The sequence below is a fragment of the Pseudobacteriovorax antillogorgiicola genome (assembly GCF_900177345.1).
GTDB classification, from domain to species: domain Bacteria; phylum Bdellovibrionota_B; class Oligoflexia; order Oligoflexales; family Oligoflexaceae; genus Pseudobacteriovorax; species Pseudobacteriovorax antillogorgiicola.
In genome coordinates this window covers 1-105557 of sequence record NZ_FWZT01000027.1, presented here as the reverse complement: position 1 = coordinate 105557, position 105557 = coordinate 1, and the positions used below count along the sequence as shown (strand labels likewise).

General features: G+C 44.3%; 89 protein-coding genes, 2 tRNA genes, 1 pseudogene and 1 riboswitch. Of the genes and pseudogenes, 47 read left to right on the top strand and 45 right to left on the bottom strand.

Annotated elements, in window-relative coordinates; all coding sequences use genetic code 11:
* Positions 1-372: pseudogene (locus B9N89_RS31755) on the top strand (hypothetical protein); the annotation flags it as partial.
* Positions 373-424: 52 nt separating this feature from the next.
* Positions 425-925: an RpnC/YadD family protein gene (locus B9N89_RS26605; RefSeq protein ID WP_132324523.1), complete on the top strand. Its 501-nt coding sequence runs from the start codon at positions 425-427 to the stop codon at positions 923-925.
* 262 nt (positions 926-1187) lie between these two features.
* Here B9N89_RS26605 and B9N89_RS26600 read toward each other — a convergent pair whose 3' ends face one another.
* Entirely contained in the window at positions 1188-2078 is an 891-nt protein-coding gene (locus B9N89_RS26600; RefSeq protein WP_132324521.1) for an RCC1 domain-containing protein, read from the bottom strand.
* Between the two features lie 232 nt (positions 2079-2310).
* On the opposite strand from B9N89_RS26600, the gene B9N89_RS31565 reads away from it, so the two are divergent.
* The 6 genes from B9N89_RS31565 (at position 2311) to B9N89_RS26575 (ending at position 7847) form a co-directional block, all read left to right on the top strand.
* Positions 2311-2466, top strand: coding sequence for a hypothetical protein (locus B9N89_RS31565; protein WP_159455659.1), 156 nt, complete (start codon positions 2311-2313; stop codon positions 2464-2466).
* 109 nt (positions 2467-2575) lie between these two features.
* Positions 2576-2650, top strand: a riboswitch (cobalamin riboswitch).
* An 80-nt stretch (positions 2651-2730) separates the two neighbouring features.
* Positions 2731-2904 carry a CbtB domain-containing protein gene (locus B9N89_RS26595; RefSeq protein WP_132324519.1) on the top strand — a complete coding sequence of 58 codons (174 nt, stop codon included), beginning with the start codon at positions 2731-2733 and terminating at the stop codon, positions 2902-2904.
* Positions 2905-2914: 10 nt separating this feature from the next.
* Positions 2915-3670: a CbtA family protein gene (locus B9N89_RS26590; RefSeq protein WP_132324517.1), complete on the top strand. Its 756-nt coding sequence runs from the start codon at positions 2915-2917 to the stop codon at positions 3668-3670.
* The gene (locus B9N89_RS26585) at positions 3657-4016 is read left to right on the top strand and encodes a (2Fe-2S) ferredoxin domain-containing protein (protein ID WP_132324515.1); all 360 of its coding nucleotides are present in this window, start codon (positions 3657-3659) and stop codon (positions 4014-4016) included. Before B9N89_RS26590 ends, B9N89_RS26585 begins: the two co-directional genes overlap by 14 nt.
* A 219-nt stretch (positions 4017-4235) precedes the next feature.
* Positions 4236-5507, top strand: coding sequence for an ABC transporter substrate-binding protein (locus tag B9N89_RS26580; protein ID WP_132324513.1), 1272 nt, complete (start codon positions 4236-4238; stop codon positions 5505-5507).
* A gap of 12 nt (positions 5508-5519) precedes the next feature.
* A complete protein-coding gene (locus B9N89_RS26575; protein ID WP_132324511.1) occupies positions 5520-7847 on the top strand; it encodes an ATP-binding protein in 2328 nt (775 codons plus the stop codon).
* A gap of 18 nt (positions 7848-7865) precedes the next feature.
* On the opposite strand, the gene B9N89_RS26570 is transcribed toward B9N89_RS26575, so the two are convergent.
* Positions 7866-8063: a hypothetical protein gene (locus tag B9N89_RS26570; RefSeq protein ID WP_132324509.1), complete on the bottom strand. Its 198-nt coding sequence runs from the start codon at positions 8061-8063 to the stop codon at positions 7866-7868.
* Positions 8064-8285: 222 nt separating this feature from the next.
* Between B9N89_RS26570 and B9N89_RS26565 the strand changes: the two genes are divergently transcribed.
* Complete coding sequence (locus B9N89_RS26565; RefSeq protein ID WP_132324507.1) at positions 8286-8678, top strand: response regulator; 393 nt, start codon at positions 8286-8288, stop codon at positions 8676-8678.
* A gap of 96 nt (positions 8679-8774) precedes the next feature.
* Here B9N89_RS26565 and B9N89_RS26560 read toward each other — a convergent pair whose 3' ends face one another.
* The 3 genes from B9N89_RS26560 to B9N89_RS26550 all read right to left on the bottom strand — a co-directional run bounded on the left by B9N89_RS26560 (position 8775) and on the right by B9N89_RS26550 (position 14392).
* Positions 8775-10571, bottom strand: a complete 1797-nt coding sequence (locus B9N89_RS26560) for an alkaline phosphatase D family protein (RefSeq protein ID WP_159455658.1) — start codon at positions 10569-10571, stop codon at positions 8775-8777.
* Positions 10572-11034: 463 nt separating this feature from the next.
* On the bottom strand, positions 11035-13659 hold the full coding sequence (locus B9N89_RS26555; RefSeq protein ID WP_132324503.1) for a PAS domain-containing hybrid sensor histidine kinase/response regulator: 2625 nt from the start codon (positions 13657-13659) through the stop codon (positions 11035-11037).
* Positions 13660-13846: 187 nt separating this feature from the next.
* Positions 13847-14392 carry a hypothetical protein gene (locus B9N89_RS26550; protein WP_132324501.1) on the bottom strand — a complete coding sequence of 182 codons (546 nt, stop codon included), beginning with the start codon at positions 14390-14392 and terminating at the stop codon, positions 13847-13849.
* A gap of 475 nt (positions 14393-14867) precedes the next feature.
* On the opposite strand from B9N89_RS26550, the gene B9N89_RS26545 reads away from it, so the two are divergent.
* The 6 genes from B9N89_RS26545 (at position 14868) to B9N89_RS26520 (ending at position 19275) form a co-directional block, all read left to right on the top strand.
* Entirely contained in the window at positions 14868-15233 is a 366-nt protein-coding gene (locus tag B9N89_RS26545; RefSeq protein WP_132324499.1) for a hypothetical protein, read from the top strand.
* 561 nt (positions 15234-15794) lie between these two features.
* Positions 15795-16478, top strand: a complete 684-nt coding sequence (locus B9N89_RS26540) for a hypothetical protein (protein ID WP_132324497.1) — start codon at positions 15795-15797, stop codon at positions 16476-16478.
* A complete protein-coding gene (locus B9N89_RS26535; protein WP_132324495.1) occupies positions 16475-17455 on the top strand; it encodes a YcaO-like family protein in 981 nt (326 codons plus the stop codon). The genes B9N89_RS26540 and B9N89_RS26535 overlap by 4 nt, the downstream gene beginning before the upstream one ends.
* Before the next feature lie 126 nt (positions 17456-17581).
* Positions 17582-18013, top strand: coding sequence for a response regulator (locus B9N89_RS26530; RefSeq protein WP_159455657.1), 432 nt, complete (start codon positions 17582-17584; stop codon positions 18011-18013).
* Between the two features lie 268 nt (positions 18014-18281).
* Positions 18282-18581 (top strand): helix-turn-helix domain-containing protein, encoded by a 300-nt coding sequence (locus B9N89_RS26525; protein WP_159455656.1) that lies wholly within the window; start codon positions 18282-18284, stop codon positions 18579-18581.
* A 19-nt stretch (positions 18582-18600) separates the two neighbouring features.
* Positions 18601-19275, top strand: a complete 675-nt coding sequence (locus B9N89_RS26520) for a hypothetical protein (protein ID WP_132324489.1) — start codon at positions 18601-18603, stop codon at positions 19273-19275.
* Here B9N89_RS26520 and B9N89_RS26515 read toward each other — a convergent pair.
* From B9N89_RS26515 to B9N89_RS26505, 3 genes are read right to left on the bottom strand one after another with little or no spacing between them, the layout of a single operon-like run.
* Positions 19269-20252 (bottom strand): fatty acid desaturase family protein, encoded by a 984-nt coding sequence (locus B9N89_RS26515; RefSeq protein ID WP_159455655.1) that lies wholly within the window; start codon positions 20250-20252, stop codon positions 19269-19271. The two genes, B9N89_RS26520 and B9N89_RS26515, sit on opposite strands and share 7 nt — an antisense overlap.
* Before the next feature lie 29 nt (positions 20253-20281).
* A complete protein-coding gene (locus B9N89_RS26510; RefSeq protein WP_132324485.1) occupies positions 20282-20932 on the bottom strand; it encodes an iron-containing redox enzyme family protein in 651 nt (216 codons plus the stop codon).
* Complete coding sequence (locus tag B9N89_RS26505; RefSeq protein ID WP_132324483.1) at positions 20886-21629, bottom strand: hypothetical protein; 744 nt, start codon at positions 21627-21629, stop codon at positions 20886-20888. Before B9N89_RS26505 ends, B9N89_RS26510 begins: the two co-directional genes overlap by 47 nt.
* A gap of 357 nt (positions 21630-21986) precedes the next feature.
* Here B9N89_RS26505 and B9N89_RS26500 point away from each other — a divergent pair, with 357 nt between their 5' ends.
* A complete protein-coding gene (locus tag B9N89_RS26500; protein WP_132324481.1) occupies positions 21987-22403 on the top strand; it encodes a hypothetical protein in 417 nt (138 codons plus the stop codon).
* A gap of 82 nt (positions 22404-22485) precedes the next feature.
* Here B9N89_RS26500 and B9N89_RS26495 read toward each other — a convergent pair whose 3' ends face one another.
* Entirely contained in the window at positions 22486-22851 is a 366-nt protein-coding gene (locus B9N89_RS26495; protein ID WP_132324479.1) for a hypothetical protein, read from the bottom strand.
* Positions 22852-23175: 324 nt separating this feature from the next.
* Between B9N89_RS26495 and B9N89_RS26490 the strand changes: the two genes are divergently transcribed.
* The 3 genes from B9N89_RS26490 (at position 23176) to B9N89_RS26480 (ending at position 25546) form a co-directional block, all read left to right on the top strand.
* Entirely contained in the window at positions 23176-23790 is a 615-nt protein-coding gene (locus tag B9N89_RS26490) for a hypothetical protein (RefSeq protein ID WP_132324477.1), read from the top strand.
* A gap of 187 nt (positions 23791-23977) precedes the next feature.
* Positions 23978-24523: an MOSC domain-containing protein gene (locus B9N89_RS26485; protein ID WP_132324475.1), complete on the top strand. Its 546-nt coding sequence runs from the start codon at positions 23978-23980 to the stop codon at positions 24521-24523.
* Between the two features lie 309 nt (positions 24524-24832).
* Positions 24833-25546: a hypothetical protein gene (locus B9N89_RS26480; RefSeq protein WP_132324473.1), complete on the top strand. Its 714-nt coding sequence runs from the start codon at positions 24833-24835 to the stop codon at positions 25544-25546.
* Positions 25547-25630: 84 nt separating this feature from the next.
* Here the strand turns inward: B9N89_RS26480 and B9N89_RS26475 are convergent, their stop codons facing one another.
* From B9N89_RS26475 to B9N89_RS26460, 4 genes are read right to left on the bottom strand one after another with little or no spacing between them, the layout of a single operon-like run.
* Complete coding sequence (locus B9N89_RS26475; RefSeq protein ID WP_132324471.1) at positions 25631-26305, bottom strand: hypothetical protein; 675 nt, start codon at positions 26303-26305, stop codon at positions 25631-25633.
* On the bottom strand, positions 26295-28247 hold the full coding sequence (locus B9N89_RS26470; RefSeq protein WP_132324469.1) for a caspase family protein: 1953 nt from the start codon (positions 28245-28247) through the stop codon (positions 26295-26297). Before B9N89_RS26470 ends, B9N89_RS26475 begins: the two co-directional genes overlap by 11 nt.
* Positions 28244-29005, bottom strand: coding sequence for a hypothetical protein (locus tag B9N89_RS26465; protein ID WP_132324467.1), 762 nt, complete (start codon positions 29003-29005; stop codon positions 28244-28246). The genes B9N89_RS26470 and B9N89_RS26465 overlap by 4 nt, the downstream gene beginning before the upstream one ends.
* A 1-nt stretch (position 29006) precedes the next feature.
* Positions 29007-29477, bottom strand: a complete 471-nt coding sequence (locus B9N89_RS26460; RefSeq protein ID WP_159455654.1) for an RNA polymerase sigma factor — start codon at positions 29475-29477, stop codon at positions 29007-29009.
* A gap of 281 nt (positions 29478-29758) precedes the next feature.
* Between B9N89_RS26460 and B9N89_RS26455 the strand changes: the two genes are divergently transcribed.
* The 3 genes from B9N89_RS26455 (at position 29759) to B9N89_RS26445 (ending at position 33614) form a co-directional block, all read left to right on the top strand.
* Positions 29759-30724 carry a hypothetical protein gene (locus B9N89_RS26455; RefSeq protein WP_143478278.1) on the top strand — a complete coding sequence of 322 codons (966 nt, stop codon included), beginning with the start codon at positions 29759-29761 and terminating at the stop codon, positions 30722-30724.
* An 80-nt stretch (positions 30725-30804) separates the two neighbouring features.
* Positions 30805-31818 carry a hypothetical protein gene (locus B9N89_RS26450; RefSeq protein WP_132324461.1) on the top strand — a complete coding sequence of 338 codons (1014 nt, stop codon included), beginning with the start codon at positions 30805-30807 and terminating at the stop codon, positions 31816-31818.
* A 305-nt stretch (positions 31819-32123) separates the two neighbouring features.
* Positions 32124-33614 carry a serine hydrolase domain-containing protein gene (locus tag B9N89_RS26445; RefSeq protein ID WP_132324459.1) on the top strand — a complete coding sequence of 497 codons (1491 nt, stop codon included), beginning with the start codon at positions 32124-32126 and terminating at the stop codon, positions 33612-33614.
* Positions 33615-33699: 85 nt separating this feature from the next.
* Here the strand turns inward: B9N89_RS26445 and B9N89_RS26440 are convergent, their stop codons facing one another.
* Complete coding sequence (locus B9N89_RS26440) at positions 33700-34530, bottom strand: hypothetical protein (RefSeq protein WP_132324457.1); 831 nt, start codon at positions 34528-34530, stop codon at positions 33700-33702.
* Between the two features lie 328 nt (positions 34531-34858).
* Between B9N89_RS26440 and B9N89_RS26435 the strand changes: the two genes are divergently transcribed.
* Together B9N89_RS26435 and B9N89_RS26430 are read left to right on the top strand one after the other, a co-directional pair.
* Positions 34859-35755 carry a TIGR02147 family protein gene (locus B9N89_RS26435; RefSeq protein WP_132324455.1) on the top strand — a complete coding sequence of 299 codons (897 nt, stop codon included), beginning with the start codon at positions 34859-34861 and terminating at the stop codon, positions 35753-35755.
* Positions 35752-36759: a hypothetical protein gene (locus B9N89_RS26430; protein WP_132324453.1), complete on the top strand. Its 1008-nt coding sequence runs from the start codon at positions 35752-35754 to the stop codon at positions 36757-36759. The genes B9N89_RS26435 and B9N89_RS26430 overlap by 4 nt, the downstream gene beginning before the upstream one ends.
* Before the next feature lie 461 nt (positions 36760-37220).
* Here the strand turns inward: B9N89_RS26430 and B9N89_RS26425 are convergent, their stop codons facing one another.
* The 7 genes from B9N89_RS26425 to carA all read right to left on the bottom strand — a co-directional run bounded on the left by B9N89_RS26425 (position 37221) and on the right by carA (position 47395).
* Positions 37221-38771 (bottom strand): transposase, encoded by a 1551-nt coding sequence (locus tag B9N89_RS26425; protein WP_132324451.1) that lies wholly within the window; start codon positions 38769-38771, stop codon positions 37221-37223.
* 126 nt (positions 38772-38897) lie between these two features.
* On the bottom strand, positions 38898-40841 hold the full coding sequence (locus B9N89_RS26420) for a DUF3732 domain-containing protein (protein ID WP_132324449.1): 1944 nt from the start codon (positions 40839-40841) through the stop codon (positions 38898-38900).
* Positions 40838-41332 carry a three component ABC system middle component gene (locus tag B9N89_RS26415; protein ID WP_132324447.1) on the bottom strand — a complete coding sequence of 165 codons (495 nt, stop codon included), beginning with the start codon at positions 41330-41332 and terminating at the stop codon, positions 40838-40840. Before B9N89_RS26415 ends, B9N89_RS26420 begins: the two co-directional genes overlap by 4 nt.
* On the bottom strand, positions 41329-42531 hold the full coding sequence (locus B9N89_RS26410) for an ABC-three component system protein (RefSeq protein WP_132324445.1): 1203 nt from the start codon (positions 42529-42531) through the stop codon (positions 41329-41331). The genes B9N89_RS26415 and B9N89_RS26410 overlap by 4 nt, the downstream gene beginning before the upstream one ends.
* Before the next feature lie 247 nt (positions 42532-42778).
* Positions 42779-42855 (bottom strand) — tRNA-Met (locus tag B9N89_RS26405).
* A gap of 110 nt (positions 42856-42965) precedes the next feature.
* The gene (gene carB, locus B9N89_RS26400; RefSeq protein ID WP_234996170.1) at positions 42966-46283 is read right to left on the bottom strand and encodes a carbamoyl-phosphate synthase (glutamine-hydrolyzing) large subunit; all 3318 of its coding nucleotides are present in this window, start codon (positions 46281-46283) and stop codon (positions 42966-42968) included.
* Positions 46283-47395, bottom strand: a complete 1113-nt coding sequence (gene carA, locus B9N89_RS26395) for a glutamine-hydrolyzing carbamoyl-phosphate synthase small subunit (protein WP_132324441.1) — start codon at positions 47393-47395, stop codon at positions 46283-46285. The genes carB and carA overlap by 1 nt, the downstream gene beginning before the upstream one ends.
* 147 nt (positions 47396-47542) lie before the next feature.
* On the opposite strand from carA, the gene B9N89_RS26390 reads away from it, so the two are divergent.
* Positions 47543-48727, top strand: a complete 1185-nt coding sequence (locus tag B9N89_RS26390) for a thiolase family protein (RefSeq protein WP_132324439.1) — start codon at positions 47543-47545, stop codon at positions 48725-48727.
* Positions 48728-48779: 52 nt separating this feature from the next.
* On the opposite strand, the gene B9N89_RS26385 is transcribed toward B9N89_RS26390, so the two are convergent.
* The 3 genes from B9N89_RS26385 to B9N89_RS26375 form a co-directional block, all read right to left on the bottom strand.
* Positions 48780-49001, bottom strand: coding sequence for a hypothetical protein (locus tag B9N89_RS26385; RefSeq protein ID WP_132324437.1), 222 nt, complete (start codon positions 48999-49001; stop codon positions 48780-48782).
* Positions 49002-49078: 77 nt separating this feature from the next.
* Positions 49079-50896: a cyclic nucleotide-binding domain-containing protein gene (locus tag B9N89_RS26380; protein WP_132324435.1), complete on the bottom strand. Its 1818-nt coding sequence runs from the start codon at positions 50894-50896 to the stop codon at positions 49079-49081.
* 65 nt (positions 50897-50961) lie between these two features.
* Positions 50962-51588 carry a hypothetical protein gene (locus B9N89_RS26375; protein WP_132324433.1) on the bottom strand — a complete coding sequence of 209 codons (627 nt, stop codon included), beginning with the start codon at positions 51586-51588 and terminating at the stop codon, positions 50962-50964.
* Positions 51589-51666: 78 nt separating this feature from the next.
* Between B9N89_RS26375 and B9N89_RS26370 the strand changes: the two genes are divergently transcribed.
* From B9N89_RS26370 to B9N89_RS26360, 3 genes are read left to right on the top strand one after another with little or no spacing between them, the layout of a single operon-like run.
* Positions 51667-52116 carry an RNA pyrophosphohydrolase gene (locus B9N89_RS26370; RefSeq protein WP_132324431.1) on the top strand — a complete coding sequence of 150 codons (450 nt, stop codon included), beginning with the start codon at positions 51667-51669 and terminating at the stop codon, positions 52114-52116.
* Between the two features lie 6 nt (positions 52117-52122).
* Positions 52123-52554, top strand: a complete 432-nt coding sequence (locus tag B9N89_RS26365; protein ID WP_132324429.1) for a hypothetical protein — start codon at positions 52123-52125, stop codon at positions 52552-52554.
* Positions 52551-53306 (top strand): helical backbone metal receptor, encoded by a 756-nt coding sequence (locus tag B9N89_RS26360; protein WP_132324427.1) that lies wholly within the window; start codon positions 52551-52553, stop codon positions 53304-53306. The genes B9N89_RS26365 and B9N89_RS26360 overlap by 4 nt, the downstream gene beginning before the upstream one ends.
* Before the next feature lie 48 nt (positions 53307-53354).
* Here B9N89_RS26360 and B9N89_RS26355 read toward each other — a convergent pair whose 3' ends face one another.
* The 6 genes from B9N89_RS26355 to B9N89_RS26330 all read right to left on the bottom strand — a co-directional run bounded on the left by B9N89_RS26355 (position 53355) and on the right by B9N89_RS26330 (position 62338).
* Positions 53355-53891: a response regulator gene (locus B9N89_RS26355; RefSeq protein ID WP_132324425.1), complete on the bottom strand. Its 537-nt coding sequence runs from the start codon at positions 53889-53891 to the stop codon at positions 53355-53357.
* 98 nt (positions 53892-53989) lie between these two features.
* Positions 53990-55177 (bottom strand): tetratricopeptide repeat protein, encoded by a 1188-nt coding sequence (locus B9N89_RS26350; protein WP_159455653.1) that lies wholly within the window; start codon positions 55175-55177, stop codon positions 53990-53992.
* Position 55178: 1 nt separating this feature from the next.
* Positions 55179-58241, bottom strand: a complete 3063-nt coding sequence (locus B9N89_RS26345; RefSeq protein WP_132324422.1) for a tetratricopeptide repeat protein — start codon at positions 58239-58241, stop codon at positions 55179-55181.
* On the bottom strand, positions 58238-60445 hold the full coding sequence (locus tag B9N89_RS26340; protein ID WP_132324420.1) for a tetratricopeptide repeat protein: 2208 nt from the start codon (positions 60443-60445) through the stop codon (positions 58238-58240). Before B9N89_RS26340 ends, B9N89_RS26345 begins: the two co-directional genes overlap by 4 nt.
* A 37-nt stretch (positions 60446-60482) precedes the next feature.
* The gene (locus tag B9N89_RS26335) at positions 60483-61199 is read right to left on the bottom strand and encodes a hypothetical protein (RefSeq protein ID WP_132324418.1); all 717 of its coding nucleotides are present in this window, start codon (positions 61197-61199) and stop codon (positions 60483-60485) included.
* Complete coding sequence (locus B9N89_RS26330; protein ID WP_159455652.1) at positions 61196-62338, bottom strand: lytic transglycosylase domain-containing protein; 1143 nt, start codon at positions 62336-62338, stop codon at positions 61196-61198. Before B9N89_RS26330 ends, B9N89_RS26335 begins: the two co-directional genes overlap by 4 nt.
* A gap of 254 nt (positions 62339-62592) precedes the next feature.
* On the opposite strand from B9N89_RS26330, the gene B9N89_RS26325 reads away from it, so the two are divergent.
* A tRNA-Pro gene (locus B9N89_RS26325) sits at positions 62593-62669 on the top strand.
* A gap of 145 nt (positions 62670-62814) precedes the next feature.
* Here B9N89_RS26325 and B9N89_RS26320 read toward each other — a convergent pair.
* Positions 62815-63924 (bottom strand): hypothetical protein, encoded by a 1110-nt coding sequence (locus B9N89_RS26320; protein WP_234996169.1) that lies wholly within the window; start codon positions 63922-63924, stop codon positions 62815-62817.
* 1 nt (position 63925) lies between these two features.
* Positions 63926-65215 carry a S8 family peptidase gene (locus tag B9N89_RS26315; protein ID WP_132324412.1) on the bottom strand — a complete coding sequence of 430 codons (1290 nt, stop codon included), beginning with the start codon at positions 65213-65215 and terminating at the stop codon, positions 63926-63928.
* 506 nt (positions 65216-65721) lie between these two features.
* Here B9N89_RS26315 and B9N89_RS26310 point away from each other — a divergent pair.
* From B9N89_RS26310 to B9N89_RS26285, 6 genes are all read left to right on the top strand, one after another.
* Positions 65722-67311 carry a hypothetical protein gene (locus B9N89_RS26310; protein ID WP_234996168.1) on the top strand — a complete coding sequence of 530 codons (1590 nt, stop codon included), beginning with the start codon at positions 65722-65724 and terminating at the stop codon, positions 67309-67311.
* A 133-nt stretch (positions 67312-67444) separates the two neighbouring features.
* Positions 67445-72916 carry an AAA family ATPase gene (locus B9N89_RS26305; protein ID WP_132324408.1) on the top strand — a complete coding sequence of 1824 codons (5472 nt, stop codon included), beginning with the start codon at positions 67445-67447 and terminating at the stop codon, positions 72914-72916.
* 61 nt (positions 72917-72977) lie between these two features.
* Positions 72978-73820, top strand: a complete 843-nt coding sequence (locus tag B9N89_RS26300; protein ID WP_132324406.1) for a hypothetical protein — start codon at positions 72978-72980, stop codon at positions 73818-73820.
* A 194-nt stretch (positions 73821-74014) separates the two neighbouring features.
* Positions 74015-75409 carry an ammonium transporter gene (locus B9N89_RS26295; RefSeq protein WP_132324404.1) on the top strand — a complete coding sequence of 465 codons (1395 nt, stop codon included), beginning with the start codon at positions 74015-74017 and terminating at the stop codon, positions 75407-75409.
* Positions 75410-75591: 182 nt separating this feature from the next.
* On the top strand, positions 75592-75945 hold the full coding sequence (locus B9N89_RS26290; protein ID WP_132324402.1) for a PilZ domain-containing protein: 354 nt from the start codon (positions 75592-75594) through the stop codon (positions 75943-75945).
* Positions 75946-75991: 46 nt separating this feature from the next.
* Positions 75992-77020, top strand: a complete 1029-nt coding sequence (locus B9N89_RS26285; protein ID WP_132324400.1) for a hypothetical protein — start codon at positions 75992-75994, stop codon at positions 77018-77020.
* 4 nt (positions 77021-77024) lie between these two features.
* Here the strand turns inward: B9N89_RS26285 and B9N89_RS26280 are convergent, their stop codons facing one another.
* From B9N89_RS26280 to B9N89_RS26270, 3 genes are read right to left on the bottom strand one after another with little or no spacing between them, the layout of a single operon-like run.
* On the bottom strand, positions 77025-80243 hold the full coding sequence (locus B9N89_RS26280; protein ID WP_132324398.1) for an error-prone DNA polymerase: 3219 nt from the start codon (positions 80241-80243) through the stop codon (positions 77025-77027).
* Complete coding sequence (locus tag B9N89_RS26275) at positions 80227-81696, bottom strand: hypothetical protein (RefSeq protein ID WP_132324396.1); 1470 nt, start codon at positions 81694-81696, stop codon at positions 80227-80229. The genes B9N89_RS26280 and B9N89_RS26275 overlap by 17 nt, the downstream gene beginning before the upstream one ends.
* A gap of 15 nt (positions 81697-81711) precedes the next feature.
* A complete protein-coding gene (locus B9N89_RS26270) occupies positions 81712-82383 on the bottom strand; it encodes a hypothetical protein (protein WP_143478275.1) in 672 nt (223 codons plus the stop codon).
* A 109-nt stretch (positions 82384-82492) separates the two neighbouring features.
* Between B9N89_RS26270 and B9N89_RS26265 the strand changes: the two genes are divergently transcribed.
* Both B9N89_RS26265 and B9N89_RS26260 read left to right on the top strand, forming a co-directional pair.
* Positions 82493-83038, top strand: a complete 546-nt coding sequence (locus B9N89_RS26265; RefSeq protein WP_132324392.1) for a rhomboid family intramembrane serine protease — start codon at positions 82493-82495, stop codon at positions 83036-83038.
* A 64-nt stretch (positions 83039-83102) separates the two neighbouring features.
* Positions 83103-85109 (top strand): PP2C family protein-serine/threonine phosphatase, encoded by a 2007-nt coding sequence (locus B9N89_RS26260; RefSeq protein ID WP_132324390.1) that lies wholly within the window; start codon positions 83103-83105, stop codon positions 85107-85109.
* A gap of 26 nt (positions 85110-85135) precedes the next feature.
* Here B9N89_RS26260 and lexA read toward each other — a convergent pair whose 3' ends face one another.
* Positions 85136-85795 (bottom strand): transcriptional repressor LexA, encoded by a 660-nt coding sequence (gene lexA, locus B9N89_RS26255; protein WP_159455651.1) that lies wholly within the window; start codon positions 85793-85795, stop codon positions 85136-85138.
* A gap of 36 nt (positions 85796-85831) precedes the next feature.
* Positions 85832-87172, bottom strand: coding sequence for a M48 family metallopeptidase (locus B9N89_RS26250; protein WP_159455650.1), 1341 nt, complete (start codon positions 87170-87172; stop codon positions 85832-85834).
* 188 nt (positions 87173-87360) lie between these two features.
* Here B9N89_RS26250 and B9N89_RS26245 point away from each other — a divergent pair, with 188 nt between their 5' ends.
* From B9N89_RS26245 to trxA, 6 genes are all read left to right on the top strand, one after another.
* A complete protein-coding gene (locus tag B9N89_RS26245; RefSeq protein ID WP_132324384.1) occupies positions 87361-88344 on the top strand; it encodes an ABC transporter ATP-binding protein in 984 nt (327 codons plus the stop codon).
* A gap of 3 nt (positions 88345-88347) precedes the next feature.
* The gene (locus B9N89_RS26240; protein ID WP_132324382.1) at positions 88348-89352 is read left to right on the top strand and encodes an ABC transporter ATP-binding protein; all 1005 of its coding nucleotides are present in this window, start codon (positions 88348-88350) and stop codon (positions 89350-89352) included.
* Entirely contained in the window at positions 89349-91118 is a 1770-nt protein-coding gene (locus B9N89_RS26235; protein ID WP_132324380.1) for an ABC transporter substrate-binding protein, read from the top strand. The genes B9N89_RS26240 and B9N89_RS26235 overlap by 4 nt, the downstream gene beginning before the upstream one ends.
* Before the next feature lie 15 nt (positions 91119-91133).
* Entirely contained in the window at positions 91134-92066 is a 933-nt protein-coding gene (locus tag B9N89_RS26230) for an ABC transporter permease (protein ID WP_132324378.1), read from the top strand.
* A gap of 9 nt (positions 92067-92075) precedes the next feature.
* Positions 92076-92984 carry an ABC transporter permease gene (locus B9N89_RS26225; protein ID WP_132324376.1) on the top strand — a complete coding sequence of 303 codons (909 nt, stop codon included), beginning with the start codon at positions 92076-92078 and terminating at the stop codon, positions 92982-92984.
* 80 nt (positions 92985-93064) lie between these two features.
* Positions 93065-93391 carry a thioredoxin gene (gene trxA, locus B9N89_RS26220; RefSeq protein WP_132324374.1) on the top strand — a complete coding sequence of 109 codons (327 nt, stop codon included), beginning with the start codon at positions 93065-93067 and terminating at the stop codon, positions 93389-93391.
* Between the two features lie 36 nt (positions 93392-93427).
* Here trxA and B9N89_RS32195 read toward each other — a convergent pair whose 3' ends face one another.
* The 4 genes from B9N89_RS32195 to B9N89_RS26205 form a co-directional block, all read right to left on the bottom strand.
* The gene (locus tag B9N89_RS32195) at positions 93428-93559 is read right to left on the bottom strand and encodes a hypothetical protein (protein WP_268808910.1); all 132 of its coding nucleotides are present in this window, start codon (positions 93557-93559) and stop codon (positions 93428-93430) included.
* A gap of 187 nt (positions 93560-93746) precedes the next feature.
* Positions 93747-94109, bottom strand: a complete 363-nt coding sequence (locus tag B9N89_RS26215; RefSeq protein WP_132324372.1) for a hypothetical protein — start codon at positions 94107-94109, stop codon at positions 93747-93749.
* A gap of 9 nt (positions 94110-94118) precedes the next feature.
* Positions 94119-96701, bottom strand: a complete 2583-nt coding sequence (locus B9N89_RS26210) for a CHASE domain-containing protein (protein ID WP_132324370.1) — start codon at positions 96699-96701, stop codon at positions 94119-94121.
* 150 nt (positions 96702-96851) lie between these two features.
* Entirely contained in the window at positions 96852-97697 is an 846-nt protein-coding gene (locus B9N89_RS26205) for a hypothetical protein (RefSeq protein ID WP_132324368.1), read from the bottom strand.
* 462 nt (positions 97698-98159) lie between these two features.
* Here B9N89_RS26205 and map point away from each other — a divergent pair, with 462 nt between their 5' ends.
* Both map and B9N89_RS26195 read left to right on the top strand, forming a co-directional pair.
* On the top strand, positions 98160-98924 hold the full coding sequence (map, locus tag B9N89_RS26200; RefSeq protein ID WP_132324366.1) for a type I methionyl aminopeptidase: 765 nt from the start codon (positions 98160-98162) through the stop codon (positions 98922-98924).
* A 167-nt stretch (positions 98925-99091) separates the two neighbouring features.
* Complete coding sequence (locus B9N89_RS26195) at positions 99092-100144, top strand: alpha/beta fold hydrolase (RefSeq protein WP_132324364.1); 1053 nt, start codon at positions 99092-99094, stop codon at positions 100142-100144.
* A 14-nt stretch (positions 100145-100158) separates the two neighbouring features.
* On the opposite strand, the gene B9N89_RS26190 is transcribed toward B9N89_RS26195, so the two are convergent.
* Both B9N89_RS26190 and B9N89_RS26185 read right to left on the bottom strand, forming a co-directional pair.
* Positions 100159-100968 (bottom strand): hypothetical protein, encoded by an 810-nt coding sequence (locus B9N89_RS26190; protein WP_143478274.1) that lies wholly within the window; start codon positions 100966-100968, stop codon positions 100159-100161.
* Positions 100965-101849, bottom strand: a complete 885-nt coding sequence (locus B9N89_RS26185; protein ID WP_132324361.1) for a TIGR02147 family protein — start codon at positions 101847-101849, stop codon at positions 100965-100967. Before B9N89_RS26185 ends, B9N89_RS26190 begins: the two co-directional genes overlap by 4 nt.
* Before the next feature lie 564 nt (positions 101850-102413).
* Between B9N89_RS26185 and B9N89_RS26180 the strand changes: the two genes are divergently transcribed.
* Entirely contained in the window at positions 102414-103079 is a 666-nt protein-coding gene (locus B9N89_RS26180; protein ID WP_159455649.1) for a DUF4360 domain-containing protein, read from the top strand.
* Positions 103080-103091: 12 nt separating this feature from the next.
* Positions 103092-104009 carry a DUF4360 domain-containing protein gene (locus tag B9N89_RS26175; protein WP_132324357.1) on the top strand — a complete coding sequence of 306 codons (918 nt, stop codon included), beginning with the start codon at positions 103092-103094 and terminating at the stop codon, positions 104007-104009.
* Between the two features lie 185 nt (positions 104010-104194).
* Here the strand turns inward: B9N89_RS26175 and B9N89_RS26170 are convergent, their stop codons facing one another.
* Positions 104195-104470 (bottom strand): hypothetical protein, encoded by a 276-nt coding sequence (locus tag B9N89_RS26170; protein ID WP_132324355.1) that lies wholly within the window; start codon positions 104468-104470, stop codon positions 104195-104197.
* Between the two features lie 13 nt (positions 104471-104483).
* On the bottom strand, positions 104484-105341 hold the full coding sequence (locus B9N89_RS26165) for a hypothetical protein (protein WP_132324353.1): 858 nt from the start codon (positions 105339-105341) through the stop codon (positions 104484-104486).
* Positions 105342-105557: the final 216 nt, after the last annotated feature.

Genomic DNA, 105557 nt, shown 5'->3' with positions numbered 1-105557 from the left:
CAGGCGGACCATAAGAATCTGTACACGACGTTCTTGCTGTTGAAACGTGTTTTGGAAAGTTCTCCAGAATTTGCTGATATAGCTCAAGCATTTATAGCATATGTAACAGCCGTGACTCGGGCGGAGGAAAGAGATCCTTCGATAAAAGTGAAAAGTTTGGATGAGGTTGAAATCATGCTTTCTAAAAAAATTGATAATTGGATTGCTGAGGGTGAAGCTAAGGGCAAGATAGAAGGCAAGATAGAGGGCAGAAAAGAGGCCCAACTAGCGATAGCATTGGCACTTCTTCAGAAAGGTCTTGATAAGGCCGTGATTGCTGAGGCCACTGAACTATCGCTAGAAGAAATCGAAGGCCTCACCAAGAATGTTTGAATCTAGAGGATGTATTTGGTCCTAATGTGACCTGTTTGCTAATATAGTTCCTATGACCCAGCTCCTTCTTGATGAAAAACGTGTACCCGTGAGCGATGACGACATCAGCTCGGATAATCTTGTGGCCCCGATATTTGCCTTGGAGCAGGCGGACCATAAGAATCTGTACACGACGTTTTTGCTGTTGAAACGTGTTTTGGAAAGTTCTCCAGAATTCGCAGATATAGCTCAAGCATTTATCGCGTATGTAACAGCCGTGACTCGGGCGGAGGAAAGAGATCCTTCGATTAAAGTGAAAAGTTTGGATGAGGTTGAAATCATGCTTTCTAAAAAAATTGATAATTGGATTGCAGAGGGTGAAGCCAGAGGAGAAGCCAGAGGCGAGGCTAAAGGAAAGGAAAAAGGCAAGATAGAGGGCAAGGTAGAGGGCAGAAAAGAGGCCCAACTAGCGATAGCACTGGCACTTCTTCAGAAAGGTCTTGATAAGGCCGTGATTGCTGAGGCCACTGAACTATCGCTAGAAGAAATCGAAGGCCTCACCAAGAATGTTTGAATCTAGAGGATGTCTTTGACCCTTAAGGAATCTCTTTGCTAATCTCACCTCATGGGCCGAGCTAGACAAGACATCGTGAAACCTTCATCCTTACTCCACGTGATATTCAGGTATCACATATCCATTCCTCAGAAATGGAAAAACTCGTCTATCAAATTCTTCTGAAGTACCGTGTTACGCTTGTTCTTAGAGGTTAGTGGAGTGGAGCTTTCAAGATTGAACTGAAGCATGGCGAAGATATTTTACAGGGAATGAGCTTCCGTTAAGGTAAGGAGCCTGCATCGAGTTGACCTTCATCACTTTTTCCCCAGCAAAGTGTTTTATTGTTTGAAGTATGGGCACAGCTATGGCTATCCCCTGAGCCGATGGCCAGAAAGTTGTAGTTGAGGTAATCTGCGGGCAAGGTGGTTTGCCCCTGGTCGTTATTGCCCCAGCAATATAAATCAGAGCTTCGGTCGATAGCACAAACGTGGTTTTTACCAGAGCTGACACTGCTGAAGGACTTGGTGATAACAGTTCGGTCAACGATGATAGCTCCCCAACAATGGAGGTCACCATCTGTCTCGATCGCACAAGTATGATCTCCTCCTGCGCTAACCGTAGCAAAAGACTTGCTTCGTACACTTGATGGAATCGTTGTTTGCGAAAATTGATCGTCGCCCCAGCAGCTAAGTTCCTGATCTGAGTCGATCGCACAACTATGCCTTTCCCCAGCAGAAATAAATAGGATCGGTACATTGACCAGCAGGCTGGGGACATCACTTTGGTCAAATTCGTTGCTTCCCCAGCAGTATAGGAAGCTGTCGCTGTCGATCATACATGCGTGAGAGTCTCCAGCTGCAATGCGCGTTACTGATTTTGGGGCAAGCTCCGTGGGTAGGCTTAGATCCGCGTCGTCTCGCTCCGACCAACACTCGGCCTGATCGCTTTGATCGATATAGCAAATAAAGTCTCGGCCCATAGCGAGGGACTTTGGGTCTTCTGACCTTAGGGATGAGAACGTTTGTTTACCCCAGCATCGAATATCGAAATCTTCGTAAAGATAGCAGCTGCTATCGCCTCCGCTAAAAAGCTGGTAAGTCTCGTTGCTCGGCTCAATCTCGACCACTACTTGTTGGTTATTGTCATCTGGGAAGATTCTAGAATTGCTCAATGAGCAACCGTAAATTTTCAGTAATACTAGAAAAGATAGAAGTTTCACTGATACCTCGGCCTAAGCTTTCACCTGACTCAGTTAGTGTACTATATCGGACAAGAGGCATAACTTATCAATATCGACAATTCTTCTTAGCTTATCCCGAGGATCCAAGGTCTCGTGTCTTGGCCTTGTCTCATGACTCCGCTATAATATCCCTATCGACGACAACTCAATCAGGTGCGACTCCATGGACGACAAGAAGATTCTGCAAAAGGCCATTAAGCGAGCGATATTAAAAATAAAAAATGGTAGTGCCTCCTCAGAAGAGATCTCGGCAGAGTTTGCTACCGCTATTGAAAAGTACTTTGAACACAAAGTTAGCAACGAGAAGCAAGCCAGCTAAGGCTAGGGTGACCTAGTCTATTTCACCCATGATTCTACCTGCCTAATTGCCTAGTAGATGACAAGCTCCAAATTTGATAACGTGCCTCGTCATTATTCATGGCTTTGGTGAAGTACGGTGTAAATCCGTCGCTGTCCCGCAACTGTGAGCCCGTTAGGGTGAGCCAGATCCCAAAGTCAGGTGAAATAAGCCCGAGGAGGTATCTTATTGTGTTGAGACATTCCCCGGACAATTGAATATCATTGATTTGCAAGGAGGCTTGCCATGGCTCGTGTTGTCAGCACTCAATCCCAAAGTGTGTCCACTCAAGTACTTTTAGCCACAATCTGTTTCGCAATGGGTTTAGCAATCATGCTGGCGGTTGGATTTTCGGCGCCCATCGAGGCTCATAATGCAGCTCATGACACACGGCATGCAGCAGCGTTCCCTTGTCACTAGGAGATTCTAAGTGTCTAAAATTTTTATCGTGGCTTTTCTTTCTGGCATTATGGGTGGGAGCCTATATAGTCTTGTCCAGAATTATCGAGTAGTGCCTTTAATCGCCCAAGCTGAATTGTTCGAAGGCGGTGACATTGTCTCCTACGATGATCCTGATACTGTTGAAGGTCACGTAGCTCACCAGCATCTATTGAACCCCGACGGTGTGGAAGAGGGTGCCAATCACCATGATCCCTCTGAATGGAAGCCCAGCCAAGGGGCTCAAAGGCTATTTTTTACTTGGGTCTCGAATGTCGTTCTTGCAACTGCCTGGTCTTTTTTATTATGTGGCATTTTCTTGTTTATTCCTAAACTTTCTATGAGGGTAGGAATGTTATGGGGGCTCCTTGGATATCTTGCATTTTTCGTGGCTCCTGCTATCGGTCTTCCTCCTGAGCTTCCAGGTATGCTGGCAGCTGATCTTGAAGATCGCCAGCTTTGGTGGTTACTGACAGCTGCATCGAGCTTCTCAGGAATGATCTGCTTGTACTTTGGCAAACACTGGACGATTCGCTTTTCCATGGTAGGTTTTCTCATCTTGCCGCATGTTTTTGGGGCTCCACATCCCCGAGTTCAGGGGGGGACGGCTCCTGAAACTCTTTGGAAGAATTATGTTGCAGCTACCTACGGGGCGAATTTGATTCTATGGCTTAGCCTTGGTTTGATAGTGGCCTTCCTTTTTCGGAAAGTAGCGAGTGAAGGCGTCTGGTCCTATGCTAGAGACTAAGTTCCAAGCGCTCGGGCATGTGATCATTTGCCAAGGGTGCTGCTGTGGTCAAGTCAAAGATGGAAACCCAGAGGTGCCACTAACCTATCTGAGGAAGGAATGGATCAAGCATCGTCTATTCCGTTGGTTTCACCTGAGTATTTCGGAGTGTCTTGGTCCCTGCGATCTGCCTAATGTGATTTCCATAACGACAAATAATCAAAATTGGTACTTTGGAAAGCTTCAGGTCCATGACTACCATCTTCTGGTGTCTTGGCTAGTATCATGTAAGAAAACTGGGCAGTTAAAACCTCTACCTTCGTCTCTTATGGAGCTAAGTATGAAGCGCTTTCGTTCCCTAGACTAGGGTTGATGGAACTCAAGGCTGTCCCCATCGGGCTTTGCCAGGCAATTCAGAGATCGAACCGAGCTCAATCGGTATATATTTGAAATTATTCTATTTTTTTGGGGGGAGGCCTTAACAAGCGACTTAGACCGTGGGGTCAGCTAGATCCACCTAAAAGTAGTTTTATTATGCCTCTAAAGGCTCCGAAGACAGGATCGAGGAGTACTTAGGGGAAATATTATGTCCAAAAAACCCATGACACGCCGGGATGTTGTGAAATCGGGCTCGCAGGGGATTATGGCTTTAGCTGTGGCCAAGAGCAGTCCAATGGCATTTGCCAAGCGAACTACGACACTTCGTATCCTTGGGACTCATGTCACCCTTCAAGAAGAAATACGCCACCGGGCGATGACAGAGCTTGGTATCAACCTTGTCTTCGAGCCTATGGGTAGCGCTGCAGTCTTACAAAAAGCCTCTGCCTATCCTGAATCGTTCGATCTTTACGAACAGTGGTCTGATAGTATCAATATTCTATGGCAGGCGAAGGCGATTCAATCGATTGACCGGGAGAGGATTCAGTACTGGCCAGAAATTAATCCTCTCGCTAAGGAGGGACGCATCGCACCAGATGCAAAACTTGGTAAGGGCGATGCTCCCTACAAGCTTCTTTATGTGCAGCCTGACCGCTCTTTAAGTTCGGTGGAAAGCAATAGTATCAGTTTTTTGCCATACGTTCACAATGTTGACTCCTTTGGATATAACACGAATTATATTCCTCAGGGAATTCCCTATCAAACTGAAAGTTGGTCCTGGCTCCTTGATCCTAGCTATCGTGGAAAAGTGGGTCTTGTTAACGCTCCCACTATTGGCATCTTCGATGCTGCTCTGGCTGCTCAAGCTCGAGGCTTGGTTCAATTCAAAGATATAGGTAATATGACAGTCAAAGAGATCGATCAGCTTTTCGAGATTCTAATTGAGTATAAGAGGCAAGGTCATTTTGCAGGCTTTTGGAACTCTGTGCCAGAATCTGTAAATTTTATGACCCAAAAAAGAGTCTATATTGAAAGCATGTTTTCTCCTGGCGTATCTGCAGCTAATGGGCGCGGAGTTCCGGTAACCTATGCGGCTCCCAAAGAGGGTTTTAGAGCCTGGCATGGTGTGATGTGTCTATCGTCTCGCACCGAAGGCTACGAGAAAGATGCAGCCTACGAATACATGAATTGGTGGTTGTCCGGTTGGCCCGGAGCTTTTATTGCTCGTCAAGGATACTATATATCCAACCCTGATCGATCAGAAGAATTGCTACCAAAGAATGAGTGGGCCTACTGGTATCATGGTGACGTCGCCACAGAAGACTTCAAAGGAACTGATGGTCGTATCTCAGTAAAGAAAGGTAGTATTCGTGATGGTGGTAGTTATATAAAGCGATTTAGCAATATAGCAGTTTGGAATACCGTGATGAATAACTACGATTATAGCCTTGATAAGTGGTATGAATTTCTAAGTTCGTAAGTTTGAAAATCGATGCTCAAAGAAGTGACAAAACATTTTAGTAACCTTCCTATTGGGATCAAGATTGGTCTTGGTCTTGTTCTGGTGTTTGTTGTATTCGGCATACAGGCCTTTTCCAGTTATAACTCAATCCGAACGACTTCAAATGCATTTAAAGAATTTGAAACTCTCTCACGAAACACAGTATCAGTGCTCGTGATCGACAAAAATATATCTGAAATCCAAAAAACGGCCTTAGCCTATGGCCAAACAGGTAGCTCATCAATCATTCAAAAGATGAATGAAACACACGAAATGATTTCGAAAAGATTATCGGATGTGCTTGAAAAGACCAGCGACCAAGATCGTCGCCAGCTTCTCGAACATATGATTGTCTTGTTAAATAGCTACGGCAACAACATCAAGGCTTTGAAGAGGAGCTATGAGTATCGTAGCAATATGATTGAAAACGAGATTCCAAAAAGCCTTGAGGAGGGCATGCTCTCTATAGAACAACTTAGCAATAGCTTGTCGAATAGGCCATCACCTCCAAATCATAGGATACTTGCTAATGAACTACGCCTAGCTTGGCTAGAAATAGAAATCGCGACGTATCACTTTATCAATGAACGCAAGTATGAAGAGCGAAAGAAAGTAAAGCAATTAGTACCCAAGATGAAGGACATGATATCGCGCTTAAAGCTAAAATCTCTTGATCGACAGGAGCTTTCTGAACTGGAAAAAATAGGAGCAACCATTGATCAATTCATTGGTGTATTCGATCGTGCTGTTCAATCAAATCGATTGTATCTATCGTTACTAAATGTAGTTATGGCGGGTCAGGCTCACGAGTTTGCTCAACTAGTTGAGCGATTGAGGTATGAAACCATTGCTCAACTAGAAGATATTGCGAGTAAGGGAGATGAGCGTGTTACAGAAAGTCGGCAGGTTCTTCTTGCGAGCTTACTCATATCCCTTTTGTTACTCGGGATGATTGCCTACTACTACGAGGTGAGTATCTCTAGGGCAATCAATGCTATAGTCGGCACCTTTCGAAGGCTTCTGGAAGGTGATTTTGAAGCTCTTGTTCCAGGAGCCGAGCGGCAGGACGAGATCGGCCAACTTGCAAGAGCCGCAAGTGCTTACATGGAAATGAGCAAGAAGTTTGAGGACGCGAAGGTAAAGGCAGAGGAGTCGGAAAAGCTAAAATCAGAGTTTTTGGCCAATATGAGCCACGAGATACGCACTCCATTGAATGGTATTCTGGGGATGGTTTCCCTACTTCAGGATTCGGAAGTGAGCGACAAGCAAAAGCATATGCTCGACACTATCGATACCTGTGGCGATAACTTACTCTGCCTACTCAACGATATTTTAGATCTTAGCAAGATAGAGGCAGGGCAAGTAGATTTTGAGCAGCGATCGTTCAATTTACAAGATCTACTCAAGCGATTGGAAGGGCTCTTTTCGAACTTAGCTGATCGTAAGGGGCTAAAACTCACCTGTGAATTTAAATCACCTGATGGATTGGAGTTTGTTATTGGTGATGAAGTTCGTTTGCAACAAGTTCTATCAAATTTATTGAGCAATGCTATCAAGTTCACCGATAGTGGTGAAGTAAAGGTGGTCATTGAATCTAGAAAGTTGGATCGTGAAAGCTATATGCTCGATTTCAAGGTGAGTGACACGGGCATCGGTATTGACACCAAAAGCCGAGAGGCTCTGTTTGAGGCATTTTCTCAGGCAGACTCTTCAATCACTAGACGCTACGGAGGTACTGGTCTTGGCTTAACTATATGCTCTAAAATTGTATTTCTCCTGGGGGGTGTTATTCAGGTTGAAAGCCAACTAGGCCGGGGGTCTTGTTTCTCGTTTTCGATTCGTCTTTCTAGAGGAGAGGCCTTATCACACAATGCCAAGAAAGTGGTTGACTACGAGTTCCAACGAAATCTTACGGTTCTAATAGTAGACGACAATGGGGTAAATATTGAGTTAGCTCATCTACTCCTGGAAAAGATGGGTCACAATGTGATAGAAGCGTATCAAGGTCTTCAAGCTGTTGAAATATTGGAAGATCAGAATCTTTGGGTCGACGTTGTGCTTATGGATATCCAAATGCCTATCATGGATGGTGTGCAAGCAACGACTACCATAAAGGGTATGCCCCATCGGAAAGATATCCCTATTCTTGCCATGACAGCCAACGTCCTAGCAGAGGATCGCGAACGCTATCAAAAAGCAGGAATGGAAGGATTAATATCTAAACCTATTCGGAAGAGAGACTTGCAAAAAGCTTTTTCCGAACTTGCTGAAAACCAAAGGCTTCCAGAGCCGCCCGAAGAAAATAAGCGGAGCGCATGATCGGGATCTCCGCCAAATTCAGCGATAGGGTCTCTGATGATGAAAATTGACGCTTTCATCTTGAGATGCGTACTGGATGGAATCAACCCAGTCCTTAGTGTACTCAATCTCAGCACGAATAGATCCCTGATCTAATTGGCTAGAATCTTCGATCCAAATGCCAGATAAAAACGATATAGTCGCACAGGCAATAATCAGCAAACGAAAAATTTTCATAGGTAGTCCTCCATCATCTTGACTCTTTTCGGACAGGGCTCCTCCGAAGGAAACGAAGCTTTGCTAGTGCCTAGTCAAGAATTCAAATTGACTAGGCACTAGTTGCACGAATACAAAAGCCTATTTGGATCTATTCCTTAGGTAAACACAATGTGTTAAAGTAAGGGGGTGGGCTATTCTATTCTAGTGCATTAATTTTATGAAGAAAATCAGGGGCAAGCGGTGATTAGGCAATGTTTAGTGATCGATGATGACTTCGAAATTACGGCTCTTATTTGTGATATTTTGTCGGAACACAACTTTATTGCTCAGGGAGTTTCTAGTGCTCGTGAAGCATTAGAGTTGGGAACTTACCGACTATCAGAATTTGATATCATTTTTAGTGATCTCAAGATGCCTCAAATGGATGGTTTCGAATTTGTGGCTCAAGTGAAAGATATGGGAATTTCTACACCAATCATCGCTGTCACTGGTCTTCCTGATAAGGGGCATGATTTATTCTATGCAAACGATGGAAAGAAGCGTGATCTGCCTCATCATATTATCTCAAAGCCTTTTACAGAGTTGGATATTCGTACAGTAGCAAAGCTACTTGAACAGATGAAATCAGCCTAGGATCGTCGTAAAAGCCTTTCATGAGAGCCTACCGGCTTAACGATGGCACTGTATTCAGCGCCAATTTAGTCGCCTTCCTCTAGAAGTTCATAATAATTATAAAATCTTAGCATCGACCTCCGATGCTGGAGATCGAGTTACCCAAGGCACATGTCTTACTTTCTGTAAGTGATGAACAATTTGAGCTTCTGAGTGAGGGATATTTTTATCGAATGTAAGTCCCAACCATTCCATATGATAGCGACGGAACCGGAACATTGAGTAGCCGTGGTCTTTACTGTTGAAACGTTTGATATGCGGATTTTGAACCCGAATGAGTGCTTCAGCAGTATACCGTAAGCCCTGGGAAAGAACGCGGTTGTCATTACAGATTGCAGCGAGCACCTGATCGTTAAGTCCAGCGGAGGTGATGGAGCTGGTCATAAATTCGGCGCCCACATGGTTACTCCAGTTAAATGGAGATAGATCGTCATGGTCGAGTTTCAAGTGAGAGGCGATATAGGTGTGAAGGTCTCCAGTGAGAACAATATGGTTATTGTGTCCCTGATCTTGCATCACGTGAATCAGCTCGCGACGTTCCGCCTCGTAGCCATCCCAAGCATCAACGTTGATAGGAACCGCGCCTTTTGGCGACTGGAGCCCTAAGCGACCCATAAAAGTTTGGTTGCCGATCACTGGCCAAACAGAATCGTTGTCATTAAGTCGATTAAACAGCCAGTATTTTTGCTCTTCCCCTAGCATCGTGCGGCCATATTCTTTGTAGCTGTCACAACGGAGTTTAGGAAGGTAACGTCCTCCAATGGTTTCTAGTCCACAAGGTGGTGCGGAGCGATAGCTTCTGGTATCGATCATATTTAGGTTCACCAGATCACCGAATTCGAAGGATCGATACAGTTTGAGATTGGTAAAGGGGTTTAAGTCATTAGGATCAAAGTCAACTTGCGCAGGAACATACTCGGTCCAAGCTTTCTGTGAACCCAAGCGTAGCTTGACGCTAGCTTCTAATCGATCGTTCTCGCTAGTAAGTGATTGTATCGGATGATCGGGCATGACAGGAGTGTCACTCTCATAGTCCCAGAAAAAGTCATTGGCTGTTTCATGGTCGTCAGGAACCATGATCCAGGTGTGTGCAGCCATGGCTTCTTGAAGGTCTATATCTTTGCGATAGTGGCGATAAATTTCGCGATAATCGTCGAGAGTTTCAGCGATAAGGCTTCCCGTGGAGAGTTGAAACTGTCGTTCAGCTAGAGCGCCATTTTGAAAGCTAGTGTCGCCAGTTGTTTCATAAATAAAGTCTCCAAGGTGAACCACAAAATCAACTTCCTGGTTGTGTGCTAGGTGTCGATAGGCACTGTAAAAGCCGTTACCAAAGTCTTGACAGGATGCAGAGGCCAAATTCAGCTCGCTAAAGCTCTGATTTTTTTCAGGTAATGTCCGACATCGTCCGATCGGTGAGTAGCTCTGATCATAGGAAAACCTGTAGTAGTATGTTGAAACTGGATCCAAGCAGCCCTCTAATACTAACTTGATCGTATAGTCGTCTCGGTTCGTGATTTTTTCTGCTGAGATCTGGCCCTCACACACACGACTAGATACATGAAAATCCGGGCTATGACTCACTTCAAAAAAAAGGGATGCACCATCCCGTATCATCTCAGGGTTAATTCTTGTCCAGAGGAGAACTCCTGTGGGACTTGGATCTCCTGAAGCAATTCCGCAGCTGAATATCATAGCGCTTTTAGCACTCGGGAATTGATAGCCTAACCACTGGGATCGCTCATAGGATTTTTTAGGTTTTTTGAAAAACCAAGCTTGGGCTGGGCTTGCCATACTTAACGTAATGGGTGTCGCAGCTGTAGCTGTCTTTAAAAAAGCACGACGTGAAAATTTCATAGGGGATTGTCCTTCTCTTTGCATGTTCCTGCGAGGCTGCGCACTTCTAGCAAGGAGCGATGTAGATTAGAAAAAGAAACTATAAAGACTAGATTCGTATTGAGTAAATTTAAGGATTCTATTGGTCTGATGAGCCATTGCTTGGGCTCAGCATGGTCATAGCCCATCACCTATTGCGGTAAACGTTAAGTGATGGAAACTCATGATATATCCCTAATTAAATGAGCCAGCTGTGATCATTTCATAGAGAGCATCCATTTCTTTTGGAGTTATCTTAGACTGCTCTTCCAGGGATTCCGTGATGCCTTTTGCTGCTATAAAAATACCAGGATCAAGCACACTTATTTTTGTGCTCTTGCACCTCAGCAACCTCGCATGGCCGGAATAGTTTGAACAGCCTGAGCACCATTGAAGGCTCTGGCCACCACATGACAACCGAGACTGTATGCTTTCGAAACAGTGCTTATGAAGCCTTCTGATGCTCTGCACTTTGGATATGGGTAAGTAATTCAAGAAGCGACTTTTTTTTCAGAGGCTTCGATATCACGCGATTCATCCCAGAGGCTAGGCAGTGATCAATATCCTCCTGCATGACGCTCGCTGTGAGTGCAACTATCATTATGTCCGATAAAGGTTGACCATGGGCGCGTATCATTTTCGTGGCTTGATAGCCATCCATTTCAGGCATATGGCAATCCATGAGAACTAAGTCATAGCTTGGATTGGCAAAGAGTTCGTCAACAGCTTCGCGTCCATTTTGGACGATTTTGGGTGAAATACCCAGTTTTTTGAGCATTCCTTCCACTACTATCTGATTGGTTAAATTGTCTTCTGCTACTAGAATCTTCAGATTCGAAGAAATATTTTGGATTGCCTTTGGCTCACCTATGACTTCTTTCTGACCTTTTATAACGGGAAGCTCCAGAATAAACGTACTACCCTTATGCATCTCGCTTTCGACTCTAAGGGAACCATCCATAAGCTCTGCAAGTGATTTGGATATGGAAAGGCCAAGTCCAGTGCCACCGAAGCGCCTAGTGGTAGAGGAGTCCGCTTGTTCAAATGGCATAAAAAGCTTGTTTACCTGTTTGACAGACATTCCAATACCGGTATCGCGGACTTCCACGCGAAGAGTACTGGCTTCGTCTTGCCATACGATTTCCGCGAAGAGCTCGACGTAACCCTTACTCGTAAATTTAATAGCATTGGATACGAGGTTGCCAACAATTTGTTGGAAGCGGATAGAATCGACTATTAGGTAAGTCTCATCAGGAATTCTATTGGACAGTTTCACAGAGAGGCCTTTGCGTGATGCGTTGGCACCGTATAGCTCTATGACTTGATCGAGAAGTTCCTTCATGTTGCAGGAGACTGGTTCGATACTAATCTTCTTAGCCTCGATCTTAGAAAAGTCGAGAATGTCATTGATCACTGCAAGAAGTGTATCGCCACTGGAGAGGATCGTTTCAAGCACTTTTGTCTGCTCAGGTTGGTCTTGAACCTGATCGAGCAAGAGTTCACACATGCCAATGACGCCATTGAGAGGTGTCCTGATCTCGTGACTCATGTTGGCGAGGAATGCTGATCTCGCAGCAAGAGCTTGTTCAGCAACTCTTCGAGCTTCTTGGAGCTGGGACTCTCTCTGGCGACGTTCCGAGATGTCGATCAATGAGGCAACAACACCAATGAGTGATCCATTTCGATCATAATCTGGAATTAATTGAATGTGAAGAGTACGAGTGATGTCGTTCTCATAGGTCAGTGTTAGTTCGTAGTCTGTACCTTTCCCTTCAAATGCTTCTCTTAAATGACCTTCTACTTTTGTATAGATTTCAGGGCCAAGAAGTCGTTCGATATTCCTTCCGAGAATCTCTTTCGTGCTTAAGCCACGCCAAGAACAGTAGGTTTGATTAGCAAAAATTATGTTCTGGTCTAAATCTATCTTCATGATGCCAAGAGGAAGGATATCGGTTATCTTTTGAAGCACCTGTTCGCTGTGTTCTAGATCAGCTTTGGCCTCCAAAAGTCGTTGTTGATTTAATTTTTCATCAGTGACATCCCAATTCACACCTAGGGCTCGGACAGGTTGCCCTTGTTCATAGAAAATATCAGCTAATGCCCGTATATAGCGAATTGAGCCATCGGAGTGCTTAATTCTAAATTCGTGTTCAAAGCGGCCGGTAGTATCTATTGCTTTTTTGAAGGCTATAGAATTCTTTTCGCGATCGTCCTCTACAAGTGATTCGTACCATTGCTCGAAGTTATTCTTGCTATCTTGCCATTCTAAATCATAGATCTCATACATAGTTTCGTCCCAATGCAGAATATTCTTCTCAAGATTCATATCCCAGACACCAATTTTAGATGCCAGAAGAGCGAGGTTCTGACGTTCATTGAGAGTTTTGATTTCTTGATCTTGGCGTTTTAGAAAATCAATATCTTGAAAGGTTCCTTCCAGCCGGGATAGTTTTCCATCGTCAAAAATAGCCCGTCCAATTGCGTGAACCCATTTCTCCAGGCCAGTTGGTGTTACTATTTTGGCCTCAACGTCCCATGGCTCTCCAGTCTCAATGCCCTTCTCAACGCATCTCTGAATCATTTCCCTGTATTCAGGAGCATAAAAGTCGATGGCTTTATCAATGGCAATGGGAGCGCCTTCTTCGATTTCATGAATACGGTAGGTGATCGGGCTCCAGACCACGATATTTTTGCTGACATCGACGGTCCAAGTTCCTGTCTGAGTGATATCTAGGACTGAGCTAATGAGTTCTGGTGAGTGTAGGGTTTCCTTTGGGTCTGAAAATCGGACCATAATCAAATCACCACGAATGCTTCTTCTAAATTCGAGAAGCATGGTATGCTTCTGACCCGAAGAAAGTGGCAAGTGAGAGTATAGTTGAGTCTTGCGTTGGGTTTGCTCTGCTAAGAACTGATTTATTCCGCTATGGCAAGCAACTGGTAGGATATCGAATACGCTAGAATTGTCAGGCAAGGGTTTCTTTAGTGCCGCTAGCGATTCCACCATATCGTGGTCGATCGATATGATGTGTCCCTTACTATCGAGTACACATTGGAATGACAAAGACATAAAAAACTCCTCGTACCTTCAGTCTTCGGCAGATCTACCCAAGTTTCAACAATTGATTCAGGAGCGGTTTGGTAGCGAAGAACTTTCGTCGGGCATGAATCCTCTAAAGACCTGCAATTATGAAGGATATTCAGGAGCTAATATGCAAATATCAGCTCTTGAATACCGAAGAGTTCGAAGAAAAGGATCAAGTAATCAGTATTTCTAGAAGGGTGACAAATATATCGATGATATCAGCCTGGTTACCCTCCATAATGGCTTTTACTAAGTCATTTATATTACTTATGATATTAGGTACATCATTGAAGTCTACCTTAAAGATAGCCGCAAAATCCGCGATATTTTGGGCATTGGCGATGATCCCAGCAACATTCCTCTCTTGAATCGCTTGGACCAAATTTATAGTTCGACCCACAAGATCGATAATTTCAGCATTCGACAAAGCACCGTTTTGGGCATCAGCCATTTTTTGAGCTTCTTCCGTGAGTAGCTCTTCCATGGTTAATGTGGGCTCTTCGTCCCCGATTGTTGGGTCGGTGATCGTTTGGTCCTCAAGCAGCACTTCGATCTCGTCAGCTTTGAGCAAGCCTTCGTTGGAAGTAGTTGGGGAAGCAGGCACTTGCTCTTGAGTTTCGCCAGGTTGCTCATCATTCGTGCTGCTTGGGGTTCCCGGGCCTTGGGCGCAGGAAATTGTCATGGATACTAGGGCTAAGCTTAATAGTTTGCATCTCAAAGTCTCACTCCTCTATGTTCTTGTCAGTATGACAAGTATTTGCTTCAGGCCTAGGGTTGCAAAATATTGCCCTAGGATTTTGTCTATTGAATATGGCGATTTATTCGATTCAAGATAGGCTTTGCTTTCAACATAGCGACTTTGAGTAGAAACATTGATCGGCTGTAATTTGCAGATATAAAAAGATAAATTCAGCTTAGGAAATTTTAGACACTGGAGTTTAGTGATTTGAACAATATAGTTTGTGGTAAGTGCCAATGATAGTTTAGAAACTTTATAATCGTTGGGAACTTGATAGGAGCATTCTGAACGGTACGTTTAAGAGATTGTATGGATTCGAAGCAATCTCCTCGCCAAAGAAGAGAGCTGCTCTTCTCGTGTCAGAACTATCGTAGTAATTGATCCGATCTCAAAACCAAATTACTGACGTATAATGCAAGTTTTTCAAATGAAATTTAGACTTTGGAGATTTTCTATGAGATGGATCCTACTGTTAGCCTCGGCCCTGATATCGGTTCAAGCGTACGCTTCGTGTCCCTTCGGCCAAGAGGATATTTTGGTCCCAAGCATTACTCTTGCACCCTATACAGATGTTATTGTGGATCAAACGGGAGAATTTGAAGTTGAGCAAGCCGGTCGAGAGCTTGTTTTAAGGCATGTAGGTTTGTCGCAAAATGTAAGATTTGCATCATTGGTCTCAATTTTTAGAACTCTTAAAGTGGTTCTTCAAGATGATGTCCAATACTGCGTGAATAGTGCTGTAGCGCTTCCAGGTAGGATCATCTTCAGTGGCGGGGATCTTACCATCATCTCTCGTGTTGGCAATGTCAGACAACAGTGATTTTTTATATAGAGCTGGCGAGGCCAGCTCTATAGTGTCTTAGAATGAGATTGTAGCGAACTTCTTTTTCATATCAGAATCCTTTCATAATTGATTGATACAATGCAGCTTTGCCAAAAAATATTGGGCTAAAGATAGGCATTGATTTGGTCTTACTGTATTCAGGCATAACCTAAAAATGTTGAGTCGTCGACTAAATAATATCAGCATATCCATTAACATCTGTAGAGTTGCGGTTTGTAAGTATTGAAGGGAGCAAAACCTATGATACTTCGTTAGTCTAAAAAATACTCGTCACTGTACAACATTTACTGTCTCCTCGAATACTTTTAACCAAGTCTTGTCTCATAGACTGTACTCCCCTTAGTAGTCGCTTCCTTTTGTGCTATATTGATTTTTTCAGCGACCTGAGTTAGAGAATCTATAAGACAATAGTAAAAAATAGTGTTTTGTTCAAAGTTGTACATCTATCGTTGAACAAGCTTGCCTTGTTTACACTAGAGAAAAGCTTTCAATGAAACACATTCAAAGATCTTTACTCATCTCATTAGGGAGTGTTGTATGGTTTTGCATCAACACGTGGAATCGGTCTATCATGATATGAAATTGAATAACCGCTTTTACGCAAAGATATTTAAAGAAGCAGTTGATGTTGATTATCTTTCAATATGGACCACAGGAATTCTCGCGCTGGTGCAGCATACTCCTTTGCATCTCAATCTTGCTAGAAAAATTTCACAGGAACGAAACCTGAACGAACTTGAGAGGTATTTTGCAAACAAGATTCCTGAAGAGCAGGGTCACGATGAATGGGCTATAAGGGATTTGGATCTTCAAAGGAGTTACAAACCTCAGCTATCTATCGAAGAATTGCCTGTTCTGCCAGAGATGCATTGTATGATCCGATTTATTGAAAATACCATTCGAGCCGATCCTAAAATGTATTTGGCCTATATATTCTTTGCAGAGTATATGACAGTCCTCTCGACACCGGATCTGATAGAGGGATTAGAGAGTAACTCAGGAATCTCTGGAAAAGCAATTTCGATTCTTGGCAATCATGCGGATCTAGATAAGGAACATGTTTCACACTGGACAAGTGAGGTGAGTGATATCATCGATTTTGAGAAGGATAAAGATTCGCTAATAGGAGTGATAGATCAGGCAGCGAAACTCTATATCACCTTCTGTAATGCAATCTTTGATTATCGCGAAAAAGTCTTTATTAAGGAGGCCAGAGGGTGAGTCGATTCGTTCTTCCAGGCTGGGAAATTGAGCCAGTATTTAGCCAAGTCATTACTATAGAAAAACTTAATATAGATGCTTATGGAGTTATCGGGAGGCATTCCCTGTATGGAGAGGCTTATGGATCATCTGCAGACATTGGCATTGGTATTGGTGTAGATAAAGCCTGGTATGAATTTTTAGAGCGGGCTTGCACCTTAGAAAGAATTTACCCAGATAAGTTGGAGCAAGAGGCATCGAAATGCCGCAATAGTGGGTTGTTTTGTGATCAATATGAAGGGGCGGTTTTATCGAAGTCCAACGGTGTGGCGATTCATAAGACCATAGAGGAGGCTCAGTATGCGGCAGCATTGGAGCTAATTGAGCGTCATTCGATATTAGAGTCATGGTGTGGCAATGCACCTCCACCAAAAAGAGTTGAACGAAACCTAACATATGGACCTGAGATCTCTAAGACATACAATCATTCAATCTATAGCTTTGCATCTATGAATCATGACTCAATTGGAAGCATTGATGTGGCAATGGTTGTTCTCACGCCTCTACGAAAAGAGAGTCCATTTTGTTATGGCTTTGGAGCAGGTGGGGATTTAGATCAGGCAATAACGAAAGCTGAGTCCGAGGCGCTGCAACGGTTGGCATTTTTATGGGAGGAGGATATTCCTCAAACCTCGCCAACAAATATTGAAGCAAGCGCAAGTTTCCATCAGGAATTCTATCTTTGTCCGGAAAATTGGACTCATTTTGAAGCTTGGTTAAAGGGCCATTTTATGGTTGTGGATCGCAGCTTGATTCCTCCTAGTCGGCTGAGTCATATTGAATTTGCAAATATAACGACTCCGTCAGCGAGCGAACTAGGTTATTATGTAGTGAAGGCAATCTCGGACGAACTGCAACCACTTTTTTTCGGAAAGCCCCCGCAGACAGCACCTTGGAGCAATATCCAAGCCGAGCAGACGATCCATCCCATTGCATAACCGACTCTCAAATTGACTAAATAATTTCTGTTTTGATGATTTTTTTGTGGGACTCTGAGACCATCCTAATGGTCTCAAGGATCTTAAAATCACCAACCTCATGATTGCCAGATTGAGGAGCAGAAAGTGTTTAAGGTACTTCTTGTAGAAGATAATACAGATCTCTGCGAACTAACCGAATATCTACTGGTTGAGGAAGGAATTGCAGTTGACTCCTTCGATTCTGCTCAAGAAGCCCTTGTTTTCGCGTCGTCACAGACGGGCCTCTATGACTTTTGCATCTTCAACTATCTAATGCCAGGTATGACCGGTCTCGATCTCTACCAGAGACTTGTGGCCAAAGGTCTAACTGCCAAGTGTTTGCTGTGCACCGGTCTATATATAGACATTGAAAACGAGTATATGCAGGTATCAGGCAAAGTTGAACTCTATCGCAAGCCATTTGACGTATATACCCTTGTCCATAGAATTATGTCAAATCTTGAAGTGGTGGATAACAAACGAGCCCAGCCTGTATCCCAATACCAATCTATGGGACGAATTGCTTCGATTACCTAGGCTAACGGGCCTTTGTAGAAGATGGAAGCGCTTACCACACCTCCCACCTATTGTCATCGTGATATAGTAATCACATCAGCTTCATTTACAAAAGTTTACCGGTCTCAAGGACAAGAACTCATACCTAATATTTTGATACTATGTATAATGACTAGAGGAATTCTATAGAGTTTTGTATATGGTGCAGGGTGGTCAATGATTTTCCCTCGGATCGAACTTGAATATGCTTGAAATCAGAAATCAAGCTAGTATATGTTTTTGGGGCACTATGAATGATATAAGTAATCAAGAAAATCTGATTCGAAAGAATACTATAGGGCAACTTATCGAGTCCCATAGGCGCAAGAATGGAATCACTCAGAAGTATTTGTCAGAATCCCTTGGGTATGCTTCCAACCAGATCGTCAGTAACTGGGAGAGAGGCTTATCTCAACCACCAGTAGATCTATTGCCCAAGCTTGCAACGATCCTGAAAATCGACCGAAATACCTTGTTCGATGTGATTATGGATTGTCAGCATGGTATTCTTGAATTGAAAAAACGTCGGATTAAGATTGCGCTCCAGTAGTGATGGAGGTGAATCATCAATGAAATTTAGATGTGTCAAGGCTGGAGCAAGTCAGGCTCTCGTAGAGAAGATGAAGGTTCTAGTGTGCTCATTGTCTGAAAATGCTCAGCGAATTGGCATCGAAATCCAACCTTACCGAGCCGATTCATTAACTCACTTTGCCAGTCTACCCATCGAAGAGCAAGAGAGAGTCTACAATAATTTTTGGTCATATTACGAAATCTTAGCTAGTTCTTGCGAGATGGATATTTCGTTAGAGGACGATAAACAGATGTTTTGGTGGGCACTAAAAAAATTAGATCTCAGGCCATGTTCGGGCTTCTTAGAGCATGTGGAGCATGAGGATATCATAGAGATATATGATGCCAATGGAGTGCAAATATATCGTAATTTGAATTTTTTCAGGATCTGTAGCTATTCCCTTGACGAGCTTTTGAGCGCAAGTTGGTTCGACCTATTCGAGCGAAATGAAGACGAAAGCATGGCTCTCTATGGCAAATCTGAAGAAATTTTTCAGGGTAAACATCGCCACGCATTTTACTTGGATTTTGACCACGAGATTCGAGAAACTTACTCCGAAAAACGCAATACCATTCTAGTGAAGCACAAGTATATGGCGCCTTTACTCGATGAATTTCGACAGCCAGCAGCCTTGGTCATTACGTCTGGCCTCATTCAAGTCAAAAGTCAGTAAACTTCGTTGAGAACTGCTTTGCCCTTTAAAATATCTGTCAATAGACTATTCTTGCCAAAATTGCTGTAGCTATCATTGATGTGGGCGTGATTTCGATAGTCTGCAAAACTTCTAAAGTGCTGATGGAGCTTGGGTAGATTGTAGAATGGCACCGCAGCGACCAAGTGATGATCAAGGTGGTAGTTGACATGATGGGGGGCAAAGAAAAAAGCTTCAAGTCTAGGCGGAATAATCGTTCGAGATTGAGTGAAAATGGAGTTTTGCCCCAAGCCGAAATGCTCAGCTATGCTCCTAACTCGATTTAGTAAAGGTAGGAGATAGGCATAGGGAATAAGCCAGAAGATGGTAAATTCGAAGAACAGGTCAAAGTAAAGTAGCATAGCAAGAGCTGAGGTATAATAGGCTGCGGCAAAGGCTATCTTGGCAGTGCGATAGGGTTTACTCACTTTATTCAAGCCTAGAATAAAGAAGCAAACCTCAACAAAGCCATAACCAAGAATGTATTTCCCAAGATTCTTCGAAAAATTCAGAGTCGTCTGTGGAAATTGCCACTCTGAGCGGGCTATCTTGCGAACCCAATCTGGATCGCGATCCGTATTCAGAAACTGATGATGCGATCTGTGATGATTTCGATATGATTCGGTACGGACGAAAAGTGGAAACGCACAGAAAACGTTGCTAATAGTATCGTTGATGAAGAGCTTAGAATGAATGAGCTTGTGAGCTCCCTCGTGTGTAAGAACAAAGAGAGCATGTTGTCGTGATGCTATGAGAAGAATGGCAATAATATAGCCAAGCAGATGATCTATGTAGCTTGCTAAGCCTGCACTAACTAGTATGACAACCCAATCAAACAAAATCGCTTGGAAAGATCTTCTCGGCTTAAGCTTCGAAAGCGCTGCGATTTCACCTGCAAATCGGCGGTTGATGCGGCGAGCGGCACAGTTTTGAATAGCTTGTTTCTGACTCTCAATCACGTCGTACTCTCCTATTTCAAAGTCAAGATTTAAGCTTTAGCGTTTGCACCATGAGATCTGCTGATAATTTTTTGGAGGATGGCATTGAAAAGAATACTACATTGGGAAAAGTTATCTCCAATCATTGTGATTTCATCGTCATTTAGCTTGTCAAAGAATGCTACTGCAGATTGGATATGTTCGATATCCTCTGAAGAGTGAACTTTGAGAAAGGTCGCTGCTTTTTTACCGTGGGCATCAACAACACGATTATAGATGTAATCACCATCTTCGATGGCAAACCCTTCAAGATTGAGTACCCAGCCGAACAAACCAATGGGATTCTTATTCTGAATCCAATAGAAAAGGTTCTGATAGAAGACGGAGGTTTCGGGGAACTCTTGGATGTCATCGATTGATTTTCCTAAGGTTCTGAGGTCATTGATCAAAAGTATTTCATGGCCTTTTTCTTCCCGTGCATGATCTAAGAAACGATAGTGAAGGGCCGTTTTATCATGATCAAAACAAGCACTGGCTAGAGCGAGGATTCTAGTCGAGCGTTTTGCATAGAAATAGGATTGGCCCAGATACTGAGAATACGCCTCCACGGATTCCCAAGGATATTGTTTCACAATGCTAGTGAGGCGGTCGTGCTCAAACTTGTACTGTTCTTGAAGGGGTGACGGCAATGTTAAGCTCATGAGAAATCCTTTTGTCTTGAAATTTATATTGATTGCCTTTGGTATAAAGGCTGTGAACAATGGAGGCTAAGGGGTCTGAAGGTGGTGACGAAAGCTTGTTGTTGAAATAAACAATGTCACATTCATAGTTGCACTTGGGGATTGTTTTATTGGTCTTATGGAATCCAGCACGAATAGCTATCTTTGTTACGCCAATGTCTTTACGGGTGGTTCCGAGAACAAAGTCCATATCCCATTGCCGAGACTCCAGCACCGAGAGTCTGATAAGCGTTTCACCAAGAGAGATGCCGGGATAGAGCTTTCGAAATTTTGGACAGACAGTTAGATACTCGATTGTAGAAAATCTTTTACCAGAAAAAATCTCGGCGTCATTTTCAAGGGCTTTGAAAACCCCTCTCACATAAGCAGCATCTTTATGAAGAGCGTTTGATCCATCGAATAGTGTGAGGAAGTTGAAGCCAATAATGTCGTCATTGTGTCTTAGAACAAGGCATCGATTCTGCCGGAAAAGATCATCTGGATTGAGTGACTCCATGCTCCCAGACTGAGCAAAGACATCGTGCCAGACATCTTTCCAAAGGCAATAGACTTGATTGATAAGTGAGGTAGCTTCTGGGAAATAGCTATTAATATCAATAATATCAGAGCGTAGTTGACCAGCCCTGATATCATCTTGAATTTGAGTCTCGATCGTCACGATGCATACCTCACCGTATTAAGAAAAGGGTATTCGCAAATAAGAGAATTACTTACCCGTAAAATTTACATGGCCTGGTATTTTATGGTTAGTGCAATGATTGCCTATTCGAGAGACTTGCTAAGGCACGGTGGTGGATGAGATCATAATGTTTCGGTTGGGGAAGCTGCATTGATGAGGCCCTGCCTCGTCGGACGATACTGTTCAACACAAAAACAAGATTTTTAGAGTAAAAAGTTCAATCATAGCTAGTAGCAGTGCTAGCGATGGTCTCATAAATTCATGGAGTAGAGACCAACGCTAGACTTCTATTTTGGTTTAAGCTATTAGGAATGCGATGCACTGGAGGACGCTAGATTGAAGAATATAATTGAAAGCCCATTTCTAGAATTCCTAGATGAGGCCCAGCAAAAGAAGATTGAAGCCATGATGATCGATGAACTGTCAAAGAAATTCGAAACCTATGGTTATAAGCTCGTTCCAATTAAGAAGAAGAAGAAGCCGACCAAGCAAGAGGTTACGATCACTCACCACAAACCGAAAAATAAAAGCAAATCGCGGAGCGGTATTGCTTATGGGGGCAAAAGCTATCGCTCTCTAAAGAAAGCCTGCGAGGAGCTAGGGCTTAACTACGTCAGTGTGAGTTACTATAAGCGCAAGGGTGAGCCGATTGAAGATATTCTCGATCGTATGCTCGCAAAGGACGGGACTGGTTCTTCCAAGCCGAAGTTTGTGAAGCGCCGCCGCGGAGAACTATTCTCCTTGAATAGCTAGTGTTATTCCTGAGAAGAGCTTGGGTAAGCTCTTCTCATAATCTTCATGATTCGATACCATTCCAGCCAAGTTTGTCACCAGATTAGGGACAGCTATTGGCAACGCTTGCGGTAGACTCTAATGAGCTCTCATTATAGGCAGTTAGATGTAGATTTTGTCTGCGTTTAACATTGTAAGTTCGAGGAGATAGTTCGCCGCAGACAGATTGAGAGCGAGGGATAAACTGAATTTTACACCGCCCCTTGTTTTCACCTTTGCAGCGGAAATTCTTAGACTCGCCTGCTCCTAATTGAAAATCCTGTGCAGCAAAAGCACGCACCGAGTCTTTTCCATTGTAGACACATACATTAACTCGTTGATTTGTACAGTTTGTGACTGTGCCACGGCTGGTTGCAAATGCGGATGATGCAAACATAAGCCCTAAAATGATCGTTCCTTTTACCAACATCTCTTTTCCTCATTTGTGATTAGATTCTGTTATTAGGGCTTTGCCCTTGGGATGTCTAAGTTATAAGAGAGGATTCTGATTTACAAAATAGGGGAGTTGGAAACATAGAATTTCCATTCAGAAACAATTCTCCTAAAGCTTCTAAGACCGCCAATGTTCCCTTAAATGCAACCGATCTAGCAGGTCTTTCGTTTCTTAACTTACTAAAAATAAAGAGTTTTCTAAATGCCATATTTACGAAAATTAAGTCTCTAATCATATCCATTTTCGCTATGTATTTCGGGTTTGGTGTTTGCAATGGATGTTCAAATTTAAGGAAATGAAATGACTTTATTTTCAAATGCGACAGGGTTTGTCGGAAAGCTAATGGGAATCTTGATCCTAATCACTTTGTCTTCTAACTCCTACGGAGAAACGTGGTCTCAAAGCTTTGGTTTAGATCCCTATCATTCGCTTGAAGTTGATAGTGGGATTCTTGATTACGTGGTGACAGGGGTAGGAGTGCGAGCCGAGGGAGGAAGAATCACCACTCTACGGATTCAAGGGCGAGAAATTCTGGAGAACGGAGAGTTAGGTCCTAGGAGAATGTTCTACTTTGGACGAAGTCCACAACACGCTCTTGAGGTGTGGTATGAAGCAGGTCCTTACCAAGTGATCACGGGGCTAGGTTTTAGAGCCGTTCCTGGCAATGTTACGACGATGGATGTGGAAGTGTCACAGTATTTCGATGACTCGATGGAAGTTGAGTATCTCAAGAGAGTCAGAGTTGGCAGAGACCCAAACCATTCGCTAGAAGTATATGCTTCAACACTAGATACCACCAGCGACCCAAGGAAAACAGTTCTATCAGGGCTTGGCTTGCGGGAATATAATGGAAAATATGACGACGATGAAGCTCTATTTTCGATCGTTGGATTAGTCTCAGATGATCCTCTTTGAGGATTGCTTCATGTGTTGAAACTTGATCGGCTTGTTAATAATTCACATGTTTTTAACAGGCCGTTGCCCCGTCTGCTTCCTAAATAATTTCTGTAATCACCGCTCATCTATAACTTAAAGAGTTTTTGCAATAATGTAGCCCCTAGTATTCTAAACTGTAGACCCTTGGCTATAGAGAGAAGATGAAATGAAAGAAGCCCGAGTCATTGGACTTCATGTAAGCAAAACCCATAGCTTTAGCAAGTTCTCTATTGATCAAGCCAATCTTATTGAAGGGATCGGAATCGAAGGGGACTGTCATGCAGGAGTGACCGTGCAGCATCGATCGAGAGTCGCACAGGATCCTACTCAGGTAAATCTCCGCCAAGTTCATCTGATTCATGGTGAGCTGTTTGATGAACTTCGCGATGCTGGATTTCAAATTAGTCCTGGAGATATGGGCGAAAACATCACCACTGATAGTATAAACCTGCTCGACTTGCCCCGAGGCACGAAACTCAAAATAGGCCTTACAGTAGTCTTGGAAATCACTGGCCTAAGAAATCCTTGCAAACAACTAGATAATTTTAAATCTGGTTTGATGAAGGAGCTTATATATAAAAATGATGCAGGTGAAATCGTGCGAAAGGCTGGAATTATGGCGATCGTGTTGAATGGTGGAAAAATTGTTAAGGGAGATTCAATTGAAGTTGAGCTTCCCCCATTGCCTCATGAGAAGCTTGAACGAGTATAGATACAGAGATTCAAAGTGGGGATGACAAATAGGGAGTTGAAAGGGGAGGAGTATTCACCCTGCATGAGTCCAGGTCTCAAGACGCACAAACATGTCGTAGAGAAGGGCCGTAAATACCTTTAATACTAAAGAGACATAGTATTAATTAGCGATTACGAACTCCACGGGGAGTACAATTTGAAGAAAATTCGTCAAACGACGCCTGAGGTGTACATCAATCAATCAGCCTCAGCATTTTTTTGTATTCAAGCCTTATGATTGGCCTTAGGTTTCATGCAGCATCTAATACTAACTTACGGAGTTAAAGCTATGAAACCAGTATCTCTCGTTTTTTTTTGTATGTTCTCAGTATCAAGTTTAGGATTTTCTAGTGATATCATTACACTTCCTAACTACGAACTCCTTTCTTGGACTCCTCACTTTTCTGATCTTCCAGGTGAATGCGTTGATAGTGATGGACTTCCCGTAGAAATTGAACGCTTAAATCCAGATACGAGTTGTGATACCTTCGAGCTAGACTACACTATGGAAAACCAAATGTTGGTGATGGAAAGTCACAATCGTAGCGATGACGTTTGGATGGGGCTATCGCGATGGTATGGCGGACTTAATGCTCATCAAAGCTATGAAATGTGTCTTGATCTTACTTTCTTCTCTGATGCTAGGACGGGAGGTGTGGGCATTGGTGGCTCCCCAGATGCGGTTCATCTCAAATTTGGTGCTGCACATGGTGATCTGAAATTTGACTCTACTTTTTCAGGAACAGATACCATCTATTTTGATGACCAAGTCTTCGACAAAGGTAATCAAGCTAGTGTTGGAAGCGATGTCGTCTACCTCGGCCAAATCAGTACAGAAGTGTCTGATGGGTGCTTTAAAAACTTCTGTCCCAAGCAAGTTAGTGCCTGCATTCCTGTAGTTGCAGATGATGAAGGGCGAGTGAATGCTGTTCTTGGTAGCGACTCTGGCTTTGAAGGGGTAACCAAGCTTTTCTATAAAGAGATCGAAGTTAGCTTTCGGTAATATGATGAGGGATGGTTAGTAGCCATCTCTCAAATGAATGAGGAAGGAATACTTCAAACATCCATCTGTTTTTTACTCCTGCCACTAAAGTTGATAAGAAACGATAAGACGCAAAAGACGAAAGTTTAAGTAGTCAATAGCGTAGGAATGTTCCTGATCCAATTCGGTAATTTTAAGAGAAATATCATCGCTTAAAGTACGATGGGATGCCATCAGATTCGTCATGAGAGCTAGCCACTCAACCCCAAAACTCCAGTTCTCTCCCCATCGCCATTGGTGCCCCAAGCCTGATACTCCAAAGAGAGCCATACTAGCTATCGATGCTTTTTGATCAGCTCCCTGGTTCACGTCATAGTCAACAGTTATCTGCATATATGAAGCTAGAAGCCCACCTCGGGCGTAGAATCCTGATTTACTGAAGTGAGTTCCTTGGATTCCCAAAAAATGATGGGTAACATCATGGTAAATTTGAAACTCAGCAAACCCATTATCTGTACTTCGTCCTCCCCCTGAACCAGTATCGTATCGTGCCATGTACAGGTTGTAGCTATAAGTAAGGGAGAGACTATGACTATAGGGAACGCTATAATTTATAGCAAGGTCAACGGGAAGACTGCTTCTTAAGTGTATACCTGAGGGAACAAAACTTCCTCCCATCACTTCCACTTTTTGGGTGGATGGAGGCCGGATATTCTGGTCAAGGGCATAGCAATCAATGCATAGGATACTCAGACTTAACAAAACTCGGTTAAAGATCATAGCCAATCCCCAAATAGGTACCTAAAGCCTTTTCAACTTCAATAATAGATTTGCCTGTATGCCAAACTTCGATATCGCTTTGCACATCTTCGTGAGGAAATGTGAAACGGTCGTAGCTTATACCAAAGTTGTATCGTATCACTTTGCCTGCTATAGATAGACCAAACCGAGTGCGGTTGTTCTGTATATGTAGAATCATAATATTTCCTGGAATTTCTAAGTCTCGATAGCGAAGAAAACCAGTATCAAAAAGAAGATCTGCTTGATCGCCTATGGGTAATCGTAGCCCAAAAGAAATACCATACATAAGGTCTGATTGCACCTGCCCAATATGATAAGCTGTATAATAGTACTTGGCTCCTGTAACGAGGCTCATTCCTACAGCACCAAGGTAATCAAACCAAGTTTCTATGCGGCGAATCCCATTTCTAACGACAATTATAGGCGCTATGGAAATTCCTTGAACACTGTCAGAAATATTTACCAGCCCCAGTTGGAAACCCTTCACCTGGCCTCCAATATTGACGATTCCAATCTGCCCTCCATTCAGCTTCTTGGCCTCGTTCGTAATTCCTAACTGCCCACCCCAGACTGATTCACCCGAATTTAGGGGACCCAATTGGAGGCCGCTCAGAGAATTAGCATAATTGAAACCACCTGCTAACTGGACTCCTTGCAAATGATTGAAAATATATGTAAAGCCGGGTGATGCCATGAGGCCACGAAGATCTTCTCCGATAGAGCCAATGGGAGCTAAGGCTAAGCCTTCCACTCTTGGTGTGTAGCCTACAGTCAGAGCTAATGCTACATTTGCTTTCTGGTTATTTTCGAAGAGAATCGGATCTCTCTTCTGTGGCCACAAGCTAAGGGAGAAAGTGTCAACATGATAGAACTCAGGATAGAGCATATCATCACCTCTAGAAACTGCTTCCGATTTCTCGTGTCTCGTAAACTCCAGCTGATCGACTCTTTTTACAGCACCTTGAGCGAGGTCGATTTTTGCTACATAGTAGAAATTTCCTTGCTCATGAGTCAAAACGTATCGACCTGGTTCCAAGCTAATACGTCTACTTTTACTTTTGCCCGTATCAATTTCTGCCACCAATCCTACTTTTTGAGAGCGGATATAGAACCGACCTTGCTTTTCGCCGAAAACTAGTTGAGATGAAAGTCTTCGTAGGTCACTGAGGATTAAGTCTCCCTTGCCTGATAAGTTAAAATTGTAGGAGGGGTGCTGAACTCCAACACCAGACCCCATAGTTTTTTGTATAGTGTTCTGATATGCGTAGCGGTAGACTTCGTCTATTGAAATCTGACGATCAGAATTTAAGTCTGCTGCTCCACGCAAACCTGATACTAAGTAATGAGTGAAAAACGATCCTTTGATAGCCGCGGACTCTTGGGAATATTCGTCGGCAGAGCTGGATGTTATAATTGCAGACCCTTTAATTTCAGAGGAAAGATCCTTTAAATAGCTAGGTCTTCTTTGGCCTCCCTTAGTTGCTATAAGAGATCCAGAGGCGCAGGAGTCTAAAACTATTACTTTCACACGGCTACTCAAATCTCCTATCAATTTCTTTAATTTTTCGTAGGGTAAAAGTCTGTCTCTAAGAAGAAGGCCTTTTTGATTTGAATGACCCGAATAGTAAAAGAAAAATCGAGCATTCGGATGCTGTTTAAGTCGCTGCGAAAACCTCTCAATTGTATTCAGCAGTGAATCTAAGGAGGCATCTTCTAAGACTTCCAAATTCTCTTGCGAAACTCCCCCTAATTCCTGAAATACCTGTGCAACTTGCCAAGCATCCCTGTTCGCATAGCGAAGCTTTACGCGATCTGCTCCGCCATCATTTGCACCAACAAATAAGGAGAATCTTTCTTCTTCAGCAAAGCATTGACTGCTAATAGCCAAAAGACACCATAAAAGAAGGAATTGGAACCTCATGGAACTCCTTTTTGGAGACTAACTCGGACAATATTGTAACCCTCTGGGAACAGAATTTTTAGATTTTCAGGTAGCTGATCCATATGAGGCTTCATTTCAAAGGATTCTTTAACTTCTAGTAGAGAAAAAGGTTGATTGCTGCTTAAAAATATAAAAGTTTCGTGCCGAGGGGCATCATCCAATTCATAGGAAAAACCCAGTTTTACGGATTGCTTCTGAGCCAATAATCCCTTTTGGTCTATCTGGCTTGGGAAATGGAGTGTAAACATACCACTGCCATCGACCGAGAAAATCATGCCATACTTCCATCCTGCTGGGCTATAGGTTAATTCCAGAAGATCGCCAGGAGCGACTGAATCTCCGTGATGAAGCTCGACGACCTTTTCACCCTGCTTCCTAAATATTTGAAGGGCCGGTTCTCCTGACTTCAAAATAATATCTGGAAAGGGCTTTTGATCAGAAATTTGGGGAATGATAGTTAGTATTAGCAATGCAACAGCGGCTAAGCCTCCCAGGTAAAACCCAATTTTTGGTCGCTCTTGGGGTATTGAGTGTGAATTTGCCCGACTTAGTGCTGCTGGCATCACTAAATTTTGTTGGACATAGAGATTGCTTTGCTCGATCTCATCTAAGGCTAGCTTTATCGATCTATCCGATAAATTGGATTCAACGATGTGTTTCTGATAGTCTGTAGCTTCGTTCAAGGCATATTTTTCAATAAATAAGCGAGGGACGTTTCTTTTGTGGTTTACGCTCACCTTATACTCCTTTGTTCTGAGCTTCGCTCTTAAATTGTCGAAGTCTCTTGCGTACTCCAGATAGAGACATGTTCACTTCATCAGCCACTTCTTGAAGGGTAAGCCCGTCGACATAGTGCAAGGTAGCCATAACACGGGTAGAAACTGATGTTTCTCCCAAAACTCTTCTGGCTGTAAGCCGGATCAAGCCAAGTTCCTCAAAGTCTTCTCCGCAGGCAATACTCGTCAGGATATCCAAATCTGAAGTTTCCTTGAGCTTGCTATCCTTACGTATAATGTTGAGGCAGGTATGGGTCGCAGACTGGTAAAGGTAAGAGCTAGGTCCCTGCTCGTGCAACTGATTTTGCCGCTTGACAACTTTAATAAAGACCTCCTGCATAGCTTCCTCCGCTTTTTCAGGCTGCTTTAGCAACTCTAGGCATCGGCGATAAACCATTCCACTGTATTTTTCATACCAAGCAGCGATATCCATTTGAACCTTCAAGCAGTTCATTCAAATACAAACAAAAGAGAGGTTTCGACCTCCTATTTTCTAAACACATCTTAGAGGAGAAAGGGTTACTTTCCAATTTTAAAGGAGACGTGGCTTAATCTAAGTTATTGTAAATATTATATTAAATATTGGATTTCGGAGATAGATCAGTTGACAGGAGGAAAAAGTCAAATATTCGGTGACAGTTTTGTTGAGATCTTGTGTTTCAAGGGGTAGAGGGTCGAGAAGACCTAATTAAACACCTACTGGAGATAAGTAAAATGAAGTTGCCAATTCCTACTCGTAAATTGATCCATGCTCTAATAGCTCTAACTGTTTTTTCTGCCTGTGGCAAAGACGATGATGACTCTAAGAATGAAGCCGAGCTAACAACCCAAAAACTAGAGGGTTATTGGAGCACTGATCTTTGGTTCTACACAGTAAAAGAGCTTGCTGATCGGTTCCCAGTAGATAACTTGCCGATCTTTCACTTCGACGAGAAAAAGATGCATGTGCAAGCAACAGACAGCGGTTTGTCATGTTTAGAAGATCGAGAATACAATATTGTGGGTCGAGATTCAATTTATCTTGCTGCAAATGGCAATTGTGAAGAGCAAACCATTGTTTTCCAAAGGTTTGATGACAACCTTACGTTTGAAGTCAACGGAAAGTCGTACAGCCTAAGCCGATCATCCGATTCATTCGTGACGTTTCTTACTAGCAATCATGCTGAGAGTAAAGATGAAATTAATAATCATTTCAAAGGGTTTTACATCGATCCTATCAGCGAGGAACAATTTAAAGTATTAGTTTCCGAAATGCAACCTCAGCTAAAAGGTCTCATGATTTCTGTACCGAACGGTCTTGATGACTCCCAGGAAACATTAAAATTTGGTAGCGACGACCAAGTCACTTGCCATTTATCTGGTATAGAAAGTTTGGAGTCTGATACTCAGGAGTATATCCAGAAGGTTCACTTCAGAGCCATCGCTGCCCCTGTAAATAACTGGTCAGCGAATCTTGTAAACCCAGATTACCTGAAGGAGATTGGTGCTTCTGAAGAGGAAGTTCAGAGCCTACTAGCACGAGATATTGCGGGAAGTTACGATACCAACACGCGAACTAATATACTGGAACTTGAATCGAAAACGTTCACTTTAAGGTGCAGTACGGGAATGGATAGCACTCCTCTAACTGTCACTTCTATCAAGGAAGTTCTTGCCAAAGGTGTATCATTAAGCCAGTAATAGTGGTCTTGCAAGTATGGCATCATACTTGCTTTTCCGTTGTGTTAAATGTATTGCTTCTACTGGGAATGGCTTCAAGAATGCTCCTTCTTATACTTGTTGTTATTATTTACAGTATCTTTCCTTCATGTGTATTAGAAGAGCGCCAAGCCCCGGTGTCTATTGAATTGACGAATGATGGCTTGCAAGGTCATTGGGTCAGTACCTACATCCAGAAACAAAGATATTCGGCTGCGCAAGATGAAAATCTATTCCAAACAGATAGCCAAATATTCGATATTCACAGCATTTGGACCGAAGCAAACGGCATATACCTGATTTCAAATTCCGCCGACCCCTGCCTTCGCAAGAAACGAGCTTTTGTAGTTGCTGACAATGAAGTTAGAATACTAGCTGATGATCAGTGTGATGAAGTTGTCTTGTCTTATGTAATGTTGACTGAAGATGGGCTTGAATTCGTTGTAAATACGCCTCATGGGAGAGGATACTCGTTTAGGTTTGAGAGGGTTCAGGAAAGCTCAACATCTTGGTTGGTCAGCAATTTATTTGCAAGTTCTGAGGGTGTTATCGCTCCCCTCCAGCAATACTACGCTGAACCTCCTAGTGATGCTTTGATCGTTACTCATATGCAACAGCAGAGACAGAGCTTGTCTCAATTCAACTTTAAGCAGTCACTGGAAAACCTTCTTCAGGCAAGGTCATTTCCAACTATCGAATTGGAAACTCCCTATTACTTCAAAGAAGGTGGACAGGATTTTCAACTTAGTGTTCCAAAACTGCCATTCTGTCGAATGTACTTTAAATCAAATCAAGACGAGCCACAAACCGATGTTACCTATTTTCAGTTTGACCTCCCTAATGTGGGGCCTAATCGTTGGTTTGTCGATATTCTCACCGAGGAGCAACTAAGGCAGGCTGGATTTGATGATGCTCAGATTCAAGACTACATCAATAACATTCCCGAGTTAGATCTCCAACAGTCGGCCCATCGTCGCAATTCATTTTTTATAGGTAATAAGAATATAGAAGTGTCTTGCCATAGAAGTTTAACAGATCCTCCAATTGACCTTTCCGATTTAGAGAAGGCTCAATGACCTAGACTCGTGGAACTGAGTGATTGGATATCGATCAAAAAGTGAGCCTGGTCTAGTTTTGTGTTTTTCTCAGACGACTTGATCCGTGTCCCCACTTATTTCATTCCATCAATGAAACAATTTTAGTCTTCCGCAATATATTGATAAGAGATCTGTCTCGTTAGAATTGAAGCGCGCTATGTAACGCGTCACAAGTGTAAGCTAGCTGAAGCTAGAATCGATGTTATTCGACCATGAAAAATTCAAATCACAGCGGTCACAGCGCTGATAAACAAGTCATACAACAGAACGACGGGTTTTAAATAATGAGCAAAAAGCAATCACTATCGAGTCAGCTAATCAGCGGAATTCTAGCCAGCGTCCTCATTGCTTCCTCGCCAGCTACGGCTGCAACCAAAAACGATAAGTTAGAGCCTCTACAGGATGGCATTGCAGCATGGGCATCGTGGGTTGAACATCAAAGCATAATCAAAGGTATAACTAGCGTAAGTATCGGCGTTGTTCAAGATGATCAACTCATCTATTCGAAGAGTTTCGGATACGCAAATCCTGACAAAAGGCTAGTAGCTAGCCCCGATACCTTATATTCTGTTTGCTCCATATCGAAGCTTTTTACCGCGGTTTCGATCATGAAGTTGCGTGATGAGGGAAAACTTAGGTTAGACGATCCTGTGAGTAAGTATGTTCCAGAAGGTAAGCTATCGAGTAAGTTTCCCGATGCACCGATTCCGACCATTCGGAGCTTGCTGACCCATTCGTCTGGCCTAGCGCGGGAGCCAACTTTTAGCTTTTGGGACTTGGAAAGCAATCCGTTTCCTATGGAAGCGCAGATCAAAAAAGATATGGCATCTTCAGAAATGCTCTATCCTCCACATAATTTCTATGAGTATTCGAATTTAGGATACGCGATGCTCGGCATGATCATTAAGGAGACATCCGGCGAGTCGTTCCAAGACTATGTGCAACAACAGATTTTCGATCCGTTAGGCATGGAGAATAGTTATGCCGATGCGCCGTGGTCGCTACACGGTAATCAACTAGCGGTTGGTTACACAACTAAACTCCGCGACGGGATGCGAAAACCCTTCAAGCCATTCAAAACAAATGATTATGCATCAGTAGCTGGTGTATTCACGAATGTTAAGGATATGGCGAAGTTCTTAGGCTGGCAGCTGCGCTTAAGGCAAGCACAAGTTGACGGAAAGAAGCTAAAACAAATTCTTTCACCTCACACACTCGCCGAAATGCAGCAAGTTCACTTTGCAGACGCCAGTCTGAAGCGTAGCAGAGGCCTCGGCTTCTCTGTATACAAGGTCGGTGCAAAAACCGTATACGGTCATAGCGGCCTTTGCCCTGGCTATGTTACGAACGTAAGTATAGAGCCTAGCTCAGGACTTGGCCTTATCGTCTTTACCAACCAGGTAGATGCACCCGTCTATAACATTCAGAAGCAAGGATATCAGTTTATTTGGGGAGCAATGAAGGCCAAGGCTGATCCATCAGAAGCTGGTGCCATCAAAGATCTTGAATTCAAAAAATATACAGGGGTCTATGAATCTGGATTAGGTCAATCCTATTATGGGCCATGGAAAGGGAAGCTTATTGGATTTGATTTAAGCCGAAGTAGTCCGAGCGATTCCTTTGAGCTATTTCGACCGATTGGTGACCACAAGTTTCAGCGGATTCGAGATGATTCGAAGATTCCAGGAGAGGTCGCTGTGTTTCGCAATTTTGATCGTAGCGGTAAGGCTCTAGAAACGGTTACCTATAACTATTTAATGAAGCGAGTGGATTGATTGATGCCTGGGGTCTCTAATTGGAGAGTTTTCTGATACCACTGGAGTATCCTCATCCTTGAGGATTACATCGTTTAATCTTATTTTACTCAGGTACCTCGTATTTTTCATAGAGCGCATCAAGCCGATCAAGGAGGGCTAACGTTACACCCTCTTCCCAAGCTTCAATCAATGCAAAGACCTTTTCGTAAAATGCTTCTGAATCAAGGGTAGCGGTGTCGTTTGCCTTATGAGCAGCAACTAACTCATCAATAAATTGAGTCACACTTGGATTCTCTGGAAATAGAGCCTTCAGTTCTTCAATAGCTTGATCATTATTATAGTGGTCAGCTACAAAGCTGGAGATATCTGAGACCGCTGACTCCACCAAGTCTTCTTCAGCATCGCACTCAGATTCATCAGCCTCCTCTGTATCCTCCCCGTCTTCATTCTCGTTGTGCTGATCTTCGGCATCGTCTTCTTCGGCGTCATTGGAGTGGTCTTCAGCAGGATCACTGTCCTCTGTGTCAGTCTCTTCCTCTCCTTCTTCTTCGGTAGGAATTTCACACTCACTATCTTCATGGCTATCTTCGAATAGGCTCCATATCCGGTCGTCGATGATAGCGATGATTTCGTCGAGATAGGCTTCGTCTCCTGTTTGTATAAACGAATCGATGAGTTGAGCAACTTCAGGGTCAACCAGCATTAAAAGGATAGCAAGTGATTTCTGGTTACCTACCTGACCATCTTGAGGGGTTTCCTGTGCCTTCTTAATCTCATCAGCGAGCAAAAACTTTTTTCGATTCTGATCAAGAGTATTAGTCTCACCTTTCGTTGCGGATTCTGTCTTTCCTTGCTCGGCTAACTGGGATATATCCCCGCATGCACCTACCCCCAGTGTTAGGGACCAAACTCCTAAACTATTGATAATTCGCATTGATAAGTCTCCTTCAGTGTTGTTATATGGCGTGATTGCCATGTTTGAGATACCTATCGGCGCAAATCAAATAAACTTTATAAAAAATAGTAAAAATAGGGATTTATATCTTAAGTTCTTAAGATTTTTGGGTAAGATATCTATAAAACCGCAAAAGAAATTCACTCTATTGCTGGTATATGCGGCTTTATCTCTCCAAAGAAATAATTTAATGCAGTTATTCTAGTTGCTTAATAGTGATTATAGCTATGCGGAAAGACTCGACCCGCAAAGATCCTCATGGTTTGTGCAGAATTGCCGATAGATCAGATGTAAGAGGAGGTTGAGGTTGAGTATAAGCAGCAAAGAACGTCTAGCCTACTTGAGGAGCTTGGTTGAGCCTTGTCCTCCGAGTGGCTATTCGAGTTACTCAATCTACCTTAAACAGCTCTACGAAGAGATGCAAGCCTTCATGGCTGACGAGTCTTATAACTACAATCTGTTTTCTGAAGACCTCGGTTTGGGTTTCGGAAACGTTTCATGGCTGATCATTCATGGCAAGCGTAAGATGACTCTGCAAAGTGCAGCTAAAATTACTTCAGCTTTAGCCTTGCCAGACAAACAAAAAAGATATCTCAAAGCCTTGGTTTCATACAACAACTCCAAAGACATTGAAAAAAGGCAGACCTATCTTGATCAGTTGATCGGCCTTAGGAGTCAGGTGGCTAAGGGGGATGAAGAACGCTTCGTTTTAGACTTCTACAGCCATTGGAGTCATGCAGTGATTTTTGAAATGGTGGGACTTGAGTCCTTTGAGTCAGATCCTGATTGGATTTCAAATATGCTTCACACCAAGTTGAGCAAGAAGCAGATTCAGGAAAGCTTGTCTCTACTAGAGAGACTTAAACTCATTCAATTTGATGAAACCAGAAATAGGCATGTTAAATTAGTGGAAGATTTTGAGTCTCCAGCAACAGTGCCAGGAATTGGTGTGATGCAGTTTCACCTTAAAATGATCGAGCTTGGTATGGAGGCCTTAGAGCAAGTACCACCAGATAGCAGGGATTTCAGTGCGTTGACTCTTGCTATTTCCGAAAAGGGGCGGGATGCGATTAAAGAAGAATTAGCGGCATTTAGAAAATATCTCATGTTCATAGCTTCCAAGTACCCGGAAAAAGATCAGCTGGTGGAACTGAACTTTCAAATGTTTAACCTTACAAAAAGTGTGTCCGAGGGGGGCAAGTGAAAGTATATCTTCGGCCAGTACTATATATTATGATTTGTTTGGGGTGCGGTGTAAACACATCAAACCCAGGAACAAATGGTGGCAGCAAAGGCACGACCATGCTCTTAAAGTTACCGCAATCTCAGAGCGGGGCATCCTTGGGCCTCAATATAGTGGGTGTAACTCTTAAGGGAAGCCAACAGTATAATGTTTCAGAGAGTGTTACCGCTAAATCTGGGCAGCAAGTGGCCTTGTTCTCGCGACAAACCGTGCCAGCCGGTTCTTATACTGCTGTTGAGCTTTCTCTCGATTCCAATACGCCATTGACTTTCGTGGATAGTTCTGGGAGCAGTCAGCAAGTGTATGTACCTCCAGTCGAAGTATTCGAAGCCATTGATGACGACTTAGATTTGGAGAATGGATTTCAGCTTCAAGATCATGGTCGTATTGCAGTCCTGCTCTCACAAATCAAAAGAGATTTGAGCGTTATAGAAGAATCCGAGCAAATATTTTCACTCCAGTATGATTTTACAACTAGCTTGATCCCGCTCTCAGAGGCTCACCCTGTGATTCAGGATTATTACAGTGAAGCGGGTCTCGCTGATGATGCCTTGATTTTTGACGCATCTATTGACGAAATCGACTTTGAAGAATTTGACTACGACTTTGATGACTGTCTGGAGGATGACGATGATTGTGATGAGATCGATGCAGGTTCAGGGATTCTTGCGATAGAGATCCTTAGCGAAGATATTGATAGAGCGTGCCTATATCAGCTTGAAACAGAGCTTGAAACAATCGAGAGCGATAGTTCATGTGAAGGTGCTAGCGCAATAGCCACCACGGATGAAGATCGTTTCTTTGAAGCAATTGTCGAGGCCGATTCATATTTAGTTTCGTTTTGGAAGGGTGAAGAATTTTTTGCTACTGGTCAGGTGGAAGTCTCGGATCAGGATGAGGCTTACTATGTTTTGGACTCATCGGGGACTTTACAGAGAGAAAGTGGTAGCGAGGACGAGAATTGAACTCGTGACCCTAGGATCGGGAGTGTAAATCTCTCTGTGTATGAGCCTTGACTCACAGGATTGCGAACCACCCTGGTTATTAGTTGTAATAACCTTCTATTCTAGTGGTTAGAGAGGACTAAAGTGCCAAGATTACGAAATTTAAAGGCTCAAGTTAATTTTTTTAATAAGTCTGTTCCTCCAAATAAGCTCATCTCTATGACAAACTAACCTAATCAATTAGCAAATGTCCCTTTGGGTCTCATTTTGACTTCGTCTTCAATGGTCGCTTGTGTTTCTAGCTTCTGAATTATTATATTCAGAAGGAGCCACCCCTGAAATGTCAAGGAGCAAACAATTGATACATCTTCTCGATCTTCTATGGGTAGAAAGCCTATTGTGCTTAAATCAGTTTAGTATTCTAGATGACCTTGAGCCACTAGTTGGGACACTCCTCACTTGACGTTGGAACAAGCTGTAACCTAAATCTGGCAAGGATTTGAAAGATAGAGATCTTCGTTTTGAATCCTCTTTCTTCTCATCAACTCTTGCAGAAGAACTCTATCTGCTAGATGGTGCTTTGATCGAATTCTATAACTAGCTTTTTGAATTTTTTTAACCACACGCGCATATCTTTCTGCCGAATTGTTAGTCGATTGAAAATCTTCACGTTGGAAGTAAAACGATAGTGAATCAAATAGTCTGTTGGTCATTCTAGACTGAAACTTACCAAAATGATGTTCGACAAATAGAAGCTTTCTATCAGCTAGTTCTTCCCAGCTTCTTTGAGCTGTCTCAAGGTTTGGTAATGCTTCCTCATCTAAAGTCCAAATAGAGTACCAACTTTCGACGAAATTGCGAATTTCGACTATTTTAGGTGCTAGTGGTGACCCCAGCACTTGCTGATACCTTTTCTGGATTTCATCGCTTCCATAGCCTTTATTGCTTGATATATCAAATGCTAGTTTGATAAGTACTTCTCGAATATCTTTTATCTGATCCCAAGATTCCCATCCTTCCGCAACTAATTCTGCTGAATGTGTTTCGGATTGCTCGCCTTTGTTTAGTCTCTTAGTGGAAACTATATCGTTTTTAGGAGAGCTTCGATACTTCCGCAAAAATTTGTCTGGATCGCTAAGCCATTTTTTTATCGTATTTCTACTGATCGAAAAATCCCTAGCTAGTTTTCGAGAGGCTACTCCACTACTATGAAGATCCAGGACTTTCTCAACAAGTTCTCTAGTTTTCTTTGTAACCTGCTGAGAATCTTTCCTTGGAGGCTTTGGAATAGACTTTCTGATATCACGAACGGCCTTCTTTGCAATGTTTACTAGTTTCTGACTCATATGAAAAAGGCATAGCTGATGCCTTGTTTTCGGCCATACCGTTTTTATAACCTCAGGATAAAGAGCGGACTCGTCTGTTACTACCTGATCAGGTTCGATTCCATTCTCTTTTAGTTTTAGGTGAAATTTTTCGACATCTTCAGAATCAAATGAGTCATGACTCACTAGATAGCCTACCAACTCGTCTTTTTGATTAGGGTTTGTAGCCAGTAGAATCCCTAAAGCACCACTATAAGCTTCATCGATACACAGGACTCCAGAAGTTTCGCTAATTACTTGTGGCTCTAGCTTTTCTTTTTGGTCGCCAATCACCTGTGCTGCTCTTGTAACCCATTTTCGGATTGCACTTTCTGAAACTTTTAAACCAAAATCACGTTCGAGTCGTCTCACTACTTTAGATACAGGCATCGAATCTTCTATAACCGAAGCTACGGCAACATTGACAACTCTATTCGTAAATAATGCTTTCGGGAGAATATAATTTAGATTGTTTCTAAAGTAATTCTGACAAGAATTGCATCTATAGACACCAATTTTTATATCAAGAAGTGCCTGACCTGCGCTGGTTATATCAATCGCTGATCTTCGTGCATACCATACTAAGGGACAACTAGAATTGCAGTTTTTACAAACAGACTGATCAGGAGCATCATCAATTACTTGAAACCGTGTAGCCAACATATCCATAGTTTGTCCTGTTTTCAGGTCATTATGGATATATTTTTTTCAACGTCAAGTGCGGAGTGTCCCAACCCCTGGCTCACTTTCTTCACCATTGGGCAATGGGACAGCTAAGCAATTTTTATACAGCTTCTACTCAGATGGCCAATCTGGCGGTACTAGTTTGAGGCCACTTCTCCAACGTTCAGCAACTGAGCCTTGATACCAGTCTTCATTTAAGTCAGCATGTTCGGTGACTATAATTTGTAGCTTTTTGGAGGCAGGTACAGAGTCAAAGATAAACTTGAACATATTTTTTACTGCTTCACGATCTTCTTCATCTATCTCTTCTATTGCTCCAACAATGTCCCTCTCCGGAGGAAAATAGACTTGTGAGGGCTGATCCAAGAATAGGAAGCCTGGTACAGGGCGGCTTTGCTGGATAAACCACCTGTGTAAGGCGATATGACTTATTAAATGATATCCAACCCAATTCTCACCGCTCCCCATCCTTTTCATTGGGACGGGGCCATTTGCTGTGTCAGAAATTATAGTTAATTTTTTAAAATCTAGTCGCAATGGGTGTTCAGAGTGTTCAAGCTCAAGATTTCTCGCCCACTCAGACATTTGGGCCCCTAAGATTGATGATATTGAGTTCAGCTTTTCTAGTATCTGTTCATCGCTTACTTCTTCTTCAAGTAGGTTTATTTGACTAATTATATTTTTAGCCCTTAACTCTAGATTCCTTGAATCCGGGAGATCAGGGAGGCTTTCGAGATATAGAGATATTCTTCCAAGTACATAGGCCCCTTTGTTGGCAGCTTCCTTTAATTTCTTAAGTTTGGCTGAAGCTTTAGATATGGCTTCTAATTCTGACCGATTCTTTCTGAGATGTTCATCTATTTTATTTAGATCTGACTGCTTTTTAAGTATGGCTTTTTCCATTCGTGGAGAAAATTTAGCTACATCTTTTAGTCTGTCTGTGATTATAGATAGCTCGGATTTTAATTCGATAACAGATGGTATGTTTCCATGGTTCTCTATCGATTGAGTACATAGAGGACAGCTATTTTCTTGGCATTCTTCATCAAAGATATTAATTGATTCCAAACGAGATCTTTGCTCTGTTGCTTCTCTGGAAAATCCTCGCTCGTCTTGTTGATATTTCTTGGCAGCATCAATTTCGTTTTTTAAGTTCTTTTTTTCAAGGATTAGTCGATCTCGCTCCAAAGTAAGTCGATCATGCTCTTTTAAGTGAGGATCTTCAGATTCTTTGTGAGCTTTTTCAGCAATTGTATGGGCGTTAATATATTTAAGAAGGGAAATAGTTTCTTCATAGTTCGCTGCAAAAGATGATGAAAGACCTGCTGCTCTTGCTTGAGCTAATAACGAAGAGGCTTTGCTAGTTCCTTCTCCCCGAAGTGACTTTAGCTCTTTAATTTGCCTCTCAAGTATTCTTAGTTGTGCTTTCAAGTGTTTTAGTTTTTCAATTATGCTTAAGTATTCGTCTCCAACAGCTCCGAGAAAGTATGGGAGAGTATCTTTGATTGCCATAGAGATAAAACTATCTGAAGCTTTATGGAATAATTGTTCTCGCCTAATAATCTCATCTTGTTGCTGAAAGCAAAATGTCAAAGCATGCCTAATATTTGCTGATATTGCAGGTCGACTGTGGTGTTCGGCAGGTTGGTGTAAATTTTCTTTAATGCCGGACCACTCACTCAATAGTGAGCGCAAACCCTCAGTATTTGTATTTGGCATTATGCTCAACGCATCAGGGGTTGATATTTCAGAGCCAATTTCAAAATAACAGCTTTCGCTAGATTTTTTACCTCGATTTGGGATCTTCCTCGCAATGAAAGCAAAACCATCTCTTATTTTTAATCCTAGTCCAAACCAGGAAACACACCTTCTTATTGGACCTTCTGGAACATTACATTCATCCGAACAGAAGCAATAGTCAACAATATCGATCAAGGATGACTTTCCAGATTTTGAGGCTCCAGTAATGATATTTAATTCACCTGCTTTTAGAGATAAAACTCGCTGTCTTTTATCATGGCTATAGATTACTATATTTGTTAATTGTATTGTCACGGTCTAATACCCATTATAGCTAAGGTTGTATTCGGGTTTGGGCTCATTCCTAGCCATTTCCCAACTAAAACGGCTTTTTTTGCACACTCTTGTACTTCAGGAGTTGAGCCATTAAGCACCGTCTTTACTTTACGAGCCCAACTCCTGTTGGCTTGTATCGAGAATCCATCGAGTTTTATAAACTCATTATTTGCTGCAAAAAGAAGTGATTCTCTTGTAAATCTAACCATATTTTTAGCTCTAATTTGAATTCTGCTTTTCAATATCGGATTCCGCTCCAGCCAAACAGTCATAGATGTTCTTGTGCTTTTAGGAAGTGACTCTCTAGTCCTTTTATCCAATACGATGGGTAGAATAAGGAAAGCTTCAGTAAATGAAAAATCTCGATTACTTGTGGTATGAAACCCAGTTGCAGCATGCCAGATAATGTTAGAACAAAAACTTGGGTTCAGCAGTGTTCTTTCTTCAGTGGTACGTTCTTTCCAATTCATTTAGAGCTACCCTGCCCAGATAAAATAAGTTCGAGTTTGTATCGAAATTCCGGATGCCACCCAATTCTAGAATCGTTCGAAAGTATATGAAATGAACCGCGGGATATAAAAGGCTCAGTAATACCTTGTCGGATATGGAATATGGTCCGTTCAGCCCACTTTAGTACTGATTTAGCTGCTTGTTTTTTTGTTTCTTCGGTGGGCATGTCTCCAATGTCATCTCTCATAGACTCAAAAACAATTTCCCATTCATCCAAAAGCTTTTTTTCGTATTTTCTAAGATCAATATCGATAATGAGATCATCGCGTATCCATCTTGACCTTTGCTCATAGGCTCTGTAGTAGTCTCGTATTGCTAGAGCTACCCTTCGTTTTCCTACGCTTATTAGATTTAATTGTTTTACGAAAACAAAGCTTGCATGAGTTTCTTCTATACCTTCATCAAGAGTAAAATCTAGTAAGTCGTCATCAATAGGGAGTGAATCGGTTTTGAATTGATCTCTTAAGTCTGACATTTGTGACTCCAGTTCTACAGACCCTACCCAGTCTGATCCTGGTTCGGATAATTGTCCTAATATCCTTCGAAACCACCAACCCTCCAATCTCTCTTGAAATTGCTCCAGGTGCTCGCTTCGTGCAGCCCAATAGATTTCGTCGCGTATTTCTTGGTCAAGAGAGCTTATATTTGAGGAACAATCGATAATGACCATTTTACTTAATATTGACTCTCTCTCTTCTGGAGTGCTATCAAGGTAGACTTCATATGCTCGTTTATTCTTCTCATTAGTTGACGTTCTAGCAGTGGCATCTAATAGTTCCCTTGCTAAGCGAACATTTCTTTTCTCTTTTTTTAGTAGGCAAGCCGCTGAACTGTCGGACGCTGAACTTGTTGTCATTAAAAACAAGTTTGTTGCGCTAGAGATACTTCTATCTCTTTTTAATTCAAACCAGATGCGAAGTGTTTTCCAAATATCTGGGCTTGCATCAGTTAATGAAGCAGCAGACTTCATGTGATGTTTCGTTTGTAGTAATTCAGTAGGAGTACCTGCATTGGTGCCAAAAGTTACATCATCAAGTGTTTCTATGCTAACTGTGAAGGTGTCTTCTTGTTTTAGCTTATTTAGGGAGAGGAAAAGGGCGACTCTAACTTGGTAGAGATAACCTAATGCGGCATCTGTTGCAGAAAACGATGAACTCAAAAAAGCTCCTCTAGCATGTACTTTCTACTATTACTAGTCTGTAGTCTTTCAAGATTATCAGATTTTGTTAAAGCCTTGAATTTCTTTTTGAAGCGAACTAAGAGGGGAGTCTATGTCGAAAGATAACTTGTTTGAAAGTAGAATAGCTCTATTTTAGATTAGAACCTACTAGAACCAAGTTAGTCCTAGGTCGCCATAAAGATATGTCTCTTAAGGAAAAATTTATCTAATTATATTGGGAGTTTAGTGGTAGCGAGGACGAGAATTGAACTCGTGACCTCAGGATTATGAATCCTGCGCTCTAACCAACTGAGCTACCTCGCCACAGCTTGAGGGCTTTAATTAATAGAGACTTCCTTAGTAATTGTCAACCGAATCTCTTGGCCTTTTCAAGAAAAAAGCCTAGGTATGAAACCTAGGCTTTTTGTGCGTATCTAGGCGCGGTAATCTGGCAGAACAAGCAGTTCGTGCTTTGCTACAAAGTCCTCGCATCGGTCTAGTGCCTGGACAAAAGCAGTCACTTTTTCCATGTTGGTCAGGAGAGAGCAGCCGAATCGCACAGCAGCCTGACGTATTTGAGATCCTCGGGTTAGTTCTTTCCGCTGGGAACTCTTGGGAATATTGATGACAAAGTCTACCAAGCCTTCTTTGATAGCCTTGATGACATCCTGATCACCCTCCCCGGGCCAGTCTAGGGCGGTTACTTCTATGTTGTGCTCCCTAAGGTACTGAGCCGTGCCTTTGGTTGCATAGAGGGGCATCCCCAGCTTCTGGAGGGTTTGTGCCGCAGGCAGGAAGCGGAGCTTTTCCTTTTCTGAGCCTGAGCTTACTAGGACGCCTTTTTTAGGGCGGTGGACCCCAGAAGCTTCCAGGGCAAGCAAGAGAGCAGAATCAAAATCTTCACCAATACAGCCAACCTCACCGGTGGAGGCCATTTCGACTCCTAGGATGGGGTCGGCGCCGCCGAGTCGCTTGAAGCTAAACATGGCAGCTTTCACACCGACGTAGTCGAGATCGTCTTCGTTGAAGCGGCTCAGGTTGGGCTTACCACCGATCATGACGTCGGTAGCAACATCAGCAAGGTTAAGGCCAACGGCTTTAGAGACAAACGGGAACGAGCGAGCTGCCCGAGCGTTGCACTCAATCACTTTAATCTCACCTTCTTTGGCGAGGAACTGCATATTGAATGGTCCGTTGAGTCGCAGACCCTTTGCGATCTTACGGCCGGCCCTACGCACTCGTCTTACCGTTTCTACATAGAGTTTCTGCGCTGGCACCACCATGGTGGCATCACCAGAGTGAACGCCGGCGTTCTCAACATGCTCACTGACGATGGCGGTTAAGATCTCACCTTCTTTAGCAACTCCATCGAGCTCGATCTCCCGAGCCCCTTCTACAAACTCCGAAATCACAACCGGATGATCCGGGGAAAGGTCGACCGCTTCGGCAAGACAAGAGTTAAGAGAGTCAGCATCATAGGCCACATTCATGGCAGCACCAGATAGAACGTAGCTCGGTCTTACCAAAATGGGGAAGCCGACCTTGTCGACGAAGGCGTTGACTTCCTCTTGGGTGCGAGCGGCAATCCAACGAGGCTGACCGATGTTGAGTTCGTCAAGTAGAGCCGAGAATCGGCTACGATCTTCTGCTGTATCAATGGTGTCAGGGCGATGGCCAAGAAGTTTTATCCCAGCGTCAGAGAGAGGGTTGGCAAGACGATTGGGTAGCTGACCACCCATACTAGCCACAACCCCTACAGGTCGCTCAAAATCGCAGATGTCTAAGATGCGTTCGAGACTCAATTCCTCGAAGTATAGCCGGTCGCTACTGTTGTAATCTGTAGATACGGTTTCTGGGTTACAGTTTACAATGATACTCCGCCAGCCAGATTCTTGAAGCTTTCGGCTGCAACTTACAGCGCACCAGTCAAATTCCACGGAAGTTCCGATGCGATAGGAACCACCACCTAGAACCACTGCAGAGAACACCTTGTTATCATCCGGCAATGGATCATCAAAAACGCCGCCGTAAGATAGGTAGAGGTAGTTCGATGGCGATGGGTACTCACCAGCTGTGGTATCAATTTTTTTAACCACAGGGCGAATGCCTAGCTCGATCCTAAGTTTTCGGATGGCAAGAGATGCTTGCTGTATCTCGCGACCGGAAACTTCTTTCCCAGCTGCTTGAAAGGCTATTGCTGCGATCTGCTCATCACCGAAACCGAGCAGTTTCCACTGCCGCCAAGTGTCTTCTGAAGTGTTTAAAAATGCTTGTTGAACAAAAGGCTTCGCTTCGAAAGATGTATCGATCTTTGCACCGATCTCGCCAATCTTAGCTTCGGCATCGGTGATTCGCTTTGTTTGGTACAGAAACCATTGGTTAATACCTGTGAGGTCATGGACCTGGTCGATGCTCCAACCGCGACGCAGAGCTTCGATTACAGCGTAGAGTCTAGTATCAGTGGGTCGTGATAAGGCCTCCGATAACTCATCGTCGTTCAATGCGGGGCGCAGCATGGAAAGGCCTTGAGCAATTTCGGTAACCATCCTTGTTGCCTTTTGTAAGGCTTCGGGAAAGGTTCTGCCTATGGACATCACTTCGCCAACCGATTTCATTGTTGAACCTAGGTCGTGACTTACGCCTTGGAACTTGAGGAGATCCCAACGAGGCATTTTTATAGTGACGTAATCGAGTGCAGGTTCAAAGAACGAATAGGTAATGCCAGTAACTGGGTTCTTTAGCTCTAGAAGATCATAACCTAGGACTACTTTTGCAGCGATATAGGCAATAGGATATCCCGATGCTTTACTTGCTAAGGCACTGGATCGTGATAATCGTGCGTTCACTTCAATGATGTAAAATTCTAAGGAGTGTGGGTCGAGCGCGTACTGAACATTGCACTCACCAATGATGCCAAGAGAATCGACGATTTTCAAAGCTGCATTTCTGAGAATTTGATACTCATCATCAGAAAGAGACTGGCTTGGGCAAACCACAATTGAATCGCCGGTGTGAATCCCAAGGGGATCGAAGTTTTCCATATTACATATGGTTATCGTATTCCCTTCAGAATCCCGCATCACCTCATATTCAACTTCTTTCCAACCCTTCAAAGATTTTTCGATTAAAACTTGGGGCGATGATGCTAGGGCTGGTTGAGCTAAGGCTTGCAGCTCTTCTTTATCATTGGCAAAACCGCTTCCTAGACCACCAAGTGCATAAGCAGCCCGGAGAATGACGGGATAGCCGACTTTATCGGCCGCCTCTAACGCCTCGTCTACTGTATTGCAAGCGAAGCTAGCAGGAACAGGCATATTGATGGACTTCATCTTCTGAGCAAATTCGTCGCGATCCTCTGTCATGCGAAGGATTGCTGCTGGTGTTCCTAGATTCCTTACCTGGTATTTTTCTAGGATTCCAGCATCGTCAAGCTCCATCAGGCAGTTTAGAGCTGTTTGACCACCGAAGCCAGCGATGATGGCATCGGGGCGCTCTATGGCGATGACTTTTTCAACCCATTCTAACTCAACAGGATAAAGGTAAACTTTAGTCCCCTCTTCAGGGTTGGTCTGGACTGTGGCGATATTGGGGTTGATGACCACAACATGGATACCCTCTTCCTTCATCGCCTTGATGGCTTGTGTTCCTGAATAGTCAAACTCACCAGCTTGGCCAATAGAAAGCCCGCCAGAACCCAGAAGTAGAACTTTTGGTGCTCGTCCTAGTGACGCTAACTCTTTAATCATCGGCATTATTTTTTGACCTCGGCAAGAATGTTCTCAAAAATCCAGGCGGTATCTCGTGGTCCCCCAGAGGCTTCGGGGTGAAACTGGATGCTCTTAAAAGGTTTGGATTTGTGACGAATGCCCTCGATGGTGTCATCGTTGACATTACGGAACCAAACTTCCCAGTCATCCGGTAAGGAGTTGTCTTCCACAACGTAGCCATGGTTTTGGCTAGTGATAAAGCCTTTACGAGTTCCTACCTGATAGACAGGTTGGTTGTGGCTGCGATGACCGTAAGCCATGCGTCTAGTGGTAGCGCCAGCAGCTAGGGATAATATCTGGTGTCCTAAACATATGCCGAGGATAGGTTTGTCTTGCTCAAACAGTTCTGCGACCCGCTGCCTTAAATCACCTGTGCGGGTAGGATCGCCGGGACCATTGGATATTAGCCACATATCACAGTCGACCGTGTTTAAGTCTGTGTCCCAAGGAATCAGTTCGACCTGGCAATCATGTTCCAAAAATTGCCGAATGATATTCCACTTTACACCACAATCAATCACGGCAACTCGCGTGCTTCCCTCACCAAGTACGACACGTTCTTTGGTGGAAACTTCGGAAACAATATTGTTCATGCCGGGATCAAAAAAAGCTGTGGGGTGGGAGGGGGTGAGGTCGGGGCCGTAATCGCGATAGCCTTGTTCATCATCGGGTTCGACTCGACCAAGGATATTAGGGGTGGATCGAATCAGGTGTACCAGGTGTCTTGTGTCGAGTCCTATAATCCCTGGTACCCCATGCTCTTTGAGCCAATCGTCCAAGGTGTGGAAACTATTCCAATGGAAGGCTTCAGGGCTATCGATGGTAAGTATAACAGCTGCAGCCTGGGGTTTGATACTTTCGAATCCACGTGGTATCGGTAAGCTTAAATCCTTTGGTGGATTAGGGATTCCATAGTTTCCAATGAGGGGGTAAGTAAAACAAAGGATTTGACCGAAGTAGGAAGGGTCAGTGATGGCTTCACTATAGCCGACCATTCCTGTGGTAAAAACCAACTCGCCACTTGCACGAAGAGGTGCTCCTATGAGATCTCCTGTAAAGCGGCTGCCGTCTGTTAAAACTAGTGAGCATTTACGCATGTAGGAATTAGCCTCCAGACAGGGGGTGCCTAAAATTTCGGATCAACATAGCCTAACGGGATCGAATTGGCTATGATTTAGTCGCAGAATTCTGAATGAATTTGATAAGTATTTGTGGCATATCGACAAACAGTGAAGGAGTTCAACATGAATCAAGACAATCCCACCGTGATTGTTTACGCTAAGAGAACCGCGGTTGGTAAAATGAGTGGCGCATTTGCATCAGTTCCCGCTCCCAGACTGGGTGCTGCCTTGGTTAAAGATGCCCTGCAAAATAGCAATATCAAAGGCGAAGAGGTCGATGAGATCATCATGGGCAACGTGCTGACGTCTGGTGTTGGGCAAGCTCCAGCGCGGCAGACAGCATTGTACGGAGGCCTGCCTCACTCCGTTTGTGCTACAACCGTAGGCCGTGTTTGTGGAAGTGGTCTGAAGGCTGTGATGCTTGCTGACCAAGCAATCCGTCTCGGAGATGCTAGGATTGTTTTTGCTGGTGGCCAGGAAAACATGACATTGGCTCCTCACTTGCTCATGAACGCCCGGGCTGGATACCGTTTTGGTTCGGTTGAAGCTAAAGACTCCATGCAGTGGGATGGGTTATGGGATCCCTATAACGATGTAGCAATGGGTAATTGCGGTGAAATATGCGCGAAAGAGTATAAGTTCAGCCGTGAGGATCAAGATGGATTTGCTTTGGAGTCCTATACCAGAGCCCGTAAAGCGGTAGAGTCAGGTGTTTTCGCAGAGGAAATCGTACCCGTTGAAGTAAAACAGCGGAAACAAACGGTTACGGTCGAGGTAGATGAGGAGCCGTTCTCTGTGGATTTAGATAAGCTTCCAGCATTGCGGCCTGCTTTCGATAAAGAGGGTTCTGTGACGGCGGGCAACGCATCCTCCATCAACGACGGTGCGGCGCTTCTTGTCATGACAGACCTTAAAACAGCTCAGGAAAAAGGACTCACACCGATTGCGAGGGTTGTTGGTCAAGCTTCTTTTGCCCATGATCCGGCTCATTTTACAACGGCTCCGATCGGTTGTATCAAACGACTTCTCAAAAAGACAGAGCTTAGCAAGGACGATATCGATCTTTGGGAAATAAACGAAGCTTTCGCTGTTGTGACTATGGCCGCGATGAAAGATATTGGAATTGATGCACGTAAAGTGAATATTCATGGAGGAGCAGTTTCAATAGGTCATCCTATTGGTTGCAGCGGCGCGCGCATTCTGGTGACTCTTCTCAATGCTCTAAAGCAAACTGGTGGTAAGCGAGGCTTGGCGACTCTTTGTATCGGAGGAGGTGAAGCTAGTGGCGTGATTGTCGAAATGATGTAACAGCTTTGCTTTTATAGATTTTCCTAAGGGCCAGGTTGCTGGCCCTTCTTAATTAACAAGAAAACGGGCAGTATTGGGTCGTTTGAATCCGAGCCACTCGAAGCTTCGGATTGGACCGAGACTTCTCAGTAAGCCACTGATCGATATCAACTTTTTTCCTATGATTTTCTTCGCGGATGCGGTCCACGTAAATCTTACAACAGCATTGACATTTTAGTTCAGGTGTTTCGTCTCCAGCATATTCGGGATGACGAAAGCAGATCATCTGGTTCATAGCAATCTCCATTGGCAACAAGATCAGCTCAGCAACATCATACTGTTTTTAAATGCAGTTTCTATGCCAGGGAGGGGCTAGGATGCCTCCAAATTATCGTCCATATTACTGGTACTTATCAGCTTCTCGATCAAGGTTGTGGTGAAGTGTTTGTAGAGTTTACGCGCGATCGTTCCATCCTTATCCAATACTTCCATAAAGTCGCTGCGCTTTATACTGAACAGGGAACATGAGTCCTGAGCAATAAATCTAACGTTGCTGGGGCGATCGATGAAAAGCCAGAGCTTGCCGATGGTCTCACCAGGCTTCATTGTATCAACATGTAGATCAACACCATCAATGAGCTTATAAACGGAAACCTGACCTTCTAGGATGAAAAAGATTCCTGCCGGTGCGTCTTTATAATCGAGAATTGTTTCTTCATCTTCATATCTCTTGATACTGCCATAGGACTTAAATTTGTTTTGCTGTTCAGTGCTTAAATCAAGCATAAACTTGGCTTCATGAAATCCAGTCCAATCGATTCCATCTACTGGCTCGCCATCAATGGTCTTGTGGCTATTAGGTGGTGATGGAATCTGAGGCAGCCCCAAGGGCTCTGTTCCCTCCTCGTCGTCGTCATCCAACGACATGGAAACGGGAGGTGGACTCTGATGCTCATGTTTAATAGCAGGAGAATCCATAATCAAGCCTCTGATCGCTGCATTGGGTAAAGGAATAGCTAGTTTAGCTTGTTTACCCTCGATATCTAGCTCGGCTGTATCTTCAATCTGCCGAAAGTCCGAAGTTGTCTTCTCGATACGAAATCGTTCATCGGCTTCATTGTCACTTTTTTCCTTTTCAGGTGTAGGTTTTGGTGCCGCGGGGCCTCTGGATGCAATTTCAATCCTCATGGCTGTTACTTTTTCAGATAGTTTAGCTCTATCGTAATTGTAAGCGGCGCGCTCAAAGTCTTCTTGAAGCTTGAACGAATCTCCAGCTTGCTCGAAAAGCTCCATCCGCTCGTAAACCATTCCTGCATATTCGTAGGCACCCGATTTAAAAAACACTTCGCTAAGCTTTAAGTGGTCATCCTTATCGAAGCCATCGAATTCAATTAGTGCGGGCCCTATATCAGCAGTGCTTTTCATGTAAATCGTTATGGCCTTTTCAAGTCGATTCTTCTTGATCAGTCGGCAGATCACTTCGACAATACGATTTTTTATAACTAAAACATCAGCAAGCCGAGTATCCATACTCTCGCTGGCGATATAGTTAATAATGACGTTGATCTCTGAATCACTAAAGTCGATGGACTCAATTTGAGGGTTTTTGTCGATCAAGTGTTTGTATTGTTGAATGGCTTTCTGGTGTTGCCCCAACTTGGTGAAGAGTCGGGCAGCCTCTCGATGCTTGCCAAGCTCCTCAAAGCATTCTGCGGCATTTTCGTAGTCCTTTGCTTCCAAGTAGTAGACCACAGCTGTCGCAATATCCCCAGTTTTCTTGCAGCATTGTGCTACTTCCGCAGGCATATTCGCCTTTTTAAAACATTCGGCCGCCTCCTTCCACATCTTGTGTCTTGCATAGATAATTCCTGCTCGATTGGGGCGATGAATTCTCATCAAAAGCGCAGCCGCTTCATGGATATGGCGACCCTTTTCTAAAATGTTGATCGCTTCTCGGGTCATGTTGAGCGATTCGAGCATCCGTGCCGAGGTTTTAAGGTTGCCTTGCTTATAGTAGCGAATAGCTTCTTGGTAGACTTTTTTCTGCTGCCTTGTGAGGATAATGCGATCAGACTTTCGCTGCCGGCGGCGGCGAGCATTGGTGGCATTATGAGTGTTGATCACACTCCAAAAGCCATAAGCTAAAAGGATGCCGGCTATAGCAATGATCGTTGCTGTGATGGGGCTCATAAAATCCTCAGCGGTTCTATGAGCTTATCGGTTGTTCTGGGAGAAGTTTGAGGGCTTTTTGAACTCTACAGGGCGTAGTTCACCCCAATTTGAGTGTAGGTATCATTGACATCTTCCTTCACCTCCTGCCCATCGACTAGGTCGACCCGGACTCCAGGGGTATATGTCTGCGTAATCTTTAATCTAAAATGACGATTTAGATGAATGGCTATGCCCAGTCCGTAGTTAGGAACGGCCTTGAGGGTTTCCCGAAACTTCGTGGTACTGCCTGGGTAGCGAACCTCTGTAAAGTAGTCTCTCCGGGCCACTCCACCAAAAACAAAAGGTGAGACTCGGCCATGGTATAAGATGGCAGTTAGGTCGATGGAGTTGGTTACGATATCTGTATTGTCTTCAAACTCATAATATAGCGTTGAAGTATCAGTCGCTTCTTTGCGTAAACCGGATTTTTCTACAAACGAGCGTCGGTGAGTGAGGCCGATCCGTAAGAATGAAGCTATAGCCAAGGATATATTGCCACTGATGATAGAGCTTTTTTGAGTTTCGAGGCTGTAGTTTGATGTTGAAGTAGCCCCTGATAAGCCTATGCTAATGCTTCCAAATGAGTTTTGACTCATGATTAGAAACAAAAACATTATGATCATAGAGTTCATCTTAAGCTCCCGTTTCAAGGTGGTCGCTATGTCCTTCATGTAGTATGATACCAGCATTTGGTAGGTCAATTATGCCTTGGTCTAGATTTGTCGTGGCTGTAATGTAGGGAGAGTGGGATGCGAAACTATCGGGACTGTGTGGTTGCTGTCATCGTTGGTGAGAATGGCCTAGTTTTCGCTGGAGAACGTGACGATCGCGCTGGTGTCTGGCAGCTGCCTCAAGGGGGGATTGATCCAGGTGAAAGCCCTAAAGAAGCCCTCTTGAGAGAACTGCGAGAAGAAATCGGAACTGACAGGGTAAGGGTGGTTCGAGAAGGGCAAGACTGGATACACTACGACTTTCCCGAAGATCTTGAAGCACCCATAGCTAAGAAATTCCGGGGGCAGCGACAGAAGTGGTTTTTACTGGAGTTTTTGCAAGACGCGGAGCCATCCATTGAAAAGTCAGATAAGGAATTTGCTAGCCTGTCTTGGAAAAACCCCGCAGAGCTCATGCGTGATATAGTTGCTTGGAAGAAGGAAGCTTACGAGAAAGGCTTCGAAATTTTTTCACTGATTAAGGAATAGATTCCTATGTCTAGAGTGGGTCTGGTAAATATGGTGATTGGCTTTGGTGTGCTGTTCTTTGCGGCGGCATCGGGAAGTTTTATAGCCTTTGATTTGACCGAAGGTTACTTGAGGGACAATACCTTACTGGATTCCTGGCAGTCTGTTTTGATGCAAAGTTCTCACGGTCACACCAACTTGTTTGCAAGCATACATATTCTAATGGGTCTCACCTTGCCTTACACAAGGCTGCCTTTCAGTTGGCAGTGGGTTCAAACCTTCTGCTTTTTCTGCGGTACCATGGCTATGGGGCCTGGAATGATGGCGCGAGCTTATGCAGGCCCTACCGATACGCTAGATCCCACAGGCATCTTGGTCGGGGTTGGTCTTTCCTTGGCACTGTTGGCGTTATTAAGTCACTTTGCTGCCCTCTCCTTTCGCTTGGTTCGCACACCATGAGGATCGTTAGTCTCGTGCCCAGCACCTCGGCAAATCTCTGTGCTTTTGGCTACCAGGATCAAATTGTTGGATGTACAAGCTTTTGTGTGGAGCCTCCAAACTTACATCGGCAATGCCAGCTTGTAGGGGGCACCAAGGATCCTGATCTGAATCTGATCCGAAGCCTAGAGCCTGACCTCGTTTTTGTGAATACTGAAGAAAATCGACGCCAGGACATTCGTGTCCTAGCCGCTGAATACCAGCTAGTGGAAGACTTCCCTCGGTCGCCCTATGATGTCGTGCCGATGCTTCGATCTTGGGCAGAAATTTTGCCTTGCAGTAAGTTGATAGTAGAGACTGCTGAAGAAATTGAAGCTCGCTTGAGCCAGGTTCAGTCGAATGGCAAACGTGGTAGCTTTGTATATTTGATTTGGCAAAATCCCTATATGGTGGTCGGTCGTGATACCTATATATCGAAGCTGCTTGAGATTTATGGCTATGAGAATGCTGTCGAGAGTAGTGAACGTTATCCCGCATTGGATGCAGCTGCATTGCGGGACCTAAAGGCTGACATCGTGTTCTTTTCCTCTGAACCCTTTCCTTTTCGCAAGCGCCAGATGAAACAGTGTTTTGAGGAGTGTGAGCTTAAGGGGGAGCCCTTTAAGATTGATGGTCGGTTGATGTCATGGCACGGGATTCACCTGCTTCGGGCGATGGAAAGCCTCGGGAGGTCTGGGACTGATTCAGAATTAATGAGCCAAGTAAATTTCTAAATGCACTTATCTAGGTAAGCGAGTCGTAATGCTTATCCAAGATCTATGCTAGCTGGCTTTAAGGTGATCCATAATTTCTTGTGCTCGCGATCGCTGCTCTTCGTCTTTTATAAATCGAAGCTGTCGCTTGCCTTGGATTAGTTCTAAAAACTTTTTCTTATCTTGAATGATGTCTAGAAGTTCCTTATAGGCGTCGCGCACTTGAATTCCACGATCGATGAAATCATGTAGCTCATCAATCCCGAATGGTTTCTTTAGATAGCCATCCGCTTTGGTATCGATCGCAGTTTGCTGAGTCTCATTGAGAAGTGCTCCACTGACTAGAAAGACAGGGATGGACGGGTCATGGTTTTTAACCTTTTTCATGAGTTGAATCCCGTCCATCCTAGGCATTTTGATATCGCTGATCACGAGATCGATTTCTTTGTCTTTCAAAGTTTCTATGGCTTCCTTGGCATTTTTTACAACGATGACCCGAGAGAAAAATTTGTTGAGATGAATTTTAAAAAACTTGAGAAGAGTATCATCGTCGTCAACGACCAGAATATGCGAGGTCCGATTGTACGTGCGGTCCTGGATTGTCATAAGTACTCCTAAGGAACAATACTTCTCTGATAGTGACTTTTCGTCAAATTCTAGACCGTGTTTAGAAAACACGCCTTTCAAAATTAAAAAATCAATAATTACATGTTCTTACTTTCCATCGAGAGTCGGCTATCCCTGAGTCCTTGGATCTGTACTTTCGCGAGTTCTTTGATTTCTGCTGTCTGTTCATTGGACTGGAGAACCTCATAAAACAATCTTAAAGCAGTATTTTTATCATCGAATTTGTCGACCATCAGCACAGCCAGGTTGTAGCGAGCAAAGGCGTTTTCAGGATTTTGATCGAGAGCTGTTTGCAGTGAAACCTTTGCAGATGTGTAGCGACCCATTTTCTTGAATAAGATGCCCTGGGAGATATAAGCATTGGTGTGATATGGGTTGTGCTTGATGGCGTTCCGAAGGTCAATCTCTGCGCTCTTATACTGTCCCTTATTAATGGATAAATTTGCCCGATTAACCAGCGCTGAAACGAGGTGGGGGGATTTTTCGAGAGCTTGGTTGTAATAGCTTTGAGCCTTTCGATATTGTCCCCTTTGGGATGCCACGATCCCTAAAATATTGAGCAGTTCAGGCTGGTCTTCAAGGTGATCCAAGCCACGTTTGGCGATAAATTCAGTCATATCAAGCTTATGATCTTCCAAGTAGGACCCTGCGAGAGCTATGTAGGCATGAGTAAACTTAGGGTCATCGCTGATCAGTTCACTAAGAATTCTATGGCCTTCATCCTTTCTATGACTTTGGAGGAGGCCTAATGATAAAGTGTATTTGTATTTAAATAGATCAATCTTTTTTGGCTTTTCTTGATCTGCTAGAATTCTCTTGGCGGCAACAATATAGTCGAAAGATTTCTCAACTTGGCTGCGGAGCAAATATATTTGAGCTAGTTCTATCAGAGCATCTAGATGCTCCGGGTGACGCCTTAAGACCTCACGATAGCGAGTTTCGGCCTTAACAAGCTGGCCGATTGATTTTTGGTTTCGCGCAAGCTCAAGCACCTCATCTAGCTTGAGGTCTGGCTTCTTTTCACTGTTGGAAATTTTCTTAGTGATCTGCTGTCGTTTACGTTGATCAGGATCCGGTTTAAAAAAGTGCTGCCAAGCCATGACTTTTTCAGGATTAAGGTCTTCTTTACTAACAGCAACCAGCTGAGATGCTGTGCTCTTTGGTAAATCTTCCCTGCTAGGAGACAGTGGTATATCTAGGGTGTCTTCTTGGTGATCACTAATACAGGAGCTTAGGGCAAGGGCGAGGCAGAGTATTCTGAACATACTACATACTCCATTGTTGTGGCATAAGGGTTCCCATTGAATATGGCAGTTTTTCGTCATTGATTCGGAGTAGTTTATTGTCGTGGAAGCCTGCTAGCTTGATCATTGACTTTTTAACCCAAGGATTATGGCGATAGTCTTTTGGCTTTCGATTTCTTTCCATGATGTTTTCGCTATAGAACTGTTTAGCTAGCTGTTGAAAACGAATAGCATGATTTTTGATGCGCTTCCGGGTTCCTGACTTGAGCTTGTCATCTGCCATCAAAGCTTCATTTATCTCGCGGCTGAAGTTTTCAGCTGATTGTCCCAAATAGTAACGGGATTGACTAGCCCATGTAGGATGGCCTGATTTTATAGAAGTGCTGTAGGCTGCATAAAGCCTTTCGAAACGTTCTACTTTTTCTTTCACATTGTGAGTCCAATGCCCTTGACGCTCCCTGATCTTGAAGTCGACGAAAATTTCTCGCTGTTCTTCTCCCAGTAGAAAGCTTGCTTCTCCTAGTACTCGGCTATAGGCTTCAAAGTCGATCTTGTCTTTTTGCCTTTGAACATCCTTGCTGATGACTTTATACTCTTTTAAGGCGAGAGATTCGGAGCCTAAGGCATACTTCTGTTTGGCAACTAAAAGTCTTATTCCTAGTTTCTGCTCCCGTGAGGAGGCGGTGCTGAGCGCTACATTGCCATATCGAAGAGCGTTTTGATGGTCGGCTATGTCTGTATAGTATTGGGCTGCTTGGGTGTAGTACTTATGCTTCTTAGCCTTTCCTCGTTGCAGTTTAGCTAGCTGAACGCTGGCATCAGCGGCGACCTTAATGTCTCCTTCGGCTTGAGCAAGTGTGCTCGCTCGCTCCAGTGCGATACCAGCCCGAGAGTGCTTTGGGAAGCGACGACCCATTTTCAGGTACGCGGTGGCGGCTAGCTTAAAGCGCATCTGATATTCCAAGGACCTGCCCTTCAGATAGGCTATATCACCCTTATATCGGAAAGACTTCTGGTTTAACGCCATATCACAGAGCTTTAGAGCCGTAGCCCAATCACCAGCGATAGCGAGCATGTAAACCCCATCTCGAAATAATACATCTCGCTGTGGCAACCCAGGAAAGTCTTCCGCTATCTTGATCAGCAATTGACCAGCTTCAAAAACTTGCCCTTTGGAATTTAAATCATCGCTAGCATCTCTTACCGCTTGTGATAGGATGCCCTGTAGCTCGCGTCCTAGATTTCTACCGATCTGTGACCATTTTTCTAGTTTGAGATAGCGAGTCACCGTCTCTATGATATCGTCATGATCGCCAGATTGGACTTTCTGATAGACGATACCACGGATGGCAAGGGCTCGTTGATCAGCACTTGGTTGCGAGATCAGAACCCTGCGCCAGTATTCGCTGGCTTTCTTAAGTCTTTGCATGTCTCGATTGGCTGATGCTACCCTTAGCAGACCTTCAATATTGAAGCGCGACGTTGGAAATCGATTGGAAAATGCTTCTGCAGCAGTCTCAAAGTCTCTCAAGTGCTGTAGTACGATTGGGTCCTGGTAGGGTTTCTGATTTTTTTCCAAGCTTCGACCAAACTCTTGTCGCCAAATCTTCTCATAGCTCAGGACGAGTTGGTATGAGGCTAACTGAAGGTTTTTTTGGTCAACCTTTCTATCTTTGATAAGTGACTCATATATTTTTTTTGCCTCACCTAGGTGAGATGAAAAATAGTAGGCATTTGCTTGGCGTAGTAGCCACTCATGAGCCTTACTATGGTTTTGATTAAATTCTACAAGGATATGATAGTAAGATGCTGCAGTTTGAAAACTAGAGACTGACGCGTTGATCATGCCAAGCCGATAATAGTGAGCCGCAAGAAGTTGGCTGGCTGCAAGGGCCTTGATTTCCATGTTTTTGATCACTTCAAAGCGGTGGCGATATTGTGATCGCCACAGGCTATTCCTAGGTAAAAGTAAGGACAGCTTTTCTAGTGCCTCTAACCGCCGTTCTTCGTTTTCAATAGCACCGTAGGATTCTGCGAGGATCGTTAGGATATCTGGTAAATGCATCGCTCTTGGGAATCGATCAATGATGAATTCACCAAGATCGATAATATCTGTATGAATCTGACCGGATAGGTATCGCTTGAGTATTCTTAAGGCAATTCCACTAGAATAGTTGCGAAGAACCTTTCTACCAAGGGTAGCTTGAGTATACATCATGTCATTCTTCTCGTAGAGAGCATCCCCAATGAGTTCCATGGCGTCTTGCTCGATGTTATCCTTGATTGATAACTTTCCCATAGGGCGACCTGGCTGGAGTATTTCAATGGCTGTTGAGATGCACCGGCCTAGCTCAGCGGATCGATAAGCTGCCCAGGCAATGCGATATTGAATCCTAAGTAGTTCATAGTCTATATTACTTGCACTCAAGATTTTCATGATCCTGAGTGCCTTATCGTAACTCTTAAGTGCCTGAATCGCCTTTTCCTGATTAAATAGATGGTCCCCTATTGCCACGTGGGCATGTGCGCCGAATAGAGTTTTTCTCGCAATCTTAGCGAGTTGTTTCCATACTGTATACGCAGACTCTTTTTGATCAATAGAGGCTAGAGTGACGGCTTTTAAATATAGAACTTCCTCGCGTTTTTCAAAACGTGGAAAGCGTTTGCTAATGTCAGATAGTACCTCAAGAGCTTCGGAACGATATTGAGTTCCTGCCGTGACATCAAATTCTTGATAGTGATTGGCAATCTTATTTAGTATTTGAGCGAGATTTAGCAGAACGTAAGGAATATTATCTGCACGGCTGTGCTCTTCAATATGGTTCCGGTATTTTTCAGCAGCCCGCTTTAAGGCTGTGAGTTGCTGCTCTGACATGGAGCGCTTTGTAACATGGTACTCTTGCTTTAGTTGATCCCAGGCCTGACTAATCGTTTCTTTAGAGTCATAAACGCGACTTGCCTCGTATTGGTCAAAGCTATTCCAAAAGTGCTTGTATGCACGAACGCTTTCGGGGTTAGGAATCGCTTCACTAGCACTAGTGATAGGTGCCACACTCATAATAAGTATGATGAAGACTAATTTCATTGCTTTACCTCATACTCTAGATCTTTTAGATCCTCTTCCATTTTTGCTTCTATCTTGGATTGCTCTGTTTCCGATCTTCGTCGCTTTGCAGTGATATTGGTGTAGGAAGCCCATTGATTATCAGCCTTCCACTTCATGATTTCAGAGCGCTTTTCTTCTATAGCGGTTCGATAGTGTGCTAAGAGATTACCAATATCTTTTCCCAAGGCCTCTTCTAGGGTTTGACGCAAATTGTTCAACGCTCGTTGATTTGTCTCATAGACTTCTATGGATTCGTCTAGCTTGCTGAGTTTTAGAGTTAGGAAAATTCGAATTTTTTGATCGAGGCTTCGGTTCTGATTGAATAGCTGTTTGACCAGAAACTCCCACTTTTGCCAGGCATATAATGCATCCTGAGAAAGATGCTGCTCGGCTGGGGTATGATACTGGTCGCGAATCACCTGCATGAGCAAAGATTCTTCATAAGTTATTTGGGAGTAATCTAAAATAAATTTGTAAACACCCATATGATGGGATTGATTGGCGATATCTCGGATCGATCGACTGCGCACGATTTCCAGGGCTCGCTGGATGGACTGAGTGAGTCGTTCCCCGCGGGATAGCATCTCTTCTGTAATATCATGATGCTGTTGGTCTCGGTTGAGGTGCTCAAAGGCGCGTATTTTGGCGAGTCTCTGGAAAAGTTGATTATGGATGTTCCGTAGTTGGCTTGAGAAGTCAGCTAAAGTAACCCAGGATTGCCAACGGCCTCTATGATAGAGAAAGTCTTGATAACTCTTTTTGAGTGTTCGTCGTCGGTCTAAGGAGCGATCCAGCTGAATCTTTAGTTTGGGACTGATGTGTTGAGAGTACGCGTCTTTCTCTAGTGCTAGGAGTCGATCGCTCAGTGAAAATACTCGTTCTGCTAAAACTATCGTTTGATGAGATTGCTGATACCAACTAGGATTGAAATCCCTAGGTGTCATTTGACCAAGTGCAAAAATACTCGAACGAATCTCTGATCGTATGTCGCTGAGCTGACTCTGAAGCAAGTTGATCCGAGAGAAAAGATTTTCTGCTTTGGTAAATACTGGTGGTGGAGGAGAAACTATTTGGCCTCTGTCTTGAATCTCAATAATATCCGCTCGGCCTATTGCCGGCTTTTCAGAAACATCTGTTCGTAGCCAACGTTCAAACTTTTGGATCGCCTGATAGCGCTTAGCGAGAGATTGATCGGCCTCATTAGTTTGACCGATCTTGATTTCCAGATAGCCCATCAGGTGTTTGATCCGTTCTATTTGGGCGCGATTCTTATAGTTTTGAACGTATGATATGGCGGACACTAGGCTTTCTTCATACTGACCAGCTTTAAAATGTACGAAAACCGATTCGTAAATGGCATCCCCTTTCGCTAGAGACTTTGGATCAACCCGGTTGTAGTAGCTTAGAGCTGTTTGAAAATGATCCCGGATCGCCTCAATACGACCTAAGTTGAGGTATGAGTAGTTGCGATATTGAAAGGCTTCTGGAGCACTCATGGCAATTATTTTTTGAAAGCGTGCTTGAGACGTTTCGTAGTCGCCAGCTTGGAATGGAATCATGGCAGAAAAATAGAGATTTTCGGCGCTTAACCGCGAGTCTTGGCTTGTTTTGAGGCTTTTTTTAAATAGCCTTTCAGCGAAAAAGCTATCTCTCTCCTGTTTCGCCGTTAAGGCTAAATAGAAGTAGATGCGAGACATTTCCAGTGTAGGAAGCTCAAGAGATGAAATGGATGAAATGAGGTTTCGAATTCTTTGCTGTTCTTGTGTTGATAATCGCCCTGTCATTAAAAGTAGATTTTGCAAAACGGGAATCAATGCTGGATTGCGTTTTTCCTCTGCGGTAACAAATGCAGCTAGGAATCTTTGATAGGCTCGCATTGCTTTTCTCACCTGGCCAAGGGTCTGGTAAGACGATCCTAGCAGATATTGTGCCGTGAGGTAGTCATGATCAGGAGGTTGTTGCATGGTGTTGAGGTAAAAATTAAGATTGCGGATGACAGCGATGTATTCTTTTTGCGTGTAGCTTTGTTTTGCTTTTTCAAGTGCAAGTTGGGCTGATGTAAGGTAGGGGCTTAGGCCCTGATGGTGTGAGATGGGTTCCAGAGTCGTGATATGGGAGCTCAACTCCTCAAATTCTCCTAGAACAAGCTTTAGCTCCTTTTCCGGAGATTCAGAAAAACTCACTGGACTATTGAGCAGGGAAAGGCACACTACTAGGATTTTAGAGATTGTATTCAATAATCTTTGCCTTAGTTTTAAAACGTTTATCTCCAGGTTTCTCAATGGCTATTTTGAAACCCTTTTTGAAGACTCCACTGGGAACGTCAATGGTGAACTCTTGTTCGATAGTGTTGAACATATTATCATCGATAGGCATATTCTCACTGATAACACGAGCAACCCGCCCCTCAATGCGAACTTTATGCTTTCCGGGTTTTAGAGGTCCGAAATAGATAGGTACGGTTGTTCTTGGAGCCCATAGGCCAACGTCTGGGTTGAGTTGATAGATCTGGTAGTCGTCGAGATGAATTGTAAGTGCACGAAGGATACTCTCTTTTGGTGCCTGAAGTTCAGTGGCGATTTCGATCAGCGATTCATGTTCAATTTGCTGTCCTAAAATCTGCTTTAGACGCTCCATATCAGCGCCTAAGCGCTTCACCTCGCGATCGATCTTATCGATTGCCATGCTCACTTCTTGAAGCTTCTCTCCCGATGGTAGGACTGGTTTGATCGTAGTTTTTTTATAGGAGTAGTTTGTCTTCGCTGGTGGACGAAGGGGTTTGTTCCAATTGTCGTTCAGCAGAAACGATTCTTGTTTAGATTCCATAAGTTTTCGTTCTAATCGATCGAGAATGCTATCTACGTCTTCGACTTTCTTTGAACTGGCAAACGACATTTGATAAGCAATGAGAAGGAGGCTTAAAAGAACGAACTTCATAGCCGATATCTCCTTTTTTCACGAGGCGACATGCGAGCGATTTCTTGAATATCACGCTCTACAGCACGGGCCATAGTTTTAGGTATGATAAGCTCAAAATTTCTTGGCAAAGGGCGATTTCGGTAGCGGTGGAAAGCCTGGTTCTTGAGGCAAAAATTGAATTTTTTGATCGTTTCTTCGTCGAGTGGTGTCTTTTGAATCAGCTCATTGAGTGTGACTCTTTGCTTGATCTTCAGTCGTTCAATTTCTAAGGGGTTCCGATTGTCAAAGTCTTGGCGGTACTTTTGCTTATATACAATATTTGCAGCTAGGAATTCAGCATAGAAGTTTTTACTGGCGAACCCAAATGTTCGATGGCGGTAGTGACGGATGATCTTACCTAGGTCGTTGGTTCTGAGGCGACGCATAGCTCGTCGAACGCCACCTGCTCCATGATTGTAGGCAGTGATGGTTAATGGCCATGTTTTTAGGCGACGAAAGTTTGTACCCATGTACTTTGCAGCAGCGAGAGAGGCTTTAAGGGGTGAATTTCGCTCGTCAATGTAGCGATTCACCTTTATAAATCGTCTGGCTGTGGCTGGCATAAATTGCCAAATCCCCGAAGCACCTACTTTCGATACGGCTCGTTCGTTAAACATCGATTCCACAAACGCTAGCCGCGTGAGATCAACTGGAATATTGTGCTCTCGAAAGATGTCTTCCATGTAAGGCAAATATTTTTTTGATCTTTCAGCGGCTCTTTGAAATTCATCAGCAAGACCCGTCTGAACCCTAAGGTTTACAGGCCGTGTGAAGAGGTGTGCGAGTCCTTCATCATGCTGACTATAGACTTTCAAAATTCGTTCTTCCATCAGCCCATGTCTTACAGCTTTCCGCCCCTCTTCCTTGAATCGTTGGATAGCTAATTCGTAGCGCTCGATGTACTTGCGTCGGATTCTTTTTTGATCACTTCGTTCGTAGGGATAGCCTTGGTTGAAACGCTGGGCGAAAACCTGAAAATCGATGACGTCGATGACGATGTTCGGTAAGTCTCGATCATGAATCACAGAATGGTGGCCGTGATACTGTGCAAATATACTATGCCAAAATTTTACCTGATGACTGACTTCTGTAGGTACGGGAAAACTATAAAATTTCACCTTTCCCCATACGCTCGTAGAGAATGTCACTAATATTATGGCAATAACTCGGATGAGACAGGGCTTTATCATGCGTTCCGCTATCCATACATGGTTGCACCATAGCCTATTTTGAGTTTAACCTTGAATGTACTCATATGGCAGTCTGTCAAAAACTTGTCGAAGCATTCCTGGCACATCTTATAAAAGTTGGCCAAAATCGAAAAAAAATATTTACTTATGAAACCTAGGCATATAAGAATATCAGTCCAAGTCGGACCGTAGCGCAGTCTGGTAGCGCACACCTCTGGGGGGGGTGGGGTCGCTGGTTCGAATCCAGTCGGTCCGACCATCACACAACTCATGTGATGGTTAAAAAAATCAGTAGCTGTATTTTATAGCAGAAGTTTTAAAAGGGTCACGAAGAGACCCTTTTTTTGTGTCCGGAGAGCTCTGATGTGAAGCAAATCCTTAAGAGCTAAGTCCTGGTCTAGTAGCTAGTAGCTAGTGTTTAGGCGGACGAGGTCCTGCATCAGCGATTGGTCTTTATGGAGCCGCTTCCCAAAGTTGATCCCAAACATAACCTCATTGCTTTGAATGTCGTTGGCCTGACTATCAGCGTCTACATTGATGTATTGTAGTTTGCTATATAACTCCAGTCCTTTCAGGTTCCAGTTTAAGCCAACGGCAAGTAGCTGACCCTGATCGTTGCGATCGGATTTTATGAGGCTTGGGGATATGCCATTGGTGCCAAGTCCTGTGTTCACCTGGCTTTCAAATCTACCTGCGGAAAATTCGTCACGAAACAAAGCGAGCTGAAGGTGAGCGAGAAGATCCTTCATGAATGGCTGGCTAAGAGATATTTGAATGGCTTGCCGTGTTCTGTTGAGCAAGGGGTCATTGAATGTGTAGTCGACACTTAGCAACTCCGACTGCACTGTGAGGCCGTAGCGAAAGGTGAACTCATGGGCAAGTGCGAGAGATAAGTTATCGTTTCCGAAAGTCTTAAACGAAAGGTACTCTAGCACTTCGTTATAATCTTGCATCAGTACTGATTTAATTGAGAAACGATGGTCGAGCCAGCGGTAGCTCAGTTGTGGATAGACAGAAAACCTCTCAGTGCTTCTAGACTCAAGTTTGCTTTGACCATCGCTGGTTGAGAGCGTGTTCAGGCCAGATCTCGCCAGTACTAAATAGCTTTCCAGGCCCAGCTCAAAGTCATGTAATTGGTAGGTCCCAGTAGCTCCTAGGTGATGAGATCTGTTCAATACCCTCTGGTTCAAAGCATCTAGATTTAATCCTTCGGCCCATTGCGAGCCGTTGTCGCTCATAGCAAACTGATAGCCATACTGAAATTCTAGGCGGGTATATTTTAGCCCTAGATATGAATAGTCTAGGCCTAGCTTCACAAAAGGGGTTATCGTTTCGTCAGCAGATCCTTTGAAGCTTCTATCCTCGGTCGGAGACTGGCTAGACGTATTCTTGTAGTGACTGCCCATATTGGAAAACCAACCAACGCGACTATCGGGAATTGATAGCAGTTCGTAGCTTTCTAGGCTGGTTTCTGCGAACGCTGTGCTGCTAAAGAGGAGTAATAATTTTATCAAACTACGCTGCATCGGAGTCACCTTTTCTAAGGGTTATCACAAAGGGCCCAAGAACTAATAGAAGTAGTCCAAGGTAGGACGAAGAATGAATCCCGATTGCTCCGCACATGGCCTTGATTTGTTTCTCTGCTTGAGGAGTGGCGGTGATAGTTCCTGTGACAGCATTATTGGCATTGACAACCCCTGTGCCTAGCATTGGAACTTGCTGACCATCGGTGCTTACTAAGTAGGCTGGATTCTTACCTTGGCCATATAGAGCCTGAGCATCTGCAGTGGCTAGAAGTCTTGCTCTGAGATCTTTTGCTTTTAGTTCCGGTTCTTGGGATAAGACAAGCCCAGCCACTCCTGACACGAGAGGGGCTGAAAAGCTCGTACCATCAAGGCGAAAGCTATCGCTGATACCATCCAGCCATTGATTGGAGACACCAGAGGGTGCAGCGATGTCGACCCATGAACCATAGTTCGAAAACACACTTTTTCGATTCGTGAATAGATCGACACTTGCTACTGAAATGACGTTTTCAAAACCAGCTGGATAGGATCGTCGGGAAGTATTTTCGTTGCCTGCTGCGGCTACAATCAAGGTGTCTCGAATTCCGGGCAACTCTTTTATAGACAAGGCGACTTTTTCGGAGTCAATAAATTTGCCAAATGAAGAGTTGATGACACGAACAGGAACCCCTTGCTGCTTTAGGTTTGAAATATATCGAAGAGCTCCGATAATTGCCTCATCTTTTATATCGCCATTATCGTCTGCCACCCGTAAAGGGAGTAGTTCGCATACGGGACAGACTCCAAGCACTTCTAACCCTGTTTCGTAACCTACTGCCAAACCCGCTACAGCGGTTCCATGATAACAAGCTGAATCGCTAAAGGAGCAAAAGCCTGAACCTAACTCAAAATTGTCATTGCCATATTGGGAGTCGTTCAATTCGTACATCGAAGTATTGCAGCCATTGGTGCTACCACTACATCGTGTATCGATCCCGGGAGGGGCTTGCCAGATGCGCTCCCGAATGCCTCTTTGATTGATGTCAAACCTGGCGTCTATGACGGCTATAATTGGGTTTGACTTAATTTCTTGCAAATTTTCAATTGCATTATAGAGATCGATGGACCGAAAAACGGTGTCTTGATCTGAAGCTACAAGATCAAAGTTTTGGTAGTCTCGTTTGATCTGCTGGATATCGGCTTGCTTGTTCGTTTCGTAGGAAAGCTCTGGTGCCGAATCAGTAGATCCACAGGAGGAGAGAAAAAGGCCGATGCCTACCAATAAGCTGGTTAGTTTCATAGTCGCTACTCCAAAAGAAGCCCAAACATCAGTGCTATTGCAAATGCCAAGCTTCGTGCTTCTAAAGCTCGATAGTTTGTTCAGGCCAGACTATTTGTGAAGTCTCATTCAAAATATCCTCTACTCAGTACCACATAGGACATAGCGAGTATAGCTTTTGTCACAGCATGTGCCTTATTGACGCTGACGAGGCCTATTCTAATGGTCATAGCAAAGATTTGAGGACTGCCGTGATATTGCGGATGATTTCTATCTTGGCTATTTAACATATTAAACTTATTGAAGAAATATTTCAGCCGAAGAGACTCTGTCTTAGTTTCTGATAATCTTCTGCCAAGGTTGGCATCCCGCAAGAAGAGCAAGTGAGTGACTGATGTATAGGTCTATTTAATGGGGGCTGAGCAAAGCTTGAAGACGAATCTTAGGGTATCAAGCAGGAGCTCTCATCGATACATCTCTTTCGAGCCTCGACAATACTGCAATATTGTTAGTCAATCATGGTCTAGATGAGTTATCTTGTCTGCAGTTGTTACATCGAGTTTCATACTGCCTACTATTTTGAGCTTATCGTCTTTAATGAGGGCATAGCCATGCGAGTGAATATTGTAGCGACCTTTTCTCTTATATTTATTTCAGCTTTCGGGTGTAAGGCAAACTCAAAAAACTCCCCGGAGGAGCCCCCAACCTCGATACAGCAGCGCAACCAGAACCCTGGTGATGTGCCCACCCCTGAAAATGAATTTTTTAAACCGAATGGACTCTCATGGAAGAACAAGGATTGGCAGATCGAAGGTTATGCTCCTTTGAAAATGGTTCCTACCCAGCAGAACTTTCTAGCTGTCTTGGCTGAAAAGCACGAGCTTAGTGAAGGTGGCTCCTACCTATTTGATCAGCCTAGGGAAGTACTTCTACTTCACAGTGATGGCACCAACACCAGGCTAGATCGAAGTGTAATAGACGACAATTTGAAAGTTAGTCACTACTATCTAACAGATATTGCTAGAGATTCGCAAAGAGGAAACGGCTTTTGGCTATCAGCTACCCAGGCTACTGCTAGAAACTTTAAACACTTTATCTTTAAAGTCGATATTACCGAAGGCAAAGTGACGATATCTCATGTGACAAAGAGTGAGCAAAACTTCCCAGAGCTTAGTCCAGAAGATTCAGAGCCTTTTGCACTTACCTACCAACCCAGTTGGGATACTTCCGATGTGTCGCGTGTCATTAGCTGGCGCAATCAGGTGGCTCTCGTTGCTAGAACTTCAACTGGAGTGCCTTACACCGAACGCTTTGAAATTCAAGAGAAAAATCTCTTGTCTCTATCAGTGACCCCCGTTTCAGCCTCTCTTAGAGCGATACGAAAGGGTATGACAAGCGGTTCGTTTGATGTTCTCAAGCAGCTAAGTAATCCATATCTAATATTTGGGAGTTTTCGGGAAGACGGCACCATTGTTGTGGCAAGTTTATCAAGCTTTTGGGAGCGAGAAGAGCGTGCCGATTATTTTGAGCAGCAACTAGAGATCTACGGTCGTGAGCCAGCAGAAGGTGAGCGAACTGTTAATGTTTACCAAGTAGACTCCTCAGGTGAACTTGTTAAGGCTCAGGCTGTAGCATTTTCGAGCGATTCTCTCTTTCTATCCCTTGAGGTGACATCTGATCGGATCTACCTTGGGGGGATGGCTCGTTTCTATGCTAATGGTGAGCAAGGAAGGTCCCGCAGTCACTATATAGAGCTAGGAGAAAAGGCTGAATATATCAACTTTATGGAAGGCTCTTCTGTGATCCAAGCTATGGGTTTCGTACCTGAGCATGGTTTGTATTTCGGAGGGTCGCGTAATTGGCGGCAAAACCCCGCTGGTTTGAGCATATCGGGAGGCAGGTTGTTCGTGGCTAAAATCAACGGCGAGTTAGTCGAAGAGATCAGTCTGCCGGTGAATTCTGTCAGACGTAGTGAAGTGCGTCAGATAAAGTATCTCAGTGATTCAGTCGTTTGTTTTCTGGGCATGAATAATGGGCCTGGCACTCATAGCGCTGATCGTGATGCTAGTAAGTTGGTCGCTGATGGTTTCTTATTCTGTCGTCAAATATCTGCTTGAGCGAAGTCTCCATATTTTCTTGAGGCTAGGCTCTTGTGGTGGCCTCTAAATACCTTACGAACACCACTTTTTGTTAAGAAAAATCATGATATGCCGAATACTTGAAGAGATTCAATGTATCTATGGCAACTGAGTGAACTACGAAGATTTACTGTTTCAATCAACGGTTACTGAAACCGCATCCTGGAAACTGGTGCGGATGCGTCATCGTATTGAAAACAAAGACTATTTACTCAAAACTTATCGATCCTCTGCGGTTTCTTCAGACCTATGTAAAGCCGAATTTAGGGTGATATCGAGCTTACGTTCAGAGTCCCTAGCGCCAGCAATAAAAGTGCTCAATGTTCCGGGTGGCCTTGCAATCCTATTCAGAGATCTAGGTCGCTGTGAACTTAAAGAATTTCTTAGCAGTCGCAAGATTAATTTGAAGCAAAAGATCCAGCTAGCGATCAATATCTGTAAAGCCGTTGAATTTACTCACCAGGCCCAGTTTATTCTGGGTGGCTTGAGTTTACAAAGTATTTTGGTACAAGCTGAAAGTTTGGAGCTTAGTTTAGTTGATTTTGGAGTCTGCAAGTCCCTCAACCCTCAGGATCAAGAGTCAGGATTAGCGGGAAGTCCCGATCCCTCGTTTGTATCGCCAGAGCAAACTGGTCGCATCAATCGTGAAACTGACTACCGCTCAGATTTCTACTCGTTTGGGGTGTTGCTCTATTACATATTTACATCTCGACTGCCTTTCGAAGGTGATAAAGTACAGTTACTTCATGCCCATATTGCTAAACACCCACCCTCCATGTCGAGCTTGGTGCCCGCTCTACCTCCCAGCCTCGATAAAATTGTTCGCAAGCTTATGGAAAAGGATCGGGCAGATCGCTATCAAAGCTCTTTTGGAATTTTGTGGGATCTAAGCCATCTTATGAATCTGTCTCCCGAGGACATGATGGAGCCTTTTCCCATCGCTCGGCGTGATATATCTCAGTCTTTTGTGATTCCCCATTCCTTGGTGGGTCGTGATAGAGAAGTAGAATTGTTGCGGTCAAGTTATCGAAAAGCACGTTCGGGAGATCGGCAGCTTCTGGTGGTTGAGGGGCCATCCGGTGTCGGCAAATCCCGCTTGGTGGAGGAGCTTGCGTTCACGGAACTGAATGAAGAAGGTATTTTCATTGCTGGGAAATTCGATCAATTTGATCGATCGGTGCCATTCAGTGCTTTGAAGCAAGCCTTGGAGCGTCTTGTACAACACATCATGAGCTTCGATGCTTCATCGTTCAGAGATTGTCAGTCAGATTTGATAGAGAGCCTCGGTATTAACGGCCAAATTATCCTAGATTTATGCCCCTCTTTCGAGCTTATTATTGGCAAACAACCTGTGCTTCAAGAATTGAATCCACAAGAAGCACAGATGAGACATGATAACACCTTGATGAAGTTCTTTGCCTCACTTGCCAGCCGTCAGCACCCCCTTGTTATCTTCTTTGATGATGTGCAATGGGGAGATGCGGCAACCCTTCAAGTGATCGATCTGATTTTTAAAACCAATGAAGATCTCTATATCCTTGTCATTGTTTCATTTCGTGAGGATGAGATTCTAGAAGACCATAGAATCTTTCAGATTATAAGAGACGTTCCCAGTGAGCAAAAAGATCATGTTTTGATGGAACCACTGTCCTTTGAAGCAATCCTTTCTCTTGTGGAGGAAACGCTTCATCGTAGTGATGTTGATTCACTTGCGAAGTTGATATTCGACAAGGCTCACGGCAATCCTTTCTTTACAAGAGAGTATTTTGAAAGGCTTCATAATGAAGGTCTGATTGTATTCGACAAACAGCAGGGCCAGTGGCAATACGATATGAACGCTCTCTATCAGTTCGATGTGAGCGATAATGTCATCGACTTGGTTCAAAAACGCTTAAGATCCCTCTCAGAAGACATGCAGAGCCTACTTAAGATCGGTTCCGTACTTGGGCAAGAGTTTCTTCTCTCAGATTTAGCGATTATCAAGGGTGCTAGCCGTTTGCAGGTGGCCGATGTCTTATCGAAAGCTATTGAGTACCAAGTCCTAATACCTCTTTCTGATGCTATCTACCTCGCAAATGATAACGATGAGATTGTCTATCGCTTCCTGCACGATCGGATTCAACAAGCGGCCTACGAGATGATTGAAGGTAGAGAGCTTGGCCGGCTTCATTTGAAGGTGGCGAGACTTTTTTGGGATAACTCAGGAGATAAGCACAGGGTCAAACTAGTTAGGCATTACAACAAGGCTATCGACCTGGTGGAGGCTCTGGATGAGCGAGAGCGAGTCTATAGGCTAAACTTGGAGGCAGCGAAGCAGGCCAAAAAATCGGGAGCCTTTGAAGCAGCCCTAGGCTTTTTAGGTGTTGCTGATTCGATTATTCCCTCAATTCAATCTGAAATTCATAGTGTGCTTTTCGACTTCTATAAGCACTATATGGATGTAGCCTTTTTTGATAAAAATATCACATTGGCTGAGAAGAATTTCGATCAAGCTTTAAAGCAGAAGCATAGTCGGAATGAGGAGGCAGATCTCTACTACTTGAGGGGAGTCCATTACGAGAACCTTTTTCACATGGATCTCGCATTGGAGAGCCTGTCCCATTGCTTGAGTATTCTTGGTTATCGTGTTGCAAAGGCGGTGAATCCTATTAAACTTGGATTCGAGCTTATGCGTGGTATTAGGAATATCTTTCGCTTTTCTAAGCTAGATCGTTTGCCTATCCCATCCGCTGAACAAAGGCAACAATCTAGCTTAGTTCAGAAAGCGTTGATGTCTTTGGGACTGAATGCATATATGCTGAATAAACCAGAAATGGCGAGTTATGTTGCCTTTCTTAGCTTCAACTTGAGTTTTCGGAAAGGCCGTACGGAAGAGCTTGCATATAGTATGTGTGGTGTCTATGCGGCACTTAGGTTTATTGGCTTTGATCGCCTGGCGACTCGGGTTGCGAAATTGATTCCTCAAGAGATCGAAAAGATTGATTCTTTATTTCTAAAAAGTCGTTCACTGTATAGTTACGTGGTGCTGATACATCATTGGTATGTTCCTTTTCATGACCTAGAAAAACACTATGAAGAACTGATTCACCTTAGTCGGGAGGCGGGGGATCAACTTGCCGAATCAGTGGCTGTATATATGATGTTCTATTTTGTGGTGAATGATTTTGAACTTGCTTCAGCAGTTACTGAACGATCGATCAATAGGATCAAGAATAGTCTCAACCGCGAATACTACTATGCAACTCTTTTAACTAAGGCGATTCATACAAGTTTAGGTAGTTCTGAACGAGACCCGAACTTGAGCCTAGCCGAGATATCTTCTGATGATCTATTCCAAAATCTAAAAACGGATACCAATAGAGCATATTTCTATTTTGGTGAATTGTATTTGAATTATCTATATGGGAACTTTGAGAAGGCATTTGAGGCTGTGCGTCAGGCAATTAGGTTGAGAAAGTCAATTGTATCCATTTTAACAGAGCCCTATATCTATAGCTTCTCACTTCTTATTTGTCTTGAATATCAAAAGATCAAGCCAAGGAGTTTTCAAGTTCGATTGTATCGATGGCATATAGAAGCGAAGTTGAAGAAGTGGGTCAAGTATAAGCCCTATGTATTGGATCGATTTCGATCTTTGTTCGAGCCATCTTTACAAAGATCCAATATGGATCGATTGAAGTCTCTAGAGAAATTTCAGATCTTTGCATCGACCCGTGGCTTAGAGCCGACGGCACAGTTTCATACAATGGCCTTTAGAATGACCAAAGATATGGGGTTGGAACAACTCAGCTTGTACCATCTTCGTGAGGCAATTCGTTCCTGGGAAGCCATTGGAGCTTCAGGTATTTCAGCTTATTTGCGTGGGCAAAGCCCAACCGATCTGGATTTAGTAGATCATGCCGGGCTTGCGAGCAAAAAATCAAACCACCGAGATGAGAGCGATATTGATATCGATATCTTGGAACAAGCTCAAAGGACATTCTCCGAAAAGCTGAATTCACAAGACTTTGTAGAAAGGTCAGTTGAGCTTCTCAAAACCACAGTTGGCGCCAATCAAGGACACCTTCTAGAGCGTGATAGTAGCACTGGCGAGCATGTGCTGCGCTATAGTCAAATACATGGCGAGAAGACATTTCCCAATCTTTCTTTAGAGGAAAGTACCTTGTCAACTAATGTGAGAATTCATCAAGTGATTAGAAGTTTGAAGCCGATTGTGGATAGCCCAGACGATCGACAGTCAATCCTCGTGATACCTGTTATCCATTATGGTCAGCTTGTTAGAGTATTTTATTTGGAGAATGATCATGTGGGTGGAGCTTTTGATCAGCATCACCTTCGTTTGGCGAGCCTGCTTTCTCACCAGATTTCAGCACTTATGGGATATATGAATCTTTCCGAGGATATGGAGCGACGAGTCTATGAGAAAACAGGAGATATTAAAGCCATCCTTGAGCATATCAATCAAGGGATTTTGATTTTTAACGCATCTGATCTTTCTGTTACTGCGGAGTGCTCGATTTCCATCGGAGATATTTTAGGGGTTGAATCGTTTGTAGGTCGCAATGCAATCGATATTCTGTTTCAAAAAAGTGATGTAAGCCCACAAATCAGGCTAGCTATTTCAGACATGATACGCAGTCGCGATCTCGACCCCTACTCTCTAGTGCATGAAATGACGTTCCACCTATCCGAAGATAATATACGCTATCTTGATTTAGATTGGGCGCCGATTCTGAATGCAGATGACGACATGCTTAAAGTGCTGGTGACCATTCGAGATGTGACATCCCTTAAGAGGTTGGAAGCCATCGAAGCAGAAACAGCCCAAGTCATCCAAAGATCCCTACTTTCATCACGGTCTAGCTTTGGTGATACTCTTCTAGCTAGCTACTATCAGGCAGCAGAGACAGTAGGGGGCGACTGGTTTAGCACATTTTTTCATGAGGAAAGTCAGAGGCTTTATCTTCTCATAGGTGATGTGACTGGGCACGGAGTTGGGTCTGCCTTGGTTACGGGTGCGGTTGCAGGGGCTAGTCATATGGCATTCGCAGCGGGTGAAGATATTAGTCGTATTCCACCTAAGGATTTTCTGAACTCTCTAGCTAGTAAACTAAATCATGTGGTGTCGGTTTGTGGGGCAGATGGGGCTCGTTTAATGACCATGGCAATGATTTGCTTTGATCTGCGCGAAGGTAGTTTTCACTACTTGAACGCCGGTCACAACAGTATTCTTCGGGTGGGGAACCGAGGTCATGGATTGCTGCTTAAAGGAGGTACTCCATTGGGGCTAGATGATCCACAGTTTGGCTATGAAGAGGGGCCCATTGTTTCTGATGATATCTTTTTTCTCTATACCGATGGTCTCATCGAACAACCGGGACCAAGTGGGAAAACCTTAAGTCTCAGGCAGATTAATCGGCTGATTAGTCATGGAGAAAGCGCTGAATTTGTGCGAAACAAAATAAAAAATTTGGTGGAAGATACGTGGCAAGGGCAGCAATTAGATGATGACTGCACATTTATAGTATTGAAAATCGGTTCATGTAAGGTGCGGTCAGCAACCGATCTTGAGCAAGCAGGATAGTGTGATGATATGATAGTAAGTGCTGTTTCAAGAAAACTAGGACGACAAGAGGGGCAAGATCTTGGCTTGGATTTATTGGCTTGTATCAGCTCTGGTCGTGGTTTCTTGCTCGCCAAAGAAGAAAACGATTGCCGATGATATGAACTTCACTCTAGATGGCGGCAAGGAAAAAGATCGAGTTGAAGAGAGTGACTATTATAAAGATCTAGAGAAAAGCACCCAAGCTATCAAATTCGAGTCTTCTTTCCCGGTAGGATTTGCGATTGGGAAGTCTGTGAGTCGATTTAAGTCGCTTCCTTACGGAGCATACCAAGGCCCCCCATCGCGACTTACAATTCGGCTTGGTGCGTGTAGGTTATTTATGAAGACGGGTGCTATTCAGGTGCATCGCTATCTGTTTACCGATCGCTTTATCAAGCTGGGAGAAGAGCTTACAGCCAATCGAATCGTCAAGTTGGAAGCAAAGATGGCTCTCAATCTCAGGATGAGTTCTCAGTTAATATTGGAAGTTCCTAAGGCAACTAAAAAAATTTGCTGGAAGTATCTTTATGGACGCCGCACCTATCTGGGACGTTATCATATGCATCACTCCCAAGCATCGTTACTAGCGTCACCAGGCTCGCCCCCTAAACGCTTTATGCAGATTCCACCCACGGATCTGGCAGGCAGTCAGATTTTTGCGCACTGGAACAAAGATGATGATAAGCCGATCTTACGTAATGAAATGGATTTCCCCGCTACAGTGGAATCAAACTTCTTTCGAAGTCAGCTTGCCTCCTGGGGTTTCTATTATGTCAAGTTTCAGCCTGTTTTGCGTTCAGTTGCGCATAACTCCCTTATCATCCGCATACCAACGACTCGGGAGGTGCAAACAGGTTCAATACCTCAACCTACGAAGAAGTAGAGTTCTTCTGTTTAGACTTCACAATTGTTGCTTTTTTTCCTTAAACATGTATGAAAAGCTTTCCCAGGTTTAGTCCCTAAGTTGCGAATAATGCGAGCGTTATAATCCGTTTTCGAGAGTTTTCATAGCCTTGGCATCGTTGTTGCTATTCTGGATTAAGTTCACGAATCAACCAAAGATCGAGGAGAATCTCTATGAAGCTCTTAACTAAGAAGTCTCTGCAATGGGCAGGAGCATGGCTTCTGGCATTGACTTTATCGCAGCCGGCTTTAGCGGCCGATACGACGATAGCTTTCAGCGTTGGAAATCTATGGATTCTCATTGCCACAGCGCTAGTGTTCATGATGCACTTGGGTTTTGCAACACTAGAGGCTGGTCTTTCGCAGCAGAAAAACGCGGTTAATATCCTATTTAAAAACGTAGCTGTGCTAGCCATTGGTTTGTTGAGCTATGCAGCCATTGGCTTCAACTTGATGTATCCAGGGGCAGAATTTGCAGGGGGGTTCTTTGGCTTCGCGGGCTTTGGTGTGGGGACTGATGCCCAGGGGTTGACCACTGCGTACAATGAGAATTACACCTACTGGACAGACTTTATTTTTCAAGCCATGTTTGCTGCTACAACCGCGACCATCGTCTCAGGCGCTGTTGCAGAGCGAATTAAGGTAAGTTCGTTCATTATGTTCTCCACGGTATTCGTTGCAATTTGCTATCCCATCGTTGGAATGTGGAAGTGGGGCGGAGGTTTTCTGGACACTCTATCGACGCCATTCTATGACTTCGCCGGTTCAAGCCTTGTTCACAGTGTTGGTGGCTGGGGAGCTCTTGCAGGTGCGATTCTGCTAGGCCCAAGACTTGGAAAGTATCTAGGTAAGGGTGTGATCAAGCCGATTTATCCTCATAGCATGCCTCTTGCTACGATCGGTGTTTTCTTGCTCTGGTTCGGTTGGTTTGGCTTTAATGGTGGATCTGTACTTTCTGCGGATGCCGGGGCTGTTTCTAAGGTATTTGTAACCACCTCGATTGCAGGGGCAGCAGGTATTATCGGTTCTATGATCGCTACTTCATTCTTTATCAAGCACCTTGACCTCACAATGGTTCTTAACGGCGCTCTTGCTGGGCTTGTTGGTATTACAGCTGGAGCAGATCAGATGTCAGTGATGTCGGCAGCTGCTATAGGACTGATTGCAGGTATGTTGGTAGTTGGCTCTGTTCTAACCTTGGATCGTATGGAAATTGATGATCCCGTTGGTGCCGTATCAGTTCATCTTGTTTGTGGTATTTGGGGAACTTTAGCAGTGGGGCTCTTTGGTGAATTGGCCTCAACAGCTCAGTTTATGAGTCAGCTGATCGGAGTTGTTGCGATTGGTCTTTTCTCGTTTGGTTTTGCTTTCGGTATGTTCTACTTGCTTAAGGTAACAACGGGCATCCGGGTAAGTGAAGAGGTTGAGAGGGTTGGCCTCGACCATCATGAGCATGGTCTTTCAGCCTACCGTGGCTTGTATCTCATGATGCAAAAGGAAAGTGAAGAAGCGAAGGCCGAGAAAAAAGAGGGCGTGACTGCTGACTCTAAAGAGGTCGCCTATATATAGCGTTCGATGTGCTGTCGTTTATGATTAGAATGCTAGTTTCGTATTCTTGGAAACTCCAAAGCCCTGATCCTGCTAGCCCAGGGTTTGGGCTTTTCTTGCTTTAGTGGTAAATCTTACATGTCTTTCAGGAGCTTAAGTCTAAACAAGGTTTTTCCGATACGGTGAGCGGGAGGACCAAAGTTATGACCGCAAATCGTTCCGCTATTCAAAAAAATAAACGTGCATTTTTCCGCATTGTGTACCCTCACGGGGAGCACCCCATTCTCAAGACAGACAGTAAAAGGTATCTCATTCTAGATATTTCTGAAGGAGGCTGTAGCTTTCTTCTAGAGCCAGGCATGTCTTTCTTACCGAATGAAACAATTCAAGGTTTTATCCAATTTAGCCATCGTGGAGGCGAGCCGGTATTAGGTCGTGTCATGCGCATCGATGGACGTAAGATTTCTATTCGCTTTGCCAAAGCGCCTGGCCTGCCTCTACCTCGGATCATGAGCGAGCAACGCTACTTGATTCAGAAGCATAAGATGTCGTCTTGAGCGATGATCTTTGCTAGGATGCTCCTACATAATCGTAGGGGGCAATGTGAAGAAGAAGCTCATCAGTCGCAAGAAAGATACCTATAGAGTTTCGGAGTCTTTCGATCGCTATCTGCGCACGTTCAATCGGGGCTGTCGATTAGCAGTTCACTATGAAGACTTACTGCGGTTTTCAGACTCTTTCGCTCTTTATGATAAGAATGGTGATGATACTCTCTGGGTTACAGTCAATTACCCCCAGGGCGAACAGCAGGAAGTTCACGATGGCTTACTTCAAATCTATGCTTTTCTAAGGGCCGACGGTAATCTTAAGGTTTGCCAGCATCTGGTGGTCGATCGGGTGGATCTTTGTCTTTATGGCAATACCAAACCCTTCCGTATTAGAATCATGAATACTCTCAATGAAAATTTTGACTACTTTTATGTGAAAGAGGCGGATGCATCGCGGATCTACGGGCTAGAGCTTGAGCATATTCTGTCCCCTAATCGCATCGGCTTTATGTTCTTCGAAAATACTCTTATAGAAGAGCATATTTACGGTATTCCAGGGGATGTGTTCGCGAATCGTTTTTTGATGGCTAAGGATACGAATAAGGTGCGGGTGGCAAAGGAGTTTGTGAAGTTCAATGAACGCTGTTTTTTGCGTCTGCTGGGGGATATGCATTCAGCCAACTTTGTGGTGGATATTACCATGGATTTTGAAGAAAATTTTTACCGAATTCGTTGCATAGACTTTGATCAACAAAGTTATGAGCCAACTAAGAAAGTCTACCTGCCCCAGTTTTTCGTCCAAAATAGCGACTACGTGAAGGTCGTTATGGACTTTTTAAGCCCTGAATCCGTTGATCAGTATCAAAAGGAAGAGCGGGCTTTGATTAAAAGTCGGGCTCATTCCGCAGCCTTTCGTTTGGATCAACTGCTCAATGTGATGCGATCAGATATGGTTGCTCCTTATGAAAATGTATTGTCTCTGCGCCAACAAATGAGCGATCATTATCAAGACGATAAATTTTTGAAGTGCGATTCGATGGGAGCACTTGTAGCGCACTCATTAGCCCGGCTTGAGCAGGGCTAAGGCTTCACATGTAGTTGCGTGCCCTCTGTAGAGTTTTTCGGCTAGCTGGACTGTCTTCTGTATTGTGGATCGCTCTCAGCTTTTTAAGGTCGATCACCTTAGGGCTGCTATGAGCAGGATATACCTTGCGCACTAAGATGGAGTGCCCCTCTTGAACAGACTGAAGCTTTCCAGAGATGCAAATGAAACCCTGACGGTTGATGATCTCACTATATTGTTTGCTGATCGGTGGCGTGAAGGCTAGATTTATAAAACCTGTTTCATCTTCAAGAGTGAAAAAAATCATGCCCTTTGCTGTAAGTGGACTTTGGCGAACCAAAACCATACCAAAAACGTAAACGGTCTGATTCGGGATCAAGCTCTTAAGGTCTTGTGCGAGTGTCAGGTCATGGATAGGAATAGCATAGTTCCAGTACTGGCGCCGAATAAGAGAGCTGGGGTGTTCGCCTAAACTAGTGGAGAATGCTTCAAAATCTTTTTCAATCTTACTAAAGGCATCTTCTTTAGGGAGGCGTGCCTGCAAGTCCTCTTCCACCAAATCTGCGAAAGGAGCTGCTTCGGCGATCCATAGAGCTTCAGCTCTTGGGATGCCTAGGTCTGCAAAGGAATCAGCCGCAACAAGAGCTGTCAGATCCGAGCGATTTAAAGGGTTCTGCTGCAAGTATTTGTATAGATCGGACCAAGTGCCATGTTTTTCACGCAATTGAAGAAGGGCTTGGCCACCATTTTTGGATAGTCCGCGGACCAGGTGAAAGCCTAGGCGTATGGCAAACTGATCTCCTTCAATATGCTCCAAAGTTGAAAGCCATTGAGATTGATTTAAAGAGATGGGCCGGATGATACTCCCTTCGCGACGTGCTGATTGAAGAAGCGCATGAACTGAGTAGAAACCCATGGGCTGAGAGTTAATCAAAGATGTATAGAAAACCTCTCGCAAGTGGCATTTAAAGTAGGATGAGGCATAGGCAAGCAAAGCGAAAGAGGCCGCATGAGACTCGGGGAATCCATAGTCGGCAAAGCCTCGTAAATGGCCGATGATTTGCTGCACGAATATCTCTTTGATCCCGTTCTGCCTCATACCTTGCTCAAGCTTTTGAATCAGTGGCCCCATATTCTTATTGATGGACCAAGATCCAATCTGCTTGCGCAGCTGGTCGGCCTCTCCTGGGCTAAAGTTGCCAACGGCCATGGCCACCCGCATCACCTGTTCTTGGAAGATAGGCACCCCTTGGGTTCGCTCTAGGATTGGCTTGAGCTTGGGGTGGGGATAAATAACCTCTTCCAGCCCATCCCGGCGGCGCAAAAAGGGGTGAATTAAACCTCCTTGGATGGGGCCAGGGCGGATAATTCCAATCTGGACGACGAGATCATAGAATGTTTTGGGCCTGAGTCGTGGCAACATCGACATTTGGGCCCGAGACTCAATTTGGAAGGTGCCGACGGTTTCTGCCCGCTGAATCATAGCATAGGTTTCTTCATCCCCTTGGGGAATCTCTGCTAGGGATAGATTTCTCTGATAATGGCTCTTTGCCATTTCAATGCAGCGTTTCAGCACTGTGAGCATGCCCAAAGCCAATACATCAATTTTGAAGAGGTTGAGGTATTCAATATCATCCTTTGCCCACTGGACTACGGTTCGTCCTTCCATAGTAGCGGGTTCCTGAGGCACGATGCTATCAAGGGGGTGCTGGCTGATGATAAAGCCTCCAGAGTGAAGACCCATATGCCGGGGAAAGCCCTTAAGGCGTTCTGATAAGTTGCTCCATAGCTGCCAGGGGATATCGCGCCCCTCTTCCTGCTGCAACTTTTCCAGACGCTGACCAGGTGACTTTCGATAGGAGTGAATGTCTTCTTGAGACTTTGCCGCAGCGCTGAGTGTGTGTTCGCTGATGCCTAAGGCCTTACCCACAGAGCGAATCGCGCCACGGCTACGAAAGGTTATGACATTTGCTACCATAGCAGCGCGAGGGCGGCCGTAGCGTTCATAAATGTATTGGATCACCTCTTCCCGGCGTTCGTGCTCGAAGTCTACGTCAATATCCGGTGGATCGCCGCGCTCAAGGCTTAAAAAGCGCTCGAATAGCAGTTCAAAGAGAGATGGATCTACCGAAGTGATGCCAAGCATAAAGCAAACAGTTGAGTTTGCCGCTGAGCCTCGACCCTGACATAGAATATTTTTCTTGCGAGCCCATTGAACAATATCCCAGACGGTGAGAAAGTAGTCAGCAAACTCCAGAATGCGAATCAGTTGCAGCTCCTTGCGAATCACATCTCGGAGATGATCTTTGCAGGATGCATACGTCTCGAAAGCTTCCCAGACGAGGTGCTCCAAATAGCTTTGCGATGTAAAACCATCAGGTATCATCTCTTGAGGGTAAGAGTACTTGAGTTCTCGCAGATCAAATTGGAAGCTATCGAGCAGGTCGAGGCTATGAGCCAGAGCATCGTGAAAACAAGGTAGCTCATGGTAGCGGGCATGAAGTTCATTTAAGTTATGAAGGGACCGCTCATCGTTAGCAAACATATGAGGCACTGATTCGGCAACGGTCTTATTGAGGCGGATGGCCTGTACCACATCACAGAGATCTTTTTCTTGAGGCCGGTGAAAAAATGCGTCTTGGCTCATAAGAATGGGAATTTCAAGGCTTTGACCAAGGGCTAGAGTCGGCTCAATCCAGCGATCTTCGGCAGGGTTCAGGTGGCGACTGACTGTAAGAGAAAGCCTCTGACCAAAAATTTCTTTGAGCTTGTAGTAGTGCTCTCGTGCAGCAGGCACACCTTCCCGCCTGATGATACCACGCATGGGTTGGATGCAGACCAGATCGACAACGGGCATGCTAGCTAGGTCATCTAAAGTTATAAAGCCTTCCGTTTTGCTCTGGTGATGAACGCGGCTAAGGATAACGCAAAGATTTTGATACCCTTCATAGCTAGATGCTTTTAAGACTAAGCTATCCCGTAGTGTGATCGGTAGCTTATGGTGAGGTGCAAGATGAACTTCTGCGCCGATGATCAGTTTGAGTGGCTTGCCCATGGTTTCCCATTGACGATGAGCACGCACCACTCCATAGAGACCATCGTAGTCACAGATTCCAATGCCGCGGTAAGACAACTCACTAGCTCGAAGAATGTAGTCTTCGGGATGAGAAGCACCTGTTAAAAAGCTAAAGTTAGAGTGACAAATCCATTCGACCCAAGGGATATTCTTAAGCGAATATGCCATGAATATACCAATGCCCCTTTATATCGCGAAAGACCCAATACTTTTCGTCTTCCCGGACATATTGGTAGTAATCTCTCCGGACATTCTGGGACTGCGACAGCCACCATTTGTCCATAGTTCGTTCGGTGAATTTCCACATTCCTCCCTGCCTTCCTTGCTTGAAGGGCTGTGGTTTTCGGTAAGTAAATAGAGGCCTCTTACAGGCCAGGCTACTATCGGTTACTTGGAGCCCTGTCTCTCCTGGCTGATGATTCATTTTATAAGAATCTTCTGGAACCCAGTGATCCACTAATTGATAAGAGGTCAGGGGAGCCGCCACTTGATTTTCCAAGCGAAACAAATCCTGAGTTTCGGGTTGGTGCTCATCAAAAAGGTGGTTGAGGCTAGGGGTTCTGGCTAGGCAGTGCTTGATTTCAAGAACCCATGACACGATTGGTGGCGGCACTTGCTCCACCTCTTGGTAGCGGTCTTGGCAAGAACGCTGGTACTCTTCGAACTGATACTGAATCTGGAGCAGCGCGGTCCGTTGATGTGGGGTTTCGTCGTGGAGATGATGGGGGTTTCGAAAAAACACAGGGATGGTTACTTCAGATAAATCGTGAAGGACCAATCGCCACTCCAAACTCATAATATGCTGACCTTCGTTAAAAGAAGGTGAGAGACAAATACAATTGAGATCATCGCGCAAAAGTTCTTCAATGACACTCCACTCCAAAAGTGGAAAGTCTAAATTTCTTTTGATTCTAGGCTTTTCTTCTGGGGTATAGTCTTGCCACGGAAAGCGATCGGTCGTTTCTAATGAATCTATCATTTGACTTTGCTTATTATGATAAGACCATGCCCACAAATCGCAAATAATATCACCGTAGCGACGTTTCATTTGCGGAGGCTGCATATGTTGAATGTGAATCGGTTTTTGGCAGGCTAGACGCTTCATAGCGATCTGCATCTTGCGAAGGTTTTGCCTAAATTTTTGCCTTTGAGCTGATGTCATCAGCTTTTGCTTGATGCTATTCTCACCTAGCTCCTCCGCAGTTCGCCACCATAGCTCCCACGAAACGTGAGGAAATATATTTTTCCCCTGCATGCCATCAATGTGAAATAAGCCTTTCATACCAACTTCTTCTAGAGTGTATGCAAGCAGTAAGCTGCGCCATGGATGTGGACTTAAAGCCCCATAGTAGCTGTTGTCTGGAAGTGACTTTTGGAGTAACTCCTTCCATAAGTCGATGCATTCGCGTCGACTTTGAGCGGCTAAGGTTTTCCAGTAGTTGCTGCAGAATCCTAAGTCGACAAGATAAATGCCATCAACCCAAGGCATCACCTTGGGGGAAAGTTCCGCAAGCTTACTATAGAGTTTATCGTCTTGGCGGCGGCAAACGATTGCCAAAAAAAGTTGCTCATAGTTCAACTCGGGTTGGTCGAGTTCTGGAAATAATAGAACTTGTTTCATCACAGCATGCTCCTTTTAGTGCTCAAGTCGAAAGGCAGCCTGCCGTGGCGAGAGACCTTTTACGACTTTCAAGTAGAACTGGTTATGCAAGTGATTGTGCCAACAGTTGAGACGTAGCTTTGCCCAGACATTGCCTTTTTTAGGACTCAAAAAATAGTTGCGAATCAAAATAATCGACTGCCGGTGGCAGCGTGCTTGGCGACTCAGAAATTGGCAGTCTTCGGCGCTGAGTTGCTGGGGACAGTCGAGCACGATCACCTTGAAAAATGGATTTAGAAAGACAGGCTTCAAATCCTTGATAGGGTTCAAGCTCTTAGTAAAGCGAATGTACTTGAGGTTCACCCCCTTAGCTTCCCAGGCCGGTGGGTAAACGTTCACGCCTTCCTGGCCTTGGATCCACAGGCACCAATAAGGTTCCTGCGAAGCTTGATGTAGGGGGGATAAGAAGCGGATGATAAGCTCGCGCCCGCCAGAGCCCCAGGGAGATCCCCATTCGGACAGCTCTCCCCAGCGAAGGCCACCTTCGAGCGCCTGGTTCACCTGCGAGATCGAAGACGGTAAATGAAGACGTTGGGTGGCCAGTTGAGCTGCGTTAGACAGACCACTACCGCTGCTAAAGGAGTGGTTACTATTATCTAACTGCATGCTTTTACTGTTATTATCTGACATTTGGCCCGAACTCATCATACACCTCTCAAATACCATACAAAATTATGGTACTTGGTTTTCAGATTTCTTGTCAATGGCGCAGATGCTATCTTTTTGAATCGGCGCAATCTTTTGCCTATGAGGTCCTATGTCTCCGAGCCGTCGTGCATCCTATAGTATTGTGATCAAGCTAATTGTGTTGATGTGGCTTGGCTTTATCTTAAGTCTGGTTTATCCCAACCTTGCTCAATTTGGCCTATACCCCCGTGAGATGTGGGGCTTGATAGGAATTTTCACCTCCCCCTTTATCCATGGCGGTTGGAATCACTTGATTGCTAACACCACTGGGATGATCATTTTTGGCATTATTTTTTCTTGGGTCGCCCGCGGCGCCACCGGCAGTATTGTGCTTTATATGATGGTTGTGCAGGGTTTGCTTACATGGATCTTTGCTCGCGAGGGAAATCATGTAGGGGCATCAGGCCTTGTTTTTGGTCTTTTCTCGTATTTGATCTTTATTGGTTTTTTCGAAAGAAAGTTCAAACACATCCTAGTTTCTATGGCGGTTATGATTCTGTGGGGCGGTACCATTGTGGGGGTTTTACCGCTCTCGCCGTTCATTTCGTGGGAGGCTCATCTGTTTGGCTTTGTTGCGGGCTTCTTTGCCGCTAAATATGGTCTGCCAAAAACATAAAGAAAAATCTTAGAATGTCGATGAGAAACTGCTGAAAATACCAGAAAAAGCAGGATCAGAGGCCGTGTCGACAGACGCTCAAAAAGCAGGCAACAGCCGCACTTCCATGAGAGTTTTTATTCTCCTATGGATTTTCTGGATCAGTGTGCTCTTGCTAGTGCAAACGAGTTTTCTTAAATCATCCATCCAAACCTATATATCTCACCCGGTAGACTTCATTCTTCGCAATCGCCTTGAGCAGACGCCTCCCTTGTCTCCAAAACTGAAGATCTTTGCCTTAGACGATCAGTCGGTGGCTTTTTTAGGGGACAACGAGATTGGCTTAAAAGACTTTGTGCTCTTGGTAGAAAATATTGCTCGCAAGAAGCCCAAAGTGATTATTTTGGATCGCTTGTTTGGAGAGACCCCTAAAGGCCCCGAAGCAGACTATTGGTTGGATCGTCTGGCCAAGATCGATGTGCCGATCTACTCAGGCTCCTATTTTAATTATCGTAGCATTGCCTATCGCCAGGAGCTGAATTTAGAAACAGACCAGTATCGTTTCAGTAAATATCCTGGAGGCGCCGAACATGACCCTAAAAAATTTAAGTTTCAGAAGCAGTCGGGGATTGCCTATGGCTATGCTTCTGCCTATGAGGGAGCATTCAATGGAGTTGGGCACATCAAGCAGAATGATGATGGTACGTTCTTCCCCATGGTGCTCTATCGCAAGGATTATCTGGTGCCATATCTTGGCCTTTATGCCGGTCATGATCTCAAGCTCATGGATGGTGAGCTTTATGTGAACGGCCACGAGGTTCCAATGACGCGCAAGGGAGCATCGATCATCAACCATCGCCCGGTAATCGATTACTACCGCATTTCAAAAAGTATGCGCTCTATGATCAAACGTGCGCGAAACGGGGATGCAGAAAAGAATGTTAGCGAAGGAGATGTGGTCGTTGTCTTATTTAATTTCTATACTGGATCAACGGCCTTTTTTGAAGGTGCCCCTTTCGGTGAGATTCCAGCAGGCTTTTTAGTCGCTACCGTAGCAGACTCGGCCATACAAGGAACCTGGCTTAAGACCTTTGATCATGACGATGTTTTGGTGGTGATCTTGTGTCTGCTGGGCCTTTTTCTGGGGTTGAAGTCTGGACCCATTCAATTTTGGGGGCTTTCCCTGCTTTTTGCCTCGCTCTACTTTATAATCAGTGTCTATCTGTTCTGCTATCACAGTATCGTCGTTGCCTGGTTCTTGCCTATTGTAGGATTTCTTGGCTCTGGCTTGATATTCTATGTGCATGAGCGCTTAGGGAGTGAGTTTATTAAAGTTCAAATTGAAAAAGACTATTATTCAGAAAAATCTCTGCGCCTGGAGCAGGAGAATAAGAAGATCAAGTTAGAAGAACGTTTGAACCTCGGTAAGGCAGTTCAGGAAATTTTGTTGCCAGATAAAATGAGGATGAATTTTCAAGCCTATACTATAGGTATGAAGTATGAGTCTGCTCAGGAGATGAGTGGTGATTGGTTATATGTGTGGCATGTGAATCCAAACGAAGAGCGTATTATCTTAGGCGATGTGGTTGGCAAAGGGCCTTCTGCAGCCATCCCAGTTGCTGTGATCATAGGTATCCTGGGTGAGTGTGAAAAGCTTGATCTAAGCCTGGAAGATGCTCTGGGGCGCATCAATCAACGGCTGGCTATTCTATTCAATCAGCAAATTACAACGACTTGTGCAGCGGTTGCTCTTCGTGATTCTGGTGATGTTACCTTTTACAATGCTGGTTCACCAGGCTGGTTTTTAATCAAAGCATCGGGTGCACAGTATCTGCCTCTGCGGAGCAGTTCTTTAGGTCTATCGTTGAATCATAAGATTGTCAGCCAAAGGCTTCAGATTGATGAAACTACACATGCATTTACCTTTACGGATGGCTATATGGAAGGCTCGCGGGCATTCAAGCGGCTTTTCAGATACCTTGAAGGAAAGCAAGAGCTTGATGTGGATGGTATCCATCAAGCCTTGGATGAGATCGGTCAGGACTTTCGTCTTGAAGACGATCGCTCTTTGCTTGCTGTTAAGGTTAGCTAGGCTACCGTGTTGAGGTCAGGTCGGCTTTAGAAAACCGTTCGTTGCAGACCGATCACTTTGCCAATAACTTGAAACTCATTATCAGAGGCAAAAATTGGCTTAAAATCGACATTCTCTGGCTTAAGATACCAGCCTTTATCTTGGTCCTGCATCAAGCGTTTAACCGTCGCATCGCCATCCACAAGGGCAACCACAATGGAGCCAGGGGTCGCTTCTTCTTGGCTTTTTACAATCAACCAGTCACCATCTAGGATACCAGCGCCGATCATACTCAAGCCCGAAGCTTGCAAAGCGAATAGCTTGTGGCGAGGAGGCATTGGTCTGGGAAGAAGTGAGGGCGAAACTTTGAGTGAGCCGGCGGCATCTGGAATAGCCTCAACGGGCAGGCCAGCGGGTACCGAGCCGAGTTGGGGAATCGATATGGTATCAAAATCTTCCTCGACTCTTGTGGTCGTGAACTTTCTCTTGGCTTGGCTCGTAATGATCAAGGTGCGAGCTTTCTGTTTCGCTGCCAGCTCCAGATAGCCTTTTCTGCGGAGAGAAGCAATCACGTCCTGGGCCGAACCGACTGCCTTATAGCCCATGAAATGGCAAAGCTCTCGCAAACTTGGCGAGTAGCCCTTTGACTCGGTGTGATGTCTGATAAAATCAAAAGCCTTCTGTTGCTTGCTAGTCAGCTTATCCAAGGCGATCTCCTGGCGATTCGAAATGACGACTCGACTCTAAATGTAACCCATTGCTTTCAATCTCTCAAGAAGAGGTGGGTGCGAGTGATATACCGTCGAGAAAGCTCTGTGTGAAATAGGCATAACATGACTATTCTCTCGTAGCTTGAGCAAGGCATCGCCCAATAGCTTTTTATCTGCCACATTATTGAGGGCAAAAGCATCGGCGGCGAACTCGTTGCGTCGTGACATAAAGTTGCTCAAAGGCTGGATGAGGAAGCCAATTGGTCCGAACCATAGGGAGAACATGGTGAGCGCACCGTAGTCGCTGATACCGTCCAGATGAAACGCTTGATACAAGCTCTCTACGGGAAGGGCCAAGCTGATCAAAAAGAACATGAAGCCAGTCATAAAGAAGCTTCGGATCAAACTCCAGCGAATATGATGAAGTTTGAAGTGGCCTAGCTCGTGAGCCAAGACCGCGACAATTTCGTCGGTCGACATGGATTTTACCAGGGTATCGAAGAGGACAATCTTCTTCTTGCCGAACACACCTGTAAAATAGGCATTGCCATGTGATGAGCGAGTTGACGCGTCCATGATAGAAATGCCGTCTGCTTCGAACTCAACCTTCTTTGCTAAGGTAAAAATTTTGTCTTTAAGCTCTCCTTCATCCAGGGGAGAGAACTTGTTGAATAGAGGGGCTAGGACGGTGGGGTACAGCCAAACAGTCAGCAAGCTGAACCCGAATACTACAAGCCAGGCTACGATCCACCATTGATTGCCCATGCTAGCCATAATCCAGAGTAGAACTGCAAGCAAAGCACCACCGAGAATGGAGCCAACGACCAAACCTTTCACGCGGTCGAGCCAAAAGCCTTTCATCGACTGTCGATTGAAGCCGTGTTTGGCTTCTAGAACGAAGGTATGATAAAGCTCGAAGGGAATGCTCAGTAGGCTAGACAAGAGCGTGATAATGCCAAAGAAGGCAAGGCCAGTCACGATGCTTCCCATGCCCAAGCTATCAGACAGGCTTTGAGCCATGCCTTCCACCCAACCCAAGCCACCCAAAACTAGGAATGCGAGTGTTATTATCGTAGAGACCCAGCTGTTGATCGCTCCGAAACGGTTTTTGTCCCGTGAGTACTGTAGCGTCTTTTCCATATCATCAGCGGCTATATTGAGTGCCTGACAGGCCTCTTCTCGACGTTTAGGGTCTTCGTAGAAGGAGCGGTTCAGATGGGCGAGATAGCGCTCACAAAGATGTTGAAACAGACGAAGTCCGACAAATAGAATAAGCAAGTTTTGCGGGCTCACGGTATCTCCTCGTGCGGTGGGCTCGGTGCAAATCTTTTTTATCGGTTTTTCTTGGGTTTTGCTACCTAATTTCTGACGCACATTTTTTTGCTTAGGATTCAACCTGCCAAGCTGCTTGCGAAAATCGTAAAGATCCGTTTAAGTAAGGCTCCTTAGGGTGCGTCAATGTAGAGGTTGTGGCGTGCATCCTAATTGCAAGACTGGGCGAAATAGATTAGAAGAGATAGCATCTATATCGCCAAGTATGTATAAATGGCAGGAAGACACATATGGAATCAGCAGCTCTTCTGCAAGTGAATCAACTCCAGACCTCTTTCAAAACAGAGGATGGGCGTATCCGTGCCCTAGATGGGGTGAGCTTTCAGGTCGAAAAAGGAAAAACCCTTGCCGTTGTAGGCGAATCAGGTTGCGGTAAATCTGTAACAGCAATGTCGATTATGGGCTTGGTGCAAGAGGCCAACGGTAAAATCGATGGTGGCCAAATACTATTTGATGGCACAGACCTGGCCGCGTTGAAAAAAGAAGAGATGAGAGCCATTCGCGGCAATAAGATATCGATGATTTTCCAAGAGCCCATGACAGCACTGAATCCTGTTTACACGATTGGTGAACAGATTGGTGAGGTCTTTCGAATTCACCGCGGCATGAGCCGAAAGCAAGCTAGGCAAGAGGCTTTGCGCATGCTGAAGTTGGTGAGTATTCCAGCCCCGGAAAAGCGTATTGATGAATATCCATTTCAATTATCCGGTGGTATGCGGCAACGTATCGTCATTGCTATGGCTCTTGCCTGTGAGCCGAGCCTACTCATTGCAGACGAGCCGACAACAGCCCTGGACGTAACGATTCAGGCTCAAATTATCCGCTTGATGAAGCGTCTTCAGGAAGAAAAAGGCACCTCGATCATGTTCATTACCCATGATTTGGGTGTGGTTGCCGAGGTGGCAGATCATGTGGTGGTGATGTATGCAGGAAAAGCTGTCGAGTACGGTCCCGTAAGAGATATCTTTAAGAACCCTTCGCATCCTTACACCAAGGGCCTCCTGAAATCGATTCCAAGTTTGGACGACCATAAAGATAATAAGCTTTTCACGATTGAGGGCACCGTACCTGGTCTAAAAAATCTTCCCCAAGGTTGTCGCTTCAATACCCGCTGTCATTTGGCTCAAGAAGAATGCTTTAAGAAAACTCCAGAGTTTACTTCTCTAGGTGATAGTGGACACAAGGTTGCTTGTTACGAAGTGGGAGGAAAGTAAACCGTGAGTGAAACTCTATTAGAAGTAAAAAACTTGAGTATGCACTTTCCAATTATGGGAGGCGTGTTTCGGCGGCCCGTTGGCAAGGTGCATGCAGTGAACGATGTCTCGTTTGAATTGCACGCCGGTGAAACCTTTGGTGTGGTGGGCGAGTCAGGTTGTGGTAAATCGACTCTCGGGCGTACCATCGTCAGACTATACGAACCAACCCAAGGGTCCGTGAACTTTCGCGGTGATGATATCGCACATCTCAAAGGCGATGGTCTGATGCGACTCCGTCGCGAGATTCAAATGATTTTTCAAGACCCCTACGCTTCGCTCAACCCCCGTATGACAATTCGTGATATTCTTGAAGAACCGTTTATCCTCCATGGAATGGGTGGAAGCGCCGAAGAGCGTTTGGCGAAAGTCAAAGAGCTGGTGAAGGTTGTTGGTCTTCGCGTATCAGACATCAATAAGTTTCCGCACGAATTCAGCGGCGGTCAGCGACAGCGGATCGGTATTGCCAGGGCCTTGACATTAAACCCGAGCATTATTGTTTGTGATGAAGCTGTTTCCGCCCTTGATGTATCGATTCAATCTCAGGTTCTCAATCTCTTGATTGAGCTACAAAAAACTCTGAACCTGACTTATGTTTTCATCTCGCACGATCTAACCGTAGTGAAGTATATTTCCGACCGAGTCGCGGTGATGTATCTGGGGCGTATCGTCGAACTAGCTAGTTCCGACGATATCTATGACAATGCCATGCACCCCTATACGAAGGCTCTGTTATCATCAGTCCCTGTTCCTGATCCAGATCGCATTCAACACTCTGAGATCTTGGAAGGGGAGGTGCCAAGTCCTACAAACCCGCCTTCTGGTTGTCCTTTTCATACCAGATGTAAATACGTTACGGATCGATGTATCAACGAATTACCTAGACTCACAAAAGTAGCAGGTAACGACGACCATCAAGTGGCTTGTCATTTTGCTGAAAAAATTAAAGAGGAGGCAGACCAAGGATGAGGTTTTTAAGAGGACAATTAGCTCTCGCACTAGCAGCAGTCATTGGTGTAGCTGCTTGTACAAAGAAGGAAACAGCAACGACCAAATCGGAAGATGGTCGCAAGATTCTCTATCATCTTCGCACATCGGCAGAGCGATCACTTGATCCGATGCAGCAATTCGATCAAGCGTCTCATCAGATGGTGCAAAATCTCTATGACGCCTTACTTAAGTACTCGTACCTAAAAAGACCTTATCAGATGGAGCCTAACCTGCTCACCGAAATGCCGGTTAAGCAGAAGGATGGTGTCACGTACCTATTCAAGTTGCGGAATGATGTTTACTTTCACGATAACGAAGCTTTCCCAGGGGGCAAAGGCCGCCAAATGAAAGCCGACGATGTGATTTATTCCATCAAGCGCTTTGCAGACGCCAATGTTAATACCCTGAGCTACGTGCTGATCGAGGGTTATGTGGAAGGCATGGATGAGTTCCGCGAAGCGACTCGTAAAGCTGGAGATAAAACCGACTACAGCAAGCTCGATATTGCTGGAGTTAAAAAGGTCGATGACTTTACTGTTTCTGTGAAGTTTACCTTCGACAATCCACTCGCTCTCTATCCATTCGCATTTGGTGGCTTATCTATCGTTCCGAAAGAAGCGGTAGAAAAATATGGTCAGGACTTCCCCAAGAATCCAGTGGGAACAGGTCCCTTCTATATGAAAACCTACTCTCGTCGTGGCAAGCATGTGCTTGTGAAGCACCCTCGCTACCATGGTCGTTACCCCACAGAGGGAGATCCAGGGGACAAGGAAGCTGGCCTCTTGGCTGATGCTGGCAAGCAACTGCCTCTTATCGATGAGGTCCACCTGCCGCTTATCGAAGAAACCCAGCCTGCTATGCTCAAGTTCAAAAAAGGCCAGTTACATTGGATTGCTATGAACAAAGATGAGTTTAGCAACATGGCTTATAAAGATAAGGACGGCAAATTCCATCTCACAGGAGAGTGGGATAAAAAGTTCAAAATGTATACTGAACCCTATGTCTCTACCTTCTATATGAAGTTTAATATGGAAGATAAGCTTGTTGGTAGCAACAAGGCCCTTAGACAAGCGATTGCTCTTGCCATGAATCCTGAAGGGTTTATCGACCTGATGCATAATGGTCGCGGACTTACCGTCAATAGCATCGTGCCTGTCACAATCAACGGCAGCGAAAAAGTCACCGGAGCCACCTGGTATAAGCAAAACCTTGAGTTGGCGAAACAGAAGCTAAAAGAAGCTGGCTACCCTGAAGGTAAGGGTCTACCACCCATTACTGTTGAGTACCGCTCTACAAACAAGGACTCGCGACAGCAGTTCGAATACTTTAGAGCTGACTGGGCTAAGATTGGTATCAAGGTGAACGGTAATTTCCAAACCTTCTCGAACTTCCTGAAGCGTACTGAGTCTGGCAACTTCCAGATTGCCGATGCTGGCTGGGGCGCAGATTATCCTGATGCTGAAAACTTCTACCAGCTGCTTTATAGCAAGAATAAGGCGCCAGGACCGAACGATGGCAACTTCAATAACCCTAAGTACGATGCCCTTTACGAAAAGTCTCGCTTTATGCCTAATGGGCCAGAGCGTTTTGAGTTATTCAAACAAATGAATGACATTATCAAAGAGGAAGTTCCTGTACTTTTGGTTTTCAATCCTCTGTCATTCGGTTTGTATCAGCCAAATGTTGCGAATATGAAACGTAACATGATGGTTGAGTTTCCTTACAAGTATTTGAATCTAAAGTAAGAGGTTGTTCTCGCCATGCTGACTTATATTATCAGACGCCTACTCCAGATGATCCCGATCTTGCTGGGGGTTTCGGTTCTCGTATTCGTACTATTTACAACTGTGGGTGAAGATCCCGTGCGCGTTAAGCTTGGCAATCATGCCAGCGAAGAAGCGATTCAGCAGCTACGCGCTGAATGGAATCTAGATAAGCCTCTGTATGTACAGTACGGAATCTTCTTGAAGCAAATTGTGACGTTTGATTTTGGCAGATCATTCAGCACGGGTGACAAGCTCAGTAGCATGTTTGCCGACGGAGCAATGGTGTCTCTGTCGCTTACAGCGCCTCCGTATTTTATGGGGGTGCTGATTAACGTGTCGATTGCGATCTTGATCGCCTTCTATCGAGGGTCGTGGATTGATCGCTATTCGACATTCTTATTTGTGGGGGCTATGAGTATCTCCTACTTGGTGTATATCCTAGCCTTCCAGTATATTCTGGCATATCAATGGGATTTGTTTCCCATTAATGGCTACGAACCTGGTTTTGGAGCGGTCCCGTATCTCCTATTGCCGTGGTTGGTCATTATGGTTGTCAGTGCAGGCCCTGATATTCGGATGTATCGAACCTTTTTCTTGGACGAGACTAAGGCCGATTATGTCCGCACAGCCTTTGCAAAGGGCTGTACCCCCTATCGCATTCTCTTCAAGCATGTGATGAAAAACGCTATGATTCCTATTATCACCTATACTGTGATAGGTATTCCTTTCTTGCTTCTTGGAGCTTTCCTTATGGAGCGGTTCTTTTCCATTCCAGGAATTGGGGACATTATTATCACAGCTATTAATAACGGTGACTTCCCAGTGATCAAGGGCTTAACAGTGCTGATTGCTATTGGATACTCCCTATTCAATCTAGTCACAGATATTCTTTATGCCTATGTAGATCCTCGGGTACAACTTAACTAAGAGAGACGGATGAGCGAGACAGCTAGCATTTCAAGCAACCTTGAAGCCGCAGAAGAGGCAAGCCACCGAGTTGGTGAAAGCCTAGGGCAGCGGGCCATCAAGAAACTTATGAAGAAGAAGTTTGTAGTCCTGTGCTTTGCAGTGACTCTACTCTACTTGCTGATTGCAATTTTGGGTTATCTCAACTTGCTGCCTGACTTTCAGCAACGGGTTGGTGAATCCTATGAGGCTCCGTCTTTGTCATGGGCCAAGCTACTCGGCACTGATATTTTTGGTCGTTCGATCCTATATAAGGTACTTACAGGCACTAAAACTGCCATGACCATCGGCATTTCGGTGACTGCGATTTCAATTCCTCTAGGCCTGCTCTTCGGCGTGATCTCGGGATACTACGGCGGCAAGGTGGATGCATTTATCGTCTGGGCGTATTCAGTTCTAGCGTCGATTCCCTACATTCTTCTTGTGATTGGTATTTCCTATGTACTTGGTAAAGGGGTCTTCTCGATCTGTGTCGCCATGGGAGCCGTGGGTTGGGTTGGGCTTTGTCGATTGGTGCGTGGTGAAGTCATGAAACATAAGAGCCGTGAATATGTCCTAGCGATCAACTTACTTGGTGGTAAAGATGGACGAGTCATGTTTAAGCACATCATGCCGAATATCTTTCATCTTGCTATTATCACAGCATCTCTCAGCACACTCAATGCGATCAAGTCAGAGGTAATTCTGACTTTCTTGGGTGTTGGAGTTCAAGATGGCTCTAGTTGGGGCACCATGATCCAGGATGCAAGTGGTGAATTGGTCAATGGTATTTGGTGGCCTCTATTGAGCGTAACAGTGGCAATGTTTCTCATTATTTACGCCCTCAATGTGATAGGCGATGCGTTACGTGATGCTCTCGATCCAAAACTGGTAGACTAAAAGTCTGGCCTTGACATCAGGAAGATGAGCATTACTTTTATAAAGTGCAATGACGAACAAATCGATTAAAGGCAAATATTATGGGTACTTATACAAAAGCGGTTTCCGAAGCAGATTTTGAAGAGAAGGTATTGAAGGCCAATGAGCCTGTACTAGTAGATTTCTGGGCTCCTTGGTGTGGCCCCTGTGTTTCGATTGGTCCCGCTTTGGAAAAGCTTGCCGAAGAATACCAAGGCAAAGTGACCATTGCTAAACTAAACGTTGATGAGAATCCTGAAATCTCTGCCAAGTATGGTGTACGATCGATTCCTTACCTAGCTATGTTCAAGAACGGTGAAATCACTAGTTCTGTTGTTGGTGCACAACCACCGCAAAGCTTGCAGAAAATGATTGATGAATCACTCTAAAGTGATGGAGGCCCCATCGGCTGATGGGGCTGGAACTTAGTTTTTAAACACTGGTTTCTCTATATAAGCTTTCTGTTGTTTCTCTATCCTGCGATCATCCTCCTCGATATTCTTAATCAAGTTTTGAATCAAGATTGATTCTTCCAAAGAAAATTTTTTCTCTGTCACGTTCAACCTCCTTCCAAGACTTCTGTCGGAATATCTGAGGGCAGATTCCTTTTTTTACGAGTTTTTAGGTATTTAGCCGGCTTGGAAAGAATTTCGCAATTCTGCGAATGGGGTATTTCATGTCGGAAAACTTGATTATTGCGGTAGCTTAGGGAGTTAGTGAGGGAGCTAGGGCTCCCCATATGATCTAGCTCTTTTTCTTGCCTTTAACCTTGAGCTTGCCACTCTCGGTTTTCATAAAGTAGAAGCCGCCCTCAGATAGGCACTCTTTCTTCGGCTTACTCACCCAAGCTAGGTGGTGAGGTGCACCGCAAGCGTTGTTACCCTTACAAGCATAAGTTGCAGACTTCTTGTACTTACCTTTGAAAGTTTTTTGAGCTGCATCAATCTGCTCTTGATTTACGGAGCAGGATCCACTCCCTTTGCAAGAGTTCACTCCAAAGCACTCAACACTTTTCTTTTTTTTTGGAGGTGCTGCCTCAGCTGGCTCCAAACTTTGAACGCCCAATGCAAGGCCAGCTGTGGCCGCCATTAACAGAGACTTCTTCATGATGGTTCCTTATGAAATTTTTTGTAGTGGAAGATGATTCTTATTATACACAAGATTCATAGGAATCTTGATGCAGGTAGCACTTCCTTTACCAGGTGAACTTTCCAAGTAGACTTGGCAATGGAACTTTTCCAGGCTGGCTCTCACAGCATCAAGGCCAACGCCGCGGCCGCTAATGTCAGTGGCTTCCTGCTTGGTAGAAAATCCTGAATGGAACAATAACTCAAGAATTTCAGAATCGTTCAGATTTGCATCGGAGTCTACAAGGCCCTTTTCCTGAGCCAGGCTCAGAACTTTCTTGGTATTGATACCACGGCCATCGTCATGGAGCTTTAGCGTGATAGATGAGTCTGAGCTTTCATAAGAATGCCAAAGTTGGCCCATGCCACGCTTATTCGTCAATGCTCTTTCTTCAAAGGTTTCCAAGCCATGATCGAGGGCGTTTCGAATTGCATGAGTCATGCAATCTCTAAGTGGCGCTTCAAGAGATTGGTGTAAAAATAGGAATTGTGGCTCCTGGTTGAGGGTAACCGATTTGCTCAGCGCACCAGCAACATCGTCGACCATGGAGCCGAAGCTTGCATAAAGCTCATCGAAGCTGAAGAACTCCCCAGCCTGCATCGCTTCTAGAGCGTCTGCGACTGATTCAGGTTCACGACCAGAACGTAGCCATCGCAGGACAGAATTCAATGACTGGTTGGATTGATCTTGTGACGAGAAGATCTCACGATAGAGGTTAAGGTAAACAAGGAAAACCTTATGGAATTCTTCAAAGTCCTGGCAAAATCTTTCAACAGCCGGCTTGTCAATGGTCGTTTGGGGATCGTTCAACGCCTCATGATCACTTTCAATCTGGTGAATGTGCCCAGATATGACGTTAAGTTTTGCGAATCGTGCTCCACCCTTCATCGTATGAAGTTCTCTAAAGATCGGAATCCACTTGTTACGATCCTGATAGCTGGAATCGTCAGGTGAGATGGCTAATATTTCTAGGGATCTTTGCTCCGACTCAACCATAAATGAATCTAAAACTTGGCGAGGTGCGGATAGCATCTCTTGAATCGCTTCAGTTCTGGCCCCGGCGGCTTTTTGCTGCTGCTCCAAGTCTCGCTGTAGATTCAATAGATCAGTGACATCAGTCACAACCAATAACATGCGACGTATAGTGCCTTGGTCATCTAATAGTGGAGCATAGCGGATATTGAAAATCCTTTCTTGTTCGACTCCATCTACGACTTTCTTAAAGCTAATTTCAGACTTGAGATCGTATTGAGAGATTGTGAACTGGAAGCTGTCTGCACCGATGATGTTTTCCAAGGTGAAAAGGTGCTTGGAGTGGCCTTCATTCTCTTTTGTCATGTCTTTGAAAAGGGTTTCAAAGATCGACTTACCCCCAAGTTTATCAATGTTTAGAATCGACTCACTGGCTTTTGAGTAGCGATTGGCGATGGTGTGATCGTCTTGAATGACAAGGACCGCGCCGTCGAGATTATCAAGCATTTCTTCGATTTCAAGGTGAGCTGCTTTTAGGTCTTTGGTGCGTTCTTGAACCGTTTGCTCTAGGCCTTCATTAATAGCCTCGATCTTAAGCAAGCTATGTTTTAGACGCTGATTGGTAATCGTTAAATAGATGCCGAGAACTACAAAAAGGATGCTGCCTAGAACGACGAGGATGAGTAGAGAGTAGTTGAGGTTGCTGAAGTAGATGTCTTTTTCAAAGTGAAAGAGAACGCCATGATCGAAAATCGGAACTTCAACATCACTGACAGCCATATCAACTTGTCGAATTCCCTCTGGGGAACGATCTAGGGATCGGAAGATGTTTTGCTTCTCGGCTTGGCCCCACAGTGGCACATGTACGGTTGTGGTGAAGTTCTTGCGAAGATCATCGCTGCCAAGCAGTTGCGGGATCAATACTGTGATACCAAGAATTCCGCGAATCTGAGGTGGCGAGCTTGGTTTAAGTATGGGTAGATAAACATCCACCGCCGTGTCGCCATTTTCCATCAGGAACGGGTTGGAAACCTCTGCTTTTTGATTTTGGAGTACGTTTTCTACGATGGGGCGTTGGCTCTTGTCTGAGAGTAAATCCCAGCCAAAGTATACGGAGTCTCGGTGCATGGAATCGGAAAGGTAGGTGACTAAGTACTCATCACTTGTTTCAGCTGAAACGATTTCACTGCTGTCGTCAGAAGATGTAGCAACAAACCCTTGGTTGTCATCGTAGAGATCCGAAATTCGGATTTCATAGTCCCGACGCTCGCTCTGATCGACTTTAGCGTAGTAGGTAATCGAAAACACAAATGGGTAGTTGGAAACCACATCATCAGTCACCTGAGAAAAGTTTTTGGGATTGAGCTCAGGAAGTAGGGTGATGAATCGCTGTAAGCCCCTTGTCGTAGTGACAAGTCGTTCGGTAACTGTAGAGAGAGTTTCTTTGACGACAGCGGTATCGGAGACGAAGTCTTGTTTAGCGATATCGACAATGTAATTGTATGTAAATCGTGAAACCATTACCCCAACGATGGAAAGGACTAGGGCAACGATCATGACCTGCATTCGATTACGAATCTTTTGCGCTGAAGACTTCACGTGGGTCCTGCTAAATGGCTTCTGATACTGCTAGTATAAATGAAGGCCGATAGGAAAAGGGTGCCTATAGTGAGTATAGGCACCCCAAGGAAGAAATAAGGTCTTTGGCTTGTGATAAGTCAAGCCTCTCAGCGAGAGGGAATCTCTGTATCAGTGTACACGTACCTCGCGGATGCTTACGTCATCGAGAAGTATTCCGTAGGTGTCAGCCGCTCCCAGGTCTTCAAAGGCAAGTTCTAGGGATTCGATGTTTTCGATGCTGATCGTCACTGTGGTGTGATCCCATCGATCCGTAACGGAGACAGGAATCACCTGGCCATTAATAGAAAATTGCAGGCTGTTCTCGCCTCCAGTAGGACTCCGTCGGGATTTGTGACGAAACGAGATCTCATAGACTCCGTCTACAACTTCAACTGATTGCTTGATCACTAAGTTTGTTTTCATCTCAGACATCTTTACATCCGTTAAACAATGGCTATCAAGTTCCACATGCTGGTTCGGGGTGAAACGTTGGATTTCGATCCAAGAGCCTTGCTCGGACGCTTTATAAGCCTCTCCGCAAGCCTGTTCGTTGCTAAACGAAAAGTCCCAACCAAATAGGTCTTTATCAATATCATTGGTGTGAATAAGGTCCCAAGATTTGTTGATACTAGGGTAACTGAAATCACCGTTCACCAAGATATTGTCCCCGAACTCACTGTTGGGAGAAGCTGGATTGAGAATTTGAAGAGCAGGAGCATCAGCTGGTTTTTCAATCTGTGATTGATCATCATGGTCAGGATTAGGATCTGTAAAATCATTATCGACTACAAGTTCAGAAACCGGAGCAGTAGGATCTTCAGATTCAGGTTCCGCAATAGGAGCATCAACTTCAATGGTCGTGAGCAGTTCTTGATCGATATTTCCTTTGGTGCCGTCGTTTAGCTCAGAAAATTGGGTTTCGGTTCCACATGACGTTAAGAAAATGGTGCCAATCAAAGCAAAAAGGCTCTTCATCTAATGCCTCCTCTATATTTCTCTAAGTTGTATGTCTCGCTGCTTACATAATACTCTTCGTCGGCCCCTCTCCATCCGAGGACGAGGGTTTCTTAGTTTCAAGCCTAAGCTTTCTTCGTAGTCTAATAGCCTGAATTAAATGGATTTTTCTGGTTTTTTTGTGAGGGGTTAGGGCCTGTCTAGAGGTAGGCTAGGAGTTTTTTGTCAAAAAGCCTCTCGACATTCTTACGTCCCGTACGATAGGGCTCGGGTTTTGTGAGGCTTCAGCCGACAAGTAAAGACAGAGGCTTGAGTCGTATCTGATTTCGAATATTTGTTCTTAACTGTCTGTAACAATTATGGTATTGGCCCCAAAGAAGATTGGGCTGACTTTCTGCTTGAACTTCTGCCTTACATGAGGGAAGACTTAGGTCTGCCTTTTGGGCTTATGGCACAACCGTTCATAACATTCATAGGAACCACATGGTCATTGAGAACGAAAAACAGCTAAAAGCTATGGAAAAAATTGGGGCTATCGTGGCTAACTGCCTCCAGCTTGCAAAAGCCAAGGCTCGGCCAGGCATGACGACCAAGGAACTTGATGCCATAGCGGGGGCATATCTCGACAAACACGGGGCGGTATCAGCACCAATTAGCTGTTATAAGTTTCCTGGCCATGTTTGCATAAGCGTTGAGAAGGAAGCGGCTCATGGGATTCCGGGAGATCGGGTTCTACAGGCTGGTGATTTGATCAATGTCGATGTCTCTGCTCATCTTGATGGTTACTTTGCAGACAATGGTGAATCATTCATCATCGGCGGCCATGGTGGGAAGGTCAAAAACAAGCTCTGCAAGACAATTAAAAATGTCCTGGATCAAGCCATCCTACAGGCTCGTGCCGGAGTTCGCATCGCTGAAGTCGGACGCACTGTAGAGCAACTTGCACAGCAGAGTAACCTGACAGTGATTCGTAACCTGGGTGGCCATGGCATTGGTAAAACTCTTCACGAGAATCCCGAGTTCATCGCTAGTTATTTTGATCGCAAGGATCATCGTCGATTTAAGGAAGGAATGTGTGTCGCCATCGAACCTTTTCTTTCTAATGGTGGCGACTGGGTTGAAGAGAGTTCTGACGGCTGGACTTTGTATCAAGATCGATACTATGCCGTTCAAAAAGAGCATACGATTATGATTACTAAGGGCAAGCCTGTAGTGTTAACACAGCCTACCGAAAACTTTGAATCTTGACCCTAGAACAAGCTTGGTTGATCAGCGATTCTAATACGAACTGATCAATCTTTGCTGGGCCTTGAACTTTCAAAATTTCCGCAAAAACTCCTCAATGTGCACTAGCGCGATGGCATATATCCTGCAATAATCCGTTATCTGGTACGAATTGCAGAAAGGTTGTTCCTATGCCTGGCCATACATTCCGTGCGGTACTTTTAAGCTTACTACTGTCATCACTAGCAATAAATCTCTATGCGTCAGATGATTCATTTGCAGAAAAAAAGAAACAATTCGAAGCTCTATTCGAAACGATCCCAACCCAGAGCTTTGAAGGAGTGCCGTTTAAGGGGGAGCCTATTGATTTGGATTATAAGGCTTTTGTAAACCCGAGTTCTAAGGGCAACGTGGTTATTGTTCATGGCTTTACGGAGCACTTCTATAAATATCAGGAGCTTGTCTATGATATCTACAATCGTGGCTACAGTGTTTACACGTACAATCAACGGGGCCATGGTTCGTCGCGATTGATTGATGAGCCAGCGGTCTACGTAGATAATTTCGAGCATTATGTGGACGATCTCTATCGGCTAACCCAGAATGTTTTGGCTACTAAAGGGCAGCCTTTGGTGCTTCTAGGGCACTCAATGGGCGGTGCTGTGGTTGCGCGCTTCATGGAGCGCTACCCAAATGTAGCAGAAGGTGCGATTTTGAGTTCACCTATGATTCGGATGAATACGGGGACGTTTCCTGCCTGGCTTGCAGAGGGTATCGCCAGTATTGGTGTTGCACTTGGATTTGAAACGAGCCTCGCACCGGGGCAATCTCTTCCTGCGGTAAAACCGTGGAGCTTTGCTGAGGCCGGTACATCTTCTGAAAAGCGATACAAACAACAAGTTGGAGTCATCTATCGCCCTGATCTAGATTCATGGCGAAGAGGCGGAGCGACAGTTGGTTTCGTTCACGAGGCTATGGTTGCGACTCAGAAAATTACTGAAGCCCAAGAGCTTCAGAAGATCAATAAGCCCATTTTATTATTCCAGGCTGGCATCGATAACTGGGTTAAAAATGAGCCACAGAATGAATTTTGTTCTCTGATCGATCGCTGTGAGTTGCAAGTTTTTTCTAAGTCTCAGCACGCTATCTACAATCAGGTCGATGATATCCGCGAGCCTTATCTAGATAAGATCTTTAAGTTTTTAGAGAGCATGACGCAGCGCCCTGTGATTGGTGTGAAATAAGTTGCGATGATCCATTAAGTATCGTCATCATCCGCCCCATCGTCATCATCTGTGTTAGGATCGGTTGTGGGCTCCGGTGTTGGAGTCGACGGTACTTTTGTTTCGAGGGTTTGATCAGTTTCAGTGTCAGATAGGATGCCATCGCCATCTTGATCGAGTCCATATCTCAAGCTGCCAGCTATATTTGCTTCAATGATCGCTTTTATGGCTGTGGCTTCAATACTCGCGTTATTAGAAAAATCGAGAGTTTGACTCGCGAGGCTGCTTAAGTCTAGCCCTTCACCAGAAAAATTAAACCATCGCTCAGCATTAAAGGAAACTATGAAACGGCTCTTGTCGCTTAACGTGATGCTTGTTCCACTTACACTTTGATCGCTCACTTGGATATCGAGTTTAAGGGCCTGTGTTCCGATGGCTCCTTCAAGCTGCAGCTCGTAGCCAATGTTTATAGAGCTTAGCGAGCTAGTATCCAGATTTTGTGATCCTAGGGTTATTTGAGATTGAGACTTTAAATCAATAGCTTGATTCCAAGTATAGCTAGCCGATTGGCCATCATTAACAAGGCTAAGCGATGTGATTGTGAGGCTAATTTTATCCATCGAAGAAATAGAAGAGGCTTCTCCAAAGCGATCTTTGACGGGAAGAAGGCCATTATTGCTATTGTCCACTGATGCGACTAGATCTAGTGTTTTGCTAGTTTCAGCCTGAGTTTTCTTACCCTCGTTGTCTTCGAAATCTTGAGGGTTGCCGAGCCATGATCCACAGGAGTTGCTCGCCAGCCAAAGGCTCATGCACATACAATAGTGAAATCCTCTTTGAATCATGATTCAACCTCGGGGTCCAGTTTATCAGTGATAGGAAAAAATTGAATGTTGAGCTGAAATACTTGATCAGAGCGACTATGCTCTTCCAGCTCGAATATACCGCGACAGCATTCAATAATGCGTCGCCTTACTTCAGGGATATCGGCTTGTGACAGCGCTAGAGTAAGGGTGTTCAATTCTCTCATTTCGGGGCTGACATGAACCACTGCCTCACTCGCCAATTCACATGATTTCTGGTGAAATCGAGCTGCTGCAACTGCTGAAGTTTTGTAATCTAAGCCGATTTGTTTCTTTGTAGATCGATAGGTTTTTGAGACTTTATCGTATTTGATAAGCTCAAGGTCAGATAGCACCTGAAGCCCCTGCTCTATCTCCCTAGGGAATACCTTAAAGAGAAAGCGCTCGCAGATTTCATTGATGTTGAGCTTGGGATTTACTTGAACTATTTCTCGCAGCGCAGGAAAGAACCATTGAGAATAGAATTCAAGGTGCTTTTGATTTTCTGGCGCCGACATTTTTGTTTTCAATTGAAACAGGTCGGCGTAAATCTTTTCACGCTTCTCATGAATTTTGATTGTCTCTAGACGGACCATATTTTCCGCAAATTTCTTCCGGTCTCCTGATAAGCCCAATGCTTTAAATGTTTTTTCGGCAGTCTTAAGGGTCATGCGACGCTTTTTGGATACATATAGCCAAATCACATTGCTGAACGAAAGGCCTAGATCTTCCGAGTAGCGCTTATAGTTGTATGACCCTTGCTCTGCTTTTAGTTTTTCATAGATGTCTTGTAGAACGTCGCGATAATGCAGATATGCTGAGATATCAATCTGCGATGCAATATGCATGATTGCAAGTCGATTTGAGCGCTGGTTCTTGTTCAAAATATCCTCCGTATGAGTCTTTACGGTCTGATCAGGTAAAAACTTAAGAGCATATTCTATTGTCAATTAAAACAATGGTTTAAGTTGCATTTGGCAACATCAATCAAGCTTGGTCAGCATACTCTTGTCAGTATGCATAAAAGCTCTAGGATATTTGGTAGATAAACCTGGCCCTGAATGCGCCTTAGTTTGCTAAAGATTTAATTTAATCGATTTATATATAATATTTATAGCAGTTTATATTATCGATTTGAGATGCGAGTAAAGTAGGCCGTTAAGACTAATATAAGATTTGTCCCCACAAATCTTTTTTGATCGTGACTGATCTCACTCATCGATTCCTTTGCAAACCAAGAGCGTTGGCTCTTGGTTTTTTTTGTCTATTGCTTGCCTTTCATAAGATTCGACTGGAGAAAGTCCACAGAATCACAACGATGTTGGGCGGAGTTGATTTCTTAAGTAGAAAGATTTTCGTCAGTTTTAAAATTTACTAAGAAGAATTCTGAACTCCTTTAGCTCGGCTCCGAAGAGAGGCGGGTCTATCGATATTTTATGGAGATCATAATGAGAGTACTGCTATTGGGAATTGCATGTTCCATTGTCCCGAATTTTGCTTTAGCTACGAAGAACGACTACGAACGACCACCATTTTCCATCGAGGTCACCGAAGTGCGCGGCTCCGGTTGCCCGCACCCTGATGAAATCAGCGTTGACCTTAGTCCTACTGGTAATTACTTTATCGTCGCACAGTTTAATAACTACGATGATCACTTTCTTGCAGTAACAAGCCCAGACACCTCAACAGCTCGGGTGAATTGTACGATTCAATATAATTTGATCTTAGATGAAGGCTATCGACTCGATTATGCAGAGTTCTACATCGATGGTGAATATCACCTTTCTGAAAATGGCACGGCGTTTTTCTCTATTCGTCACAATGTTCCAGGTGTCGATCAACCGGTTTTCCATAACATGAGTCGTAGTGCCTTCGACGATGATAAATTGTCCGACAACTTTCAATTATTCGGGTCGATTGAGGGCATTGATAAGCGAGCAAACTACTGTGGCGCAACGATTCCAATTGAAGTGCAGCTAAGAGCAACTGCAAGACGTGCCTTTGATGACTCATTTGATACCTTTGTTGGTGTCGATAACGCAGAGGGTGAAATGGGAGAGAGACAAGGTCGGCAACAAATTGATTGTTTTGGGCGGGTTATTTCCTGCGATTAGAAAGGATAAATTATGAAAAAGCTATGGCAAATTTTAGGGATTCTCATGCTGTTAGGGCACGGAGAACATGGGCTTGCAAGCAGCGGTGGGATGCAGGTGGTAAGGAATAACGATTGTGGACCTCTAGACTACCAGGTTAGTAACGGGGGCTTGGTGATAGAGTTTGAGCGATTTACGGTAGAAACCAACCAGAAGTCATATTTCGAGGAAAAGGTCTGTGAGATCGAGGTCACAAATATTCATGTTCCTGCTGGCAAGCAGCTGAGACCATCACAAGCTTTGGCTGATGGTGAAGTATTTACATCGGAGTCAGGAGGAGCCTATGCTTATCTGGACTACACTTGGATGGGAGAAACGATCAGTGCAGAGGCTACGTTTGAGTCTGGTATTCTTTCAGGTGATAACTATATTCTGACAACCCCTTATGCTGGGTGGTGGGCTTACACTCCGTGTAGCTATGAAGATCAGTATGCAGTGATGCAAGGGCGATTCCATATCAATGTATCCAGTGAGCAATACGATAAACAATCATCTAGTTTGCAGCTAGCAAATTCTGAAGCACAGATGAAGGCGAGTTGGAATTGGGAGTGGCAGGATTGCGAAGTTGATGGGCAAGATTGGTTGCAGAAGAGATTTAGATCGCGATATACCAATGACGAAGGGCGTTGGATTCGTGGCTATACGCAATTTCTGAAGCCTGATTTCGGCCGCTATGATTTGGACAACGGTTCCTTTGGGGAGTTTGAAAACATCGAGTTTTCAGAAGACGGCACTGTTGTTTCCGGTAATTGGATTTTCGAGAATGGTCGGCATGGTTGGTTTCAGTTCTTACTTGGCTTAGAAAAAACATCATTCGATGGCAATTGGGGCTATGGTAAGGACGTTGGTGTTGCCCCAGTGGGGCGTTGGACTGGTTATGTTGTTGACTAGATAGACTGGTGTGCGAGGCTGAAGCATGGTTTTTTCTCTTCAGTCTCGCCTGTGCGGCTAGCGATATAGAGTAGCAGTTAGGATGAGGATGATGAGTTGGACGAAGATTAGCTAAACGCGCCTAGCAGACTAGACCGAGAGTCAACGGATCCTGAGTTCGACATAATAGAAATCGAAGCTACGGACTACCCCCTATTACAGCGGTTGAAAACAGGCTTACCTTTGTGCTTACCAAGATATTCAAAGTCCAAAGCCAGTAACTCTTGGTATTCTTTCTCAACAATCACTTTGTTCTTCAACGCTTGCTGAAGCGAAGTTTCGCAAGGGTCAGTTGGCTGCACAGTAGTCGGAGGGTCAACTAATCCCTGTCCTTCTTCAGAGGGCCTCTCAGGTCCTTCACCTGATTTAGAATTGCAAGAAACAATCAAAGTTAAGGAAAATACGGAAATCAATAGCTTCATATCTATTACTCTCTCATTCGAAAAAAGCTGCTGGCAGTCTAGTATACTTAGTAGCATTAGACCAAATGGTTTCGTGAGAATTCTGATCTAACACAATTTCGGATAGCTCGTTATAATGTTGCTCGATCCGGTCAATCACATCGAGACATGTTGCTGCATTGCTCTTGTCGCATATGATCTTTAGATCGGTTCCTAAAATGTCAATCAAACTGGTAATGTTTCCACCTATCTGATATGCGTAAAGTGTGATCCTATCCGACGATGTGTCTTCTGATTCGTTGAGGAGAGTTATCGTTTTTCGAATCTTCTTCCATAGGACTTTAACTTTAATCTTCAATGTTGCTTTTTCGACAAAAGACTTGTCTCTAGACGAAATACTATAGTTCAAAAGGAAAAGAGCCCCTTTTCTTTTGGACGAAACATAGTGAGTACCACATTCTTTAGAGAAATAATCTGCACCTTGAAGCCAAGCTCGTCTTCCGAAATCAGAAAGACTCGTAGGCTTGAAGTACTGGGTGCTACTTTCAGCCTTCGCTAGAAAGCTATAGTTTAAGTCATCACCGAATTCTTCTTTGTTTTTAAAATAGGAGAGTGTCGCTTTACCTTTGATTACGAGAAAGTCAGCTGAAACTGACCCTCTCCCGGACATAAATTCCTTCGTTCTAAAATCACTAGCGTTCATAACAATATCTACACGACCGAAGGAATTCCTAACTATGTGTTCACTACCGTCTAAACACTTGTTTGAGCTACTTTGACCCGGCATCTGATAACCTTGACCTAAAGGAAGGCTCTTATCTATGATCCTGATTGGGAGACTAAATGCTTCTCCTGCAGCGGCTAGTGCAAGAACTAAAGAAAGAATTTTCACAGCTTGCCCTCTCTAGTTTTTTCCAATGAATTCGATAAGTGACTTTAGGTTTTTATCCTGACTTTGATAGGCTAGTACTTCCAAGTCAAGATCCTTGTACTCTTTGAGTGTCTGTAAAATCATGGTACATCGTCAGAACAGTACGTTCATACACGTCCTCAACGCTTGCCTCCATCATCCCCTCCTTGCTAGTTGCGGGGTTGAGAGTTAGTGACT

What these genes read in the sequence shown, in the direction of transcription:
- B9N89_RS26605 (WP_132324523.1), top strand. Translation starts at nt 425, where the DNA reads ATGACCCAGCTCCTTCTTGATGAAAAACGTGTACCCGTGAGCGATGAC.
- B9N89_RS31565 (WP_159455659.1), top strand. Translation starts at nt 2,311, where the DNA reads ATGGACGACAAGAAGATTCTGCAAAAGGCCATTAAGCGAGCGATATTA.
- B9N89_RS26595 (WP_132324519.1), top strand. Translation starts at nt 2,731, where the DNA reads ATGGCTCGTGTTGTCAGCACTCAATCCCAAAGTGTGTCCACTCAAGTA.
- B9N89_RS26585 (WP_132324515.1), top strand. Translation starts at nt 3,657, where the DNA reads ATGCTAGAGACTAAGTTCCAAGCGCTCGGGCATGTGATCATTTGCCAA.
- B9N89_RS26580 (WP_132324513.1), top strand. Translation starts at nt 4,236, where the DNA reads ATGTCCAAAAAACCCATGACACGCCGGGATGTTGTGAAATCGGGCTCG.
- B9N89_RS26575 (WP_132324511.1), top strand. Translation starts at nt 5,520, where the DNA reads ATGCTCAAAGAAGTGACAAAACATTTTAGTAACCTTCCTATTGGGATC.
- B9N89_RS26570 (WP_132324509.1), bottom strand. Translation starts at nt 8,063, where the DNA reads ATGAAAATTTTTCGTTTGCTGATTATTGCCTGTGCGACTATATCGTTT.
- B9N89_RS26560 (WP_159455658.1), bottom strand. Translation starts at nt 10,571, where the DNA reads ATGAAATTTTCACGTCGTGCTTTTTTAAAGACAGCTACAGCTGCGACA.
- B9N89_RS26555 (WP_132324503.1), bottom strand. Translation starts at nt 13,659, where the DNA reads ATGTCTTTGTCATTCCAATGTGTACTCGATAGTAAGGGACACATCATA.
- B9N89_RS26545 (WP_132324499.1), top strand. Translation starts at nt 14,868, where the DNA reads ATGAGATGGATCCTACTGTTAGCCTCGGCCCTGATATCGGTTCAAGCG.
- B9N89_RS26540 (WP_132324497.1), top strand. Translation starts at nt 15,795, where the DNA reads ATGGTTTTGCATCAACACGTGGAATCGGTCTATCATGATATGAAATTG.
- B9N89_RS26525 (WP_159455656.1), top strand. Translation starts at nt 18,282, where the DNA reads ATGAATGATATAAGTAATCAAGAAAATCTGATTCGAAAGAATACTATA.
- B9N89_RS26520 (WP_132324489.1), top strand. Translation starts at nt 18,601, where the DNA reads ATGAAATTTAGATGTGTCAAGGCTGGAGCAAGTCAGGCTCTCGTAGAG.
- B9N89_RS26510 (WP_132324485.1), bottom strand. Translation starts at nt 20,932, where the DNA reads ATGAGCTTAACATTGCCGTCACCCCTTCAAGAACAGTACAAGTTTGAG.
- B9N89_RS26495 (WP_132324479.1), bottom strand. Translation starts at nt 22,851, where the DNA reads ATGTTGGTAAAAGGAACGATCATTTTAGGGCTTATGTTTGCATCATCC.
- B9N89_RS26490 (WP_132324477.1), top strand. Translation starts at nt 23,176, where the DNA reads ATGACTTTATTTTCAAATGCGACAGGGTTTGTCGGAAAGCTAATGGGA.
- B9N89_RS26485 (WP_132324475.1), top strand. Translation starts at nt 23,978, where the DNA reads ATGAAAGAAGCCCGAGTCATTGGACTTCATGTAAGCAAAACCCATAGC.
- B9N89_RS26480 (WP_132324473.1), top strand. Translation starts at nt 24,833, where the DNA reads ATGAAACCAGTATCTCTCGTTTTTTTTTGTATGTTCTCAGTATCAAGT.
- B9N89_RS26475 (WP_132324471.1), bottom strand. Translation starts at nt 26,305, where the DNA reads ATGATCTTTAACCGAGTTTTGTTAAGTCTGAGTATCCTATGCATTGAT.
- B9N89_RS26470 (WP_132324469.1), bottom strand. Translation starts at nt 28,247, where the DNA reads ATGAGGTTCCAATTCCTTCTTTTATGGTGTCTTTTGGCTATTAGCAGT.
- B9N89_RS26460 (WP_159455654.1), bottom strand. Translation starts at nt 29,477, where the DNA reads ATGGATATCGCTGCTTGGTATGAAAAATACAGTGGAATGGTTTATCGC.
- B9N89_RS26455 (WP_143478278.1), top strand. Translation starts at nt 29,759, where the DNA reads ATGAAGTTGCCAATTCCTACTCGTAAATTGATCCATGCTCTAATAGCT.
- B9N89_RS26450 (WP_132324461.1), top strand. Translation starts at nt 30,805, where the DNA reads ATGCTCCTTCTTATACTTGTTGTTATTATTTACAGTATCTTTCCTTCA.
- B9N89_RS26445 (WP_132324459.1), top strand. Translation starts at nt 32,124, where the DNA reads ATGAGCAAAAAGCAATCACTATCGAGTCAGCTAATCAGCGGAATTCTA.
- B9N89_RS26440 (WP_132324457.1), bottom strand. Translation starts at nt 34,530, where the DNA reads ATGCGAATTATCAATAGTTTAGGAGTTTGGTCCCTAACACTGGGGGTA.
- B9N89_RS26425 (WP_132324451.1), bottom strand. Translation starts at nt 38,771, where the DNA reads ATGGATATGTTGGCTACACGGTTTCAAGTAATTGATGATGCTCCTGAT.
- B9N89_RS26415 (WP_132324447.1), bottom strand. Translation starts at nt 41,332, where the DNA reads ATGAATTGGAAAGAACGTACCACTGAAGAAAGAACACTGCTGAACCCA.
- carB (WP_234996170.1), bottom strand. Translation starts at nt 46,283, where the DNA reads ATGCCGATGATTAAAGAGTTAGCGTCACTAGGACGAGCACCAAAAGTT.
- carA (WP_132324441.1), bottom strand. Translation starts at nt 47,395, where the DNA reads ATGCGTAAATGCTCACTAGTTTTAACAGACGGCAGCCGCTTTACAGGA.
- B9N89_RS26390 (WP_132324439.1), top strand. Translation starts at nt 47,543, where the DNA reads ATGAATCAAGACAATCCCACCGTGATTGTTTACGCTAAGAGAACCGCG.
- B9N89_RS26385 (WP_132324437.1), bottom strand. Translation starts at nt 49,001, where the DNA reads ATGAACCAGATGATCTGCTTTCGTCATCCCGAATATGCTGGAGACGAA.
- B9N89_RS26380 (WP_132324435.1), bottom strand. Translation starts at nt 50,896, where the DNA reads ATGAGCCCCATCACAGCAACGATCATTGCTATAGCCGGCATCCTTTTA.
- B9N89_RS26375 (WP_132324433.1), bottom strand. Translation starts at nt 51,588, where the DNA reads ATGAAGGACATAGCGACCACCTTGAAACGGGAGCTTAAGATGAACTCT.
- B9N89_RS26370 (WP_132324431.1), top strand. Translation starts at nt 51,667, where the DNA reads ATGCGAAACTATCGGGACTGTGTGGTTGCTGTCATCGTTGGTGAGAAT.
- B9N89_RS26365 (WP_132324429.1), top strand. Translation starts at nt 52,123, where the DNA reads ATGTCTAGAGTGGGTCTGGTAAATATGGTGATTGGCTTTGGTGTGCTG.
- B9N89_RS26360 (WP_132324427.1), top strand. Translation starts at nt 52,551, where the DNA reads ATGAGGATCGTTAGTCTCGTGCCCAGCACCTCGGCAAATCTCTGTGCT.
- B9N89_RS26355 (WP_132324425.1), bottom strand. Translation starts at nt 53,891, where the DNA reads ATGACAATCCAGGACCGCACGTACAATCGGACCTCGCATATTCTGGTC.
- B9N89_RS26350 (WP_159455653.1), bottom strand. Translation starts at nt 55,177, where the DNA reads ATGTTCAGAATACTCTGCCTCGCCCTTGCCCTAAGCTCCTGTATTAGT.
- B9N89_RS26345 (WP_132324422.1), bottom strand. Translation starts at nt 58,241, where the DNA reads ATGAAATTAGTCTTCATCATACTTATTATGAGTGTGGCACCTATCACT.
- B9N89_RS26335 (WP_132324418.1), bottom strand. Translation starts at nt 61,199, where the DNA reads ATGAAGTTCGTTCTTTTAAGCCTCCTTCTCATTGCTTATCAAATGTCG.
- B9N89_RS26315 (WP_132324412.1), bottom strand. Translation starts at nt 65,215, where the DNA reads ATGAAACTAACCAGCTTATTGGTAGGCATCGGCCTTTTTCTCTCCTCC.
- B9N89_RS26310 (WP_234996168.1), top strand. Translation starts at nt 65,722, where the DNA reads ATGAGTTATCTTGTCTGCAGTTGTTACATCGAGTTTCATACTGCCTAC.
- B9N89_RS26295 (WP_132324404.1), top strand. Translation starts at nt 74,015, where the DNA reads ATGAAGCTCTTAACTAAGAAGTCTCTGCAATGGGCAGGAGCATGGCTT.
- B9N89_RS26290 (WP_132324402.1), top strand. Translation starts at nt 75,592, where the DNA reads ATGACCGCAAATCGTTCCGCTATTCAAAAAAATAAACGTGCATTTTTC.
- B9N89_RS26280 (WP_132324398.1), bottom strand. Translation starts at nt 80,243, where the DNA reads ATGGCATATTCGCTTAAGAATATCCCTTGGGTCGAATGGATTTGTCAC.
- B9N89_RS26275 (WP_132324396.1), bottom strand. Translation starts at nt 81,696, where the DNA reads ATGAAACAAGTTCTATTATTTCCAGAACTCGACCAACCCGAGTTGAAC.
- B9N89_RS26270 (WP_143478275.1), bottom strand. Translation starts at nt 82,383, where the DNA reads ATGATGAGTTCGGGCCAAATGTCAGATAATAACAGTAAAAGCATGCAG.
- B9N89_RS26265 (WP_132324392.1), top strand. Translation starts at nt 82,493, where the DNA reads ATGTCTCCGAGCCGTCGTGCATCCTATAGTATTGTGATCAAGCTAATT.
- B9N89_RS26245 (WP_132324384.1), top strand. Translation starts at nt 87,361, where the DNA reads ATGGAATCAGCAGCTCTTCTGCAAGTGAATCAACTCCAGACCTCTTTC.
- B9N89_RS26235 (WP_132324380.1), top strand. Translation starts at nt 89,349, where the DNA reads ATGAGGTTTTTAAGAGGACAATTAGCTCTCGCACTAGCAGCAGTCATT.
- B9N89_RS26230 (WP_132324378.1), top strand. Translation starts at nt 91,134, where the DNA reads ATGCTGACTTATATTATCAGACGCCTACTCCAGATGATCCCGATCTTG.
- B9N89_RS26225 (WP_132324376.1), top strand. Translation starts at nt 92,076, where the DNA reads ATGAGCGAGACAGCTAGCATTTCAAGCAACCTTGAAGCCGCAGAAGAG.
- trxA (WP_132324374.1), top strand. Translation starts at nt 93,065, where the DNA reads ATGGGTACTTATACAAAAGCGGTTTCCGAAGCAGATTTTGAAGAGAAG.
- B9N89_RS26215 (WP_132324372.1), bottom strand. Translation starts at nt 94,109, where the DNA reads ATGAAGAAGTCTCTGTTAATGGCGGCCACAGCTGGCCTTGCATTGGGC.
- B9N89_RS26205 (WP_132324368.1), bottom strand. Translation starts at nt 97,697, where the DNA reads ATGAAGAGCCTTTTTGCTTTGATTGGCACCATTTTCTTAACGTCATGT.
- map (WP_132324366.1), top strand. Translation starts at nt 98,160, where the DNA reads ATGGTCATTGAGAACGAAAAACAGCTAAAAGCTATGGAAAAAATTGGG.
- B9N89_RS26195 (WP_132324364.1), top strand. Translation starts at nt 99,092, where the DNA reads ATGCCTGGCCATACATTCCGTGCGGTACTTTTAAGCTTACTACTGTCA.
- B9N89_RS26190 (WP_143478274.1), bottom strand. Translation starts at nt 100,968, where the DNA reads ATGATTCAAAGAGGATTTCACTATTGTATGTGCATGAGCCTTTGGCTG.
- B9N89_RS26180 (WP_159455649.1), top strand. Translation starts at nt 102,414, where the DNA reads ATGAGAGTACTGCTATTGGGAATTGCATGTTCCATTGTCCCGAATTTT.
- B9N89_RS26175 (WP_132324357.1), top strand. Translation starts at nt 103,092, where the DNA reads ATGAAAAAGCTATGGCAAATTTTAGGGATTCTCATGCTGTTAGGGCAC.
- B9N89_RS26170 (WP_132324355.1), bottom strand. Translation starts at nt 104,470, where the DNA reads ATGAAGCTATTGATTTCCGTATTTTCCTTAACTTTGATTGTTTCTTGC.